This window comes from Collinsella sp. AF33-16 (assembly GCF_003475325.1).
GTDB lineage: Bacteria > Actinomycetota > Coriobacteriia > Coriobacteriales > Coriobacteriaceae > Collinsella.
Window position 1 is genome coordinate 1 of record NZ_QRQC01000010.1, and the last position, 92,382, is coordinate 92,382.

Annotated in this window: 78 protein-coding genes, 4 tRNA genes, 1 other RNA gene, 1 pseudogene and 1 riboswitch; of the genes and pseudogenes, 70 read left to right on the forward strand and 14 right to left on the reverse strand. The window is 60.8% G+C overall.

The window, feature by feature from the left end; all coding sequences use genetic code 11:
- Positions 1–122 precede the first annotated feature (122 nt).
- The 23 genes from DWZ52_RS04885 to DWZ52_RS04995 all read left to right on the forward strand — a co-directional run bounded on the left by DWZ52_RS04885 (position 123) and on the right by DWZ52_RS04995 (position 23,740).
- Positions 123–557 carry a division/cell wall cluster transcriptional repressor MraZ gene (locus DWZ52_RS04885; protein ID WP_035137949.1) on the forward strand — a complete coding sequence of 145 codons (435 nt, stop codon included), beginning with the start codon at positions 123–125 and terminating at the stop codon, positions 555–557.
- Positions 558–577: 20 nt separating this feature from the next.
- Positions 578–1,543: a 16S rRNA (cytosine(1402)-N(4))-methyltransferase RsmH gene (rsmH, locus tag DWZ52_RS04890; protein ID WP_117636014.1), complete on the forward strand. Its 966-nt coding sequence runs from the start codon at positions 578–580 to the stop codon at positions 1,541–1,543.
- 90 nt (positions 1,544–1,633) lie between these two features.
- Positions 1,634–2,104 carry a hypothetical protein gene (locus tag DWZ52_RS04895; RefSeq protein WP_118385036.1) on the forward strand — a complete coding sequence of 157 codons (471 nt, stop codon included), beginning with the start codon at positions 1,634–1,636 and terminating at the stop codon, positions 2,102–2,104.
- Between the two features lie 182 nt (positions 2,105–2,286).
- Entirely contained in the window at positions 2,287–3,987 is a 1,701-nt protein-coding gene (locus DWZ52_RS04900) for a peptidoglycan D,D-transpeptidase FtsI family protein (RefSeq protein WP_369831529.1), read from the forward strand.
- A 125-nt stretch (positions 3,988–4,112) separates the two neighbouring features.
- Positions 4,113–5,537: a UDP-N-acetylmuramoyl-tripeptide--D-alanyl-D-alanine ligase gene (gene murF / locus DWZ52_RS04905; protein ID WP_118385037.1), complete on the forward strand. Its 1,425-nt coding sequence runs from the start codon at positions 4,113–4,115 to the stop codon at positions 5,535–5,537.
- Between the two features lie 3 nt (positions 5,538–5,540).
- Positions 5,541–6,560 carry a phospho-N-acetylmuramoyl-pentapeptide-transferase gene (gene mraY / locus DWZ52_RS04910; RefSeq protein ID WP_118385038.1) on the forward strand — a complete coding sequence of 340 codons (1,020 nt, stop codon included), beginning with the start codon at positions 5,541–5,543 and terminating at the stop codon, positions 6,558–6,560.
- A 9-nt stretch (positions 6,561–6,569) separates the two neighbouring features.
- On the forward strand, positions 6,570–7,976 hold the full coding sequence (murD, locus tag DWZ52_RS04915) for a UDP-N-acetylmuramoyl-L-alanine--D-glutamate ligase (RefSeq protein ID WP_118385039.1): 1,407 nt from the start codon (positions 6,570–6,572) through the stop codon (positions 7,974–7,976).
- 36 nt (positions 7,977–8,012) lie between these two features.
- Positions 8,013–9,506, forward strand: a complete 1,494-nt coding sequence (ftsW, locus tag DWZ52_RS04920; protein ID WP_117647216.1) for a putative lipid II flippase FtsW — start codon at positions 8,013–8,015, stop codon at positions 9,504–9,506.
- The gene (gene murG / locus DWZ52_RS04925; protein ID WP_117776687.1) at positions 9,496–10,611 is read left to right on the forward strand and encodes an undecaprenyldiphospho-muramoylpentapeptide beta-N-acetylglucosaminyltransferase; all 1,116 of its coding nucleotides are present in this window, start codon (positions 9,496–9,498) and stop codon (positions 10,609–10,611) included. The genes ftsW and murG overlap by 11 nt, the downstream gene beginning before the upstream one ends.
- Positions 10,612–10,708: 97 nt before the next feature.
- Positions 10,709–12,127: a UDP-N-acetylmuramate--L-alanine ligase gene (gene murC / locus DWZ52_RS04930; protein ID WP_117636008.1), complete on the forward strand. Its 1,419-nt coding sequence runs from the start codon at positions 10,709–10,711 to the stop codon at positions 12,125–12,127.
- Between the two features lie 5 nt (positions 12,128–12,132).
- Positions 12,133–13,044, forward strand: a complete 912-nt coding sequence (gene murB, locus DWZ52_RS04935) for a UDP-N-acetylmuramate dehydrogenase (RefSeq protein WP_117776688.1) — start codon at positions 12,133–12,135, stop codon at positions 13,042–13,044.
- A gap of 424 nt (positions 13,045–13,468) precedes the next feature.
- Positions 13,469–14,257, forward strand: coding sequence for a cell division protein FtsQ/DivIB (locus DWZ52_RS04940; protein ID WP_231501570.1), 789 nt, complete (start codon positions 13,469–13,471; stop codon positions 14,255–14,257).
- A 199-nt stretch (positions 14,258–14,456) separates the two neighbouring features.
- Complete coding sequence (gene ftsZ / locus DWZ52_RS04945; RefSeq protein WP_055251674.1) at positions 14,457–15,611, forward strand: cell division protein FtsZ; 1,155 nt, start codon at positions 14,457–14,459, stop codon at positions 15,609–15,611.
- Between the two features lie 210 nt (positions 15,612–15,821).
- Complete coding sequence (locus DWZ52_RS04950; RefSeq protein WP_117776689.1) at positions 15,822–16,622, forward strand: polyphenol oxidase family protein; 801 nt, start codon at positions 15,822–15,824, stop codon at positions 16,620–16,622.
- Positions 16,619–17,455 (forward strand): phosphate ABC transporter substrate-binding protein, encoded by an 837-nt coding sequence (locus tag DWZ52_RS04955; protein WP_118385040.1) that lies wholly within the window; start codon positions 16,619–16,621, stop codon positions 17,453–17,455. Before DWZ52_RS04950 ends, DWZ52_RS04955 begins: the two co-directional genes overlap by 4 nt.
- Before the next feature lies 1 nt (position 17,456).
- Entirely contained in the window at positions 17,457–18,383 is a 927-nt protein-coding gene (gene pstC, locus DWZ52_RS04960) for a phosphate ABC transporter permease subunit PstC (protein ID WP_117757006.1), read from the forward strand.
- 3 nt (positions 18,384–18,386) lie between these two features.
- Positions 18,387–19,292 carry a phosphate ABC transporter permease PstA gene (pstA, locus tag DWZ52_RS04965; RefSeq protein ID WP_055251684.1) on the forward strand — a complete coding sequence of 302 codons (906 nt, stop codon included), beginning with the start codon at positions 18,387–18,389 and terminating at the stop codon, positions 19,290–19,292.
- Positions 19,293–19,304: 12 nt separating this feature from the next.
- Positions 19,305–20,108, forward strand: coding sequence for a phosphate ABC transporter ATP-binding protein PstB (gene pstB, locus DWZ52_RS04970; RefSeq protein ID WP_089571588.1), 804 nt, complete (start codon positions 19,305–19,307; stop codon positions 20,106–20,108).
- Between the two features lie 92 nt (positions 20,109–20,200).
- Positions 20,201–21,058 (forward strand): PhoU domain-containing protein, encoded by an 858-nt coding sequence (locus DWZ52_RS04975; RefSeq protein ID WP_118385041.1) that lies wholly within the window; start codon positions 20,201–20,203, stop codon positions 21,056–21,058.
- Between the two features lie 119 nt (positions 21,059–21,177).
- The gene (locus DWZ52_RS04980; protein WP_118385042.1) at positions 21,178–21,915 is read left to right on the forward strand and encodes a YggS family pyridoxal phosphate-dependent enzyme; all 738 of its coding nucleotides are present in this window, start codon (positions 21,178–21,180) and stop codon (positions 21,913–21,915) included.
- A 60-nt stretch (positions 21,916–21,975) separates the two neighbouring features.
- The gene (locus DWZ52_RS04985; RefSeq protein WP_089571591.1) at positions 21,976–22,698 is read left to right on the forward strand and encodes a cell division protein SepF; all 723 of its coding nucleotides are present in this window, start codon (positions 21,976–21,978) and stop codon (positions 22,696–22,698) included.
- 57 nt (positions 22,699–22,755) lie between these two features.
- Positions 22,756–23,001: a YggT family protein gene (locus DWZ52_RS04990; protein WP_255360343.1), complete on the forward strand. Its 246-nt coding sequence runs from the start codon at positions 22,756–22,758 to the stop codon at positions 22,999–23,001.
- Positions 23,002–23,062: 61 nt separating this feature from the next.
- Positions 23,063–23,740, forward strand: a complete 678-nt coding sequence (locus DWZ52_RS04995) for a DivIVA domain-containing protein (protein WP_118256760.1) — start codon at positions 23,063–23,065, stop codon at positions 23,738–23,740.
- A 165-nt stretch (positions 23,741–23,905) separates the two neighbouring features.
- Here the strand turns inward: DWZ52_RS04995 and DWZ52_RS05000 are convergent, their stop codons facing one another.
- From DWZ52_RS05000 to DWZ52_RS05010, 3 genes are all read right to left on the reverse strand, one after another.
- Complete coding sequence (locus tag DWZ52_RS05000; protein ID WP_118256759.1) at positions 23,906–24,436, reverse strand: nitroreductase family protein; 531 nt, start codon at positions 24,434–24,436, stop codon at positions 23,906–23,908.
- Between the two features lie 286 nt (positions 24,437–24,722).
- Entirely contained in the window at positions 24,723–25,346 is a 624-nt protein-coding gene (locus DWZ52_RS05005; protein ID WP_055251695.1) for a DUF47 domain-containing protein, read from the reverse strand.
- A gap of 67 nt (positions 25,347–25,413) precedes the next feature.
- Positions 25,414–26,463, reverse strand: a complete 1,050-nt coding sequence (locus DWZ52_RS05010) for an inorganic phosphate transporter (protein WP_055251696.1) — start codon at positions 26,461–26,463, stop codon at positions 25,414–25,416.
- Positions 26,464–26,713: 250 nt separating this feature from the next.
- On the opposite strand from DWZ52_RS05010, the gene DWZ52_RS05015 reads away from it, so the two are divergent.
- From DWZ52_RS05015 to DWZ52_RS05035, 5 genes are all read left to right on the forward strand, one after another.
- Positions 26,714–27,052 carry a hypothetical protein gene (locus DWZ52_RS05015; RefSeq protein ID WP_118256758.1) on the forward strand — a complete coding sequence of 113 codons (339 nt, stop codon included), beginning with the start codon at positions 26,714–26,716 and terminating at the stop codon, positions 27,050–27,052.
- Positions 27,053–27,131: 79 nt separating this feature from the next.
- Positions 27,132–27,827 (forward strand): Bax inhibitor-1 family protein, encoded by a 696-nt coding sequence (locus tag DWZ52_RS05020; RefSeq protein WP_158548958.1) that lies wholly within the window; start codon positions 27,132–27,134, stop codon positions 27,825–27,827.
- A gap of 140 nt (positions 27,828–27,967) precedes the next feature.
- Positions 27,968–29,101: a TIGR02452 family protein gene (locus DWZ52_RS05025; RefSeq protein ID WP_117564637.1), complete on the forward strand. Its 1,134-nt coding sequence runs from the start codon at positions 27,968–27,970 to the stop codon at positions 29,099–29,101.
- Between the two features lie 75 nt (positions 29,102–29,176).
- On the forward strand, positions 29,177–29,836 hold the full coding sequence (locus DWZ52_RS05030) for an SGNH/GDSL hydrolase family protein (protein ID WP_158548957.1): 660 nt from the start codon (positions 29,177–29,179) through the stop codon (positions 29,834–29,836).
- Between the two features lie 79 nt (positions 29,837–29,915).
- Positions 29,916–30,527: a pentapeptide repeat-containing protein gene (locus DWZ52_RS05035; RefSeq protein ID WP_117757012.1), complete on the forward strand. Its 612-nt coding sequence runs from the start codon at positions 29,916–29,918 to the stop codon at positions 30,525–30,527.
- A gap of 145 nt (positions 30,528–30,672) precedes the next feature.
- On the opposite strand, the gene thiD is transcribed toward DWZ52_RS05035, so the two are convergent.
- Together thiD and thiC are read right to left on the reverse strand one after the other, a co-directional pair.
- Positions 30,673–31,503, reverse strand: coding sequence for a bifunctional hydroxymethylpyrimidine kinase/phosphomethylpyrimidine kinase (gene thiD / locus DWZ52_RS05040; RefSeq protein ID WP_117757013.1), 831 nt, complete (start codon positions 31,501–31,503; stop codon positions 30,673–30,675).
- Positions 31,504–31,681: 178 nt separating this feature from the next.
- The gene (gene thiC, locus DWZ52_RS05045; RefSeq protein WP_118385043.1) at positions 31,682–33,016 is read right to left on the reverse strand and encodes a phosphomethylpyrimidine synthase ThiC; all 1,335 of its coding nucleotides are present in this window, start codon (positions 33,014–33,016) and stop codon (positions 31,682–31,684) included.
- A riboswitch (TPP riboswitch) is annotated at positions 33,009–33,124 on the reverse strand. Its footprint overlaps the gene before it by 8 nt.
- 63 nt (positions 33,125–33,187) lie before the next feature.
- On the opposite strand from thiC, the gene DWZ52_RS05050 reads away from it, so the two are divergent.
- A complete protein-coding gene (locus DWZ52_RS05050; RefSeq protein ID WP_118256752.1) occupies positions 33,188–33,709 on the forward strand; it encodes a hypothetical protein in 522 nt (173 codons plus the stop codon).
- A 23-nt stretch (positions 33,710–33,732) separates the two neighbouring features.
- On the opposite strand, the gene DWZ52_RS05055 is transcribed toward DWZ52_RS05050, so the two are convergent.
- Positions 33,733–34,542, reverse strand: coding sequence for a YaaA family protein (locus DWZ52_RS05055; protein WP_118385044.1), 810 nt, complete (start codon positions 34,540–34,542; stop codon positions 33,733–33,735).
- 103 nt (positions 34,543–34,645) lie between these two features.
- On the reverse strand, positions 34,646–36,043 hold the full coding sequence (locus DWZ52_RS05060; RefSeq protein ID WP_118385045.1) for an aminopeptidase: 1,398 nt from the start codon (positions 36,041–36,043) through the stop codon (positions 34,646–34,648).
- 166 nt (positions 36,044–36,209) lie between these two features.
- Here DWZ52_RS05060 and polA point away from each other — a divergent pair, with 166 nt between their 5' ends.
- Positions 36,210–38,954, forward strand: coding sequence for a DNA polymerase I (polA, locus tag DWZ52_RS05065; RefSeq protein ID WP_117817065.1), 2,745 nt, complete (start codon positions 36,210–36,212; stop codon positions 38,952–38,954).
- Between the two features lie 345 nt (positions 38,955–39,299).
- On the opposite strand, the gene DWZ52_RS05070 is transcribed toward polA, so the two are convergent.
- Positions 39,300–40,127: a Cof-type HAD-IIB family hydrolase gene (locus DWZ52_RS05070; protein ID WP_118385046.1), complete on the reverse strand. Its 828-nt coding sequence runs from the start codon at positions 40,125–40,127 to the stop codon at positions 39,300–39,302.
- Between the two features lie 554 nt (positions 40,128–40,681).
- Between DWZ52_RS05070 and DWZ52_RS05075 the strand changes: the two genes are divergently transcribed.
- The 4 genes from DWZ52_RS05075 to ndk all read left to right on the forward strand — a co-directional run bounded on the left by DWZ52_RS05075 (position 40,682) and on the right by ndk (position 44,652).
- Positions 40,682–41,908, forward strand: a complete 1,227-nt coding sequence (locus DWZ52_RS05075) for an argininosuccinate synthase (RefSeq protein WP_118385047.1) — start codon at positions 40,682–40,684, stop codon at positions 41,906–41,908.
- A gap of 235 nt (positions 41,909–42,143) precedes the next feature.
- Entirely contained in the window at positions 42,144–42,314 is a 171-nt protein-coding gene (locus DWZ52_RS09940) for a hypothetical protein (protein ID WP_158572414.1), read from the forward strand.
- A 118-nt stretch (positions 42,315–42,432) separates the two neighbouring features.
- Positions 42,433–43,863 carry an argininosuccinate lyase gene (gene argH, locus DWZ52_RS05080; RefSeq protein WP_118385048.1) on the forward strand — a complete coding sequence of 477 codons (1,431 nt, stop codon included), beginning with the start codon at positions 42,433–42,435 and terminating at the stop codon, positions 43,861–43,863.
- 384 nt (positions 43,864–44,247) lie between these two features.
- Positions 44,248–44,652 carry a nucleoside-diphosphate kinase gene (gene ndk, locus DWZ52_RS05085; protein WP_055251725.1) on the forward strand — a complete coding sequence of 135 codons (405 nt, stop codon included), beginning with the start codon at positions 44,248–44,250 and terminating at the stop codon, positions 44,650–44,652.
- Between the two features lie 175 nt (positions 44,653–44,827).
- Here ndk and rpiB read toward each other — a convergent pair whose 3' ends face one another.
- Entirely contained in the window at positions 44,828–45,295 is a 468-nt protein-coding gene (gene rpiB / locus DWZ52_RS05090; protein ID WP_117629409.1) for a ribose 5-phosphate isomerase B, read from the reverse strand.
- Between the two features lie 270 nt (positions 45,296–45,565).
- On the opposite strand from rpiB, the gene DWZ52_RS05095 reads away from it, so the two are divergent.
- On the forward strand, positions 45,566–46,885 hold the full coding sequence (locus DWZ52_RS05095) for a serine dehydratase subunit alpha family protein (protein ID WP_117798200.1): 1,320 nt from the start codon (positions 45,566–45,568) through the stop codon (positions 46,883–46,885).
- Here DWZ52_RS05095 and DWZ52_RS05100 read toward each other — a convergent pair.
- A complete protein-coding gene (locus DWZ52_RS05100) occupies positions 46,882–47,640 on the reverse strand; it encodes an HAD family hydrolase (RefSeq protein WP_118385049.1) in 759 nt (252 codons plus the stop codon). The two genes, DWZ52_RS05095 and DWZ52_RS05100, sit on opposite strands and share 4 nt — an antisense overlap.
- Before the next feature lie 315 nt (positions 47,641–47,955).
- Between DWZ52_RS05100 and rpsA the strand changes: the two genes are divergently transcribed.
- From rpsA to DWZ52_RS05115, 3 genes are all read left to right on the forward strand, one after another.
- On the forward strand, positions 47,956–49,122 hold the full coding sequence (gene rpsA / locus DWZ52_RS05105; protein WP_118385050.1) for a 30S ribosomal protein S1: 1,167 nt from the start codon (positions 47,956–47,958) through the stop codon (positions 49,120–49,122).
- Between the two features lie 341 nt (positions 49,123–49,463).
- Positions 49,464–49,825: RNase P RNA component class A (gene rnpB, locus DWZ52_RS05110), an RNA gene on the forward strand.
- An 81-nt stretch (positions 49,826–49,906) separates the two neighbouring features.
- On the forward strand, positions 49,907–50,545 hold the full coding sequence (locus DWZ52_RS05115; protein ID WP_199410607.1) for a YigZ family protein: 639 nt from the start codon (positions 49,907–49,909) through the stop codon (positions 50,543–50,545).
- A 67-nt stretch (positions 50,546–50,612) separates the two neighbouring features.
- On the opposite strand, the gene DWZ52_RS05120 is transcribed toward DWZ52_RS05115, so the two are convergent.
- The gene (locus DWZ52_RS05120; protein WP_118385051.1) at positions 50,613–51,059 is read right to left on the reverse strand and encodes a C-GCAxxG-C-C family protein; all 447 of its coding nucleotides are present in this window, start codon (positions 51,057–51,059) and stop codon (positions 50,613–50,615) included.
- 234 nt (positions 51,060–51,293) lie between these two features.
- On the opposite strand from DWZ52_RS05120, the gene DWZ52_RS05125 reads away from it, so the two are divergent.
- The 4 genes and pseudogenes from DWZ52_RS05125 to DWZ52_RS05140 form a co-directional block, all read left to right on the forward strand.
- The gene (locus tag DWZ52_RS05125; protein ID WP_117803349.1) at positions 51,294–52,577 is read left to right on the forward strand and encodes an O-acetylhomoserine aminocarboxypropyltransferase/cysteine synthase family protein; all 1,284 of its coding nucleotides are present in this window, start codon (positions 51,294–51,296) and stop codon (positions 52,575–52,577) included.
- A 141-nt stretch (positions 52,578–52,718) separates the two neighbouring features.
- The gene (locus DWZ52_RS05130) at positions 52,719–54,023 is read left to right on the forward strand and encodes an MFS transporter (protein WP_118385052.1); all 1,305 of its coding nucleotides are present in this window, start codon (positions 52,719–52,721) and stop codon (positions 54,021–54,023) included.
- Positions 54,024–54,181: 158 nt separating this feature from the next.
- Positions 54,182–54,760: a xanthine phosphoribosyltransferase gene (locus tag DWZ52_RS05135; RefSeq protein ID WP_117803347.1), complete on the forward strand. Its 579-nt coding sequence runs from the start codon at positions 54,182–54,184 to the stop codon at positions 54,758–54,760.
- A 153-nt stretch (positions 54,761–54,913) separates the two neighbouring features.
- Positions 54,914–55,222, forward strand: a pseudogene (locus DWZ52_RS05140) (peptide chain release factor-like protein); the annotation flags it as partial.
- Between the two features lie 21 nt (positions 55,223–55,243).
- On the opposite strand, the gene DWZ52_RS05145 reads toward DWZ52_RS05140, so the two are convergent.
- Together DWZ52_RS05145 and DWZ52_RS05150 are read right to left on the reverse strand one after the other, a co-directional pair.
- Positions 55,244–56,206, reverse strand: coding sequence for a diacylglycerol kinase family protein (locus DWZ52_RS05145; protein ID WP_118385053.1), 963 nt, complete (start codon positions 56,204–56,206; stop codon positions 55,244–55,246).
- A gap of 87 nt (positions 56,207–56,293) precedes the next feature.
- The gene (locus tag DWZ52_RS05150) at positions 56,294–57,715 is read right to left on the reverse strand and encodes a chloride channel protein (protein ID WP_199579143.1); all 1,422 of its coding nucleotides are present in this window, start codon (positions 57,713–57,715) and stop codon (positions 56,294–56,296) included.
- 211 nt (positions 57,716–57,926) lie between these two features.
- Between DWZ52_RS05150 and glp the strand changes: the two genes are divergently transcribed.
- From glp to DWZ52_RS05285, 28 genes are all read left to right on the forward strand, one after another.
- Positions 57,927–59,189 (forward strand): gephyrin-like molybdotransferase Glp, encoded by a 1,263-nt coding sequence (gene glp, locus DWZ52_RS05155; RefSeq protein ID WP_118385054.1) that lies wholly within the window; start codon positions 57,927–57,929, stop codon positions 59,187–59,189.
- 10 nt (positions 59,190–59,199) lie between these two features.
- Entirely contained in the window at positions 59,200–59,679 is a 480-nt protein-coding gene (locus tag DWZ52_RS05160; protein ID WP_117584062.1) for a molybdenum cofactor biosynthesis protein B, read from the forward strand.
- 204 nt (positions 59,680–59,883) lie between these two features.
- Positions 59,884–60,759, forward strand: coding sequence for a molybdate ABC transporter substrate-binding protein (gene modA, locus DWZ52_RS05165; RefSeq protein WP_118385055.1), 876 nt, complete (start codon positions 59,884–59,886; stop codon positions 60,757–60,759).
- A 245-nt stretch (positions 60,760–61,004) separates the two neighbouring features.
- Positions 61,005–62,270, forward strand: coding sequence for a molybdate ABC transporter permease subunit (gene modB, locus DWZ52_RS05170; protein ID WP_233547268.1), 1,266 nt, complete (start codon positions 61,005–61,007; stop codon positions 62,268–62,270).
- A 3-nt stretch (positions 62,271–62,273) separates the two neighbouring features.
- The gene (locus DWZ52_RS05175; RefSeq protein WP_118385057.1) at positions 62,274–63,344 is read left to right on the forward strand and encodes a sulfate/molybdate ABC transporter ATP-binding protein; all 1,071 of its coding nucleotides are present in this window, start codon (positions 62,274–62,276) and stop codon (positions 63,342–63,344) included.
- A gap of 431 nt (positions 63,345–63,775) precedes the next feature.
- On the forward strand, positions 63,776–65,059 hold the full coding sequence (locus DWZ52_RS05180) for a double-cubane-cluster-containing anaerobic reductase (protein ID WP_118385058.1): 1,284 nt from the start codon (positions 63,776–63,778) through the stop codon (positions 65,057–65,059).
- 150 nt (positions 65,060–65,209) lie between these two features.
- Entirely contained in the window at positions 65,210–66,373 is a 1,164-nt protein-coding gene (locus DWZ52_RS05185; RefSeq protein ID WP_118385059.1) for a double-cubane-cluster-containing anaerobic reductase, read from the forward strand.
- Positions 66,374–66,527: 154 nt separating this feature from the next.
- Positions 66,528–67,292, forward strand: coding sequence for an acyl-CoA dehydratase activase (locus DWZ52_RS05190; protein WP_118385060.1), 765 nt, complete (start codon positions 66,528–66,530; stop codon positions 67,290–67,292).
- A 70-nt stretch (positions 67,293–67,362) separates the two neighbouring features.
- The gene (gene selD, locus DWZ52_RS05195; protein WP_118385061.1) at positions 67,363–68,412 is read left to right on the forward strand and encodes a selenide, water dikinase SelD; all 1,050 of its coding nucleotides are present in this window, start codon (positions 67,363–67,365) and stop codon (positions 68,410–68,412) included.
- 60 nt (positions 68,413–68,472) lie between these two features.
- The gene (yedF, locus tag DWZ52_RS05200; protein WP_117758972.1) at positions 68,473–69,099 is read left to right on the forward strand and encodes a sulfurtransferase-like selenium metabolism protein YedF; all 627 of its coding nucleotides are present in this window, start codon (positions 68,473–68,475) and stop codon (positions 69,097–69,099) included.
- 19 nt (positions 69,100–69,118) lie between these two features.
- Positions 69,119–69,370 carry a DUF3343 domain-containing protein gene (locus DWZ52_RS05205; protein ID WP_118256153.1) on the forward strand — a complete coding sequence of 84 codons (252 nt, stop codon included), beginning with the start codon at positions 69,119–69,121 and terminating at the stop codon, positions 69,368–69,370.
- Positions 69,367–70,506 carry an aminotransferase class V-fold PLP-dependent enzyme gene (locus tag DWZ52_RS05210; protein ID WP_118385062.1) on the forward strand — a complete coding sequence of 380 codons (1,140 nt, stop codon included), beginning with the start codon at positions 69,367–69,369 and terminating at the stop codon, positions 70,504–70,506. Before DWZ52_RS05205 ends, DWZ52_RS05210 begins: the two co-directional genes overlap by 4 nt.
- Before the next feature lie 67 nt (positions 70,507–70,573).
- Positions 70,574–71,932 carry a branched-chain amino acid transport system II carrier protein gene (brnQ, locus tag DWZ52_RS05215; protein ID WP_118385063.1) on the forward strand — a complete coding sequence of 453 codons (1,359 nt, stop codon included), beginning with the start codon at positions 70,574–70,576 and terminating at the stop codon, positions 71,930–71,932.
- Between the two features lie 91 nt (positions 71,933–72,023).
- Positions 72,024–72,100, forward strand: a tRNA-Pro gene (locus DWZ52_RS05220).
- Positions 72,101–72,106: 6 nt separating this feature from the next.
- A tRNA-Gly gene (locus tag DWZ52_RS05225) sits at positions 72,107–72,180 on the forward strand.
- 115 nt (positions 72,181–72,295) lie between these two features.
- The gene (locus tag DWZ52_RS05230) at positions 72,296–73,132 is read left to right on the forward strand and encodes a formate/nitrite transporter family protein (protein WP_118385064.1); all 837 of its coding nucleotides are present in this window, start codon (positions 72,296–72,298) and stop codon (positions 73,130–73,132) included.
- Positions 73,133–73,316: 184 nt separating this feature from the next.
- A complete protein-coding gene (gene selA / locus DWZ52_RS05235) occupies positions 73,317–74,774 on the forward strand; it encodes an L-seryl-tRNA(Sec) selenium transferase (protein WP_158572415.1) in 1,458 nt (485 codons plus the stop codon).
- Complete coding sequence (gene selB / locus DWZ52_RS05240) at positions 74,771–76,735, forward strand: selenocysteine-specific translation elongation factor (RefSeq protein WP_118385066.1); 1,965 nt, start codon at positions 74,771–74,773, stop codon at positions 76,733–76,735. The genes selA and selB overlap by 4 nt, the downstream gene beginning before the upstream one ends.
- A 62-nt stretch (positions 76,736–76,797) precedes the next feature.
- Positions 76,798–76,894 (forward strand) — tRNA-Sec (locus DWZ52_RS09945).
- Positions 76,895–77,156: 262 nt separating this feature from the next.
- Positions 77,157–78,512: an NADP-specific glutamate dehydrogenase gene (gene gdhA, locus DWZ52_RS05245; RefSeq protein ID WP_118385067.1), complete on the forward strand. Its 1,356-nt coding sequence runs from the start codon at positions 77,157–77,159 to the stop codon at positions 78,510–78,512.
- Positions 78,513–78,644: 132 nt separating this feature from the next.
- Entirely contained in the window at positions 78,645–79,547 is a 903-nt protein-coding gene (locus DWZ52_RS05250; RefSeq protein WP_199579149.1) for a xanthine dehydrogenase family protein subunit M, read from the forward strand.
- Positions 79,547–82,378 (forward strand): molybdopterin cofactor-binding domain-containing protein, encoded by a 2,832-nt coding sequence (locus DWZ52_RS05255; protein ID WP_118385069.1) that lies wholly within the window; start codon positions 79,547–79,549, stop codon positions 82,376–82,378. Before DWZ52_RS05250 ends, DWZ52_RS05255 begins: the two co-directional genes overlap by 1 nt.
- Before the next feature lie 140 nt (positions 82,379–82,518).
- Positions 82,519–82,602, forward strand: a tRNA-Leu gene (locus tag DWZ52_RS05260).
- A gap of 88 nt (positions 82,603–82,690) precedes the next feature.
- On the forward strand, positions 82,691–83,992 hold the full coding sequence (tig, locus tag DWZ52_RS05265; protein WP_233547269.1) for a trigger factor: 1,302 nt from the start codon (positions 82,691–82,693) through the stop codon (positions 83,990–83,992).
- 162 nt (positions 83,993–84,154) lie between these two features.
- Positions 84,155–84,775 carry an ATP-dependent Clp protease proteolytic subunit gene (locus DWZ52_RS05270; RefSeq protein WP_022095182.1) on the forward strand — a complete coding sequence of 207 codons (621 nt, stop codon included), beginning with the start codon at positions 84,155–84,157 and terminating at the stop codon, positions 84,773–84,775.
- Position 84,776: 1 nt separating this feature from the next.
- Positions 84,777–86,183, forward strand: coding sequence for an ATP-dependent Clp protease ATP-binding subunit ClpX (gene clpX / locus DWZ52_RS05275; protein ID WP_118385071.1), 1,407 nt, complete (start codon positions 84,777–84,779; stop codon positions 86,181–86,183).
- 284 nt (positions 86,184–86,467) lie between these two features.
- On the forward strand, positions 86,468–89,164 hold the full coding sequence (locus tag DWZ52_RS05280; RefSeq protein WP_118385072.1) for a valine--tRNA ligase: 2,697 nt from the start codon (positions 86,468–86,470) through the stop codon (positions 89,162–89,164).
- Positions 89,165–89,411: 247 nt separating this feature from the next.
- Positions 89,412–90,755: a folylpolyglutamate synthase/dihydrofolate synthase family protein gene (locus DWZ52_RS05285; RefSeq protein ID WP_118385073.1), complete on the forward strand. Its 1,344-nt coding sequence runs from the start codon at positions 89,412–89,414 to the stop codon at positions 90,753–90,755.
- A 350-nt stretch (positions 90,756–91,105) separates the two neighbouring features.
- Here the strand turns inward: DWZ52_RS05285 and DWZ52_RS05290 are convergent, their stop codons facing one another.
- The gene (locus DWZ52_RS05290; protein WP_199579152.1) at positions 91,106–92,194 is read right to left on the reverse strand and encodes a Xaa-Pro peptidase family protein; all 1,089 of its coding nucleotides are present in this window, start codon (positions 92,192–92,194) and stop codon (positions 91,106–91,108) included.
- Positions 92,195–92,382: the final 188 nt, after the last annotated feature.

The window sequence follows — 92,382 nt, forward strand, 5'->3', positions numbered from 1 at the left end:
GTGGGGGAAGGGGTGGGGAAAGGTGTTGAAAAATGGGGCGGTTCCCCATATTATTGATGACGTCGACAGGCGGGGTGGTTCCCCGCGTACGTGCCATCTGAGTAACCGAGGGGAGGGCGCACATGGGAATGACGGGTGCATACGAGCGCAATCTCGATGCAAAAGGTCGTCTATCCCTGCCTGCACCCCTTCGTGAGGAGCTTGGAGAGCACGTTCGCGTGTTTAAAGCCCTGGATGTCGATGCTCTGTACGTGTTCTCTGCCGAGGCCTTCGATAAGTGGGTCGAAGGACTCTTCGCGGGTCGTGAGGGCCACGAGGGTTTTAACCCGCGCGACATCAACGACCAGAAGCTCATGAGGGCGATCAACAAGCGCACCACGTCGATGGATGTGGACAGCGCGGGTCGTATCGGTCTTTCTGAGTCTCTCCGCAAGCAGGCGAACCTCGACCGCGAGGTCACGGTTGTGGGCAACTACGACCACCTTGAGGTTTGGGACCGCGCTACGGCCGATGAGGACGATGATGACGAGGCCCTGCTGGACCTCTTCTTCTCGTAAGGGCAAGGCACGAGTAACGGATGGAGCGTGGGATCTTGACACAAGAATATCGGCATGAACCTGTCATGCTCGGCGAAGTGCTTGAGTCGCTGCAGCTCAAGAGCGGCTCCGTCGTCTGCGACTGCACCCTTGGCGGTGCCGGCCATTCGGTAAAGATGGCCGCGCAGGTGGGGGAGACCGGCCTTTTGCTCGGCGTCGATCAGGATGACATGGCCCTCGAGGCCGCTGGCGCCCGTCTGGACCGCGAGGTTCCCGGCGTACCGCACCAGCTGCTGAAGGGCAACTTCGGCGACTTGGACGAGCTGCTTTGCTCGGCCGAGGTGCCCGGGGTCGATGGCTTCCTGTTCGACTTGGGCGTTTCGTCGCCGCAACTCGATATCCCTGGCAGGGGCTTTTCGTACAACGAGGACGCCCCATTGGACATGCGGATGGATCCGGGTAACAACACCTTAAACGCAGCTGAGGTCATCAACACCTATAACGAACACGACCTCGCCCGGATTCTACGCGTCTACGGCGAAGAGAAGTTCGCCTCGCAGATCGCGCGTGAGATCGTGCGCCGCCGCGAGCATGAACCGATCGAAACCACCGGTCAGTTTGTCGAGATCATCAAGGCTGGTATCCCCGCTGCCGCCCGTCGGCATGGCGGACACCCAGCCAAGAAAAGTTTCCAGGCCATTCGCATCGAGGTCAATCACGAACTCGATGTGCTCGAGCGAGGGCTTGACGCCGCCACAAGGTGGCTCAACCCGGGCGGACGCATCTGCGTCATCTCGTATCACTCGCTCGAGGACCGTATCGTAAAGAACCACTTTAAGGAGATGAGCCAGGGGTGCACGTGTCCGCCGGAGATTCCGGTGTGCGTGTGCGGCAACGTGCCGATACTCAAGGTCATCACCCGCAAACCCCTGGTTGCCCAACCCGATGAGGTTGCGCGCAACCCTCGGGCGAGATCAGCCAAGATCCGCGTGGCGCAGCGTCTGTAGACGCGACCGCGCGATATTGGACCTCCCGCTCGTACCACAAACGAAGCTTAAACACACTACCAACGTACTCGGGATGGGAGGCGGCATATCATGGGCTACAACACCTCAAACGCAGCACTCGCCTATGATATGAACGCCATGCCCGCCTATCGTGAGGCACCGCAGGCTCCCGCTGCTCCCCGCGAGCAGCGCACGCCGCGCTTTGATGTCTACACGGGCGCGGGCCGTCAGGCAAACCAGGCGGTAAGCCCGGTTTTCATGAGCGTTCTTAAAACGTTTTGCATCATTGCGGCCATCTTCATGACGATCGGCGTCGCCCGTGTGGCGCTCGCCGGCGTTACGGCTCAGGTGCTCAACAGCAACGCCGCGCTTACCAACACGCTCGAGAAGGCGACCGATGAGAGCTCCGACCTGGAGGTCATGCATTCGGTCTATGGTGCCGACACACGCATTCGCGACCTTGCGGGCGCTTATGGCATGGTGGAGCCCAGCGAGAGCGTTACACTTGATTTTTCGCAGGATGCAGCCGCGGGCGCTAGCTCGACCGCGACCGCTCAGTAACAAGACGGTAGCTGAGTATGACAAATGACTATCGCCGCGGCTCCGACGGGGGTCGCGGTTCTGGACGTCCCTCATCGCGGGGACGTTCTGGTTATCAAGGAACGGGTCGGCCATCTTACAACGCCGGGCAGTCCCGTGGCAACGACCCGGCGTCGCGACTTTGCGGCTCGGGCGGCCCCCAAGTGCATAACACCAGGTCGCGCAAGAGTTCGTCGACCGAATGGCTCACAGGCACGCCTCTGCCTCGCCGCAAAGCCGTCATGGGCTTCATTGGGCTTGGCTTGGGCTTGGGCGTCTTTCGCCTTGCCGACTATCAAATTGTCGAAGCCGATAAACTGCGCGAGCGTGCCGATGCGCGTCGCCTGCTTGCGCAGACCCTCTATGCCAAACGTGGCACCATCTACGACCGCAACGGTAACGTGCTGGCGTCGTCGGTCGAATGTCGCAACATCGCTGTGAACCCGCAGCTTGTCGAGGATGTTGACAAGACGGTGTCGGCGCTGGTCAAGGCAACTGGAATCGATAAAAAGACCTGCCGCAAGCTCGTTGAGTCCGATGGAACCTGGGTGTATATCAAGCGCCAGGTGGACGAAGACGATGCTGTGGCGCTGGAGAAGAAGAACCTGCCCGGCGTGCTTTTTGAGCAGGCCATGAAGCGCGTATATCCATACGGCAATCTGGCATCGCAGGTGCTGGGTGTAGTGAATGTAGACAACGACGGCTTGACTGGTCTCGAAAAGCAATACAACAAGCTTCTAACCGGCACGAACGGTTCTCTTGTACGCGAGCGCGCGAGGGACGGCAGCTATATCGCGGGCGGTGCCTATAAAAAGGTGGCTGCGGTCGACGGCGTTGATATCGTGACGACGCTCGATGTCAATATCCAGCGTGCGGCCGAGGATGCCCTAGCAGAGGCTGTCGAGAAGACAAAGGCCAAGAACGGCTCGGCTTTGGTCACCGACCCCACGACCGGTGAAATTCTCGCCGCCTGCTCGTATCCGACCTACGACCAGACCGATCTGGAAAACGCCAAGACCGAGGATATGAACCTGCGCCTGGTCACCGACGCCTACGAGCCCGGCTCGGTCTTTAAGACACTCGTGGCGGGCGCCGGCTTCGACTTGGGCGTCGTGCGATCGAGCACGTCGTTTGAGGTGCCGGCGAGCATCAAGGTGGGCGACGATACCGTCACCGATGCCGACAAGCGCGACTATGCCATGACCATGGATGTGCGCGAGATGATGCGCCGTTCGTCCAACGTGGGCTTTGTCCTGGTGGGGCGCAAGATCGGTGCCGATGACTTTGCCGCCTATGTGGACAAGTGGGGCATCGGTCACAGCTCGGGTGTCGATTTTCCGGGCGAGAGCCTGGGCATCGTCAAGGAGCGTGACCAGTATGACGGCGCCACGCTGGGCTCGATGAGCTTTGGACAGGCGCTGTCTGTCTCGCCGATTGAGATCGCACGTGCCGTGGGCGGCATCGCCAACGGCGGCGTGATGATGACCCCGCACTTCTATAAGTCCAGCAAAGGCGACGAGAAGGACTGGGGCGAAGGTGAGCGCGCGATTTCGGAGGATGCCGCATCGCAGGTGACATCGTGCATGCAGACGGTCGTGTCCGAGGGAACGGGCGTTGGCGGCGCGGTTGACGGCTATGACGTGGCGGGTAAGACCGGTACGGCCGAACGTGCCGACGAGAACGGCGGCTACCTCAAGGAGAACTACATGTCGTCCTTTATGGGCTTTGCGCCGGCACAATCACCCAAGGTGCTGTGCTATATCACGCTCGACGGAACGCCGAGCGGCTCAGATGCCGCTGCGGTGCCGTTCCAGTCCATTATGGCCAACGCGCTCGACGTGCTGGGCATCCCGCGCACGAAGTAGGGGGTTACAATCTTGAGCGTAGTCTGCCGTTTGATCTGAAGGGTGTTCACATGCCCTGCACCACGCGCGCATGGCACTGGGATACAATACGCCGATAGCATTATTAGGTTTACAGGGGAGCTGCAATGATAGAGATCGCCGTCAACAACCTCGCGGCCTCAACGGGGGCCCGAACCGTGACGGAAGAAGCCGATCGGGTATGCCGCGGGTGCGTTATCGACTCGCGTCAGGTCGAGGAGGGGACGATCTTTGTCGCCTTCCCCGGCGAAAAGGTCGACGGCAATGATTTTGCCTCCCGTGCCATCGAGTCGGGTGCCGGTGCCGTCGTGATGACGCGCGAGCCCGATGCCGAGCTGGTTTCGCTGGCGCAGGACAAGGGCTGCGCCATCTTACTGACCGACGACCCCGAGGAGTTCTTGTTGCGCCTGGCGCACGCGTATCGCCTGGAGCTTGGCTGCCTGGTCGTTGGCATTACCGGTTCCATCGGCAAGACGACGACCAAGGACGTGCTCGCCGCTGTTCTCGCCAAGCGCTATCGTGTCTGGGCCACCAAGGGCAATTTCAATAACCTGATCGGCATGCCGCTCACGGTGCTTTCCGCTCCGGCCGATACCGAGGTCTTGGTGCTCGAGATGGGCATGAACCATTTCCACGAGATCGAGCGCCTTTCCCAGTCCGCCAATCCCAACTTTGCCATCGTGAGCAAGATCGGCACCTCTCATATCGGTATTTTGGGCAGCCGCGAGAACATCGCCCGCGCCAAGTCCGAGATTGTCCAGGGCATGTGCGCCGCCGGCGACTATTTGCCGCTGCTGGTTTTGGGCGGCGAGGACGACTTTACGCCGTTCATTCGCGATACGTTCGCCCAGCCTGCTGGCATCGACGTGATGCTGGCCGGTGTCTCTGACGATGATGAGGTCCGCGCCCGCGACGTTCGCGTTGATGACGAGGGCCGTCCGGTCTTTACGCTCGATTTTGGTCAGGGCGAGACAATCGATACCATGCTTGCCATCCCCGGCGTGCAGTCCGTTCCTAATGCCGTTAAGGCCGCCGCGGTTGCCTATCGCCTGGGCGTGACGCCCGAGCAGATCGATGCTGCCTTTAGGGGTCTTACGATCACCGGGCACCGCCAGGAGATCAAGCGCGCCAAGAGCGGTGCACGCATCATCGACGATTCCTATAACGCCAGCGCCGAATCGATGGCAGCCGGCCTCGATCTGCTGTGCTCGCTTTCATGCACGGGGTCTCGCATGGCGATCCTGGGCGAGATGGGCGAGATGGGCGATGAGGCTCCTCGCATGCATGAGCTCGTGGGCGCCTATGCCGCCGCCAAGAAGCTCGACATGCTGGCGTGCGTGGGTGGTGAGCTGGCCCAGCTTATGGCCGATGCCGCGCGCATGATGGGCATGGACGAGGACCGCATCCAGGTGTTCTCCGATTATCAGCAGGTGCTCGACCGCATGGGCGGCGCGCTTGAAAAACATGATGTTGTACTGGTCAAGGGTTCCCGCTTTGTTGAGCTCGACCGCTTTGTGGAAGGTGTGTGCTAGCCCATGTTCGGCAATCCCTCGTATCCAACGTATCAGGCTTTTTTGGGGCTTGGCATCGCCGCAGCCATTGCGCTGCTGCTCATGCCGTGGTGGATTAAGCTGCTCAAGGTCGAGGGTATCGGCCAGCAGGTTCGTGCCGACGGCCCCAAGCGTCATTTGGTTAAGCAGGGAACGCCCACCATGGGTGGCGTTGTCATCCTCGTCGCGATCTCGCTGACCTGCCTGCTGATGGGCAAGCTCACCACCGAGCTCGTGCTCGTGCTGCTCGCCACGCTGGCGACCGGCGTGCTGGGCCTGATCGACGATCTGACCTCCGTTACGCATGGGCGCTCGCTCGGTCTGACGCCGCATGCCAAGATGATCGGCCTAACCATTATCTGTGTCACCTTTACGGTGCTTGCCGTCAACTGGTGCGGCGTCGCCCCCGAGATTCGTTTTCCCGGTGGGTTGACGATTGACCTTGGCGTGCTTTCGACTACCATCTGCGGCTATTCGTTCCCGTGGCTCTATATTGTCTTTTGCTGGCTGATGATTGCCGGTCTTTCTAATGCCGTGAACTTGACCGATGGCCTTGACGGTCTTGCTGGCGGCATCTCCATGATCGCCATGCTCGCCATGGCTGCCATGGCGTTTTTGCACGGAGACGTGAACCTGTCCATCTTCTGCACCGCGTGTGCCGGTGCCTGCCTGGGCTTTCTGTGGTTCAACTGCTATCCGGCGAGCATCTTTATGGGTGATACCGGCTCGCTTGCTCTGGGCGCCGCGTTTGCCTGTACGTCCATCATGACTAACACCGAGGTCGTCTCCCTCATCATCGGTGGCCTGTTTATCGTTGAGACCCTGTCGGTCATGATTCAGGTTGTCTACTTCCACTTTACGCACAAGCGCGTCTTCCTTATGGCGCCCATCCATCATCATTTCGAAAAGAAGGGTTGGGCCGAGACCAAGGTCGTCATCCGTTTTTGGATTATCGCTGTGGCATTTGGTGCCGTTGGCCTTGCCCTGTTCTTCCAGTTGGGATAGTGGTCTTTCATGCCTCTTGCTGATGTCTTTAGCCTGCTCGTTTTGGGTCAGGGCAAATCCGGTCTCGATGTCGCCCGCTGGGCGCTGGCACATCCAGAGCGCGTAAGCGCCGTTACCGTGTATGGCGGCGGCACCTCTGAGCCCAATGACGCCACGCGTGCGCTCGAGGCTGCCGGTGCGTCGTTTGTCTATGGGACCGAACAGGTCGAGGGCGCCTATGACGTATGCGTGACGTGCCCGGGCATCTCGGAGTTCTCGGGCTTCTTTAAGGCCGGGCGCGAGCATGCCGCCCAGATTATGGGTGAGCCCGAGTTTGCCTATCGCCTGTCGCCCGATAACTGGATTGCCATCACGGGCACCAACGGCAAGACGACCACCACGTCGCTGACCGATTATCTGCTCAAGGCTTCCGGTGAGGCCAGTGTAGCTGTCGGCAACATCGGTGAGCCGCCTATCAACGAGATTGACGGCCGAGCCCACAACGAGTGGTTTGTGGCTGAGCTCTCGAGCTATCAGATTGCTACGACCACCGAGCTCCACCCTCGCGTGGCGGTGCTGCTCAACATCACTCCCGACCACTTGGGCTGGCATAAGAGCCATAAGAACTATGCGCTTGCCAAGATCAAACTGTTTGACAATATGGTCGATGACGATCTGGTGGTCGTCGACGTCGAAGACGCCGGCATTCACGAGTTCGATGAGTACATCTACACGCCGGGTCGTCGCATCTGCAAGGTTGCCTTTGACGAGCCAGAGGGTGAGGATGTCGCCTTTGTGCGCGATGGCAAGATGATCGTGCGCCTGAAGGGCGTCGAGACCCCGCTCATCGCTACATCCGAGCTCAAGATCTCGGGCCATCATAATGTTACCAATGCCCTGTGCGCTGCCACGGCTGTCCTGGCCGTCGGTGCCAATCCCGAGGGCATTTGCCGCGGTCTGGCCTCGTTCCAGCCGCTCGAGCACCGCGTGGAGCCGTGCGGCGAGATTGACGGAGTGCGCTACGTCAACGATTCCAAGGCGACCAACACCGACGCGGTCGAGAAGGCACTGACGGCATTTCCCGATGACAACGTGATCTTGCTGCTCGGCGGCCACGATAAGGGCACGCCGCTCACGGACTTCGCGCGCGTCGTTATGGATAACGTGCGCTCGGTCGTCTGCTTTGGCGATGCGCGCGAGCGCTTTACCGCCGCTATGGACGAGGCCGATGTCGATGGCGATGTGGATATCGCCCAAGCGGATGACCTACGCGATGCCGTGGACGTTGCCCGTTCGCTGTCGAGCCGTGGCGACGTGATCTTACTTTCTCCTGCCTGCTCTTCGTTCGATGAGTTCTCGGGCTATGAGGAGCGCGGCCGCGTGTTTAAGGACTACGTGGCTCAGCTTGCCGCTGCAGCGAAATCGCAAATGGAATAGGGGTTGCCGGTGAGAGAGGAGAGCCCCCGACAAGGTATGAGGAGGCCCGACTCGGACCGTGCTTCCTCGCGGCGTAGCACACCGCGTTCCGGTCGCGGCGGGCAGTCGTTTAGCGAACGCTATATTGCCGGCGTTCCCGCCCGCATCATGCGCCCCCGTCTGATATTTATGGCCTGCCTGTTTACTTTGGTGTGCTTTGGTCTGCTGATGGTGTACTCGGCGTCTTCGGTCGAGGCGCTGCACGAGAATGGCTCGGCGACGTTTTTCCTGGGTCGACAGGCCGCGTTTGCCGTGGTTGGTGTTCTGGCGCTGATTGCCATCGTGCGCGTTTTGCCGGACAGCTGGTTTGGGGAGGATGTGCTTAGGATCTTCCTTATCGGCATGATAGGGCTACTGTTTCTGGTGTTCTTGGTGGGCAGCGGCAGCCGTGGCGCCACGCGCTGGCTCAACATCGCCGGTATTCAGTTCCAGCCTTCCGAGTTTTTAAAGCCATTTGCCATTGCGTATTCGGCCATCATGCTTGATCGCTTCTTTTCGCCCGGTGGCAACATCAACGAATTCCTTCGCAAGATGGGCATCTACCTGGGTATTTCGCTCTTTCTGATCTTTATCCAGCCCGATTTCGGTACTGTCCTGATCATCCTGTTGACCCTCATGTGCATGGCGTTGTTTGCGGGTCTCGACCCCAGATTTATCATCGGCGTGCTAATCTTCGGCATTCTCGTGATCGTGATTGCACTTGTCGCAGAGCCGTACCGTATGGTGCGTATTCAGGTTGCCTTGAACCCTTGGGCTGACGAGTATGGTGACGGCTATCAGGCCACGCTTGCCATCATGGCCTTTGCCTCGGGCGGTCTGTTCGGCCGTGGCATCGGCAACTCAACCATGAAGTACTCGTATCTGCCCGAGGCGCACAATGACTACATCCTGGCCATCATTGGCGAGGAAGTCGGCTTTGTCGGAACCGTGCTGTTCTTCTTGGTGTTTGCGATGCTGATCTACTCGGCGTTTCGCATTGCCGAGCAGGCGACCGATCGTCGGGGCGCGCTTATGGCGTCTGGCTCCGCGGTTATTCTCGCGGTGCAGTTTTTGATTAACGCGCTGGGCATCCTCAACGTGTTTCCCATGACGGGCAAACCGTTGCCGTTTATTAGCTACGGCGGTTCGTCGATTATTGTGTCGCTTATGCTTGCCGGGTTGATCCTGCGCGTTTCGTACGAGAGCGCCCGCCGCGATGAGTATGACCGCCGCCGTGAGAGCTTTGCCGTTATGGACGAGAGCACCGCCGGCGTGGCCCATGTGCGCGGTGAACGACCTTCGCGTAGCGGCTTTACCGTTCTGGATGGTTCTGCATCCGAGCCGGCAGCTCGTCCACGCTCGCGAACGGCTCCGCAAGGTCGTCCGCAGCGCCCCAGCCCTCGCAACGCGGGCGGCGGATATAATCGAATCGATTTGAACTCGGACCCGTCGGCGCGTCTGCGCACCGACGACCAGGGACCGCGTGTACGAAGGGACTACCATGACCGATAAGATGACCGTTGCTATTGCAGCCGGCGGCACGGCAGGACACATCAACCCCGCGCTCGCCTTGGCCGAAGAACTGCGTGACCGTGGCCACCACGTTGTGTTCGTGGGCCAGTCGCGCAAGCTCGAGGGTCGTTTGGTCCCCGAGGCTGGGTTTGATTTTGTACCCATTACGGTCACGGGCTTCGACCGCTCCCGTCCTTGGACGGCGCTGACCTCCCTGTGGCGTGTCAATAAGGCCAAGCGTGCGCTCGCCAATCATTTCTCAAAGGTCGGCAAGCCCGATGCCGCCATCGGTTTTGGTGCCTATGTCGAGGTTCCGCTGCTTGGGTGGTGCAAGGGCGCAGGCGTTCCGTATCTGCTGCATGAGCAGAACTCTGTTCCGGGCCTGGCCAACAAGATGATGAACTCCCACGCCGCCCGCGTGTGCATCTCGGTGCCGGCAGCGCGTTCGGTCTTTGAGCGCGAAGGTGACCCTGACCACGTGCTCATGACCGGCAACCCCGTACGTCGCTCGGTGATCGAGGGCGATCGCGCTCGTGGCCGCAAGGCACTTGGCGTTCCCGAGGACGCTACGCTGCTGCTCGTCTTTGGCGGTTCACTTGGCGCCCAGCACCTCAACGAGCGCGTGACTTCGCTCAAAAACGAACTGCTTTCGCGCAAGAACCTCTATGTGTTGCATTCGACGGGTGCCGACGGCTTTGAGGAGACCGAGCACGCTTTGGCGCTGACGCCCGAGGAGGCGAAGCGTTACCGCGTCCAGCCTTACATCGACAACATGGGCGATATGCTGGCTGCTGCCGATTTGGTGCTCTCGCGTTCGGGTGCATCGAGCGTGGCCGAGATCGCTGCGCTCGCCGTGCCCTCGGTGCTCGTGCCGTATCCGCATGCGACGGCCGACCACCAAACCACCAATGCTCGTTATCTGGTCGACGCCGGGGCCGGCGTGCTCTGCGCCGATGCCGATATCGACGGTTCTGCCTTTGCCGATGAGCTGCTGCACCTGGTCGATGACGCGGCGGCGCGCGACGCCATGCGTCAGGCGGCGCGTGGTCTGGCTCAGGATAGAGCCGCCGCTCTTCTGGCGGATGCGGTAGAGGGTTTGCGTTAGTTAGACGGGATATCTTCGGTCGCCCTCGCGCTGATGCGGTAGGTGCGGTACAGTTAACGGGTTACAGGCAGTGTTTACGCAAGGAGTACACGAGCACATGGCTGATTCCCAGACTGCAACCTCCGCGCCCGAGTTTAAGAGCGCCCACTTTATCGGTATCGGCGGCGCCGGCATGAGCGGCATCGCCCTCGTTCTGCACGAGCGCGGTTATGCCGTTACCGGCTCCGACCTTAAGACGTCACGTTATATCCGCCAGCTTACCCGCGCTGGTGTGAAGGTGCATGTGGGCCATGAGGCCGCCACGATCGACGAGGTTAAGCCCGACGTGGTTGTTGTCTCCACCGCTATTCCGGAATCCAACCCTGAACTCGTGCGCGCTCGCGAGCTTGGTATTCCCGTGTGGCCCCGTGCCAAGATGCTCTCTGCTTTGGGCCACGGCTACACCACCGTCGCTGTTGCCGGCACGCATGGCAAGACCACCACGTCTTCGATGTGTGCCACCATGCTCGACCGCATGGGTCTGGATCCGAGCTTCCTGATCGGTGGCATCGTCGAGGGCTATGACACGAACGGCAAGAACGGCTCGGGCGACTACTTTGTCGCCGAGGCCGACGAGTCCGACAGCTCCTTCCTGTTCCTGAACCCCAACGTAGTCATTGTGACCAACGTCGAGGCCGACCACCTCGATCACTACTCGGGTATCGAGGAGATCGAGGCAACTTTCGCCAAATTCATGAGCCTGGTGGGCGAGGACGGCACCGTCATCGTCTGCGGTGAGGACCCGCATCTGGTCGAGCTCGCCAAGTCGACGGGCCGTCATGTGCTTTCCTACGGCTTTGCCGAGAGCAACGACATCGTCTGCATGCACCCGGATGTCAAGGGCATCCAGAGTGACTTTATCGTTCGCTTTGAGGACGGCACTGAGCGCGCTGTGGAGATCAAGAGCAATCCCGGTCGCCACAACATGCTCAACGCCACGGCGGTGCTCACCGTCGCCCATGTCCTGGGCCTTGACATCGACGCCGCCGCCAAGGCGCTCTCGAGCTTTGAGGGCGTCCGCCGTCGCTTTACCCACGTGGGCGATATCGATGGCATCACCGTGGTCGATGATTACGGCCATCACCCCACCGAGATCAAGGCTACGCTTGCTGCCGCTTCGTCGCTGGGCTACAAGCACGTCGACGTCGTGTTCCAGCCGCACCGCTATTCGCGCCTGCAGGCCCTGTGCGACGACTTTGCCGATGCATTTGCCAATGCCGATAAACTGCTGCTGATTGATGTGTTCTCGGCTGGCGAGATGCCCATTCCGGGTGTCACCTCTAAGATGCTCGCCGATACCGTGCGCGCCAAGCATCCTGGCAAGGAGGTCGTGTACTGCTCCAGCCGTCTTGAGCTCAATCAGGAGCTCGAGCAGATGGTGGGCGAGGGCGACCTGCTGCTCACCATGGGTGCCGGCGACGTTACGACCGTCGGTCCCGAGTTCATTGAGTATCTGACTGCCAAGAAAGACGCTTAAGTCTAATGGGTCTGTTTAACGCCGTCATGGCGCTCTCGGGCATGATCGACACGGATGTGATCGAGGACGAGCGCCTTGCGCGTCATACGAGCTATCGTATCGGCGGCAAGGCCGACCTCTTTGTGACGTGCCATAGCTATCATGCCCTCCGCCGCGCCGTGGCGGTGCTCGATCGCGAGCAGGTGCCGTGGGTCATCATCGGCAAGGGCTCCAATCTGCTGGTTGCCGATGGCGGTTATCGCGGTGCCGTCATTTCGCTCGGACGTGAGTTCCAGCGCACGGTTGTTGCCGATGACGGTTGTACGCTGACGGTCGGTGCGGGCGTGATGTTTGCGCGCCTGGTCAACGATGCCCTGTCGCGTAGCCTCTCGGGCCTTGAGTTTGCCGTTGGCATTCCTGGTTCGGTCGGCGGTGCGATATCTATGAATGCCGGCACGCGGACCGAGTGGATTGGCTCGCTGGTTGAGGATGTCGTAACGTTTGACCCGGCATCCGGTATCAAGCATTATGCGGGGTCCGAGATCACTTGGGGCTACCGCGAATGTGGCCTTCCCCGCAATGAGATCATCCTCGAGTGCGTGCTCAAGCTTAAACCGGCGCCCAAGGCCGACATTCGCGAGCGCATGGAGCGGTACCTGACGAGGCGCAAGCGTACGCAGCCCATGGGTCGCGCATCCTGCGGGTCTGTCTTTCGCAACCCGCCCGATGCGAGTGTGGGCAAGCTTATCGAGGATTGTGGATTAAAGGGTTTTTCGATTGGCGGCGCGGAAGTTTCGCCCGTTCACGCTAATTTTATCGTTAATAACGGAACTGCCTCGGCCGATGACGTTGCCGCGGTTATCAGACATGTGCACGGAAAGGTGAGGGAGGCGTATGGCATCGAGCTCAGACCGGAAGTTAAATTCCTCGGCTTCTAGAGCATCGAAACCCACCTTCCGCCGCGCCGGAGGGCGTTCCGGCGCGCCTGCCAAACCTCAACGCAATACCGTCGCGCACTCTAAGTCTGTCGGGCATGCTCGACAGACCAGTCGACCGGTCGTCGGCTCGCAGCTCGGTAATCGTCCGACCGCAAAAAAGTCCTCGCGTCCCTCGGTGACGTCAAAGCCTGTTATGGGCGCCAAGCCTGCCCGTCCCATAGCAACTCCCAAGCCCTCGACGGGGACTAAGGCGGCGCGTCCAGGTCGCACGCTGGGCGCATCGAAACCGCGCTCGCTGACATCGGTGCCGGCTACCGCTAAGAAGCCTTCGAGTAAAAAAGGTTTCAACCCGTTATCTTCACTTGGAGCGATGGCAAATAAAACATCAGACGCCGCTTCTGTCGTTACAGGCAAAGGCAAAATCGTGGGCGGCGTTCTGGCCGTCTTGGCCGTGCTCGTCGTCGTTGCCATCGTGGTGATCAACTCTGGATTGTTTACTGCCACTGATATTCAGATTCAAGGCAGCGAGCATGTGACGAAGCACGATGCTATCCAGCTGATCGACTTGCCCGAGGGAACGTCGCTTTTTAACGTCGATCCCGACCAGATTACCGAGGATCTCAAGCAGAACCCGTGGGTCTCGGGCGTGGATGTCCAGCGCCAGTTTCCCCATACGCTTATCATCACGCCGACGGAGCGTAAAGTTATCGCCATTGCATATATCAGCTCCGACGACCTTGCCTGGGCTATCGGAGACGATGACACCTGGATCGCCCCGCTGTCGACGTCGGTCGAAGTGGACGACCAGGGCAACGTTATCACGACAGGGCAGGGCTCAAATACCTTGACCGGAATCGATGCCGCGCTGGCGCTCGCCAAGCATTATGGCGCGGTGTTGTTGACTGATGTCTCGGCGGATGTCGCTCCGGTTTCCGGCCAGGCGGTGAACTCCAAAGCCGTTAAGGCCGGCCTGGATTATGTGCGTGGTTTTTCGAGCGAGTTCTTGGGACAAGTCAAGGATATTTCCACGCCTTCGGTCGAAGCCATCTCGGCAAACCTCAATAACGGCATTGAGGTGTCGCTGGGCGATTCGGACGATATCGCCAAGAAGGAACGCGTAGTCACCAAGTTGCTTTCGCAGGTAGAGGGCGTAACGTATATCAATGTGCGCTCTCCGGGCAACTACACATTTAGGAATGCTCCGACCTCGTAGCGCTGGTTGATGCTTTGTTGAGGGGCCATACCACGCCGTTTATCTGGTTTGTTTGGTTTTCACGGTCAATTATTTGACTGATACGTTCATAATGTGCAAACATAATACGGTTTACCTTTGCATTTACTTTCAACCTGAAGGTTAATGTGCGCAGGGGTCGACCCATGCTATGGCTATAACCTTTGTTCGGAGGACCGACATGCACGAGACAGAGATCAACAACTACCTTGCCGTCATTAAGGTGGTCGGCGTCGGCGGCGGCGGTACCAACGCGGTCAATCGAATGATCGAAGAGGGCATCCGCGGCGTCGAGTTTGTTGCCATCAACACCGATGCTCAGGCACTCGCGATCTCTGATGCCGATATCAAGGTGCACATCGGCACCGACCTCACCCGCGGCCTGGGCGCCGGCGCCAACCCCGAGGTTGGCCGCAAGGCTGCCGATGAGTCCCGCGACGACATTGCCGAGGCGCTCGCTGGCGCCGACATGGTGTTTATCACCTGCGGTGAGGGCGGTGGCACCGGTACCGGCGCTGCTCCCATCGTTGCCGATATCGCGATGAACGAGGTCGGCGCACTGACCGTCGCCGTCGTGACCAAGCCCTTCACCTTCGAGGGCCGCAAGCGTAAGAAGAGCGCCGAGGAGGGCATCAAGACCCTCTCCGATTGCGTCGACACCATGATCGTCATTCCTAACGATAAGCTGCTCGACATCGCCGAGAAGAAGACCACCATGCTCGAGGCCTTCGCGATTGCCGATGGCGTCCTTTCCCAGGGCACCCAGGGCATCACCGACCTCATCACCGTCCCCGGTATCATCAACCTGGACTTCGCCGATGTTAAGACCATCATGAAGCAGGCCGGTACCGCCATGATGGGTATCGGTACCTCTTCTGGGGATACTCGTGCCGTCGACGCTGCCCAGCAGGCCATCTCCAGCCCGCTGCTCGAGAGCTCCATCGATGGTGCCACGCGCGTGCTGCTCTCCATCGCCGGTTCCAAGGACCTGGGCATCCAGGAGATCAGCGACGCCGCCGACGTTGTCGCCAACGCCGTCGACCCCGAGGCCAACATCATCTTCGGTACCGTTGTCGACGAGTCCCTGGGCGATCAGGTGCGTATCACCGTCATCGCTACGGGCTTCTCCGACTCCAACGTCAACCGTCAGGATGAGCTCTTTGCTGCTCAGCAGTCTCAGAGCAAGGCCGCTGCCTCCGCTGAGCCGCAGCGCACCGCTCCGGCTGCGAGCCCGGCTCAGGCCGCTCCGACCCGCAACGTCGGTGGTACCGAGCTGCCCAACTTTGGCAACGACCAGTTCGAGCTTCCCGACTTCCTGAAGCGCGGTAGCTTCTAGTTCGTTTTTCTCAACGACCTGCACGGGGTGTGTCCATTTGGATGCACCCCGTTTTGTTTCTCGTTTGTAAACGAAAGCCTCCAATCTCCTTACGTTCCCTTTACGTTTGGTCCCTACCGCTGCGGGTATCCTTTTAAGGAAGTATGACAGCCGTATAAACGCGGACTGCGCGGCGACGCCGCGGTACTTGTGTTATTAGGAGGCTTTAGTATGGCAGCACGTGCGGACAACGTTTCGCGTGTCGACCATGATGGAGTTACGTTGGTGGAGGGCGCGACATCCGATGTCCGCTTTGCCTTTACCGAGCGCACCGGTGGCGTTTCTGAAGATGCGTACTCCTCGCTCAACCTGGGCTCGCATGTAGGCGATGACCCCTTTGCTGTTCAAGAAAATCGTCGTCGAGCGCTCGAAGCGATGGGCGCCACTGAGTGCGAGCATAATCTGCTCGTGCCCAATCAGGTACATGGTGACCATATCGTTACGGTGACTTCGAACGGCGCCGACGATCTTGAGGCTGTTCGCGAGCAGATTGCCGAGGGCTGCGATGCCATCGTCTGTACGGCCCATGACGTGCCCGTGCTGCTCTGCTTTGCCGACTGCGTTCCCGTGGTGCTGGTGGCCCCTGGCGGATTTGCCGTGGTGCACTCCGGTTGGAAGGGCACGATTGCACGTATTTCTGCCAAGGCGTGCCAGGCGCTTTGCGATGCTGCCGGCTGCGATGCGAGCGACGTTTCCGCCTATATCGGCCCCCATATCTTGGCTGACGAATATGAGGTATCCCAGGAACTCATGGATCGCTTTGCCGTCGAGTTCTCTTGCATCGATGCGAGCATCTCTCGCATGCTCGATCTTTCCGCTGCCATTTGTGAGGCGCTGGTAGATGCCGGTGTGGACGCGGATAATATCGTGGATACCCAGCTTTCGACTGTGCGTCAGAACGACCGCTTTTATTCCTACCGTAACGAGGACGGCACCTGTGGGCGCCATGCTGCGATCGGCGTGATGCTATGAGAAAGATCGTATCGGTCCTGAGCGCCGCTGTGCTTACGCTTACGCTGTGCGCCTGTTCTTCGGGATCTTCTACCTCTTCCATTACTGTGGCCGGCTCCACGACCTGCCTTCCTATCGCCGAAATTGCGGCCGAGGGCTTTAAGGAAGAGACCGGCATCGACGTGCTCGTTTCCGGTTTGGGTTCTTCCGCCGGCATCGAGGCCGTCAGCGCCGGCACGGCTGATATCGCCAGCTCCTCCCGTGGACTCAATGCCGACGAACAAGATCTGGGCCTGACTCCCATCGTCATTGCCCACGACGGTATCGCGGTCATCGTGAACGACGACAACCCCATCGATAACCTCTCGACCGAGCAGCTCCGCGATATCTACGCCGGCAAGATTACCAATTGGAAAGAGGTCGGTGGCGAGGACCTGAAGATTCAGGTCATCAACCGAGACGAGGCGTCTGGCACGCGTGAGGCCTTCCGCACCATCGTGATGGACGGCACGCCGTTCGATCGCCGCTCGGCCGTTCTTTCGGGTACGGGCCAGGTGCGAGACGTGGTATCTCGTTCGCGCGGTGCCATCGGCTACATTTCGCTGGGCTTCGTCGATAGCCTCAACGCCAAGACCTCGGTCAAGGCCGTCTCGGTCAATCATGTTGAGGCGTCCGAGAAGACGGTCGCGAGCGGCGGCTATCCCATCTCACGCGACCTTTACTTCTTTGTGAAGGGTGCGCCTTCGCAACAGGCGCAGGATTACATCGACTACGTGACGTCCGAAAAGATGGACAAGCAGATTCGCGAGGCGGGCTTTATCCCCGTCACCAACGACGAGAAGGGGAGTGAGTAGCATGGAAGCACAGGAAAACTCCCAGACTGAGCGGAATGTTCAGACGCCCAAGAAGCGCGAGCTGGCGCTCGTATCGCGCAGTACCTATATCAAGGAGAAGGCGCTGCAGTGGATCTTCTTTGCCTGCGCGTTCTTGGCGGTCGTTACCGTCATCCTGATTTTTGTCTTTACCACGTACTCGGCGCTGCCCGTCTTTACCGACATCGGTCTGGCGGACTTCTTTAGCTTTACGTGGGCGCCCTCTGAGGGTCACTACGGCATCGTGTCGCTGCTTGCCGGCTCGGGTCTGGTGACCGTCGGTGCGCTCGCCATGGGTGTGCCCCTAGGCGTGGGCACGGCCGTGTATCTGGTCGAGATCGCCAGCAAGCGCGTGCGCAAGCTCATCAGCCCTGCCGTTGACCTGTTGGCCGGCATCCCTTCTATCATCTATGGCTTCTTTGGCATGATCATCATCCGTCCATTTATCGCGCAGCTGACCGGTGGTCTTGGTTTTGGTGCGCTGACGGCGTGGTTCGTGCTTGCCATCATGATCGTCCCTACCATCACCACGCTCACCATCGATGCCCTCAATTCCATTCCCATGGGCATTCGCGAGGCATCGTATGCCATGGGCGCCACCAAGTGGCAGACCATCTATAAGGTCGTGTTACCTGCCGCCAAGCTGGGTATCGTGGATGCCATCGTGCTGGGTATGGGCCGTGCCATCGGCGAGACCATGGCCGTGCTCATGGTCGTGGGTAACGCCCCGGTTATTCCCGACAGCATTGCGAGTCCCATCTCGACGCTCACGAGCCAGATTGCGCTCGACATGAGCTATTCCTCGGGTCTGCATCGCTCGGCGCTGTTCGGCATGGGCGTGGTCCTGTTTATCATTTCCGCCACGCTGGTGGGCATCGTCCGTCTGATTTCCAAGAAGAAGAGGGGGTAGGCTATGTCCGATTCCGTTGACACGACGGTCGATACGACCTCGTCGCGCGAGCGCATCAAGCGTGCCCTTTCCCACGGCAAGAAGGGCCGCATCAACAAGGACCTGTCCAACAAGATCATGCTTGGCGTGTTCCGTGCCGCGGCATACATCACCACGCTGGTGCTGGTCGCTATCATCGCCTACGTGGTCATCAACGGCCTGCCACACATCTCGCTCGACTTTATCTTCGGTTGGCCCCAGGGCGTCAACGCCGAGGGCGGTATTTGGCCCACGATCGTCTCGACCGTCTATGTGACGGCGCTCGCCATGCTTATCTGCACGCCGATCGCTGTGCTGGCAGCCGTCTATCTGGCCGAGTACGCCAAGCAGGGCAAGATCGTCGAGCTCATTCGCTACGCTGCTGACGCTTTGGCCTCGGTGCCCTCCATCGTTATGGGCCTGTTTGGCTACGCCTTGTTTGTCGAGGCTATGGGTCTGGGCCTTTCGATGGTCTCGGCCGCTCTGGCGCTCGCGCTCTTGATGCTTCCCATCGTCATGCGCACCACCGAAGAGGCCATTCGCGCCGTTCCGCGCTATATCCGTTGGGGCGCGTATGGCCTGGGCGCCACCAAGTGGCAGGTTGTCTCCAAGATCGTGCTTCCTTCTGCCTTTGGCCGTATTGCCACGGGCATTGTCCTTGCCATCGGCCGTGCCATTGGCGAGACCGCCGTGGTGCTCTACACCATGGGCCAGGCCATCAATCTACCTATCTCGCCGCTCGATTCCGGCCGCCCCATGACCGTTCACCTGTACCTGCTTGCCAACGACGGCATCAACATGAACGCAGCCTACGGCACCGCGCTCTTGCTGATGGTGATCATTCTGGCCTTCAACCTGTTTGCGCGCTTCCTGTCGCGCAAGCGTCGCTAGTTAAGGAGTCCCATGTCCGTTTATCAGTCCGCTCCCACGCTGGAGCAAGCGGCCATTACGGCCAAGGATTTCAACTTTTGGTACGGTGACTTTCATGCGCTGACGGGGCTCGACCTCAACATCGCCAAAAACGCTATCACCTCCTTCATTGGCCCTTCGGGCTGCGGTAAGTCGACGTTTTTGCGCTGCATCAACCGCATGAATGATCTTATCGAGGGTACGCGCGTCGAGGGCACCATGACGCTCGACGGCAACGATATCTATGCCGAGGGCGTCGACCCGGTCGACCTCCGTCGCCGCGTGGGCATGATTTTTCAGCAGCCCAACCCGTTTCCCAAATCCATCTACGAGAATGTCGCCTTTGGCCCTCGTCTGCAGGGCGTGACTAGCAAAAGCGACCTCGATGACATCGTGGAAGAATCGCTCAAGCGCGCCAACCTCTGGAAAGAGGTATCCAATCAGCTCAACAAGGATGGTTTGGCGCTCTCGGGCGGTCAGCAGCAGCGTCTGTGCATCGCGCGCGTGCTTGCGGTGCAACCCGATGTCCTTCTGATGGACGAGCCCTGCTCCGCCATCGACCCCACGTCCGTCTCTAAGGTCGAGGATCTGATGGCCGAGCTGGCGCCCGAGATGACGATCATCATCGTCACGCATTCAATGCAGCAGGCAGCTCGTATCAGCGACTACACCGCATTCTTCTTGCAGGAAGTTGCCGGCGAGCCCGCCACGCTCATCGAGTATGGTCAAACCGACGCGATCTTCACCAGCCCGGTGGACTCGCGGACGGAAGACTATATCACCGGCCGCTTTGGCTGATCGGTGCGACTAGTCCCAAGCTGATCGGACCTGGTCCGGTGCGTATTCACTGTGCGGGCTGCATGACCGCACCCAACTGATTGGAGTGAACCATGCGCAAACTGTTTTCCCGTCAGCTCGTCGAGGCCCGTCACGAGATGCTGAGCATCTATGAGGCCGTCGATCTGGCTCTCCACGATGCCGTGAAGGCCTATGTGACCGACGACCGCAAGCTCGCCACCAAGACCAAGAAACGTACGCTTTCGATTGACGCGCGCTGCGCCAACCTGGAGGCCGTCTGCTACAACCTGATCGCCACGCAGTCACCGGTCGCCTCCGACTTCCGCCTGCTTCAGACGATCATCTACGTCGACTTTAACCTGCAGCGCATGACCGATAAGGTCCGTCAGATCTGCCGTGCCACGCGTCATATGATCAAGGCCGACATCTCGCTGCCCCAGGAGCTCGTCGGTACGATTGAGGCCGAGGCCGAAGCTGTTTACCAGGTGCTGGGCTCTTCGCTTTCTGCGCTCGTCACCAATGACATGTCCATCATCTGCAACCTGGCCGTCGAGGACGAGCCAGTGCACGCCGCCTACGAGAAGTTCTTCCGCACCTTTAACCGTATGGATACGGGCGACTTTATGGACGACGACAGCAACTATGACGACCTGCGCCGCGCCATCATGGTTTCGCGCTACCTCGATCGCATCGCTTCGATTTCCATCGATGCCGCTTGCCGTCTGACCTTCCTGTTGACTGGTCAGCGTATGAACGCCGGCGATATCGCCCGTGTGGACGAGGATGAGCTCGAGAGCATGCGCGTGCCTTCGGGCGAGGGTGTTATCATGAGGCCCGCCGTCGACGCTCGCTACGTTGCCAAGGTGCCCGCTAACGAGGTCAGCGAGGGTCTTCGCTACCTGCTCGATCATCTTGAGGACGAGGACGATGGCGAGGACGACGAGGAGTAAGTGACCCCGTTCGTCGAAAGATTGTAAATACCTAAGTGAGCGCGGCCTTGCACATGCGGGGCCGCGCTCTTGCGTTAGCATGGGACTACTTGTTTGGCTGTCAGCGGAGGCGATTGGCAATGGATAACTATTTGGACTTGATGCGCGCTCGCCGCGAGCAGATTCTGGAACGTTTTTATGCGGCGCTCGATCGCGCGGGCCGCCCCCACGACGCCGCGCGCCTCATTGCCGTGTCCAAGACCGTTGGTGTCGATGAGACCGTTGCCGCCATCCAGACGGGGTATCGCCATTTTGCCGAGAACCGCCCGCAGGAGCTGGTTCGCAAGCTCACGGGTCTGGCGGAGCATCCGGAGCTGCCCGAGGTGCGCTTCGATATGATCGGCAACCTGCAGACCAATAAGATCAATGCGGTGCTGGGCTCAGCCGAGCTGATTCACTCGGTGGGTTCGCTGCATCTGGCGCAGGCGATCTCGAGCCGTGCTGTCCGCAAGATTGAGGCAGGCGAGCTCGCCGGCCCCCAGCGTGTGCTCATCGAGGTCAATGTGAGTGGTGAGGAGTCGAAGGGAGGCTTTTCGCCCGATGAGATTCGCGCCGCCGCGGGTGAGCTTGCGGAACTTGAGGGAATTTGCGTACAGGGGCTTATGACTATGGCGCCCCGGGGGAATAAGGATGTGGCACGCCGCACCTTTGCGGGGCTTCGTGAGCTGAGGGATGAGCTGGAGGCGGCACATCCCGATTTGAACCTGCCTGAGCTTTCCTGCGGCATGAGCGAGGACTTTGAGCCTGCCCTTGAGGAGGGCTCTACGCTCGTTCGCCTGGGCAGGGTAGTATTTAGCCCGGAGTTTGCAGTAAAATAAGGCTCTGAAGTGCGCACTGATTATCGGGGCGCCTGCACTAAACCGCGAGAGGACACAACCATGGGCTTCCTTGACGAGATTAAAAATAAGATGCACCTGGGCGGCCAGCAGGGTTACGACCAGGGTTATGGCCAGGACGACGACTACGGCTACGATGACGGCTATGACGATAGTTATCAGGGCAACGGCTACGGCGGTGCTTCGGGCGAGGGCTTCTACACCCAAGACGAGCCGAGCAACGGCCTGCTTGGTCAGACGCGCCGCGGTGAAGCTGAGTCGGTTGCCGTGTATACGCGCTCCGGTCAGCTGGTCGGCGATGACTCCCGCCATGCCACGACGTATAACCCGCCTTCGCGCTCGCAGGACAGTGTTGCGAGCGGTTATCGTCCTGGTGCCTATGACACGCCGTCGAGCTACGCCGAGAACACCCGCGCCCGTGCCGCCGCTGCGCCCGCGCCTGCACCGAGTGATGCCTCGGCCTATGCGAGCAATATCATCAACGCCACGCCGCAGCTGCCGGCCTATGTCCTGCGCCCCGAGAGCTATGACGACGTGGAGACCGTGGTGCGCCGCGTTCGCACCAAGCAGCCTGTCGCACTGATTTTTGTGGGCGTACGCACCGAAGTTGCTAAGCGCGTCTTGGACTTCTCTTACGGCTTTGCCTGCGGTCTGGGTGCCACGGTCAAGGAGGTGGGCGACCGCGTGTTCATGGTGCTGCCCGCCGGCTGCGAGGTCAAAGATTCCGATCTCAAGAAGCTTCGTGCCGACGGCTACCTTAAGTAAAGACAAGACGAGGAGATTCCCATCAACATCTACACTATCGTCCAGCTGGTCAACACGCTGTTCAACTTCTATTCCACGCTCATTGTCGTCTACTGCTTTATGACGTGGATTCCCATGAAGCAGGGCGGCCTGCTGCAGGATATCGCTGCAGTGCTCGATAGCGTCTGCGGCCCGTGGCTCAACCTCTTTCGTCGGTTTATCCCGCCGATGGGCGGCGTTGATTTTTCGCCGGTCGTTGCGATTATTGCGTTGCAGTTGGTGCAGAGGCTGATTCTGCAGCTTCTTATAGGTATACTCGTATAGAACCGACTTAGTAACTTACGTCGGGCGTGTAGCGCCGAGGCGATGAAAAAGGAGACTTGTTATGGCTATTACCCCTGCAGACATCCAGGCTCAGACTTTCTCTGAGGCCAAGCGTGGCTACGATCCTGCTGAGGTCGACGTCTTCTTGGAGACGCTGTCCTCCGAGGTTGACGCTATGCTCGCTAAGATTGTCGACCTTAAGGGTCGTCTGACTGCTACCGAGCAGCAGCTTGCCGATGCGCAGGCTCAGCTTGCCCAGGCTCAGGATGCCACCGCCCAGGCCGTCCCTGCTGCCCCGGTCGCTGCTCCCGCCCCCGACTTCTCTGCTCAGGAGCGTCAGATCTCCGCTGCTCTCATCGCTGCCCAGCAGACCGCCGAGAGCATCGTCAACGACGCCAACGAGAATGCTGACCGCATCCGCAACGAGGCCGACGCTAAGGCCCGTGAGGTCATCCGCCAGGCTCTGACCGAGAAGCAGGCAGAGCTCGAGGAGATTGACCGTCTTAAGGCTTCCCGCGAGGAGTTCAAGGCCGAGTACCTCAAGCTCATCCAGCACTTTATGGACGATGCTCAGAACTCCTTCCCGGCCGATCTCATGGCTTCCACGCCGGTCGGTTCCGCCGCTTCTCCGGCTGTGACCGTTCCTGCTGCCGAGCCGCTGCCCGTCGCCGAGCCGGTTATCCCCGTTGCCGATCCCTTTGCACCGATCGACAACTTCGCCGCCGACGATCTGGACTAACATCCAGCTATTATTTAGCGCCTAGAAAGGGCCCGCAGCTTGCGGGTCCTTTTTTGTGGCTATACGCAGTCTGCTAAACAAAACGCCGAGTCCTGCGTTTGAGGGCACAGAACTCGGCGAACGGGTGAGCGGTCAAAGGTAGATTTTAAGGCATGTCCCAAAAATCTACTTGAGGAGGAAGTCGGGGAGAGGAATGGTGCGGGCCTCGCGATGCTCGGGATCGGCGATATGGTCGGCAGGATAGCCACAGACGAGCATATGATACGGATAGACGCCCTCGGGCAGGTCCAACTGCTCACAGGCCACCTCGGGCTTAAAATGGCATACCCAGCACGTACCCAGGCCCTGCTCGGTGGCCTCCATCATCATCTGATCGCAGACGATCGAGGTGTCGATGGCACTGGAGTTCATCTGGTCATACGGACGCACCCAAGCATCGTCGGTAACGCTGCAAATAAGAAAGATAAGCGGAGCCCCAAAGATAGACCCATCACGAGCAAAGCGCGGCTGACAAGCAGCAGCCTTCTCCAGAAGCTCAGGCGTATCCAACACCATCACACGGGTTGGATGATTATTACAAGCAGAAGGAGCAATCCGCCCAGCCTCAACAATGGCATCCACCACAGCCTGCTCAACAGAACGGTCCTCAAACTCGCGACAAGAATACCGACCACGAGCCAGATCCAAATAAGACATACAAGCCCTCCTAAAATTAAAAATCAAACAAACCAAAAGTAACCCAAAGAGTACCCAAAGCAGCAATCAGCCAAACGCTCATCAAGGGCCAAAGTGTCCGAACGGATACCAAAGGTCCCTTCAGCCAAACCCCCATCGCGCTAAATCTATCAGCCAAAGTTCCCAATGGTGGTGCATAAGGGAGCGGGCCCGGCCACTAATAACCTTTTGAACGACTCTGCTTGCAGCCGGAGTGAAAAAGGTTATTAGTGGCCGGGCCCGCGACCGGTGGGACATGTACCCCCAATTAACTGTTCTTCATGACAATCGAATCCACGACATCGGCCACATTCTCGCAGCAGTCGGCGCAGTACTCCAGGAAGGCGTACACGTCACGCCAAGCGATGACCTCGAGCGGGTCCTTGCCGTTAACGTGCAGGTTACGCATGGCGTTGATATAGAGCTCGTCGGCCTCGGACTCGATGGTGTTGATCTGGATGACGAGCTCGCGCAGCGTTTTGGACTTGCGGTAGTTAGGCAGCTCGACCATAAGGTCCTTCATGGCGCGGCAGGCGTCGGTCACCTTGTGGGCGATGACGATGGCGTCGGGATGGATGCTCTGGATGTTGGTGAAGTAGACGCGCTGCACGACGCCCTCGATACGGTCGAGCACGGTGTCGAGCGAGCAGCTCATCAGATCCAGGTCCTCGCGCTCAAGCGGGGTGATAAAGGCCGTGAGCAGGGCGTCCTCAAGCTCATGGTGCTTCTTGTCGGCCGCATGCTCGATCGCATGCATCTTGTCGAGCATATCGTGAATCTTTGCGGGATCGAAGTTCTCGAAAATCTTGGTAAGCAGCTCGGCGGCCTGGACGGCGAGGTCGGCGCAGGCGACGTAGTTGTCAAAGTAGAACGAATCGGGTTTCTTTGCCATGAGTGGGTCCTTTCGAGGCGAAGACGGGTGGGCGAGGTGTTACGGTCCGGATGGACGTTCGGTTTGACTAGATGAACATCATGAACAGCTTGGCCATGACAAAGCTGATGAGTCCACAGGCGGGGAAGGTGAAGAACCAGGTGAACATCATGTCCTTGACTACGCCGAAGTTGATGGCCGAAAGGCGCTTGACGGCGCCGACGCCCATGATGGCGCAGGTCTTGATGTGAGTGGAGGACACGGGGATGCCGGTGAGCGTGGCAAGCAGCAGGTTTGCGGCGCCCGCCAGGTCGGCGGAGAAGCCCTGGTACTTTTCGAGCTTGACCATGCTCTGGCCAACGGACTTGATGATGCGCTCGCCGCCCACGCTGGTGCCGATGCCCATGGTGGCCGAGCACAGCAGCATAATCCAGATGGGGATGCCGGCATCGCCGACGCTCGTCTGGCCGCTGGCAAAGGCCACGCCTAAAAAGAGCACGCCGATGAACTTCTGTCCATCCTGCGCGCCGTGCATAAAGCTCATGGCCGCAGCGCTTGCGATCTGAGCGTATTTAAAGAAGACATTGGCACGTCGCCTGTTGGCGGCGGCGAAAAGAATCGAGACGAGCTTGCACAGGACCCAGCCCATGACAAAGCCCAGGCCGATGGAGAGCGCCAGGCCGTAGATGACCTTCATCCACTCGTGGACGTTGACGCTGCTCGCACCGCCGAGGGCGATGGCGGCACCGGTCAGGCCGGCGATAAGGCTGTGGCTTTGCGAAGTGGGGATGCCAAAACGCGACGCTGTGGCGCCGTAGACGACGATGGAGAACAGCGCCGCGCACAGGCAGGCGAGCGCCATGGTGCTGTTTCCGCCAAAGTCGACAATATGGGAGATGGTGTTGGCGACGCTCGCGTTAAAGTGCGTCATGATGAGCACGCCAAGGAAGTTGAATGCGGCACTCATGAGGATGGCGGCGCGGGCGGGCATGCAACGCGTAGTGACGCAGGTCGCGATGGCGTTGGGTGCGTCGGTCCATCCATTGACGAAGATGGCGCCGAGCGCGAGGATCACGGTGACGGCAAGGACTGGGTTCGACACAAGTTGGCCGAGGAAGGTTGAGAACGTTACGTCCATATATGGGCTTTCTCGAAGTTTGCAGGCACGTTACAGAAACATGATAAATCGTATCACCTCCTGCGGGTTTCTTTACCGAGTTCTGATGGGAGCAGTGAATTTTTTGGCACTAAAAATGAATATTAGCCCTGTTGACCGCGGGTGTTCTTTTTGCTAACACACCATGAGGACACGTGCGCGCGCCCCAACACCCCAAAACCACAGTCTGTTCGCTTTACAATATGCAAACATGCGTTCGATAATAGGAGGCATGGAATATCGACAGACAGACGGCAAAACTCGGCGCGTGCACAAGCAGTATGTGGACGTCGTGACCCGCATCCTTGCGGGCGGACAAGTCGTGCCGGTCACCGTCTGCTGGGTCGACGGCCGTTGCTTTACGATCGACGAAATTATCTCGACCACCGGGTTTGGCCTGACGGTTCACGGCATTCGTACGGCAACCTATAAGGTACGTTTTGGCGGACATGCGACCGAGTTGTATCTGGAGGACCAAACGCGTGAGCGGGCGGATGGCTCGCAGACGCATGTGATGCGTTGGTGGGTATGGGCGTTTGACCGCACGCTTGAGGGCGAGCGCCGCAGGTAAGAGCGCACGGCATTCGGGTACAATGGCAGGGATCTTGTCACCTACGGCGCTGTCGTGGCGCTTTTTGAAAGGACGAAGTATGAACGATATCCAGGGCTATCAGAACGGCCCCGTCGAGACCGGCGCAAGCCGCGCCAAGGAGATGTCGCCGCGCGCGTACAATCTCGCCATGTCCGCCCTGATCTTCTTGGGCTTTTGCGCCATGGGTGCCGGCGCCTACTTTACGAGCACCATGTCGTTTGCGCGCATGATGATGAGCGGCGCCGCCCTACCGCTGGTCTTTGGCTCGTTTATTTTAACCATCGTCGGCATGGTCATGATGTCGGCTGCTGCGGGCAAGCAGTCCGTGGGCCTGTCCCTTGTGGGCTACGTAATCTTTGCGAGTACCTTTGGCCTGACCGCGTCGTTTGGCCTTGCCAACTACGACCTGCCTACCATCAACACTGCCTTTATCGCCACGGCCGCCATCACCTTTGTCTTTGGCGCCTTGGGCGTGACGTTCCCCAAGTTTTTCCAGCGCGTATATGGCATCGGCTTTGGCATTCTGCTCGCCACTATTCTGGTTGAGATCGTGCTGATGTTCATGGGCGTTTCGCAGTCCATCACCGACCTGATCGTGATCGTGGTGTTTGCCGGCTTCATCGGCTACGACACCTATGTGGCAACGACGGTGCCGCCCACGCTGCCCAACGCCGTGCTCATGGCATCCAGCCTGTTCGTGGACATCATCAACGTGTTCCTGCGCATCCTGAACATCCTCGGTCGTCGCGACTAGCGCGGGGGATTGCAGCGTTTCTTGTCGGACGCGGTAAAACGATGTGAAAGGCGGTCCTTCGGGGCCGTCTTTTTTGTACGCGGCGGGGTATCATGGATGGGAAAAGCCGATAGCGGCAGCGACAGGAAAGGTGGCCACGTATGGCAGACGTCGACAACAGGAACCGTAACCGCAGGTCCAACCGAGCGGGTCAGCCCAATCCCAAGCGCGAGGCCCGTGCCAAGGCCGCCGAGCGTCACGTGGCAACTGTGTCCGAAGCGTGCGCCAAGGATATCGAGCGTTCGCTCGCCGGTGTTCGCGAGTTTGACGGTATGCCTGCCGGCTTTGTCGCGGCGATGAAGGCCAAGGTTCAGAGTGCTGTGGCCGCCGAAGAGCAGGTCGCCGAGGACGTCGAGAACGCGGAGACTACCGAGGTCGAGGCGGCGCCCGAGACCGAGGCGGCGCCCGAGCCCGTCGAGGAGCCTGCCGAGGAAATCGCCGAAGCTGAGTCCGCGCCTGCTGAGGAGCCCGCTCCGGTCCTGCCCGAGGTCACTGTGCTTGATGCCTCCGCCACGCAGGCAATCCTCGATAACGGTCGCGGCTATGCGCAGTTCTGCGACATGGCCGTGCTCGCCTTTGCCTCGTTTACCAATCCGGGCGGTGGATATATTCAGGGTTATCTGGGCCAGGAGGCCACGCTGTGCGCCGATTCGTATCTGTACAACGTTCTCGATAGGCAGCGTAAGTGGTACGGCGAGAACCGTCGCCGCAACATCAACTGCGAGCTCTATCGTAACCGCGCCCTGGTGGTGCCTGCGGTGCGCTTCGACCGCAACCACGTGCATGCATACGCCGACGTGATCGTGGCCGCCGCGCCCAACGTTAGGCGCGCCCGCCAGGAGTATCGCGTGAGCGACGATGCTCTGCTGGATGCCCTGCGCGACCGCATTCGCTTTGTGCTCGCCATCTGCGATGAGCTTGGTCGCGAGAAGCTCGTGCTGGGTGCTTGGGGCTGCGACAACAACGGCTTTGATGCCGAGGCCGTGGCCGAGCTCTTCCGCAAGGAGCTCGCGTCGGGCGACTTCAAGGTCAAGCAGGTCTTCTTTGCCGTGCCCTCTACGCGCTGGGACGAGGACTTCGCCAAGTTCGAGCACGTGCTGGCAAACTTCCCCGAGCGCAACGAGGAGTCCTATGCTCAGGTTGCCGCCCGCACCGCAGCCGCCCGTGCCGCCGAGCAGGCTCAGGCCGCTGCCGAGGATGACGAGGATGACGACGACTGGCGCAAGTACCTGTAAACGGTGCGCGTGATGCGATATACCGAGCCGACGGGGGCTGCTCCCGTCGGCTTTTTATTGAGTGGGGAGCTTACGATGAAAAACGTTCTATGCTTTGGTGACAGCAACACCTATGGTTACGATCCGGCGGGCATGCGCGACGGTACCGCGGTGCGCTATGCGCAGGATGTGCGCTGGTGTGGCGTGGTCCAACGTGACTTAGGCGAGGGCTGGCATGTAATTGAAGAAGGCCTCAACGGCCGCACGACGGTACGCGACGACATGTGCCATCTGGACACTAACCTCAACGGTATTCGCGCGCTTCCGATGCTGCTCGAGGCCCATAAGCCGCTGGACGCCATTGTGATCATGCTGGGCACCAACGACTGTAAGACGGTCTTTAACGTGACAGCTTCCGATATCGCCCGTGGCGCCATGGCGCTGATTCGCGCCGTCCGCGCGTTTCCGTGGACCGACGCTGCGCCTTGCCCGCGCATCCTGCTGATGGCTCCTATCAAGATCAAGCCGCAGATCGCCGATGTGTATATGACCGACTTTGACGAGCATTCCGTTGAGGCATCTGAGCATTTTGGCGAGTACTATGCGCACGTGGCCGAGCAGTTTGGCTGCGACTTTTTGAATGCCGCCGAGTTTGCCGAGCCGGGCGATATCGACTATCTGCATATGATGCCCGAAAGCCACGAGAGCCTGGGTCACGCCGTGGCAGCCAAGCTCAAAGAGATGCTCGGTGAGTAGCACGGCCCCAAGCCACCGCAAAGGGGACAGGCACCTTTGTGGTGGTTTTGCCCGGGTAAACGAACGGATTGGCTGCCATATGGGCATGGACGAGCTCATCGACCTCTTTGCCGAGGGCGATGAGCTCGTCTCCAATACCGCTTTTGAGGATTTGGATCTTGCCTACGACGTGGCGAACGGCGCGACCTTCGATGGCGTTGTGTTCCGATCTTGCGAGTTCGATAGCGTTGACTGGAGCGGCTCGACGTTTCGCGACGTGGTGTTTCGCGGTTGCCGCTTTATCCGCTGCAACATGGAAGGCTGCTGGCTCAGCCGCTGCGACTTCGTTGACTGCTCGGCACCGGGACTCAACTTGCTCAAGGCGCGCCTGTCGAGCGTGTCGTTTGGATCGTGCGATTTGAGCTATGCGAACCTTTCGGAGGGACGCATTGGCCCTATGACAGCATGCGATACACGTCTGAGAGAGGCTGCGTTTCAGGGTGCCAAGCTGGGTCAGATACGCCTGGATGGCTGTGACCTGACGCGTGTTGATGTGTTCAAGACGTCGCTTTCCGGCGTTGATGTGTCGCGCTGTACATTTGCAGCGCCCGTTGTTTCGGGCGATTACCATGAGCTGCGTGGCCTGACGGTCAATGCCGAGCAGGCGCTGGCACTCTCGGGTTTGTTGGGAATTCAACTCGCCGACGACTAGACGCCCCGGCCCTTTGCTCGACCGCTATCTAAAATCAAACCGTCGCAACATCCGATGATTTTTCGCGTTTGCACGATTTTCATCGAATGTTGCGACGGTTTTTGGTGCAAGGTAGCCTGTCTCTTTTTGGCAGGTTACTGGCTATTTAGTACTGCCACATGTGGTTGACGGGGCCAGAGCCTTTGCCCATGTCAAAGCCGGCGGCGAGAGCGCCCGTTAGGTAGGCCTTGCCGGCGTTGACGGCGTCGGCAAGATCCATGCCCTGAGCCAGCGCGCAGGCGATGGCGGACGAAAGCGTGCAGCCGGTGCCGTGTGTGTTGTCGGTCTCGATGCGCTTGTGGCGGAACCACGTGGTGAGCGGATCGCCCAGATGGTTGCCCTCGTCATCGAGTGGCGCGGGTTCGGCCAATACATCGTTGGCCTCGTTGACAAGATGCCCACCCTTAACGAGGGATGCGCAGCCAAAGCGGCGGGCGAGGAGCATGGCAGCATTTTGCTGCGTGCGCTCGGAGTCGACCTCGTAGTCGAGCAGGGCCATGGCCTCGGGAATATTGGGCGTGATAACCGTCGCCAGCGGGAACAGGCGGCGGGTGAGCGCCTCGGCGGCATCTTCGGCAATCAGCCGTGCGCCCGAGGTGGCTACCATGACGGGGTCGACTACCACGTTTGTCGCGTTCCAGGCGCTCAGGCGGTCGGCGATAACCTCGATAATCTCGGCAGAGGAAACCATGCCGATCTTGACGGCGCTTGGGCGGATATCGTCAAATACGGCGTCGATCTGCGCAGCGACGATATCAGGGGAGATATTCTGCACGGCGGTGACACCGAGCGTGTTTTGTGCGGTGATGGCGGTGATGGCCGTCTCGGCATACAGACGGTGCGCCGTGATGGTCTTGATGTCGGCCTGAATGCCGGCGCCACCGCTGGAATCGGATCCTGCGATGGACAGGACGGCAGGTACCTTACTGCGATCCATGTTTGCTCCCTTGTTCGGTCGGAATCAAATGGGTCTTTAAGCCAGCATTATAAAGATGCCCGGGCCGACTCTATGTCGAACCCGGGCGGGCGATGCAATCTTTACGCAAATGTGAGCAAATGTTCACACGTCAACAATTGACGAACACCATGTTACCGATTGTGGCTCCGGTGACGAGTTAGTCCTCCATGCCGAGGTCGATCGTCGTGCCTTCGAACACCTTGTTAACGGTGCGGACGGCGCACATCTTGCCGCACATGGTGCAGGTGCCCTCGGTGGCGGCGGGGGATTCTTCGTAGCGTTTCTTGCCGGTGACCGGGTCGAGAGCACACTTCCACATGGCATCCCAGTCGAGCTTGCGGCGTGCCTGGCCCATCTTGTCGTCCATGTCGCGGGCGTGCGGCACCTTCTTGGCGATATCGGCGGCGTGCGCGGCAATCTTAGTGGCCATGAGGCCATCGAGCACGTCCTGGGCGTTGGGCAGGCACAGGTGCTCGGCCGGCGTCACGTAGCACAGGAAGTCGGCACCGGAGCTGGCGGAGATGGCGCCGCCGATGGCAGCGGTGATGTGGTCGTAACCCACGCCGATATCGGTCACCAGCGGCCCGAGCACATAGAACGGGGCATTGTGGCACAGGCGCTTCTGCAGTTTCATGTTGGCGGCGATCTCGTCGAGCGCCATGTGACCCGGGCCCTCGACCATGACCTGGACGCCGGCGGCCCAAGCGCGCTTGCACAGCTTGCCCAGCTCGATCATCTCAGCGGTCTCGGTGGCATCGTTGGAGTCGTAGAGGCAGCCCGGGCGGCAGGAGTCGCCGAGCGAAATCGTCACGTCGTACTCGTGGCAAATCTCGAGCAGCTCGTCAAAGTACTCGTAGAAGGGGTTTTCGTTGCCGGTGACCTCCATCCAGCCAAACAGTAGCGAGCCGCCGCGACTGACGATGTTCATCAGGCGGCCGGTCTCCTTAAAGGTCTTGGTGACCGACTTGTTGATGCCGCAGTGGATGGTCATAAAGTCCACGCCATCCTCGGCGTGCGCGCGCACGACCTCGAACAGGTCGTCCTTGGTCAGCTTGACCAGCGGCTTTTTCATGTAGCCGATGGCGTCGTACATGGGGACGGTGCCCACCATGAGCGGCGTCTCGTCGATGAGCTGCTGGCGGAACTGGCGCGTTTTGCCCGAGTTGGAAAGGTCCATGATGGCGTCGGCGCCAAAGTCCTCGGCGATCTTGACCTTCTTCCATTCCTCGGCGGCATCGGCCTTGTCGCCCGAGATGCCCAGGTTGACGTTGACCTTGGTGGACAGGCCCTCGCCGACACCAAAGGCGCGCATGCCCTTTTTGATGTGCACGATGTTGGCGGGAATGGCGATGCGGCCGTCGGCCACGCGCTCGCGGATGTACTCGGGGTCGCGATGCTCGCGCTCGGCGACCTCCTTCATCTGCGGTGTGATCTGCCCGGCGCGGGCGAAGTCGATTTGCGTGACGAGCTTGGGCTCGGTCTGTGTGCTCATTGGCACGGCTCCCTTCGTTGGCATTACCCATATCAGGTTTGCGGGTCAGGGCGGGCGCGCCCAGTCTCAGCCTGCCGTCTTGTCCTGCAAGCTCCCCGTTTATGTAATGGGCTCAAGTATAGCTCGAATGGGTACGATTGGCCTAACGAGCGTGCCTGTGGGGAGGCGTACATGGAAGACAAGCATCTATATCGAGAGACACAATGGGATGTATCGGCCGAGGAAAGCCGTGCGCACCATGGCCTTGTCGCGATTGGTTTTGCGGTGCTTGCCGTGTTGGTGATTGCCTTTTGTATTTGGACGTTCGGCGGTCGCGGCGGCGCTGCATGGGAGTTCGAGGCTGATGATAGCCTACCGATTATGACGGTGAGGAGTACTGGCGGTAATGCCAATACGCTCGCCGTTCCGGGCGATTATTGGTACCCGCGCGATGAGTTTGTGCAGTTGCAGCTGAGTGGTGGGTCTATTCCAGGTGAAGAAATCGAACGCGTGACGTTTGACGCGGCGCTCAAAACGCTCACGGTGAAGCTCAAAGATCAAGGAGATGTGCCCACGACTATGGATATCGCCCTGACGGAATGGCGTCTGGAGCCTCCGACGGGTGTTGCGGTGTCCGAGGTTGAGCACGTCAAGATTGTCTATCAGGACGGTTCGACAAACGGGATTGCAAAGGCCGATGGCTTGGCGGAGTAACGGAGTGTTTGGAAACGGCGGGCCTATTGTGCCTGCGCGTTCATGAAAACCAGGGTGTTTTTGTCTGAAAGCTCGGGGATGTGACGATAGCCGATGTTGAATGCGGTGAGCCCGCTTACATCCTCGAGCTTGTTTTCTGCCATCCAGCGCACCATGGAGCCGCGCGCCTTTTTGCTGGCGGTCGATCGCTGAACGGGCTTATCGTTGCGGACGTCTTCGCCAAAAAGGCAGGTGATAACCGTTGTATCCTGTGCAGCATGGGGCAGGACGGCTTTGGCGTATTCCACGCTGGCAAGGTTGACGATCGTAGCGTTGGAGCCCGCCGGAGCGATGACCCGTGCGAGTTTGTCGCCCCAAAACGCGTAGAGGTCTCGGGCATCGTCGACGGCAAGCTTCGCCCCCATTTCGAGCCGATAGGGCGACACGCCGTGGAAGGGGCGTGCGCATCCGTAAAGGCCCGAGAGGATCCACAGATGGTCTTGCAGCCATGCGAGCTGCGCGGAATCCATCACCTCGGGCGCCATGCTCTCGTATTGAATGCCGTGATAGGACATGACGGCAGGGGAGAGGTGACGGGCGAGTGCAGGATTGTCGAGATCGCCGTTTCCCAAGATGGGCCCGAACTCATGCAGGGTGTTGAGGCAAGGCCCCAGCAGTTTGTCACTCACGTTCCATAGCGCCTGCAGACCGCCGCTGCCTTCATTCCGCTCGATATCTAGCAGTGCGCGGTGGAGGCGAGCTGTCTCGTGCACAAAAGGTGGAATGCCCAGGACTTCAAAAGCATCCCTGGCCGCGCGCATTTGCTTGGCGGGCGAAATGATGACCTGCAGCATGGACTCTCCTCTGCCAAATAGGAAGTTGCGGTGGAATACGGTCTGTTTTGGCCGGTTATGGGCCAGTTTAGTCCGTATTTCACCGCAACTGATGAAGGGTTGGTTAGGCTCGCTCGATGAAGGCTTTGTAGCCGCGATAGGCCTCGTAGATATCGGCCTTGTTAGCGACCTCCCACAGGGCGTGCATGGACAGGACGGCAACGCCAGAGTCGATGACGTTCATGCCGTACTTAGCCATGATGTATGCGATGGTGCCGCCGCCGCCCGCGTTGACGCGACCGAGCTCGCAGGTCTGGAAGTCCACGCCGGCCTCGTCCATGATGTCGCGGATGAGGGCCACATACTCGGCGTCGGCGTCGTTAGAGCCGCCCTTGCCGCGGCTGCCCGTGTACTTGTTAAAGCACAGGCCGCGACCCATAAAGGCGGCGTTCTTGGTTTCGAACTTGCCGGCGTAGCCCGGGTCGAAGCCGGCGGACACGTCGGAGGAGAGCATGCGGCTGCGGGCGAGCGCGCGGCGCAGGGCCAGCGGGCTATCCTCGCCGGCGAGCGTCATGATCTCGGCGACGGTGTTCTCGAAGAAGCGGCTCGTCATGCCGGTGGCACCTACGGAACCGATCTCCTCCTTGTCGACGATGAGTGTGATGCTCGTGCGCTCCACGTTGGCGACGTTGATCTGGGCGAGCATGGACGGATAGGCGCAGACACGGTCGTCGTGGCCATAGCCCAGAATCATGGAGCGGTCGAGGCCCATGTCACGGGCGGGGCCGGCGGGCACGACCTCGATCTCGGCGGAGAGGAAGTCCTCCTCCTCGACGTCGTACTGCTCCTTGAGGATATCCAGGAACATCTGCTTGACGGGCTCCTTGGGAGCGTCCTTGTCGTCCTCGTCAAACTTGACGGGGCGGCCGCCCACGATCACGTCGAGGATCTCGGCGTCGACGGCGTCCTTGGCGGGCTTGGCCATCTGCTCGCTCGAGAGGTGGATCAGCAGGTCGGAGATGGTAAAGACCGGGTCGTCGGCCTTGTCACCGATGTTGATGTCGACGGTGGTGCCGTCCTTTTTGCAGATGACGCCCACGAGTGCGAGCGGGGAAGCGACCCAGTGGTAGCTCTTGACGCCGCCATAGTAGTGCGTGTCGAGATAAGCCATGTCGCCGGCCTCGAAGACGGGGTTCTGCTTGAGGTCCAGGCGCGGCGAGTCCACGTGGGCGCCCAGGATGTTAAAGCCCTGCTCGAGCGGGGCGGTGCCCAGGTTGACGAGCATGAGGTCCTTGCCGTGGTTGGCGGCGTACACCTTGTCGCCGGACTTGAGCGCGCGGCCCTCGGCGATCACGGTCTCCAGATTGACGTAGCCCGCCTCCTCGGCCATCTTGATACCGGCCTTGACGCACAGGCGCTCGGTCTTGTTCTCACTCAAAAACTGCTTATAGCCGCGGCAAAGCTCCTCGAGCTCCTCGATCTGCTGTGGCGTGTACTTTTTCCATGCGCTGGGACGCTCCATGACGCAGGCTCCTTTCGGATCGATCGTGCTGGTTGATGTACCGTGAGCCATCGTATCACGCGCGGGCCCGCGGCGGCAGGGAAGCCTGATGTGCGGTGGCCGCGGGGCGGGGAGCGTGTAAACTGGTGTGAGCAAACCGTGCCCAGCCCAAAGCGAGGTATTCAATATGTCTGAAAAGCGCCGTACCTTTGCCGTCATCGACGGCAACTCGCTCATGCATCGCGCCTTCCACGCCGTGCCGCCGACCATGAACGCGCCGGACGGTCGCCCCACCAACGCGATCTTTGGTTTTCTGAACATGTTCCTCAAGATGATCGATGCCTTTAATCCCGACGGCGTTGTCGTGGCGTTTGACAAGGGCAAGCCGCGCGTGCGTATGGAGATGCTGCCGCAGTACAAGGCGCAGCGCCCGCCCATGGACCCCGACCTGCACGCGCAGTTCCCCATGATCAAGGAGCTGCTCGCCGCGCTCAACGTGCCCATTTTGCAGTCCGAGGGCTGGGAAGGCGACGATATCCTGGGAACCATGGCGCGCCTGGGCGAGGAGGCCGGCTGCGACATGCTGCTGGTGACCGGCGACCGCGACATGTATCAGCTCGTGACCGAGCACGTCAACGTGGTCTCGACTCGCAAGGGCCTGTCCGACGTGGCGATCATGACGCCCGAGAGCGTGGACGACCTGTATCACGGCATCACGCCGGCGCTCGTGCCCGATTTTTACGGTCTGAAGGGCGATACGTCGGACAACATTCCCGGCGTACCGGGCATCGGCCCCAAAAAGGCGAGTGCGCTCATCGCGCAGTACGGCAGCCTTGACGAGGTCATCGCGCATGCTGACGAGGTCAAGGGCAAGATGGGAGAAAACCTGCGCGCACACATCGACGACGCGCTGCTGAGCCGTAAGGTGGCGACCATCCGCACCGATGCGCCCGTTGAGCTCGATTTTGAGGCGACGTCCTTCCCGGCGTTTTCCGCCGATGAGGTTTCCGCGGCGCTGGGCACGCTTGGTATCACCGCCATGCAGAACCGTTTCTTGGCGCTGATCGGCGGCGAGGGCGGGGCAGCTGCCAGCACGTTTGAGATTCCCGCCGTTTTGCGCGCAGCCGCCGGCGATGCTGGCGCGCTTGGTGCCGTTGCGGCTGAGGTCTCCCGCGTGATTGATGCCGGCGAGTGGGTCGCCGCCGTGGTGGACGATGACAAGGAAGAGGGCGCGCTCTTTGGGCTGACGCGCACGCTGTGGTTGGCGACGTCCAAGGGCCTGTTTGCGCTCGAGGAGGGCGACAGCGGTGCGGCGGCTGAGGTTGAGGGCTTCAACTTCGCCCACGGCGTGATTGCCGGCGTGCTCGCGCGTCTGTTTATGGAAGGCCGTGTGGCGAGCCCGGATATGAAGGCGCTTCTGCATGAGCTTTCGCCCATCGATTCTTCTGAGCTCGAGCTCATGGATCCGCTGGCAGTCGATTCCACGCGCATCTTCGATACCGTTGTTGCCGCCTACCTGTTGGATTCCGACCGCTCCGAGTTTGACGAGGTGTATCTGGCCGATACGTATCTGCAGATGGCGCTGCCTGCGGCGCGCGGCGCAGAGGGTGCTGGCGAGGACGCTCCTGCGCCCGCCGCTCGCACGGCGGCCTTGACGCTGGCGCTGGTTGCACCGCTGCGTGACCGCATGGCCCGCGAGAACGCCGCCAACGTGTTCGATGGGATCGAGATGCCGCTCGTGCCGGTGCTTGCCAAGATGGAGCGCGCGGGCATGCTCGTGGACCCCGACCGCCTGCACAGTCTGTCCGAGGGCCTGGCGACCCAGATTGCCGATGTCGAGCGCAGCATTCGCGACCTGGCCGGCGACGAGACCTTTAACATCGGCAGCCCCATGCAACTCTCGCACGTGCTGTTTGATGTTATGGGACTTCCGACCAAGGGCCTCAAAAAGACCAAGCGCGGCTACTATTCGACCAACGCCAAGGTGCTGAGCGACCTTGCCCGCGACCACGAGATCGTGCGCCTGATTTTGGACTGGCGTGAGAAGTCCAAGATTAAGTCGACCTATCTGGACACGCTGGGCCCGCTGCGCCGTGGTGACGGGCGTGTGCACACCACGTACAACCAGACCATCACCGCGACGGGGCGTTTGTCTTCGAGCGACCCCAATCTGCAAAACATTCCGACGCGCTCGGAGCTGGGGCGTACCGTCAAGACGGCGTTCTCGGCGGGCGAGGGCAGCGTCTTTTTGGCGGTGGACTACTCGCAGATCGAGCTGCGCCTGCTCGCGCATCTTTCGGGTGACGAGCACCTGGTGCGCGCCTTCAACGAGGGCGAGGACTTCCATGCCGAGACGGCCGCGCGCGTATTTGGCGTGCCGGTGTCCGAGGTGACACCCGACCTGCGTAGCCGCGCCAAGGCCGTGAACTTTGGCATCGTGTACGGTCAGCAGGCCTATGGTCTGTCGCAGTCGCTGCACATCTCGATGGCCGAGGCGCGCGATATGATCGATCGCTACTACGAGGCCTACCCGGGTGTGCGCACGTTCCTCGACAATGTGGTGGCGCGAGCCAAGCAGACGGGCTATGCCGAGACCATGTATGGCCGCAGACGCCATATTCCCGAGCTCAAGGCCAAAAACCCGCAACTCCGCGGCTTTGGCGAGCGCACGGCCATGAACCACCCCATGCAGGGCACCGCGGCCGACATCATCAAGATCGCCATGGCCCGCGTGAGCCGCCGCCTGGAAGAAGAGGGTTTTGCCGCCCACATGATCTTGCAGGTACACGACGAACTGGACTTTGAGTGCCCCGTCAACGAAGTCGAGCGCCTAACCACCATGGTCCGCGACGTCATGGAACACGTAGTAGACCTCCGCGTACCGTTGATCGCCGAAGCCAGCACCGGCATAACCTGGGCCGACGCGAAATAGGGAAGCACTCCGTAAGGCAAGCTCGCCCAAGACGCAAGCCCCCACATACTTAAGATTTGGGACAAACACTACTGATTAATTTGTCCCACAGTAACCAAAACAGAGGGGAGCCCCTTCCAACAAGGGGCTCCCCTCTGCTCAAATCATTTCAGCTAAGTATCTAGACACTCAAGACGCCATCTTGGCGGCAGGAAAGTAAACCTAGGACCTGGCCGGGCGGCGCGGATTAGTTTTTCGTAGATTCCGCACGAGCCGGAAAGCACTTAATGTGCTTTCCGAGCGAGCCCAGGACCTGACCGAACGAAAAACTAATCCGCGCCGCCCGGCCAGGTCCGACGTGCCACGTTACCGAGCCGCCAAGATAGCGTCGATGAGCGTCAGTACGCCCCCGTCGTTGTTGCTCGGAATACGCCACTTGGCATGCGCGTTCATATGCTCCTCGGCATTGTCCACGATAAAGCTGTGACCGACGCGCTCAAGCATGGGGATGTCGTTGTACGTATCGCCCACGGCAGCGGCGTCGGCGATATCGATGCCCAGGCGCTCGCAGAGATGTGCTACGCCCGACCCCTTGTCGACGCCCAGATTCATAAAGTCGATCCACTCGCGGCCCGCATTGGTGACGTAGAGTTTGTCCGAGAACTCGGGGCTGTAGTCCTCGCGAAACGCTGGCTCGGCATCGTAGGCGGGGAAGAAGATCGAAATCTTGTTAGACTCGATGTCAATGCCCTCAAAGCTATCGACGTAGTTGATCGTGTTGTAGTAGACGCTGATCTCGTCGTGGTATTGATGATCGCGGGCAAGTACATAGAACTCGTCGAAGCAGCACAGGACGGGGACAGCGCGCGAATCCTCCGAGGCGCGGCTCAAGACCTGCTGATACAGCGCCACGTCGATAGTGCTCTTATAGATATAGTTGCCGCGGTAGATAACGCACGCGCCGTTATCGGGGCAAAAAGCGATGCGGCTCTTGATGTCCTCAAACATCTCCTCGAGTTTGGGGGCGGGGCGTCCGCTGGCGGGGCAGAACACGATGCCAGCCTCGGCGAGCTTGTCCAGGCGCTCGTCGAGGCCCTGAGGCAGCACGCGCTCGTCGGTCAGTAACGTCTTGTCCATATCGACAGCGAGAATCTTAATGTTGCCGATGTTGGCGTCTGATTCGTAAGTCTGCATAAAACGCGCCTTTCGGTTTCCAGAATGTTTCGGGTGATTGACCCTCTACTTGATAGTCGGGCGTATTTTCGCAGGATTGGCGCATATTTGCATCATCATTCACAAAGTAATGAAAAAACTTTTCAGAAATTTGAATTTGTCGCTTGTACAGCAGGCACTTTAGCGTAATATAGCGACCATCGAAAACGGAGACGGAAAAACAACCGCTTACCGAGGAAAAGGTACCGTTTACGATATTAGAATTGCGCCCGGCGATAGGTGAAAGGAGAGGCAGATGCAGTTCGTAAAGATTATCACTACTGCAGACAATGCCATCCGACGCCAGCGCGCAATTTCCCGACGACGATAACAATCGTCTCTGTCCGCATGGGGCTAAATGCCCCAACAGAGTCATTTTGAGGTCGTTGGGTTTTAGCACGACATTGCTGCATGTTTCTAGGGCATGTATGTGCTGATTTTTGCTATTTAACCTGATATTGCACGGTTTTTGACCTCGAAATGACTTGCAACTGACCGATGTTCTAACTAGCTACCAAGGGCGAAAGGAAACAGCCATGAGCAAGGAAAAAGTCGTTCTCGCATATTCCGGTGGTCTTGATACATCCGTATGTGTCAAGTGGCTTCAGGACGAGAAGAATCTTGATGTCGTTTGCGTCTGCGGTAACGTGGGCCAGGAGGAGACCGGCCTGGATGCCAAGAAGCAGAAGGCGCTCGACCTGGGCGTTCTGGATTGTCAGGTGCTCGACTTGCGCGACGAGTTCTCCGATGAGTTCCTGACCAAGGCCATCGCGGCCAACTCCATGTACGAGAACAAGTACCCGCTGCTCTCCGCCCTGTCCCGCCCGCTGCTCGCCAAGAAGCTCGTCGAGGTTGCTCACGAGTTTGGCGCGACCTACGTCGCCCACGGCTGCACCGGCAAAGGTAACGACCAGGTCCGTTTTGAGGCTGCCGTCAAGGCGCTCGACCCCGAGCTCAAGGTTATCGCCCCGGTTCGCGAGTGGGATCTGAAGTGCCGTCCGGACGAGGTCGCCTACGCCCACGCCCACAACGTGCCGGTTCCCGAGGGTACCAACGACAACCCCTATTCCATCGACGACAACCTGTGGGGTCGCGCCATTGAGTGCGGTCACCTGGAGGATCCCTGGAACGAGCCGCTCGACGACGCCTGGGTTATGACCAAGAACCCCGAGGATACGCCCGACGCCCCGACCTACACCGAGATTGAGTTTGAGGCGGGCAAGCCCGTCGCCGTCGACGGCAAGAAGATGAAGCTCTCCGAGATCGTCATCGTCCTTAACAAGATTTCCGGCGACAATGGCTTTGGTCGCCTGGACCTGGTCGAGGATCGTCTGGTGGGCCTCAAGAGCCGCGAGTGCTATGAGGTCCCCGGCGCCCTGACGCTTATCACCGCCCACAAGGCGCTCGAGGACATTTGCGTTGAGGGCGACCTGCTCAAGGAGAAGATTAAGCTTGAGCAGGATTGGGCCACCGCCGTGTATAACGGCCAGTGGTACAGCCCGCTCAAAAACGCGCTCGATGCCTTTATGGCCGACACCCAGAAGTTCGTGACCGGCACCGTCCGTCTGAAGTTCTTTAAGGGCAACTGCCATGTCGTCGGCCGCAAGAGCCCCTTCAGCCTCTACGATTACGGCCTGGCCACCTACGACCGCGACACCACGTTTGATGAGAAGGCCAGCGCCGGCTTTATCGAGATCGATACGCTGTCGCTCAAGACGTGGGCTAAGGTCCAGGGTCCCAGCTCCGCTGCAGCCCAGGCCTAAGGCTTCTCTTCCTTGGTATCCGCGCGGCCCATCCGCGTGATACATAACGGGCGCACGGGGTCCCTACCTTTCGTTATGCTTGCTGACACTTCTTAACATCGGTGGCCCCTACGTTCCGCCCGCATATATGATGCCGCATCTGCGGCTGAGTCCGAGCCCCGCCGGGGTTGTCCGGCGGGGCTCTTTCTATCAATTTGGCGGCTCTGCGCCTATATATATCTGAGGAGTACCTACTATGTTTGACGCTATTGCACACTCTTTGCTTTCTCTTGCCCCCGAGCTCGATACCGCCAAGGTGGAGGAGGTCCCCATGAGCCTGAAGGCCTGGATTGACGCCTCGCAGGGTAACCTCAGGAGGGAATCCATGGGCGCCAAGTGCATGGTGCGTCACTTCTTCGCTATTTAGCTTGTCAGCCTCGCGCACGGTGGGGAATGTGTAAAACTAGCGGTTGATAAATCGCTTTAGCGATATGGCGCATTGCTTTGGGCGCTTGTTTTGGTATTTGGAGAAAGGGGACGGTTCCATGGCTCTTTGGGGCGGTCGTTTTGAGGCGGGCGTGGCCGAGGTCACGCAGGAGTTTGGCGCGTCGCTGCCGGTCGACAAACATCTCTATAAGCAGGATATCGCCGGCTCTAAGGCGCATGCCAAAATGCTGGCGGCCCAGGGCATCATCAGTGCCGAGGACGAGCAAGCGATTGCCAAGGGCCTGACTGGAATCGAACAGGATATCGATGCCGGCAACTTCACCTTCGACATCAACGACGAAGACATTCATATGTCCATCGAGAGCGAGCTGACGCGTCGCATCGGCGAGGCCGGTAAGCGCTTGCATACCGGACGTTCGCGCAACGACCAGGTGGCGACCGACACACGCCTGGGCGTCAAGGCGCTGGCCAAGGAGCTCATGGAGGCCAATCTTGAGCTGCGCCATGTGCTGGTGGATGCGGCTAAGAAGTACGACAAGGTGATTCTGCCGGGCTACACGCACATGCAGCACGCTCAGCCCGTGCTGCTGTCGCATCATCTGCTGGCGTATTCCTGGATGTTCGCGCGTGACTTTACGCGCCTGAAGGCCGCCTTTGATGCCGCCGACAACTGCCCGCTGGGTGCTGCCGCACTTGCCGGTACGAGCTATCCGCTCGATCGTCAGATGACGGCTGCCGAGCTTGGCTTTGCGGGCGTGATTCCCAACTCGCTCGATGCGGTTTCCGACCGCGATTTCCTGCTCGATCTGCATTACGCCGGCTCCGTCATGGCCATGCACCTGTCGCGTCTTTCCGAGGAGATCGTGCTGTGGTCGAGCTCCGAATTTGGCTTTATCACGCTTTCCGACTCGTACTCCACCGGCTCGTCCATCATGCCGCAGAAGAAGAATCCCGACTTTGCCGAGCTTATCCGCGGCAAGAGCGGCCGTGTGTATGGCAACCTGGTGCAGCTGCTCGTGACCATGAAGGGCCTGCCGCTTGCTTATAACAAGGACTTGCAGGAGGACAAGGAGGGCGCGCTCGATACCGCCCATACGCTCATGCAGTGCCTGTCGGTTATGGCCGGTATGATTTCGACTTGGACCGTCAACGAGGATGCCATGGCGTGCGAGTGCGGCGTGGGACACCTTGCCGCCACCGATGTTGCCGATTACCTGGCTAAGCGTGGTCTGCCGTTCCGCGAGGCACATGCCGTGGTGGGCCATCTGGTCCTGATGTGTGAGAAGCGTAGCTGCAATCTTGAGGACCTGCCGTTTGAGGTGTTCCAGGAGGCAAGCCCGCTCTTTGAACGCGATATTACCGAGGCGCTCGACATCCCCTCAATTGTCGCCGCGCGTACGACCGAGGGCGGTACCGCCCCTGCCGCCGTTGCCGTACAGCTGGATCGTGCCGAGGCACAGCTCGTGGCCGACGAAGGCGTGTTTGGATCGCTGACCAAGGTCTTCGAGATGGGCCACGGGGCAAAGTAAGAGTCTGGCTAAAGCTGCTTGGCCATTTATTGATAAATCGTTTTTGCTTTTACGGGCGTCTGCTGATGTGGGCGTCCGTATTTTGTTGTAATGGGGGAGGGGCTTGTCGAGAACTTCTGTAGGACCTTTGGGCAGGTTGTGAAGGGGGTACGTTCACAGGCGGCAACCGACCGTCCGCTCGGTTCGGTGCGGTTGATGGGCAGTCGGATGGTACTCTAATCGGGCTTCGAAACAGAAGTGACACATATGGAACGCTTCAATTAATTGCAGCGCTTCAATAAACAGCTTTTTGTTTAACTGCAGCTAAAACTCTGTTACGATGCAGTCCAGGCGAGTGCCGGAATGGGACTTGGGCACGCGCGAACCTACTTGAAAGGCTACCTTATGGCTATCGAGAAGACCTTCATCATGATTAAGCCCGACGCCGTGCGCGATCGCAAGATCGGCGAGATCGTTGCTCGCATTGAGCGCAGCGGCCTTGTCATCGAGCGCATGGAGATGACTACGCTCGAGCGCGCTACCGTCGAGGAGCACTACGCTCATCTGGCCGACAAGCCCTTCTTTGGCGGTCTCTGCGACTTTATGACGAGCGGTCCGGTCGTCAAGATGGTCGTTTCCGGTCTCTCCGCTGTTTCCAAGATGCGCACCCTTATGGGCGCTACCAACCCGCTTGATGCTGCGCCCGGCACCATTCGCGGCGACTTCGCTGTCGATGTCAACGCCAACGTGATCCACGGCTCCGACTGCCTGGAGAACGCCGAGATCGAGATCAAGCGCTTCTTTGGCTAAACCAGCTTTGACTCCTTAAAGCTGTTAGCGTGTGGCTTGGGCGCCGCGGAATTCCAACCGCGGCGCCCTTTTATTCCGGTAGATTTTTGGTAAACGCATAGAAAACTACTAAAGAGCCCCGTCCGGATGTTTCTTCCGGGCGGGGGCTGGCGCTAGCGTATGGCTTTGTAAGTCTTTAGGCCTCGTCGACAATCTTTAGTCCGCGGGTCTGGTCGATCTCGTTGAGGAGATTGACGCGACGCTCGTGGCGGCCGCCCTCAAACTCGGCGTCGAGCCATTCGTCGACAATCATCTTGGCGAGCTCGGAGCCCACGACGCGGGCGCCAAAGGCCAGCACGTTGGTGTTGTTGTGCATACGGGAGAGCTTGGCGCTGAAGGGCTCGGAGCACACGACGGCGCGTACGCCCTCGACCTTGTTGGCAGCCAGGCTAATCCCGACGCCGGTACCGCAGATCAAGATACCCAGGTCGACGTCACCGTTGGCCACGGCCTTGCCCACCTTGTAACCGGCGATGGGGTAGTCGAAGCTCTCGGAGGTGTCGGTGCCATAGTTCACGACCTCGCAGCCGCGCTCCTTCAGGTGCTCGGAAATGATGTTCTTGAGCTCGACGGCGGCGTGGTCGTTACCGATACCGATCTTCATGAGTGGTTCCTCTCTGGTCCGTGCGGCGGAATTGCTAAAGGTTTTACCGCGTTCGACTGCATGATAGCGCGACTTTTGTGTAAACGCTCGGGCGTTTTTTGGTCAAACGCTTAAGCATGCAACAAGACCTGCTTTTCATGAATGAATGCCGCCAGTTTGTGCTTGAGCGCCGTCCGCCGGAACCGTGGTTGCGGTTTTTGATGCATTGTTATCAAATAAAGGAGCTAACTTTTTTGAGAGACCAGCCCGTTATGCAAGCAGGAGATACCTATGCCTACCGATTCCCTTCGTGATGCCGCGTTTTGCGATGTTTTGAACCGCGAGCTTGTCTGTGCGCTCGGCTGCACCGAGCCTATTGCCGTTGCCTATGCAGCGGCGTTGGCGAGCCAGACGCTCGGTTGCGAACCCGATCATATGGACGTTGCCTGCTCGGGCAACATCATCAAGAACGTTAAGAGCGTGACCGTGCCCAACTCGGGCGGTATGCACGGTATTGAAGCTGCAGCCGTGCTGGGTGCCGTGGGCGGTGACGCCAAGAGCGCGCTTGAGGTGCTCGAGAGCGTTAACGATGAAGACCGCGCTCGTGTGGCCGAGCTCCTCGCCGACGCCGGCTACTGCGATGTGTCGCTTGTCGAGGGTGTGCCCAACCTCTACATCAAGGTGACTGCGACGGCCGGGGGCCATACCGCGGTCGTCGAGATTACCGATCACCACACTAATGTCACGTGCCATACGCTCGACGGTATTCCGGTATGCGGCAAGTCGGCGGGGGAGTGCGCCGCCTGCGCCGAGCGCGTGGTGGCCGAGCGTGCGGCAGATAACGCCGATACGCCCATGTCCATTGATTCCATCATCGACTTTATCGAGGACGGTGACATTGAGGGCGCCCGCGCTGCCGTTGAGCGTCAGATTGAGCTGAATGGCGCAATCAGTGCCGAGGGCCTTGCGCACGCTTGGGGCGCCGAGGTGGGTCGTACGCTGCTGGGTGCTCGTGCCGATGACGTCGCCTGCCGTGCCCGTGCCCGTGCGGCCGCCGGGTCCGACGCCCGCATGAACGGTTGCGCGCTGCCGGTCGCCATTGTGTGCGGCTCGGGCAATCAAGGCATTACCTGCGCATTGCCCGTCATGGAGTATGCCGAGTACCTGCGTTGCGACCACGAGCGTCTGGTACGCGCCGTGATGCTGTCCGATCTTATCGCCGTGCATATCAAGAGCTATATTGGTGCGCTTTCGGCGTTTTGCGGTGCTATTTGCGCCGCGTGCGGCGCCGGCGCTGCGATTACCTGGCTGTGCGGTGGCACGCGCGAGCAGATTGGCGCGACGGTCTCGAATACGCTCGGTAACGTGGGCGGCATCGTGTGCGACGGCGCCAAGGCGAGTTGTGCCGCCAAGATTTCGGCTGCCGTCGATGCGGCGATTCTGGGACATGACATGGCCATGCAGGGGCGTGGCTTCCGTGCCGGCGAGGGTTTGATCCAGGATACCGTCGAGCAGACGATTGCCAGCATGGGCTACGTGGGCCGTGTGGGTATGAAGGACACCGACGTCGAGATCCTCAACATCATGATCGGCAAAACCCAAGTGTGCTAGGACAGTTCGTCGGCTACTTGGTGTTCGTAGAAGGCTTCTACTACGGCGTTAAAGTCGCGGGCGAAGCCTTCCATGGTTCCGCGCCAGGTGACTCGGTTGGGCTTGCCCCGGCCTACATAGGCAGTCTGAATGCCGCAGGCGGGGTTAGGGAAGTCGCGTTTGGGATCGTTGCCCACCATAAGGACCTCGTGCGGTTCGAGCCCCATCACCTGAAGCTGCTCTAGATAGTAGGTGGCATCAGGCTTGCAGCGGGTGGCGTTTCCCATGTGCGTGACGAGCTCAAAGGGGGCGTCGGCCAGGTCGCCCCAACCCATGCGGCACTCGATGGCCCCCTGCGGAAAGCTGGGGTTGGTAAAGAGCGCGCAGCGCAGCCCTGCGTCCTGTACGGCCTGAAGCGCGGCGTGTGCGCCCGGCATGGCATGGGCGTTGATGAGTTCGTCATTCTTGTACGGAAGAACTTCGCGGTCGTAGTAGGTAAACGCCTCGTAGATAAGTGGGTCCGAGAGGCAAATGCCGCATCGGCGCTCGACCTCTTCTTGGTAAAACTCAAGATTGGTGCGATTGTCCGTGCTGCTGCGGCGATTGGCGTTGAGGTCGACCAGGATGGTGCCGAGGCGTGCCATCGTGCCACCGCGGCTGCGGCGCCCGATATCCGCGAGCATCGAAGAGACATCCTTAAAATAGCGAAGGATGAACGCGTTGAGGTTGATGCTAAGAAGCGTTTCGTCCATATCGAAAACGACTGCTTTGAGCACGCGGGCACCTTTCTCGAAAAATCGATCTAGAATCGTTGACTCCGGATACTTTACCCCAAAGCCGAATGCCTGGCTGGTTATCGTCAAGTTGCGGAGACGTGTGTTCATAAGATTACGAAAAAGTCTCCACACGAGTAAAAAATCGCAGTTCACGCTTGAAATCGAACTCATTTCCCCGTAACCTATACGAACGTGATTGCATAAGCGTCACATTAGTATCTGTCGGCTCCCGAGTGTTCCTAAACGTTGTGTGCTTGTCGCACCCTTCTGTAGGTCCTAGCAATCGGGGCCCCGTAGTTCGAAAGGGGTCCACCTTTGAGTGAGATTCAGAACTCGTCCATTTTCTCTCTTGACGATGTCAACGAGGAGGAGATGAACAACCTCATCGACGGTACGATTACCGACTTTGATGAGGGCGATCTCGTTAACGGCACTGTCGTTAAGATCGAGCATGACGAGGTGCTCGTTGACATCGGATTCAAGTCCGAGGGCGTTATCCCGGTCCGCGAGCTGTCCATCCGCAAGGACGCTAACCCTGCAGACATCGTTGCACTCGGTGATCCCATCGAGGCTCTGGTTCTCCAGAAGGAGGACAAGGACGGTCGTCTGGTCCTGTCCAAGAAGCGTGCCGAGTACGAGCGTGCTTGGAACCGCATCGAGGAGAAGTTCAACTCCGGCGAGAACGTCGAGGGCGAGGTTATCGAGGTTGTCAAGGGCGGCCTGATCCTCGACATCGGCCTGCGTGGCTTCCTGCCCGCTTCCCTCGTCGACCTCCGTCGCGTCAAGGACCTCACCTCCTACATGGGCACCCGCATCGAGGCCCGCGTCATCGAGATGGACCGCAACCGCAACAACGTTGTCCTCTCCCGTCGCGTCGTGCTTGAGGAGTCCCGTAAGGCCGAGCGCTCCGAGATCCTGTCCAAGCTCAAGTCTGGCATGCGTCTCCAGGGCACCGTTTCCTCCATCGTCGACTTCGGCGCCTTCGTCGACCTCGGCGGTATCGACGGCCTCATCCACATCTCCGAGCTCTCCTGGAACCACGTCAACCATCCTTCCGAGGTTGTCAAGGTCGGCCAGGAGGTCGAGGTCGAGGTTCTCGACGTCGATCTCAACCGCGAGCGCATCTCCCTGGGTCTCAAGCAGACCACCGAGGATCCGTGGCGCGCACTGGTCAAGAAGTACCCCGTCGGCGCTATCGTCGAGGGCACTGTGACCAAGCTTGTCCCGTTCGGCGCTTTCGTCGATCTGGGCGAGGGCATCGAGGGCCTGGTGCACATCTCCGAGATGGCCAACAAGCACGTCGATCAGCCTTCTCAGGTCACCCATGTGGGCGACAAGGTTCAGGTCAAGGTCATGGAGATCGACCTCGACCGTCGTCGTATCTCCCTGTCCATGAAGTCCGCTGCTGAGACTCTGGGCGTCGAGATCGAGGTTACCCCGCTGCCTTCCGAGAAGAAGGACGAGGAGACCGACACCGAGTAAATCGGTTTGACGATCACTTGTTTTAAGGGATCCGTCCGTAATGGACGGGTCCCTTTTTGCATTTGCTGCTGATGCGCGCGATGCTGCTCGTGCGCAATGATGTCCGGGCTGTCCACAGGCTATTGGGTTGTCGGTGCATGAAAAATGCCGACATCCCGCCTCGGGGAGGAGGCGGGAACACACCGAGTAGACGGAGGGGTGCGGAGCGCGGTCGCGTCTCGACTGACGACGTTGCCCATCGACGACCCTATTGTACTGCATGGGCGCTTCTTGGTTTATCGTGTCGAACGCTTGTGTTGTGCCATTGCCTGCGGCAACGGTGTGCTACACTCTTGCACTGCTGAGTGGGCCAGACGGTCGCGCGATGTGCTGCTTGCGGCACGCGTGAGGAAAGTCCGGGCTCCAGAGGGCGGGATGCCGGCTAACGGCCGGGCGGAGTGATCCGACGGAAAGCGCCGCAGAAAAGAAGACTCCCACCTGCGCCGCAAGGCGTAAAGGGAAAAGCTGAAACGGTGGTGTAAGAGACCACCAGCGTCGTGGCAACACGGCGGCTTGGCAAGCCCCATCCGGAGCAAGCGCGAATAGGAACGCTATGGGCCGGCCCGGTCCGCGTTCGGGTAGCGTGCGTGGAGCTGCACGGTAACGTGCAGACAAGATAAATGACCGTTCACGACAGAACCCGGCTTATAGGCCCACTTGGCATTTTTGTTACCCTGACAATCGGTACGGCCTTTGCCGTATTATTGAAGCTGTTCGTTGCTGCGCTTTATTTTGTTGAGGGGCTTTGTTGGACAGCTATTTTACTCTGCAATCGAATATTGAGGCTTCGGGCGAGTTTGTGGACCGCAAGAGCCGGTTTATTGCCCAGCTGGTCCATATTGAGTCCGAGGACGAGGCGAATGCCTTTATCGAGATGGTTCGCAAACGTCATTACGACGCTCGACACAATGTTCCCGCGTGGATTTTGGTCGATGGACGCGAGCGCCAGAGCGACGATGGTGAGCCGAGCCGCACGAGCGGTATGCCGACGCTCGAGGTGTTGCGCGGTGCGGAGCTCAAAAATGTTTGCTGCGTAGTGACGCGCTATTTTGGCGGCACGCTGTTGGGGCCGGGCGGCCTGGTTCGCGCCTATACTGCGGCGACGCAAGCGGCGGTGGCCGCGGCTCAGGAGGCCGGGCAGATCGTCGAGATGACGAGTGTCGTGCCTGTTGACGTGCATGTGGCCTATCCGCAGTATGAGCAGGTGCTTCGCTTGGCCCAGGATTCCGGTGCCAAGGTTTCGGATACCGAGTACGCGGATGCCGTGACACTTCATTTGGTGTTTAAGGCGGGGGAGCAGGAGTCGTTTTGCGCTAAGATGCGCGAGCTTATGGCGGGGCGCGAGGAGATTGAGGTCAGCACTCCCGAATTTGCCGAGTTCTAACGGCGACGGCCGGCGTGCTTTTGGACGGATCCCAAGCACACCGACCGTCGTTTTATGTCGCTGCCGTTTACTCGGCGAGCTGCTTTAGTACATCACAGGCGATTTCGACGGCATCGTCGATGCAACCGGGACAGCTGCGGAGCGGACCCTTGTCCGATCCGATGCCCTTGAGCGTGCCGCAGACGGTCGTCGTGTTCTTCTCGCCAAAGCGCTTGGCAATCTCGCGCGACAGTTTGTAGGTCTGGCCCTTGGTCTTGGGGTTTTCCATGCCATCGCTCATTACAAAGCCCATGATGGCCACGGCGCCCGAGATGGCACCGCAAGTTTCGGTCATGCCGCCCATGCCGGCGCCAAAGCCCTCGGTGAGGGTAAAGGCGACCTGGGGGTCGAGCCCGACGGCGGGCGCGAACGTGCAGGCGACGGCCTGCGCGCAGTTAAAGCCGCGGGCGTGGTATTCGGCAGCCTGAGCCTGGCAGGTGGCAGTGTTGAGCTGAGTGGTATCAGTCTGCTTCATCGGTGTCTCCTTGATTGCGGTGTACCCGCCTATGGTACCCTTGCTGGCGCATTCGCTTATCGAGACCGCAGTGCATATCTCATTGTTTTTCGCCATCGAACACTTTCTTAAGATTTGGGACAAATAAACCTGATTAATTTGTCCCATAACCTATCGGCGGGATGGGTTGAGAGGGGTGCGGGGTAGCGGTATCGTAAACCGAATAAAAACAAAACCCAAGTAAGGGAGTTGGATATGAGCGAGCAGACCATCGGAACTACATGTGTTCAGGGCGGCTATCATCCGGGCGATGCGGAGCCGCGCCAGGTGCCCATCTACCAGTCCACCACGTGGAAGTACGACACGTCCGAGCACATGGGCAAGCTGTTTGACCTGGAGGAGTCGGGCTACTTCTACAGCCGCCTGCAGAACCCCACGTGCGATCTGGTCGCTGCCAAGATCTGCGAGATGGAGGGTGGTACCGCGGCGATGCTCACGAGCTCGGGCATGGCTGCGAACTTCCTCGCGATCTTTAACGTTGCCGGTGCCGGCGATCACGTGGTCGCAAGCTCTGCCATCTACGGCGGTACCTACAACCTGCTCGCCCACACCATGGGTCGTATGGGCGTCACCTGCACCTTTGTTGCCCCCGACTGCACCGATGAGGAGCTCGAGGCCGCCTTTAAGCCCAATACCAAGCTCGTCTTTGGCGAGACGATTGCCAACCCCGCCCTTGCCGTGCTCGATATTGAGCGCTTTGCCAAGGCCGCGCATGACCACGGCGTGCCGCTGATGGTCGACAACACCTTCCCGACGCCCGTGATGTGCCGTCCCTTTGAGTGGGGCGCCGACATCGTCACGCACTCTACCACCAAGTACATGGATGGGCATGCGGCCTACCTGGGTGGCGTGATCGTCGACCACGGCCAGTTTGACTGGATGGCCCATGCAGACAAGTTCCCGGGTCTCACCACGCCCGACGAGAGCTATCACGGCGTGACCTATGCCGAGAAGTTCGGTCGCGAGGGTGCCTTCATTACCAAGGCAACCGCTCAGCTCATGCGCGACCTCGGCCCCATGCAGAACCCGCAGGCGGCCTTCTTCCTGAACAGCTCGCTCGAGAGCCTGCATGTACGCATGCCGCGTCATTGTGAGAACGGCCTGGCCGTTGCCAAGTTCCTGCAGAGTCATCCCAAGGTGCGCTTTGTGAGCTATCCGGGCCTGGAGGGCGATAAGTACTATGACCTGGCTCAGAAGTACATGCCCAACGGTACCTGCGGCGTCGTGAGCTTTGGCTTTAACGGTGGTCGCGCGGCGGCCGAGACCTTTATGAAGAGCCTTAAGCTCGCCCAGATCGCCACGCATGTGGCAGACGCCCGCACCTGCTGCCTGCATCCCGCTAACGCCACGCATCGCCAAATGAACGATGAGGAGCTCATCGCCTGCGGCATCTCCGCCGACATGGTGCGCCTGTCGTGCGGCCTCGAGGACACGGCCGATCTGATTGCCGACCTTGAGCAGGCGCTCGAGCAGTGCTAGGCTAGCGTTCGCACAAGTCGCCGATGCTGGCAGAAAGCTTCGGCGACCTTTAGTTCCGATTCCGTAGGCGGGACCCCAATCGCGACTGTTCGCAGGCGATTGGGGCCCCGTTTTTGCGTTGCACCACTCGAAAGGATGGATATGGAGAAAACTGCAGAGCAGCTGCGCCGCGAGCACATTGCCCTTGAGGGCGACACCCATGGCAAGAACAAGTGGGCGATTCTGTTTACCGTGCTCATCATGACGTTTATGGTGTGTCTGGATTCGACCGTCGTGACCGTGGCGCTGCCCGTGATACAAAAGGAGCTGGGTGTGGGCCTCGATCGCATTCAGCTGGTAAGCTCGGTGTATCTGCTTGCGACATGCGTGGCTATGCTGCCGTTTGGCCGCTTGGGCGACGTGCGCGGCAAGGTGGGCGTATTCCAGCTGGGCGTAATCGTTTTTACGGCCGGCTCGCTGCTTTGCGGCCTTTCGAGTTCGCTCGAAGTTCTTATTCTGGCACGCATTGTGCAGGGCGTCGGCTGCGCGGCGGCCATGGCTAACAACATGGGTATCATCACCGAGTCGTTTCCGGCGCGCGAGCGCGGTCGTGCCATGGGTATTCTCGCGACCTTCGTGGCCCTCGGCATGATGTGTGGCCCCGTGCTGGGCGGCATGCTGGTGGCAAGCTTTCCCTGGGAGAGCATCTTCCTCATCAACCTGCCCATTGGCGTCATCTCGTTTATCGTGGGGCTCTATACGCTGCCGCATGTTAAGCCGGAGGCTGGCGAGCGCCCCATGTCCCTGATCGAGGCTGCTCGTCGCTGCTTTGCAAATTCGGCCTTCACCATCAACCTCGCCTGCATGCTCATCGTGTTCGTTGGTATTGGCGCATCCGAGTTTATCCTGCCGTTCTATTTTCAGGACGCCCACGGCTTTGGTTCCGACATCTCTGGACTACTCTTTTTGGCGTTGCCGATGGTGAATGCCTTTATCGGCCCGCTTTCGGGTACGGTTTCGGACCGTGTTGGCTGCGAGGGCCCCACGGCGGTCGGCCTGGGTGTGTACGTGTGCGGTCTCTTTGCGGTGAGCACGCTCAACGAGCATTCCTCCATCCTTGTGATCGTGTGCTGCGTCGCATTTATGTCGCTCGGTACGTCGATTTTCCAAAGCCCTAACAACTCCCTGTATATGGGTTCGGCCCCGCGCGAGGCGCTCGGTTTTGCGGGCAGCTTGGGCAGTTTGGCGCGCTACGCTGGCATGGCATTCGGCATTACGGTGGCGTCGCATATCCTGTATGGGCAGATGAGCGTGGCGATGGGCGAGGCCGTAACCAGTTTCGTTGCAGGCCGTCCGGATGTATTCCTATTCGGTTTTCGCTCGGTGTTCTACGTGCTTATGGCTGTGGCCGCTGTGGGTTTTGCGCTCGCCATGGTGCGTTTGGTGAGGATGCGCGCCCGCCATTAGCGTGTTGGGAGGCTGCCTGCCACGTATTCGCGCCGTCCCAAAAAGACTGGTTTTTGGTGCGATGCGGCTTGTGGGACAGGCGGGGGTCGGTCCGTGGTAGACTATCGAACAACGTTTATTAATCGCGCGGTATCGTTGCCGCGAGAAGGGGTTGCGCCATGCAGGAGCTTGAGGATCGTATTCGCCATGACGGCATCGTAAAGGCCGGTAACGTCCTTAAGGTTGATGCCTTCCTCAACCACCAGTGCGACGTTGAGCTGTTCGACCACATGGGCGCCGAGTGGGCCCGTCTGTTCAAGAATGTTGAGATCAACAAGATCCTGACGATTGAGGCTTCGGGCATTGGTATGGCTTGCATTGCAGCCCAGCACTTTGGCGGCGTGCCGGTGGTCTTTGCCAAGAAGGCCCAGTCCATTAACCTCGACGGCGAGCAGTATGCCACGACCATCTACTCCTTTACCAAGCAGAAGGAGTACCCGGTCATCGTTGGCAAGCGTTTCTTGTCCGAGGGCGACAAGGTCCTGATCATCGACGACTTCTTGGCCAACGGCTGCGCGCTCGAGGGTCTTATCAAGATCTGCGAGGCTGCGGGTGCCGAGGTGTCCGGTATTGGCATTGCGGTGGAGAAGGGCTTCCAGGGCGGTGGCGATAAGCTCCGCGAGCGCGGCTTCCGCGTTGAAAGCCTAGCCCGTATCGCCGATATGGACTGCGATACCGGCGAGATCACCTTCGCCTAAGCGCGCAACACAAGCGATTGGTATGCGATGTGACAAAGGGACTTTCCCTTTGTCACATTTTTTATGAGGGGAGGTGTTGATATGGATGAGAACAAGATGGGATGGCGTGAGTATGCGCGCTATGCCGCGATGGCGGCCGAAGAGTTGGCGCGCGATTGCGAGGTTCAGGTGTTTCGCGCGACGGGTCCGGGCGGACAAGGCGTGAACACGACGGACTCGGCGGTGCGCATGAAGCACGTGCCCACAGGGATTACCGTGACGGCGCGCGAGAGCCGCAGCCAGTTCCAAAATCGCGCGAGCTGCCTGCGCAAGCTGCGCGCCGAGCTCGAGCGTCGCGGGCGTCCACCGCGCCGACGCGTAAAGACCAAGGTGCCCCAGCGCTCTCGCCAGCGCAGGCTCAATGACAAGCACTTCAACGCCATTAAAAAGGCCAACCGTCGCAAGCCGGGCAGCGACGAGTAGTCGTTTGTTCCACTGGCCTTGCTAGCGGGTAGGGTGCCAAACTTGGAGAGCGCTGCCGAGGACGTCGACCTCGATGCGCGAGGCGACAACGGGCTCGCCGTCGGCCTGGATGGGGTAGTCGGGCCCCTCAAAGGTGAGCTCGGCATGGCGGCAGCGGCGCATGCGTACCGGCGGAAGCTTGGTGTGGTGGCCGTCTTTGGCCGAAAGGAACATAGGCAGGGCAACCGCGCGAGGGACGGGGCCACAGGCGTAGCAGACGTCGAGTATGCCATCGCAGGGATCGGCATCGGGGCAGATGCGATAACCCGAGCCATACGTGGGGCCCAGCTGAATCGCCATGATGATCGCCCTCACGCGCTCGGCGGGCGCGCCGTCAAAGCTGACCGTCATGGGGTAGTTGCGATAGCGCAGGCCAAACTGCTCAAGTCCCGAGAGGGTGTAGAGCGGAGCGCCCGTCAGGCCGGTCTTTTTGCGCAACTCGGTGGTGCCCAGGCCGATGGCGGCATCGATGCCGACCGAAAGCGTCTGGTCGTAGTACTCAACGGTAGCCTCGCCGCTGCCGCTCGCAGGGCTCCACGAGCGAATGCGCCCGATGTCCTGACGCTGCAGCTCGCAGGTGAGCAGCGCGCCATAATCCTTGCCGGAGAAATCGTCGATGCCGAGCGTCTGGGCAAAATCGTTGCCGGAGCCCACGGGCAGGACGGCAAGAGCGGGGCGGGCGTCCTCCTTTTGCGTCATAAGCCCGTTGACGACCTCGTGAATCACGCCGTCGCCGCCGAGTGCGATAACGGTGCGATAGCCCTGAGCCTGTGCGGCCAGCTCCTTGGCGTGTCCCATACGCTCGGTCAACACCAGGTCAAACTGGGATGCGCGTGCAGTCATGTCCAAAAAGCGTTGCAGGCGCTCGGCAACTTCGCGTGCCGCACCCGACTGGGCGGCTGGGTTGGCGATGATGAGCGTGCGACCAAAATCAGTTGCGTGCATGGGGCGACTCCCGGCGTATAACGTGACGGTGCGGTCGCGCTCGGGTCGAATTGCCCCCGATTGTGGCTGCACGGCGAATACTAACGTCTACTCTATCAGGTCGTTGTGGCGCTCGATAGCCTCTGCCACCGTGCCGCCCTCGTCCACGATAAGCGAGCGTCGCTTAGGGGACACAATACGCTGTGCGGGATACACGCCACGGTGGCCGCCGGCAAGGTAGCTAATAAACGAAACGATGACAAAGAACCCGGCGGCCGTGCCGTGGAACAGGTCGATGGCCATCATGCAGGTGGTGATGGGCACGTTGAGGCCGGCGCAGAACACGCCGAGCATGCCGAGAGCCGCCAGAAAACTGGGGTCAAGCCCGGTAAGGTAACCGATCCAGCCACCGAGTGCCGCACCGATGCCAAACAGGGGCGTGACCTCGCCGCCTTGGAAGCCCGCGCCCAGGGTAAGCGCTGTGACGACCAACTTGATGGCTGCGTCCGCCAGGGTGGTGTTGCCTGCAAATCCGGCGCCGGAAAGCCACGTGGAAAGGCCGGCGTAGTCCCAGGCGTCGAGGAGGGCATAGGCGGCCAAAACCACGAGTGCGCCTATGAGTGCGCGGACGAGGTAATTGGTGATAAAGCGACCGTACAGGCTTTTGACGGTTCGAACCGACCAGGCAAAGAGGCGTGCCGTCAGGCCGAAGATAATTGCGCTGATAACAACGATGACAACCGTCCGTGGTGTCATGTTGGGAACGCTGGCGATGACATTCGCCTCGTACTCGGTTCCCAAGGCAAGCGACGTAAAGTAGCCGGTAAACGAGGCGACCAGGCAGTAGATGCCCGCGGTGTAGTCGATCTTTCCGATAAAGCACATCTCCATGCCAAAGAAAGCTCCGGCAAGGGGCGAACCGAATACGGCGCCAAAGGCCGACGAGATGCCGGCGAGCATGAGGTCGTGGTGGTCATGCTTTTTGAGGTGGGCGAGGCTCGAGATGTTGCTGGCGATGGTGCCGCCAATCTGCACCGCGGCTCCCTCGCGACCGGCCGATCCGCCCGTTAGGTGCGTGAGCGTAGAGTAGACGAAGGTGAGGACGGCCATGCGCATATGGATGAGGCGTGTGCCCAGAGCGGAGTCGATGACCAGGTTGTTGCCTCGTTTGGCAGCAAGGCCGTGGTTTTTGTAGACCCACGCGGTGGCAATGCCCACAACGGGAAGCAATGCGTAGACCCACGCGTGGTGCTCGCGATAGTCGGTCGCGATATTCAGCGAGGCCAAAAACGCCCAAGCGGCAACGCCCATGGCGAGCGAGACGATGACGACGAGCACGAGCAACTTGGCGCTCGCGAGTAGGTTGCGGGCGTTGCGGCGCGTGTCGGCAGCCAAGAGATGCTCGGAGCGGGTGAGCTGTTGCCTGCCTGCCATGATGACGTCGTTAAGGGAGAAAAGGCCGCCGTCGTCGAGCGGCTGGGAATGATCCTGCGCCTCGTTTGCGCTTTCGGGTTTGTCGGTAAAAGTCATACGTTCCTCTTTTGGGTTGCAACACGAGCATTATAAAACGCGGTAAACGCGACGAGCCGGTGGGTTGGTTTTGGTTTTGTTTCGCGGCTTGCGGCCGACAGATGTATTCGCGGCCGCGGGCCAGGTCTTGAGCAGGCGGCGAGGGATTATACTGAGATAAACATAAAGAATCGGCGCTTTTGTTGCGCGCCGCAGCATGCTAGAGGTGCATATGGCTGAGAAACTCATTCCGTTGGAGGACGCACAGGCAATCGTTCTTTCGCGGGTGCACGGGACCGATGTCGTCGAGATCCCGGTATGGCAGGCGGCCGGTCTTCCCCTTGCCGAGGACGCCACGGCCGATATCGACATCTCGCCGTTTGCCAACAGCGCCATGGATGGATATGCCGTGCGTGCCGCCGACCTCGCCAAAGCGTCCACCGATGCGCCCGTGACGCTTTCCGTCGTGGGGCACGAGGCCGCAGGCCATGTGTTCGATGGCGTTATCGCCCCGGGCGAGACGGTCCGCATCATGACGGGCGCGCCGGTACCCGAAGGTGCCGATGCCGTGGTGAAATACGAGATCGTCGACGTGCTCGATGGCGACGACAACGAGGGCTCGCGTGTGAGGTTCTCGGCGCCCGCCAAGGTAGGGGAGAACGTTCGCTCTGCCGCCGAGGAGGCCCATGCCGGCGATGTCGTGATGCACGCCGGCGAGGTCGTGGCCCCGGCCGGCGCCGGCCTGTTGGCGAGTGCCGGTTACGCAAGCGTGAAGGTGCACGCCGCCCCGCGTGTGGGCATTATCTCGTTGGGCACGGAGCTGGTCGCGCCGAGTGAACTGCCGGCACGCGGACAGATTCGCGACTCCAACTCGTCGGCGTTGATGGCCGAAGCGCTCGATGCAGGAGCCGAGCCCGTGTTCTACGGCATTGCGCCCGATGATGAGCAGGCGATTGCCGAGCTGGTGCATCGCGCCGTGCTGGAGTGCGATTTCGTCATTACGAGCGGTGGCGCCTCGGCAGGCGACTACGACTACGTGACGGCGCTCGTTCGGCGCGAGGGCGATGTGCTGTTTGACCGCATCTCGATGCGTCCGGGCAAGGCCATCACGTTTGGCTTGCTTGGGGGTAAGCCCTACCTGGGACTTTCAGGCAATCCGGCCGCGGCGTATGTAGGCTTTGAGATGCTTGCGCGTCCGGCGATCCGCAAGATGCGCGGCTTTGCCGAGGGTACGCGTCCCGTGCAGCAGGCGACGCTCACGCACGGCGTGAAAAAGCGACAGCATCGCCGCTTCTTCGATCGCGCCACGGTTTTGCGCGACCCCGAGACCGGTGAGCTGTTGGTGACCGAGGCCAAGACGCAGAATTCGGCGCTGCTCGGCACGATGCAGCGGGCTAACTGCCTGTTGCGTGTTGACGAAGGACCGTGCGACCTCAAGGTGGGCGATGTCGTGGACGTTGTTCGCGTCGACCTGCCCGAGGGCGCCGTGTTGTAGGAGGAATGCTATGGAGCTGAAGATATCGATCGTGACGTGCTCGGATACGCGCGATCTTGCCCAGGACGAGGCTGGAGCCGCACTCGAGGAACTTATCGAGGCGCAGGGCTGGACGGTCGCCTCGCATGTGGTCGTGCGCGACGACGTCAGCGAGATCGGTGATGCCATTGTGGAAGCCGCCGATGAGTGCCACGCCAATGTCGTGCTCACCTGCGGCGGCACGGGGCTTTCGATGCGCGATGTGACGCCCGAGGCGACGCGTGCCGTCTGCGAGCGCGATGTGCCGGGTATTGCAGAGGCAATCCGTGCGTACTCCATGACCAAGACGCGCCGCGCTATGCTCTCGCGCGCTATTTGCATGCAACGAGGTCATACACTTGTCGTAAACTTTCCCGGTTCTACGAAGGCCGCCCGCGAAAGCTGGGAGGCCATAGCGGACCAGCTGGAGCATGCGGCTCAGATGACAGCGGGCGGCGGACATACCAACTAAGCGGTTTACCTGCGGCGGAGCGATCTGAACGGCTGCTCCGCCTTTTATTTGCGCCCAAGGGGACGGCATTCTGTAGGCATGCTTGAAACTATATTCTCAGACGAGAATAATTTCTCATAATCATTATTCGCATCGAAGTATAATCAAATTACAGAATAAAGCCCGCGGTGGGGTACCCGGGCACAAGGTACGAAAGGGTTGAACATGTTCGATATGGTTTCTCGCCGCGGATTCGTCTCACTCTCCGCTGTCGCCGCTGCCGGCCTTGGGCTTGCCGGCTGCTCCGGCAACAAGGAGCCTGAGGCGACCGGCTCCGATGCCGGCTCCGCCAAGGCCTCTTCCAAGAAGGAAACCGTCGAGCTGCAGGTCTTTGCCGCCAACTCGCTCGAGAAGGCTCTGCCCGAGGTTCAAAAGCTCTACACCGAGCAGACCGGCACCACGTTTGCCGACACGCAGTTTAAGGCGTCCGGCGACCTTGTCGAGCAGATGCGTGCCGGTGCCACGGTCGACGTGCTCATCACGGCCTCCAAGGGCACCATGGACGACGCCGAAGCCGCCGAGCTCGTCGACACCGACACGCGAGAGGATATGTTCGTCAACGACCTCGTGATCATTCGCGCTGAGGGCTCCGACACCAAGATCGAGGCCATCGCTGACGTCGCGAATCTGGACGGCAAGATCGCCATTGGCGACGCCAAGACCGTTCCCGCCGGCAAGTACGCCAACCAGGCCCTGGCCTCCGTGGGCCTCTATACCGGCGCCGAGGGCGACGACGGCGAGTACGCTCCCGAGATCGCCGACAAGGTCGCACTGGCAGACAAAGTTGGTACCGCCGCCGCCTATGTGTCCACAGGCGACTGCGTGGCCGGTTTTGTCTACAGCTCTGACATCTTCCGCTACGACGGCATCGAGGAGGCCTTCGTATGCCCCGAGGATTCGCACAAGCCCATCGTGTACCCGGGTGCCGTTGCCGAGAGCTCCGAGCACGCCGACGAGGCCAAGGCGTTTATCGACTTTTGCCTGTCTAACAAGAAGGCCCAGAAGATTTGGGCCAAATACGGCTTTGAGCTTTCCGCATAGTGCGGCTTGGCGCGATAATTCCATCGTTTTGTGTTTAACTCCGTCCTTGTATTCTCTTGGAGCTTTTCGTGCTTAATAGATTCCGCATGCTTGTCGCCTGTGCTTTGACCTTCGCGCTTTGCTGGGTGCCAGGATTTGCGTTTGCTGGGGACGCTGGGGACGGGGCCCAGGATGCTGCGACCGCTCATGGGCTTTCCTATGGGATCGAGGGTTTTGAGCGGTTGGCCAAGGGGACCGCTCGTGCCATGGAGGGCCAGCCTGAGGGCTACCGGTTTCCCGTTGACGCGGACGTGGACCTTGTAGTGGCGCCTGCTGCCGATCGCGTTGTGGCGTGGATATCGCCCAAGGCGGTCGAGAAGTACCGATTGGATCCGCAGGATAACGAGTGCGTATCGGGTCTCAAGGCCCTCGTCTGTGAGCTCGACAGCACAAACTGCATGGGAGGCGCGCAGCTAGGGGACGTGGATCTTCCTTGGTATGTCACGGCGGAAACAACGTTTGATGCCGGCGGGTATACCTATGGCTTTGACGAGCGCGGTGCGGATGGGGACCGCTATGTGGTGATTGCATCAGCCTCGGGTGATGCCAAGGGCGGCGCGCGTTGGCTTGATAGCGCTCAAATGGTAGAGGCATCGTCTGTCGTGTTGCGGGATGAGCAGGGGCCCTTGACCTTTCTGGCTTCCTTTTTGGGCGACATCGACTATCGCCCGTTTTGGGTGTCCATAAAAACGAGCGGCCTTGCCCTGCTGATCTCCTTTGCGCTGGGCCTGTTCGCCGCGTGGAAGACTATGGGTACCTCGAGTCGCATCAAGGGCCTGCTCGATTCGGTCTTTACGATTCCTATGGTGCTGCCGCCCACGGTCTGCGGCTTTCTGCTCCTCATGCTGTTTGGCCGCTCGACCGGGGTTGGCCAGTGGCTCATCGCGCACGGCATCTCGATCGTCTTTACCTGGCCCGCGGCGGTCATTTCGGCCGTCGTCGTGTCGTTTCCGCTGGTCTACCGCACGGCGCTCGGAGCCTTCGAGAGCCTCGACACGCAGATGCTCGATGCGGCGCGCACACTGGGCTGGTCCGAACATCGCATCTTTACCAAGCTTATGATGCCGCTTGGCTGGCCCTCGATTGCCGCCGGTACGGTCCTCGCCTTTGCCCGTGCCATGGGAGAGTTTGGCTGCACGCTGTTCTTTGCGGGCAACTATGCCGGCATTACGCAGACCATTCCAATTGCGATTTACTTTGAATGGATGGGCGGCAATACGTCGGTGGCCCTCTTTTGGGTCGCCGTCGTGATCGTGTTCAGTTTCCTGGTCATCCTATTCATCAATATGTACACCGCTCATTCACAAAAGTATCGCGAGCGGGGCCTTTCTCGTGTGGAGCGCAAGCAGGCCAAAGATCTCGCCGGACGGGGCGATTCGCTCGACCCGGCGGGCGGCGATGCCTTGCGTATCGATCGCGAGGCGCTGGCCGAGCTTATGCGCGACGACACGGTCGCAAAGGGAGGTCGATAAGCCATGTCGCTCGTTCTGGATATCAAAAAGCGCTATCCCGGGTTTATGCTCGACATGCAGCTTGAGACCGGCGAGGAGTGTGTGGCGCTGCTGGGCGCCTCGGGTTGTGGCAAGAGCTGCACCTTGCGCTGCATTGCCGGCGTGGAGACGCCCGACGAGGGCAAGATCGTCGTCAACGGCGTGACCTTTTTTGACTCGGCGGCGGGCATCAACCTGTCGCCCCAGGAGCGCAAATGCGCCCTGCTGTTCCAAAACTATCAGCTGTTTCCCAACATGACGGTGGCCGATAACGTGTGCGCCGGCGTAAAGGATGCGGGCGACGCCGCGGCGCGCAGGCAACTTGCCGAGCGCTACCTGGGTATCTTTGGCCTGGCCGATTTCGCCGACCGCTATCCCGCGCGCCTCTCGGGCGGCCAGCAGCAGCGTGTGGCGCTTGCTCGCATGGTGGCGGCGCACCCGGGCATTTTTATGTTCGACGAGCCCATGAGCGCGCTCGATTCCTATCTTAAGAGCGCGCTCGAGCAGAACATGCTCGACCTGTTTGACGTGTGCAACCGCACCGTGCTCTACGTGAGCCACGACATCGACGAAGCGTGCCGCCTGTGCGAGCGCATCTGCGTGATGCACAACGGGCACGTTGAAGAGATCGGTTCTGTCGAGGACGTGGTTCGCCGTCCGCAGACACTGGCGGCGCTGCGCCTGACGGGCTGCAAGAACACGAGCCGTGCGCGCAAGATCGGCGTCGAAGAGGTTGAGGCCCTCGACTGGGGCATGACCTTTAACGTGGGTCGCGAGGTTCCCGATAATGTGGCGTACCTTGGCATTCGCGCAAGCTACTTCCATGTTGACAATCGCGCTGAGCGGGGCCGCAACAGTTATGACTTGCATGTGGCCCGTGTGAGTGATTCGCGCTTTGAGCGGCTGGTGTTGCTGGATGTGCCGCGCATCGATGCGCCCACGCGTCTGCAGTGGAAGGTCAACAAGGTGGGCGTACCTGTAGAGGAGTTGCCACAGGCGGGGGAGACCTTGCGCATGCATTTTGATGCGAGCAGGATTCATTTGGTTTGTCGATAGCGCCGGGTAATGCCGTCGGGGGATATAAGCCTCGGCGGCTTTGTTTTTGCCGTTCGCCGAATGAGGGATGACAAACTCTTATCAATCAAGATAATAATTTATTGAATGACGGAACACGACGCTGTCGTACGAATGTCAACGGTGTTCGCGTGGTCGATAACCGTTGATATAGTTGACCTCAACTTGTAAAGGAGGGCGCGCACATGCCGCAGACGACATACATTCGCCGCGTTGCCGCGCGCGCCCTGTATATGGCTCGGAGTCGCATATGAGCAGGTATGTTCACGGCTCCGGGAGAGACGACGCACAACTAAATAGTCAGCCGCAAAGCAGGTTCCCCAAAATTCCGGGTTTGAGCACGGCAGGGCAATCGCCGCCCGTCGTGCACCGATACCGCTGTTATCCGTTTTTGGTTCGAGAGGGGAACCGTGATGGCTGAAGAATTCGATTTCCATCCGATGTGGGAGAGCCTCGGCATGAATCTTGCCGACCACGACATGCTGCTGGGCGCCGTGGGCCAGATGTACGGTGATATGTTCTTGACGCAGAACAATCGCCCCAAGTCCACGTCCTACCTGGACTTTGTGGCCACCAACATCCACAGCGGCCGTATTAAGGAGATGCTCGACAAGAAGGAGGCCGGCGAGGCCACCAAGATCGTCGGCTCGTTCTGCGTGTACGTGCCCGAGGAGATTGTGCTCGCCTGCGACGGTATTCCCGTGGGCCTGTGCTCGGGTGCCGATTGGGCAACCGATAAGGTCGAGGAGCATCTGCCGCGCAACACCTGCCCGCTTATCAAGAGCTTTGCCGGCTTTAAGCTGGGCGAGGTCTGCCCCTACATTGAGTCGAGTGACTTGGTGGTAGGCGAGAACACCTGCGATAGCAAGAAGAAAGCCTACGAGTTTTTTGCCACGCAAAAGAACATGTACGTCATGGATATTCCCAACGTACACGACGAGTCGACGCTCGTGACCTGGAAGGCCGAGGTCAAGAAGCTCGCCGCCAAGATCGAGGAAGAGTGCGGCGTCACGATTACGCCTGAGCGTCTGAAGGCCGCCATCCACGCCGTCAATGAGAAGCGTCGTGCCCTGCAGCGCCTCGCTGCCACGCGCGCTGCCGACCCTGCGCCCATCAGCGGTCTGGACAGCCTGCTGACCGTTCAGGCCGCCTTTATGGACGACACGCCACGTCTGACCGGAGCCATTAACGATATGGCGGCTGAGTGCGAGCAGCGTGTCGAGGCCGGCGAGGGCGTGGCGCCCAAGGGGACCAAACGCATTTTGTACACCGGCACGCCCATGGCCGTGCCCAACTGGAAGCTGTTCAACCTCATCGAGAAAGCCGGCGGCGTTGTGGTAGGCGAGGAGTCCTGCACGGGCTCGCGCTACTACAAGGACCTGGTCGACGAGTCCGGTGAGACGGTGGACGAGATGCTCGATGCCATCGCCGAGCGCTACTTTAAGATCAACTGCGCCGTCTTTACGCCCAACGACCAGCGTATGAAGGACATTGTCCAGATGGCCAAGGACTTGCATGCCGACGGCATCGTCGACGTGGCCCTGCAGTTCTGCACGCTCTATGAGATGGAGTCGTTTGCCGTGGAGAAGGCCGCCGAGGAAGCCGGCATTCCGTTTATGCACATCACGACCGACTACGCCGGTGAGGATGCAGGCCAACTGCAAACCAGGATCGAGGCCTTCTTGGAAACCATTTAGGGCTATCCGTCCCGGCGGCTTTCCCAGGCACCCGATCTTGCCGTTCAAACCGTCGCTTGCGTGCCAAAGTACGCGGCGCGCCTCTTTCACGGCAACCTCGGGCACCTGGGAAAGCCGTTTCCTTGGTTGGTTAAAAGGTTTAGGAGTTATATGTCGGAAAATATTGAGCAGCCGTTGCCCAGCACGTTTGAGGAGTTCAACGAGCAGCGCAAGGCCGCGTTTATTCGCGTCAAGGATTACAAGCAGGCCGGTAATCGCCTGGTCGGCTTCTTGTGCAGCTATACGCCGCTCGAGATTATCGATGCCGCGGGGGCCGCAAGTGTCGCTCTGTGCGGTACGTCCGATGAGGTGATTCCCGAGGCCGAGAAGGTACTGCCGGCAAACCTCTGCCCGCTCATCAAGTCGACCTACGGGTTTGCCTACTCGCAAAAGTGCCCGTTTACGTACTTTAGCGACATGATCATCGGCGAGACCACCTGCGACGGCAAGAAGAAGATGTACGAGCTGCTCAACGAGCTCAAGCGTACGCACATCCTGCATCTTCCGCAGGGCCGCGATCGTGCTTATGAGCGTGAGGGCTGGTACGAGGAGTGCCGCATGCTCAAGGAGGAGCTCGAGAACTTCTACGGTATTACGATCACCGATGACGACCTGCGCGCCGCCGTCCGTCGTCGCAATCGCCTGCGTGCTGCCCAACTCGAGATGTTCGCCCTGCAGGCCAACCAACCGGCGGCCATGAGCGGCGTCGACCTGATGAGCACCATGTTTGCCGGTACGTTCAGCTTTGATATCGAGGCCTATACGCAGCAGCTGGAGCAAAAGGTTGCCAAGCTGCGTGAGGCCTACGACGCGGGCGAGCGCCCGGTTGCGGCGGATGCCAAGCGCATTCTGATCACCGGCTGCCCGGTGGGCGGCGTGATCAACAAGATAGGCCGTACTATCGAGTCCAACGGCGGCGTGGTCGTGTGCATGGACGACTGCTCGGGTGAGCGCACGGCGGCCATGATGATCGACCCGGACGCGCCCGACATCCTGCGCGCCATCGCCGACCGCTACCTCGACATTAACTGCTCGGTCATGACGCCCAACGACGGTCGTATGGAAAACACGCTGGCCATGTGCGATAAGTATCATGTCGATGGCGTGGTAGAGAGCGTGCTGCAGGCATGCCACACCTTTAACGTTGAGAGTGCGCGCATGCAGGAGGCTGTCGAGGGTGCGGGCATTCCGTACATGAAGATTGAGACCGATTACAGCAACGGCGACATGGGCCAGATCGAGACCCGCATCGCCGCCTTCATCGAAACCCTCTAGCTTCCTCAGGTATCGGATCTTGCCCCTCAAACCGTCGCTTGCGTACCAAAGTACGTCGCGCTCCTCTTTCGGGGCAACCTCCGGCACCTGAGAAACCTAGAGCTAAGGCGCCTGAACGCGCCGCTACCTTTGATGTTTAGATTGGGAGAGAGCCATGATAGGGATCGGGATCGATATCGGGTCTACGGCAGCTAAGGCCGCTGTGGTCGATGGGGAGGGTTCTTTGGCGTGGACGTGCGTGCAGCCAACCGGGTTCTCGTCGGTCGATGCGGCCGAGCGTCTGCGCGGCGAGCTTTCCGCGGCTGGCTATGACGTGGCCGCCGACGACGTGCGCGTGATCGCGACTGGCTACGGCCGTGTTGCCGTGCCCTATGCGCATAAGGTCGTGACCGAGATTACCTGCCACGGCGTCGGTGCCGTGCGTCTGTTTGGCGATCACGGCACCGTGATCGACGTGGGGGGCCAGGACACCAAGGTCATCCAGATCAAAGGCGGCCGCGTGGCCAAGTTTGCCATGAACGACAAGTGCGCCGCCGGCACGGGGCGCTTTTTGGAGATCATGGCCGATCGCCTGGGCATTTCGCAGCAGCAGATGGCCGACCTGGCGCGTTCCGGCGAGCCCACCAAGATCAGCAGCATGTGCACGGTGTTTGCAGAAAGCGAGGTTATCAGCCTAATCGGTCGCGGTGAGCCGCGCGAGAACATCGCACGTGGCGTGATCGACAGCGTCGTGTCGCGCGTGGCGACTATGGCCGGGCAGGCGGCGGGTGCTCCGTACTACCTGACGGGAGGCCTGTGCGAGAACGCCTACGTTGTGGAGCGGTTGGCCGCGCTGCTGGGGTCGTCGGTGACTACGTCGCCCCAGGCGCGCTTTGCCGGCGCTATCGGTGCGGCCATTCGCGCACAGGCGCTCAATTAATGCATCCGCCCCAGGCTCGCATTCATGCGTATACTGGGAGAAAATGATTGACCGATGAGAGGAGGTATCGATGGCTGACGATCAGATTAAGCTCACGTCTATGACTGCCGCGAGCGGTTGAGCCGCTAAGTTGGCTCCTGGAGCCCTCGCCCAGGTCCTGGGCGACTTACCCAATGTGCATAACGACAACCTGCTCGTGGGGTTCGATACCTCCGACGATGCGAGCGTCTTTCGCGTTGGCGACAACTTGGGCCTCGTGCAGTCCATCGACTTTTTCCCGCCGATGGTCGACGACCCGTTTCTGTTTGGCCAGATCGCCGCGGCCAACTCGCTTTCGGACATCTACGCCATGGGTGGGCGGCCGAGCCATGCCATGAACCTGCTGTGCATACCCAGTTGCCTGGGCGTTGAGGTTGCCGGCCAGATTCTGGCGGGCGGTGCCGATAAGTGCGTCGAGGCAGGTTGCTCTATCGCGGGCGGTCACACCATCAACGACGACGAGCCCAAGTACGGTCTGTCCGTGAGCGGCTTCGTCGCGCTCGACCGTATGCTCGCCAACAGCGGTGCGCGCGTGGGCGATGCGCTACTGCTGACCAAGGCGGTTGGCTCGGGCATCATCACCACGTCCATTAAGGGCGAGCTCATCGAGCAGGACGAGGCCAGCCAGATGTTCGACTCGATGCGCACCCTCAACGAGGCGCCGATTCGTCTGGCCGAGGGACTTGAGCTTCACGGCTGCACCGATGTCACGGGCTTTGGCCTGATCGGGCACGCGTGCGAGATGGCAGAGGGCTCGGGCGTGCAGATTGAGCTTGCGTCAGGGGCGGTGCCGCTCTTTGACCAGGTGCTCGACATGGCGCGCCTTGGCATTATCCCCGCCGGCGCGTACCGCAACCAGGACTTCTTTGGCCCGCGCGTGGCGGCCGACGAGGACCTGGAGCCGGGCATGCTGGATGCGCTGTACGATCCGCAGACCTCGGGCGGACTGCTCATCGCGGCGCCTGCTGCCGATGTGGATGAGCTTGCGCGCCGTCTGCATGCCGAAGGTCGCGTTGCCGCCGTCGTCGGTCGCGTGTGCGAGCCGGTGCCAGGCGGTCCTGCCGTTCACGTTGTGCATTAAGGAAGACCGTTTATGCGACCGCCCGTCTATCTGGGCGGTCTCGTTCGAAAGGAATTTGTTATGTCTACCAAGATTGAAGTCAATGCCATGGGCGATGCCTGCCCGCTGCCCGTCGTCAAGACGCTTAAGGCACTCAAACAGCTTGATGGCGAGGGTGCCGTGGTGACCTCGGTCGACAACGAGACCGCCGTCAAGAACATCTCCAAGATGGCGCAGGAGAAGGGCTGCACGGCTTCGGTCGAGAAGATTTCGGACGCCGAGTGGCACGTGACTGTCGCGACCGCCGGTGCCGTGGCCGTTGCAGACCCCGAGCAGGACGGTGCCGCTTTCTGCGACGCCAGCGCCGGCAAGGGCAAACTCGTCATTTCCGTCTACACCGATTGCATGGGCCGTGGCGACGACGAGCTGGGCCACAAGCTCATGAAGGCGTTTATCTTTGCCGTGACGCAGCAAGAGGAGCTGCCCGCGACCATGCTGTTCTACAACGGCGGCGCCAAGCTCACCGTTGAGGGCTCGCCGGTGCTCGATGATCTGAAGGGCCTGGCGGAGCAGGGTGTCGAGATTCTCACCTGCGGTACCTGCCTGGACCACTTTGGCATTAAAGACCAGCTTGCGGTGGGCGAGGTCACCAACATGTACGTGATCGTGGAGAAGATGGAGCAGGCCGTGCGCGTCGTGCGCCCGTAGCGTATTGGTTGGAGTTGCCATGAGGGAGAAGCGCCCGGCGCTTGTCATCACGTTTCCCACCACGGCGGCCGCCATGGGCTGCGAATCTCTGTGCATCGAGCGCGGTCTTCCCGGACGAACGATTCCCGTGCCCGGGGAGGTCGCTGCCGGTTGCGGTCTGGCGTGGAAGGCGTTGCCTGCCGATGAGGAGCTGCTACGCGCCGAGCTTGCCGCAGCGGGCATTCCCACCGAGGGCTATACCGTGATTGATATGTGGGAGGTTGTGCGATGATCTATCTGGATAACGCGGCAACGACCATGCACAAGCCGCAGACGGTCATCGATGCCGTGGTGCAGGCGATGTGCTCGCTCGGCAATGCCGGGCGCGGCGCCACGTCGGGCGCCCTCGATGCCGCTCGTACGATTCACGGTTGCCGTGCCAAGCTCGCGCGCCTTTTGGGTTGCCCGAGGGCGGACCATGTGTGCTTTACGCCCAACTCCACGGCGGCGCTCAACACCGCCATTAATGGCGTGGTGCGCCCCGGCGACCGCGTGGTCACGACGGTGCTCGAGCATAACTCCGTGCTGCGCCCGCTCAACCGCTTGGCGGCAGAGCAGGGCGTGACCATTGAACATGCGGGCTGCGACGCGAACGGCGTGCTCGACTACGACGAGCTTGAGCGGTTGGTCACGCCGGGCACACGCGTCGTGGTGGTGACGCACGCCTCCAATGTGACCGGCAACGCCGTTGACATCGCGCGCGTGGCGGCCATGGCCCATGCTGCCGGTGCGCTTGCGATCGTCGACGCCTCGCAGTCTGCCGGCGCGGCGCATATCGATATGCAGGCCATGGGACTCGACATGGTGTGCTTTACCGGCCACAAGGGACTCATGGGTCCGCAGGGGACCGGCGGTCTGGCCGTGGCGGAGGGCATCGATGTGGCTCCTTGGGCCATGGGCGGCACGGGCGTGCACAGCTTCGATGAGCTGCAGCCGCGGGAGTGGCCCACGCGCCTTGAGGCGGGCACGCTCAACGGTCACGGTATCGCCGGCCTTTCTGCCGGCCTCGACTTTATTGAGGCCCAGGGCGGGGTGGAGGCGATTGCGGCTCACGAGCGCGCGCTCGCCGATCGCTTTCTCGCCGGCGTTCGCGAAATCCCCGGTATTGCGCTCTACGGTGCGTTTGACCAGACCGTGCGCTCGCCGATCGTCTCGCTCAACGTGGGCGATATCGACTCTGCTGAGATCTCGGACGCGCTCATGCAAGGGTGGGGGATTGCGACGCGCCCCGGCGCCCACTGCGCTCCGCTCATGCACCGCGCGTTGGGGACCGAGCGCCAGGGTGTCGTTCGCTTCTCGTTTGGGTATTTCAACACGGACGAGGAAGTTGACGCCGCGATTGAAGCTTTGCGCGATTTAGTCTGCTAAAGCGTATATACTTGCGGGATGGGCTTTTTGCCCGTCCCGTTTTTGTTTCGACCCGAAAGGTGGCCCCATGACCTCATCCGCCCCCCGCGGTCTGCGCTCCGACCATGTCGTTACCGTCGGCATCGCCCTGTTCTCGATGCTCTTTGGCGCTGGCAACCTCATTATTCCGCCGCTGCTGGCGCTGCAGGCAGGTTCTGCCACGCCGGTCGCCATGCTCGGCTTTCTCATTGCCGCCATCGGCCTGCCCGTCATGGGCTTTATCGCCGTGGCACTTGCCGGAACGGCGCGCGAGCTTGCCGGCCGCGTGCATCCCAAGTTCGGCGAGTTCTTTGTCGCGGCGGTGTATCTGGCTATCGGCCCGTGCCTGGCCATTCCGCGCACGAGCTCCACGGCCTTCGAGATGCTGGTGCCGCTGCTGCCCGAGGGCGTCTCGCTCGCCACGGCTCGCCTGGTGTTTGCCGTCGGGTTCTTTATCGTCGCATTTGCGCTTACGCTGCGTCCCGGCGTCATCACGCGCGTGCTCGGCCGCATTACGGGCCCCGCGCTCATCGCCCTTATCGTATTGGTCGTGGGCGCTGCCGTGGTCTCGCCGCTGGGTCCCGCTGCCGCGCCACAGGCTCCCTATAATGCCGGTGCTGCCGTGCAGGGCTTTTTGACCGGCTATCAGACCATGGACCTGCTCGCGTCGCTCGCCTTTGGCATCATCATCGCCGAGACCATCCACGAGTTGGGTGTTACCGATGACAAGCGTGTGGCCTTCGAGATTTCGCGCTCCGGCGTGATCGCCGGTGTGCTCATGGCCATCATCTACTGCGGCCTGGCGCTTGCCGGCGCGCAGCTCAGCACCGTGATGCCCGATGCCACCAACGGTGCCGCCATCCTCGCCCGTTCGGCCTCCATGCATTTTGGCCTTGCCGGCACGGTCGTGGTCTTTGCGATCTTCTTCCTCGCCTGCATGAACGTGTGCATCGGCCTTATCAGCTGCTGCTCGCGTTACTTCTGCGAGACGTATGTGGTTAAAGGGGGAGCGGAGGCTTCCGAGGAGGCTATGCGCCGTCCCTTTGCGATGCTCGCCTTTGTGTTCGCGGCGTTTTCGTGCGTGCTCTCCAACGTGGGCCTCGACGTGATCCTCATGTTCTCGGTGCCCATGCTCAACGCCTTGTATCCCGTTGCCATTGTGCTGGTACTGATGGGCCTGGTGCACGGTTTTTGCGACGCGCATCCGCAGGTGTGGGTCTGGGTCGGCGGCGTTGTCGCGGTCCAGAGCGTGATCACCTCGGTCCGCGATGCGTTCTTTGCGGGCGCGTGGCTGCCGTTCGATGCGTTGCCGCTGGCGGATATCGGTGCTGCGTGGGCGCCGGTTGCCGTGGTGGCGTTTGTGATCGGTCTGCTCCATAGTCGTTTTGTCGCACATTCGAGGAGCTGAGGCATCAATGCTTGCACAGGCGGGGAGTCTCCCCTATAATTTCCTTCGCTTTGGGACACGCAAGGTTTAGACCTTAGCTGCTCAACACCTTCGGGACGTGGCGCAGTTTGGTAGCGCGCCTGCTTTGGGAGCAGGATGTCGCAGGTTCAAATCCTGTCGTCCCGACCATATCTTGCGGGCGTAGTTCAATGGTAGAACCCCAGCCTTCCAAGCTGATGACGCGGGTTCGATTCCCGTCGCCCGCTCCATGCTATTTACAGGTCAGAGGTACGTTTACTTCTGGCCTGTTTTGTTTTTGTCCACCCCAGCGGGACATGTTCATGAGCAACGCTTGTCCCATATCGTAAGAAAGTAGTGATTGCCATGGCACAGAGTAAGGCAGAATACCCCACCCCCGATTGTCTGGCGCCCGCCGCGATCGAGGCGAAGACCGAGGCTGCCGGCGTTACCAAGGCCAACCTGCCGGTCTCGAAGGCCTTTTTGCTCGCCATGTTCGCCGGAGCGTTTATCGCCTTCGGCGGCCTGTTCTTCACGGTCTTTCTGAGCGATCCCACGCTTGGCTGGGGCGCCCAGCGCTTCGTGGGCGGTCTTGCTTTTTGCCTGGGACTGGTGCTCGTGCTCATTTGCGGCGCGGAGCTGTTTACCGGTAACTCGCTTATGGTATGCGCGCTTAAGAGCAAAAAGATTACGCTCGTCCAGATGTTCAAGGCTTGGGCTGTTGTGTGGATCGGCAACTTTGCCGGCGCCCTGTTCGTTGTCTTTTTGATTTACATGGCAGCTATTTATAAGCTCAACGGCGAGGCCGTCGCCAATACCATGGTGAGCGTCGCCGCCGGTAAGGTTGCGATCGACGCCGTTACCATCTTCTTCCGCGGCATTTTGTGCAACATCTTTGTCTGCCTGGCCGTATGGATCGGCACTGCCGGCAAGACCGTGGTCGACAAGGTCGTGGGCATTTTGCTGCCCATCGCTGCCTTTGTGGCCTGCGGTTTTGAGCACTGCGTCGCCAACATGTACTTTTTGCCCATGGGTATTTTGATGCACTCCTGCGGCTATGGAGCCGATGTCGCTGGCGCCGATGCCCTCAACGCTGCCGGGTTGGCGCTCAACCTTACGGTCGCCACGCTGGGCAATATCGTGGGTGGCGCCCTGATCGTGGCGCTGGGCTACTGGTTTATCTACGCCAACAAAGAGTCCTAAAGGACCCAACCCATAACCGACCAAAAAGGGACAGGTTTATTTTGGCAGGTTTTGAGCGAGGCGCTGCGCCGTCTTGTCACGAGCTGCCATAATGGACCTGTCCCTTTTTGCATGTGCGTTGCCGCATTTTGCTGCTGACGACAAAGGGGACCCGCTTTTTATTGAACATGTCGAAAGGCTTTCCATGAGCGACTGCGAATCCATGCCTGCCGAGGTGCGCGACCGCCTGCGCTCCATTCCCGCCGTTCACGAGCTGCTGGCCGAGTGGCCGGTCATGAAGGCTGCCGGCGATGCGGGCGACATGATTGTGCGCGAGGCGATTGATGCCGAGCTCGATGCCGAGCGCGAGGCGATTCGCTCTGGCGTCCCCGCTAGGAATAAGCGCGAGCTCGCCTTGGCCATCGAGCAGCGGTGCCACCGACTGTCGCTGCCGACCCTGCGCCCTGCCGTCAACGCGTCGGGCGTTGTGATTCACACCAATCTGGGCCGTGCTCCGCTTGCTCCCGCAGCGGTGCAGGCGGTGGCCGATGTCGCCCGCGGCTACAGCACGCTTGAGTATGACGTCGCGACCTGTGCCCGTGGGGGCCGCAAAGAGCATGCCGCGCGTCTGCTGCGCACGCTCACGGGGGCGCAGGACGCCCTGGTTGTCAACAACAACGCCGCGGCGGTGCTGCTGGTGCTTGCCGCGCATGCAAGCGGCAAAGAGGTCATCGTGAGCCGTGGCGAGCTTGTCGAGGTGGGCGGCAGCTTCCGCATTCCCGATATCATGGCGGCTTCGGGTGCCAAGCTTGTCGAGGTGGGCTCCACCAACCGCACGCATCTGGATGATTACCGAAGCGCCATTACGCCCAATACGGCGATGATCTTGAAAGTTCATCCTTCTAACTACCGTATCGAGGGTTTCCACGAGGAGGTTTCCGCGGCGGAGCTTTCTGCGCTGGCGCATGAGCACGGGCTGTTACTGTACGAGGACCAGGGCTCGGGCGCTTTGCTTACAGATGAGGTGCTCGTCGATGCTGGGGAGAAGCCCACGCCCGCCTCGCTTTGCGCCGGCGTTGACGTCGTCTCGTGCTCGGGCGACAAGCTGCTCGGCGCCTCGCAAGCGGGCATTATTCTCGGTAGCGCCCAGGTAATCGCCGCCTGTGCCTCGCATCCGCTTATGCGCGCGCTTCGCCCCGGCAAGCTCACGCTCGCGGCGCTCGAGGCCACTTTGCGCCTGTATGTGACCGGATCCGATACAGCGCATCGGGAGATCCCGGTGCTCAACATGCTTTCCGGCGCGCCGGCTCCGCTCGAGCGTCAGGCCAAGCGCCTGCATGACCGCATGCTGCGCAAGCTTCGCGAGTCTCAGTGTGAGGAGGCGGTGGAGCTGCAGGTTGTCGAGGGCGTGTCTGCTCCGGGCGGCGGTTCGCTGCCGACCGTCGAGCTCCCAACTTTTTGCGTTGCCGTCTGTCCCGTCGATGGGCGTCTATCCGCCGATGGCCTAAAGCGCGCTATGGTACAGGAGCCCGATACGCCGGTTGTGACGCGCGTGCGGCACGACCAGGTGCTTTTTGACGTTCGCACGCTTTTGCGCGACACCGACCTTGACCTGTGTGCGTCTGCGTTGGCGGATGCCGTGCGGGCAGGTTTGCGTCGATGACCGCGCGCGAGCTTGTCGAATGTCCCGTTATCGTCGGAACGGCAGGACACGTCGACCACGGAAAGTCGGCCCTTATCGAGGCGCTGACCGGCAAAAATCCCGACCGTCTGGAGGTCGAACGGCGCCGAGGCATGACCACTGAGCTCGGCTTTGGCGAGCTCGAGCTTCCCAGCGGCAAGCTTGTCGGCTTGGTCGACGTACCCGGGCATGCGCACTATCTGCGCGCCATGGTGCAGGGCGCCACCGGCGTGGACGTTGCGTTGCTGGCGGTTTCGGCCGTTGAGGGCGTGATGCCGCAGACCCGCGAGCACGTTCGGGTTCTGGAGCTGTTGGGTGTGACGCGCATGGTCGTCGCACTCACGATGCGCGATTTGGCCGACCACGAGATTGCCGCGCTGGCGGAGCTCGATGTCGAGGCGTTTCTGGACGGGACCGTGTTTGCGGGTGCCTCTATAGTGCCGGTGTCCTCCAAGACGGGCGAGGGCCTGGACGAGCTGCTTACGACGCTCGATAACACGGTTTGTTCGTGCTGGTCGGAGCATCTGGAGGCGACCGCTGGCTCGGGCGCCGCGCCCCGTCTTCCCATCGACCGTTGCTTTAGCATCCGCGGCACCGGAACCGTCGTGACGGGTACGCTGCACGACGGTCCCGTTTCGGTTGGCGATGAGCTCGTTGCGCTGCCGTCGCAAACGCGCTGTCGCGTGCGCGGGGTGCAGGTTCACGGGGATACCCAGTGCGCGGTTCCCGGCCAGCGCGTCGCCCTGAACCTGGTGGGCGATGGCGTGGCGGGCCTCAAGCGCGGCGAGATGCTCGGCGTCGAGGGTCGCGTGGGCCAGACGCTGCGCTTTTTGATGCAACTGACATATGTGGGGCGCGATGGCGTGCGAGCCGGCGTTCTTGCTTCGGGTACACGCGTGCACGTTATGGCGGGCACGGCTGAGGTGCTCGGCCGCATTATGCTTTTAGACGACGAGCCGCCTATTGCGGTCGGCGAGACGCGTGAGGTGCAGGTGCGCCTGGAACGGCCGCTGCCGTTGCGCGCCGGCGATCATGCCGTCATTCTGTCGTATTCGCCGATTTCGCTGCTTGGCGGCGGACGCGTCCTGCTATCGCGCTGTCGCCGCGCGCGGGTCCTGTCGGCGGGGGAGCGCGCGTTGTATGCGGCGCTTGAGTCCGGAGATGTCGCGGACGGCGTACACGCGTGGCTGGCGCTGCAAACGCTGCCTGTTGCTGCTGCCGGTGTTGCCGCAGCGCTCGATCTTGTTACCGGCGAGGTCGAGATCGTTTTGCGTGGGCTTGTGGACCAGGCTGCCGTGTGCGAGCTTGCTGCGGGCGGTGCGGTGCTCTACGCAGATGCCTCGGCTCTCGATGCTGCAATGGATGTGCTGGCTGCGGCCTTGTCCTCCATGCACGCGGCGGCTCCCAAGGAGATCGGCTTTACGTCCGGTGCGGTCGCGCACGCGGCTTGGCCGGGCGCCGGTAACGATGTCGCGATGGCACTTATTGCCGAGGGCTGTGCACGTGGCGTGTGCGCCGTCGACGGTGCCGAGGTGTTCGACCCGCATTCCGCCGCCGCGGCGATACGCGTGGTGCGCGAGGCTGGCCAGCGTATCGTGGCCCTGCTGGATGAGGCCGGTCTTAATGCGCCGACGCTTCCCGAGGTGAGCGAACAGTTGCAGCTCGATCGCGACACCATGACGCGTGCACTGCGCGAGCTTTCGCTCAACCACTCGATCGTTAAGGTCGAGCGCGACGTTGCCTTGTCCGCCGCTGCCGAGGCCCATGCGCGTGAGGTTGTTGCGACGGCTATCGAGGCTGCTGGCGGCGCCGCCACCACGAGTGTGCTGCGCGAAGCCCTGGGCGTGTCGCGCAAACGAACCATTAGCATCTTGGAGCACCTGGATGCCGTGCGCTTTACAGTACTCGACAAGGAGGCCGGCGGTCTGAGATCGCTGCGTTAGCGGTTTCCGCATCGCTCTTTTCGGTTGTGGTCTGTTGGGTTTGGTAAAATACCGCCACGTTTGGGAACGGATGGGCTCCGGTGGGCCCCGCGGTCCTCAAAACCGTTGTGAGGCGTGCAAAACGTCTTGGATGTGTTCGATTCACATACGTTCCCGCCAACGCATCCTGCCAACCACCACAAAGGTGCCTGTCCTCTTTGTGGTGGTATGGACCACGTGGACGAAACAGCTTCGAAACACGCGATTTGTACGTCGGGTGCTCAAAAACGCATCTACCTGCATCGTAATCAAAACGAAACATCTGCTCGTCGGCTTATGCGAAACTTTGCTGCAACAGTGCGATATTATCCATACTCGATAAAGCTCGCGGCGTATGAGGCGCCGCGAACGACACCTTTCTTTTCCATCAATTGGAGGAAGCATGAGCTACACGCAGAAAGTTCTCGACGAGCTCAAGGCCCGCTATCCCGAGCAGCCTGAGTTCATCCAGGCCGCGACCGAGATCCTCGGCACCATCCAGCCGGCGCTCGACGCCCATCCCGAGTACGAGGAGGCCGCCCTGCTTGAGCGCCTCGTCGAGCCCGAGCGCATCGTTATGTTCCGTGTCCCCTGGGTCGATGACCAGGGCAAGGTTCAGGTCAACCGCGGCTATCGTGTCGAGTTCAACTCTGCCATTGGACCCTACAAGGGCGGCCTGCGCTTTAACCCGACGGTCACCCTGGGCATGCTCAAGTTCCTGGGCCTGGAGCAGATCCTCAAGAACAGCCTGACCACCCTTCCCATGGGCGGCGGCAAGGGCGGCTCCGACTTTGACCCCAAGGGCAAGTCCAACAACGAGATCATGCACTTCTGCCAGTCCTTCATGACCGAGCTCTATCGCCACATCGGCCCCAACACCGATGTTCCCGCTGGCGACCTGGGCGTTGGCGGCCGTGAGGTTGCCTACATGTTCGGTCAGTACAAGCGCCTGACCAACGAGTGGACCGGCGTCCTCACCGGCAAGGGCCTCTCCTTTGGCGGCTCGCTCGCCCGTACCGAGGCCACCGGCTACGGCCTGGTCTACTTTGTGGACGAGTACCTCAAGAGCCGCGGCGACTCCTTCGAGGGCAAGAACGTCGTCGTTCACGGTTCCGGCAACGTTGCTATCTATGCCGTCCAGAAGGTCTCCCAGCTCGGCGGCAAGGTTCTTGCCTGCTCCGATACCCACGGCTGGGTCGAGGATCCCGACGGTATCGACTACTCCGTGCTCGAGCACGTCTACAACCAGAAGCGCTCCGGCCACGACAAGGGCGTCACGCTCGCCATGTACGTTGACGAGAAGCCCAACGCCGTGTGGCACGAGGGCGACGGCCGCGGCGTGTGGGAGCTGCCCTGCGACATCGCGCTGCCCTGCGCTCGCGAGAACACGCTGCTGCTCGAGGACGCCCAGGCGCTCGTCGCCAACGGCTGCAAGGTGGTCGGCGAGGGCGCAAACATGCCCACGACCATCGAGGCCACGACTTACTTCCAGGAGAACGGCGTCGCCTTTATGCCCGGTAAGGCTGCCAACGCCGGTGGCGTGCTCGTGTCCGGCCTGGAAATGAGCCAGAACGCCGAGCACCTGTCCTGGACCTTCGAGGAGGTCGACGGCAAGCTCGAGCAGCTCATGCGCGGCATGTTCCACAACGTGGACGACACCGCCAAGGAGTATGGCCAGGAGGGCAACTTCGTCATGGGCGCCAACATCGCCGGCTTCCTGAAGGTCGCCGACGCCATGCTCGCCCAGGGCGTCTGCTAAATCCAGCTCGACATAGCAACTGATGAGGCTCCCAGCATTTGTGCCGGGAGCCTTTTTCTATGGTGGTGAGGGCCGTGCGCCCTCGTTTGGTACACTAGAGGACACTGGACAAGTGAAGAGATGGGGGAGAACGTGCTCAAGTTCGGTACCTACGTCCGTGTTGGAAACGCGGCCGAAGCCTATGAGCTCTTACAGAAGAACCGCAACAACAAGATTGTGGGCGGCGGCATCTGGATGCGCCTGGGTTCGCGTCGCGTGGCGACGGCGATTGACCTTTCGGCCTGCGGACTCGATCAGATCGAGGAGACCGAGACCGAGTTTCGCATCGGTGCCATGTGCACCCTGCGCCAGCTCGAGCGTCATGCCGGGCTCAACGCGCTTGTCAACAATGTCTTTGAGTTTGCCGTCCACGATATCGTGGGCGTGCAGCTGCGCAATACCGCCACGGTGGGCGGCAGCATCTACGGTCGCTTTGGCTTCTCGGACGTTCTCTCTGCCTTCCTCGCGCTCGATTCCTATGTTGAGCTGACGGGCGCCGGCCGCGTGCCGCTCGCGGAGTTCGTGGACATGGGCTACGTGCGTGACGTGATCGAGCGCGTCGTAGTCGTCAAGCACGACTACCGCGCGAGCTACGAGGCCGTGCGCAAGGCTGCGACCGACTTCCCCTCGCTGAACGTCACCGCCGCCTGGTGGGACAACACCTGGCACGTCACCGTGGGCGCCCGCCCGCTGCGCGCGACCCTGCTGCAGGGCGAGGCGTGCGGCCTGGTGAACGAGCATCCTTCCGAGGACGAGCTTCGCGCCCTTGCTGCATCCGTGCGTGCCCTGAGCTGCGGAACCAACCTGTGGGGCTCGGCCGACTACCGCCGTCGCATCTCGGCCCCGCTCGCCGTCCAGGCCGTGCGCCGCGCCGCCGGCATCGAGCTTTCGGCCGCGCTTGCCCGCGAGCTCGAGACCGTGCAGGTCCCTAAGTTTGCCACGGACGAGTATTCCTGCCGCCGCGTGCCCGGCGTCGATTCTAGCGAGGTGCGCTAATGGCTGCCAAACTCATCGATCTTTCCTTTACGCTCAACGGCCGCAAGATCAAGGTTCAGATTGCCCCCGACACTATGCTCTTTGCGCTGCTGCGCGAGCAGGGCTGTGCGTCGGTGCGCTGCGCCTGCGAGACCACCAACTGCGGCCTGTGCACGGTGTGGCTCGACGGCGACCCGGTGCTGAGCTGCTCGGTTCCCGCCGCGCGCGTCGAGGGCCATACCATCACCACGCTCGAGGGTCTCAAGGCTGAGTCCGAGGCGCTTGCCCGCGCAATGGCTGCCGAAGGCGCCGAGCAGTGCGGTTTTTGCGCGCCCGGCCTTATCATGAACGTGCTGGCGCTTGCCCGCGCCGCCAAGGAGGACCCGAGCCTCGTCGCCACGCGCGAGGAGCTGTCGCGCCAGCTCGCCGGCAACCTCTGCCGTTGCAGCGGCTACGAGAGCCAGCTGCGCGCCATCGTTCGCTTCCTCAACGAGTCTGGCGTACAGGTGGGCTTCGAGATGCCCGAGCTGCCCGTCAACGACACGAGCTCTGACGGTGTCTCCTACAAGCAGATTACCCACAAGCAGCCCAAGAAGGACTCGAAGGCCCTGCTCGAGGGACGTCCCGTCTACACGGGCGACCTGGTGCCCGCCGGCGCCCTGATCGTCAAACTCAAGCGCAGCCCCTATGCCCGTGCCAAGATCCGCTCCATCGATACGTCGCGCGCCCTGAAGGTCCCCGGCGTGGTGGGCGTCTACACCTACGAGGACGTGCCCAAGCGCCGCTTTACCATCGCCGGTCAGAGCTATCCACAGCCTTCGCCCTACGACCGCCTGATTCTCGAGAACCTTGTGCGCTACCAAAACGAGGAGGTGGCGATCGTCGCCGCCGAGACTGAGGAGGCTGCCGACAAGGCGCTCAAGCTCATCAAGGTCGACTACGAGGTGCTCGAGCCGCTACTCGACTTTACCCAGGCACTCGATAACGACATCGTGGTCCACCCCGAGGGCGACGTGACCTTTATGTTCCCGCAGGGCGGCGACGTTCCGCGCAACCTGGTGTGCAGCGGCACGAGCGACTTTGGCGACCTTGACGAGGCCTTCGCCCAGAGCGACATCGTCTTCACCCGCACCTACACCAGCCAGGCCACGCAGACCGCGCCCATGGAAACCTTCCGCGCCTTCGCGACGACCGATGCGTTTGGGCGCATTTCGGTGACTACCTCCACGCAGGTGCCCTTCCACGTTCGCCGCATGGTCGCGCAGTCGCTCGATATTCCGCAGTCGCAGGTGCAGGTCATTAAGCCGCGCATCGGCGGTGGCTTTGGCTCCAAGCAGACGGGCTGCTGCGAGATCTTCGTTGCGTTCGTCACCCAGCAGACCGGCCGTCCGAGCTATTGCTGCTACACCCGTGAGGAGACCATCACCGCGGGCAACTCGCGCCATCAGATGCAGATGACCGTTAAGCTGGGCGCCATGAACGACGGTACCATCACGGCCATCGATCTGCACACGCTGTCCAACGCCGGCGCGTACGGCGAGCACGCTACCACGACGATCGGCCTCTCGGGCCACAAGAGCCTGCCCATCTACAACCACGTGAAGGCGAGCCGCTTTAGCTGGGACGCCGTCTACACCAACACCAACCGCGGCGGCGCGTATCGCGGCTACGGTGCCACCCAGGGCCAGTTTGCCGTGGAGAGCGCCGTCAACGAGCTCGCCGACATGCTGCACATGGACCCTGCCGACCTGCGCCTTAAGAACATCGTGCGCGAGGGCGAGATCATGCCGCAGTACTACAACGAGAAGCTCAACGCCTGCGCGCTCGACCGCTGCCTGCTGCGTGCGATGGACATGATCGGTTGGCGCGACAAGCCGCTGGCCGTGGACCTGGGCGACCGCGTGCGCGCCCTGGGCTGTGCGCTCACCATGCAGGGCTCGGGCATTTCCAACGTGGACATCGCCGGCATCGACATGCGCCTGGAAGAGGACGGCTTCATTACCATCGGCACCGGCGCCACCGATAACGGCATGGGCGTCGACACGATCCTGGCGCAGATTGCCGCCGAGGAGCTGGGCGTGGAGAGCTCGCTGATCGTGGTGCGCGGCGTGGACACCGACGTGTCGCCGTTCGACGCCGGCTCGTACGCGAGCTCCGGTACCTACGTGACGGGCCTTGCCGCCAAGAACGCCGCGACCGAGCTGCGTGAGAAGATTTGCGCCAAGGCCGCTCAGATGTGGGATGTGGACGCCGCCGACGTGGTCTTCGATGGCCAGTACGTACGCCTGTCCGACGAGCGCGCGGCGCGCGAGCAGAATCGCTATCTCACGTTGCGCGACTTTGCCAACTTGTGCGTCAAGAGCATCGCGGGCGGCGACGCGCTGACCTCGCATGCCTCTGCCTGCCTGCCCGTTTCGCCTCCGCCGTTTATGGCCGGTATTGCCGAGGTCGAGGTCGACAAGGCCACCGGCAAGGTGACCGTGGTGGATTACGCCGCTGCCGTTGACTGCGGCACCGTGATCAACGAGGCGCTCGCGCGCGTCCAGGCCGAGGGCGGCATTGCCCAAGGTATCGGTCACGCGCTCTACGAGATTGTTGAGCACGACGAGCGCGGCCGCCTGCGCACCGGCAACTTTATGAGCTACAAGCTGCCCACGCGCCTGGATATCGGCAGCATTCGCGTGGCCTTTGAGCCGAGCTACGAGCCGACGGGCCCGTTTGGCGCCAAGTCGATCGGAGAGGTCGTCATCAACACGCCGCTCGCCGCTGTGGCCTCGGCCGTGGCACACGCCACCGGCCACCAGGTTCGCTCGCTGCCGATCACGCCCGAGAAGGCCCTGCTGGGGGAGTAGCGGGTCAGCGAACAAGTCGTAATGGGCGGGGCAGGGCAACTCGCCCCGCCTTTCGCACTCGTGGTGAGGTCGTGAGCCTGTAAAACGTGTGCGTGCGCTTGTCGTTCGTATCTGCTATCATTCCTAGTCTGTGCGCTCATGCGGGCGTGGCGGAATTGGTAGACGCGCCAGATTTAGGTTCTGGTGGGATTCCCGTGAAGGTTCGAGTCCTTTCGCCCGCACCATCGCACCTGCGTCGGCCCTGGCCGTCGCGACACTTTGTTGCATAAAGGTACCAGCACCTCAGATAAGCTGGGCAGTATGAGGAGGAACGTGTTGAACATCACCGCTTCTGACGTCAAGGACGCCAAGCTCACCGCTACGGTCACCATCCCGGCCGCCGACGTCGACGCCGCGATCAAGAAGGCCTACAAGGACACCGCCAAGAAGTACCGCTTCCCGGGCTTCCGCGCTGGCAAGGCTCCCCGTCCGGTCATCGACTCTGCTCTTGGCGCCGAGGCTACCCTCGCTCAGGCCACCAACGACCTGATCGCCGCCAACGAGCCCGCCGTCCTCAACGAGCTGGACATCGTCCCCACCAAGAGCGGTGACTACAAGGAGCTCGACCTCGCCAAGGATCACGAGGACTACACCTACACCGTCGAGTTCTCCCTGCGTCCCGCCGCTGAGCTCTCCTCCTTCGACGCTGTCGAGATCGAGATGCCCCCTGCGGAGGTCACCGAGTCCGAGATCAACAACCAGGTCGAGATGCTTCTCAACTACCGTGCCACCTTCGAGGACGTCGAGGGTCGCGCCGTCGAGGCCGAGGACTACGTTACCGTCGACCTCAAGGCCGTCGAGAACGCCGACAACTTTGCCGCCGAGGGCCGTATGCTCATCGCCGGTAGCGACAGCAACCCCGCCGAGTTCAACGAGGCTCTGATCGGCGCCAACGTTGACGACGTCAAGTCCGTCACCTGGACCGACGAGGCCGAGGAGGGCGAGGAGGCCGAGACCCACACCGTCGAGGTCACCGTCAAGGGCATCAAGGTCCGCAACACCCCCGAGCTCACCGACGAGCTCGTCAAGTCCGACTTTGGCTTTGACAGCATCGACGCTATGCGCGACGCCATCAAGATCGAGATCGAGCAGGACAAGGCTTCCCGCCTCCCGGCCGAGAAGGAGAACCGTTGCGTCTCCGCTCTCGCCGAGCGCCTGCAGCTCGACGAGATGGATGCCGACTACGAGCAGTCCGTCTTTGAGGAGCTTGGCCAGAACTTCCTGTCCAACCTCGCTGCCCGCGGCATGACGCTGGACACCTGGCTGCCCGCTTCCGGCCTGACCATGGAGCAGTTCATCGGCGACCTGCACAAGCAGGCCAACGACGTTGCCCGTGAGTCCCTGGCGCTCGACGCCCTCGCCCGTGAGCTCAAGATTGAGGTCACCGAGGACGACATCAACGCCGAGTTCGAGAAGGCCGGCGTCAAGGACGTCGAGGCTTCCAAGGCCGAGTTCATCGCCGATGGCCGCATGCCTGCCGTCCGTGAGTCTATCCGTCGCTCCAAGGCCGTCGACCACCTGGTCGAGAACGCCAAGGTGACCGAGGTCGACGAGACCGCCAAGGACGCCGAGTAATTCTCGCCACCTTGCCCGCGAGCGCATGTATGTGCCCGTGATGGGGTAAAGTTATAAGCCGGTTATCCGGTTGCTTCGTACGGTGCCAGCCAATGCATAGCATGCGGGCACCGTACGTTTGTCTAGAACCACTATTGGTCCGTAAGAGAAATGGAGATGCGTATGATCGCTAAGTTCGATTCCGCCCTCGTGCCATACGTTATCGAGCAGACGCCGCGCGGCGAGCGCAGCTACGATATCTATTCGCGCCTGCTCAACGACCGCATCATCTTCTTGGGCGAGGAGATTAACTCCGTCAGCGCCAACCTGGTCGTTGCCCAGCTACTGCATCTTGAGAGCCAGGATGCCGAGAAGGATATCTCGCTCTACATCAATTCGCCCGGTGGCGAGGTTTACTCCGGCCTGGCGATTCTTGACACCATGAACTTCATCAAGCCGCAGGTCTCCACCATCTGCGTCGGTATGGCTGCGTCCATGGCCGCCGTGCTGCTTTCGGCTGGCGCCAAGGGCAAGCGCTTCTGCCTGCCGCACTCCAAGGTCATGATTCACCAGCCCAGCGGCGGTGCCCAGGGCCAGCAGACCGAGATCGAGATCGTTGCCGAGGAGATCAAGAAGACCCGTCGCGAGCTCAACCAGATCCTGTCCGACGCCTCGGGCCAGCCCATCGAGAAGGTCCAGGCCGATACCGAGCGCGACAACTACCTGACCGCTGCCGAGGCCCTCGACTACGGCCTGATCGACCGTATCGTTACCTCGCGCGACCTCGCCGCGAAGGACGCCTAGGATGGCAGGAAACATGCAGGACAACTTTGACGAGAACGGCAACCCCATCCGCTGCTCCTTCTGCGGAAAAGAGCAGGGCCAGGTTCGTCGCCTTGTAAAGGGTCCGACCAACATCTTTATCTGTGACGAGTGCGTCGCCGCTTGCTCTGAGATCTTGGAGGAGTCGCTGGCTTCGGACTTTATGGACGCTGCCCGCAACGGCAAGCTGCCGGGCTTCCTCAACGATCACGGTCAGGCTGCTGGGCAGCCCGCCGTGGACCCCGAGGCCGAGGGCTTTGAGCTCGAGGACGACCGTCAGGTCATCACGCACGTGCCGACGCCGCACGAGATCTATGACGAGCTTTCGGCCTATGTTATGGGTCAGGAGGACGCCAAGCGCGCCATGTCGGTTGCCGTGTACAACCACTATCGCCGCGTGATCGAGGGCGGCGCCGCGGTGTCTGCCTTTGACGACGGCATGGGCTCGCAGTTCAACGACGATATGGACGAGGTGGAGCTCGCCAAGTCCAACATCCTGCTGCTCGGCCCCACCGGTACCGGCAAGACCCTGCTCGCCCAGACGCTCGCGCGCATCCTCGAGGTGCCGTTTGCCATCGCCGATGCCACCGCGCTCACCGAGGCTGGTTACGTGGGCGAGGACGTGGAGAACATTCTGCTCAAGCTTATCAATGCTGCCGATGGCGACATTGAGCGCGCTCAGGTTGGCATTATCTACGTGGACGAGATTGACAAGATTGCTCGCAAGGCTGAGAACCTCTCCATTACCCGCGATGTTTCGGGCGAGGGTGTTCAGCAGGCGCTGCTTAAGATTCTTGAGGGCACGGTGGCCAGCGTTCCGCCCACCGGCGGCCGCAAGCATCCCCAGCAGGAGCTGCTGCAGATCGACACGACCAACATCCTGTTCATCTGCGGCGGTGCCTTTGTGGGTCTGGACAAGATCATCGCCGACCGCGTGGGCAACAAGGGCGTTGGTTTTAACTCCGAGATCGCCGGCCCCACCTCGGTCGACGAGAACGACCTGCTGCGCCAGGTGCTCCCGCAGGACCTCAACGCATTCGGCATGATCCCCGAGTTCGTGGGCCGTACGCCCGTTGTCACCCAGACGCAGGCGCTTGACGAGGACGACCTGGTGTCGATTCTGACCGAGCCCAAGAACGCCGTGGTGCGCCAGTACCGCAAGATGTTCCAGCTCGAAGACGTCGATCTTGAGTTTGAGGACGCGGCCCTGCACGAGATCGCCCGCATGGCGCTCGCCCGCAAGACCGGAGCCCGCGGCCTGCGTGCCATCTGCGAGGACGTGCTTCAGCAGACGATGTTCGACCTGCCCAGCGAGGAGGGCGTCGCCAAGGTCGTCGTAACCGAAGCCTCCGTAAAGGGCGAAGAACAGCCCCAACGCATCTACGGCTAGTCCTGCCTAAAACGTGCTTGTAAATAGCCTCCGACCACCTGCGGTCGGAGGCTATTTTATATATACGCAATAACCCCAACTACCTGTGTTATTCTGTGTGTTTGTTTAAGCCTCAGCGAAGTCATATCAGACTGAAGTAATCGATACCTAAGGCGTGTCCGCCTGCTTGGTTTTCGTTGATTCCGCACGAGCCGAAGAGCACTAAATGTGCTCTTCGTGCGAGCCAGGACCTGACCGAGCGAAAACCAAGCAGGCGGACACGCCGGCGGGACAGGGAGAGATATATGGAAGAGATGCCCAAGAATTACGATCCGTCGACCAACGAGCCGGCGATCCTGCAGAAGTGGCTCGACGGCGGCTACTACAAGCGCCGTGAGGGCGTGGGCGACTGCACCGTCACCATTCCGCCTCCCAACGTGACCGGCAAGCTCCACATGGGTCACGCTACCGACGACTCCATCCAGGACGCCATCATCCGTATGGCCCGCATGCGCGGCAAGTCCACGCGCTGGGTGCTCGGCACCGACCACGCCGGTATCGCTACGCAGACCAAGGTCGACAAGAAGCTCAAGAGCGAGGGCATCAGCCGCCTGGAGATCGGTCGCGACAAGTTTGTCGACGCTTGCTGGGATTGGACCCACGAGTACGGCGGCATCATCGTCGAGCAGATCAAGCGCATGGGCTGCTCCGTCGACTTTGATAACGAGCGCTTTACCATGGACGAGGACTACGCGCAGGCCGTGCGCAAGGTCTTTTGCGACTGGTACCACGACGGTCTGATCTACCGCGGCAAGCGCATCGTCAACTGGTGCCCCAACTGCACCACCGCCATTTCGGACGACGAGGCCGAGTATAAGGACGAGAAGGGCCACCTGTGGCACCTGCGCTACCCGCTGACCGAGCCGGTCAATGGCCAGGACTACATCGTCGTCGCCACCACGCGCCCCGAGACCATGCTCGGCGACACGGGCGTCGCCGTCTCCCCGAAGGACCCTGAGAAGGCCGCCTTCGTGGGTAAGACCGTCATGCTGCCGATCGTCAACCGCGAGATCCCCATCTTCTCCGACTACCACGTTGACGCCAACTTCGGTTCCGGCTTTGTCAAGGTCACACCGGCCCACGACCCCAACGACTATGCCATGGGTCAGGCCCACGACCTGTCGCAGATTAACATTTTCGATGAGCACGCGGTGGTCGTCGAGGGTTACGGCGAGTTCACCGGCATGAACCGCGACGAGTGCCGCGAGGCCGTCATCAAGTGGTTTGAGGAGCACGGCCTGCTCGATCACGTCGAGGACCTCGACCACTCCGTCATGCACTGCTACCGTTGCGACTCCGCGCTGGAGCCGTGGCTGTCCGAGCAGTGGTTTGTGGCCGTCGACAAGCTCAAGGGACCGGCGCTCGACGCCGTCAACTCCGGCAAGGTCACCTTCCACCCCGCGCGCTGGACGCAGACCTACACCACCTGGATGGAGAACCTCAAGGACTGGTGCATCTCGCGCCAGCTGTGGTGGGGCCATCGCATCCCCGTGTTCTACTGCGAGGACTGCGGCTGGGAGGACGCCCTCACCGAGGACACCGATGTGTGTCCCAAGTGCGGCGGCCATCACGTGCATCAGGACGAGAACGTGCTGGACACCTGGTTCAGCTCGCAGCTGTGGACCTTCGCCACGCAGGGCTGGCCGCAAAAGCCGGAGCTGCTCGAGGGCCATCACCCCACGACGGCGCTCGTCACCGCACGCGACATCATCGCGCTGTGGGTCGCCCGCATGGTCATGAGTTCGCTGTATTTCTTGGACGAGGTGCCGTTTAAGGACGTCGTCATCTACCCGACGATTCTGGCCAAGGACGGCAGCCGCATGTCCAAGTCCAAGGGCAACGGTGTCGATCCCATGGACCTCATTGGCATGTACGGCGCCGACGCCATGCGCTTCAACTTGCTCACGCTGTGCACCAACAACCAGGACGTCAAGTTTGACGCGAACATCGACAAGAAGACTAAGAAGCTCATCGACAGCCCGCGTACCGACCAGGCCAAGAGCTTTGTGACCAAGATCTGGAACGCCAGCCGCTTCCTGCTCATGAACATGGAGGGCTACACGCCCGGCGAGCCCGTCGTTGAGACGCCGGCCGACGCTTGGATGTTCAGTCGCCTGGCCAAGGCCGTGAAGATGGTCACCGAGGGTATCGAGAACTACACCTTTGGCGACATGGCCCGCGGCGTGCAGCAGTTCTTCTGGAACGAGGTCTGCGACTGGTACGTCGAGGTCACCAAGGCCCGCCTGAAGGGCGAGGGTCGCCTGCAGGCTCAGCGCAACCTGATCTTTGTGCTCGACACCTCCATTCGCCTGATGCACCCGCTTATGCCGTTTGTTACCGAGGAGATCTGGGACAACATGCCGGCGAGCGTGCTCGACCTGGACGCCGAGGGCAACGTGGACCGCGCCGAGGCGCTCATGATCGCCAAGTGGCCCGAGCCCGCCGACTACGCCAAGTATGTCGACGAGGACGCCGAGCGCGCGTTTGAGCTGTGCCGCACCGTCGTTTCCGCCGCCCGCGCCACGCGTTCGCGCTATCGCTTAAGCCCCAAGGCTGAGCTCGACGTGGTCGTGCGCGCCGGTGCCGAGGACATCGAGAAGCTCGAGAGCCTGCGTTCGACCATCGAGCCGCTGGCCAACACCGCCTCGCTGGTCATGGGTACCGACGTTGAGAAACCGGCGGCGAGCATCGCCGTGGTCGACAGCGGCGTCGAGGTCTTTGTGGTGCTCGAGGGCAAGGTTGATCTTTCGGCCGAGAAGGCGCGCCTGGAGAAGGAGATCGCCGCGGCCCAGAAGGAGCTCGCCGGCTGCGAGAAGACGCTGGCCAACGAGGGCTTTGTGGCCAAGGCCGCGCCTGCGGTGGTCCAGAAGAAGAGGGACCGTGCAGCTGAGCTCAAGGAGATCCTGGCGGCGCTGACTGCTCAGGTTGCTGACTTCTCGTAAGGTTTACTCGGGGGACGCGGTTTGGGGCATTGCTCGCTACTGCGGACACCTATTCCGCCGTTCTAACGAACGGCGGCTGACTCGACGCTGCAAACGCCTCTGATGGCCAATCTGCCGTTCAACTTCGGGCGCATGGGCATAAGCCCTATGCGCCCTTGTTTCACGGCACCTTGGCTCATCAGAGGCGTTTTCGCTGACTATCCTCAACCTATACTGTTTTATTTATCTATGAATGGCGGTTCTAAAAATGCCTAAGCGTTCTGGCTTGTATACCGTTCCTTTTGAGTTTGATTTGCTTTCGTTTAATGAGGCTGTGGGGCTGGCTGCTGATACGGGGCGGATTTCTGGGGATGCTGGGCCTCTGCTTGAGACGGTTGTCGATATGCTTGATGAGCTGGGACGTCCGGACGAGTATTTCGATTGCATTCAGGTCGCCGGTACCAATGGCAAGACTTCGACTACGCGTTTTTCGGCTGCCATTCTTCATGGTGAGGGGCTCAAGACCGCGCTGTATACGTCGCCACAGCTGGTACGCTATCCCGAGCGCATGGAAGTCGATGGATGCGTCGTGAGCGATGAGGCATTCGCCCGTGGCGTTTCGGCCGCTGTTGAGGCGGGGCATCGAGTGAATGCCCGTCGTGTGGCGGCGGGGGAGCGCGCCTATACCATCACGCCGTTTGACCTTTTGACGGCTGCTGCACTTGTGGTGTTTGCCGAGGCCGCGGTGGATGTTGCCGTGCTCGAGGTTGGCATGGGCGGGCGTTGGGACGCCACGAGCGCGACCGATCCCGTCGCCGTTGCCATTACGGGCATTGGGCTCGATCACACACGTATTTTGGGCGATACGCTCGAGGCCATTGCGGGGGAGAAGGCTGCGGTCATTAAGCCCGGACGCCTGGTTGTACTGGGCGAGGGCACGCATGAGGCGAGCGTTCAGCGCGTGATGGATGCCCGTTGTCGCGAGTGCGGCGTCGTGCCGCTGGTGGTGAACCATGCCACGACCAAGGTGCCGGCGCATGTGGGCGATACGGTTGAGTTTAGCTGCACTACGCCGCGTGCGATTTATACGTCGAGCATGGTCAAGCCGGCGTATCAGCCGCAGAATGCTGCGTGCGCGATTATGCTTTGCGAGGGGTATCTGGCTCGCGAGCTCGATCATGACAAGCTCGATGTGTCGCTTGTGGGCTGCCCCACGCCGGGCCGATTTGATGTGCTGGGAACTGATCCGCTCAAGCTGATCGACGCCTGTCATAACCCTCAGAGCTGCGAGAACTTTGTGAGCGCGCTGGACGAGATCGATCCGTGCGTAGAGAATCGCCCCACGCTGCTGTGCGCTGCGCTGGCCGACAAGGACGTGGCGGGTATCGTTGACGTACTGATCCCGGCCTTCCCGCGCGTGGTTGTGACCCAGACCGATTCCGACCGCGCCCTGTCGGCAGAGGAGCTTGCCGCACTTGTGGACGCCGACAAGCTCGCGGGCGTGTATCCGAGCGTGTCCGAGGCCCTCGCTGCCTTCGATGCCGCGGGCGAGCCCTTCGTAGCAGCCGGTACCATCACCCTAGCCGGCGAAGTAGCGGGGCTGCTCCGTTAACCCATCCCCTCATCAGTTGCGGTGAAATACGGACTGTTTTACAAGCCAGAAGCCTCAAACAGTCCGTATATCACCGCAACTCAAAAGCAGTCAATTTGGGACGGGGCTTTTTGGCTGCCCTGCGCCTCGAGTTGACTTGCTCGCCACGAAATGGCCCTATTTACTACGTTTGACCGGTAACCCTCGACCATACAGAGAATTGCGAAATCAAAACCGCAGGTAGATGGCTCGCCATTTTTCAAAAAAGACCCGCATGGTCGACTCATGCGGGTTAAACGTAGTAGATAGGCCGTTTTCGTGGCGCGGCGTTTGCAAGATGTGTCAAAGGGGCTCTCCCTTTGACACATTGCCTAGTCTAGGCGGACCGGATCGTGGGGGTAGGCGTTGAGAATCTCGACGCCGTTCTCGGTCACCAGGGCCAGGTCCTCGATGCGGACGCCGGTGCGGTCGGGGAGGTAGATGCCCGGTTCGATGGAGAACGTCATGCCCGGCTCTACGACCTGCTCGTTGACGAGCGAGATGTCGCCCGGCTCGTGGTCCTGCAGGCCGATCGAGTGACCCAGGCGATGCGTAAAGTATTCGCCGTAGCCCGCGTCTTCAATCACATCGCGTGCGGCGCGGTCCAGGTCGCACATGCGCACGCCCGGTGCGATGAGCGCTTCGGCGGCCTCGTTGGCGCGGCGCACGATGTCGTAGATGCGTGCCGTCTCCTCGTCCGGCTCGCCCCAAAAGAACGTGCGCGTCATGTCCGAGCAATAGTTGCAGCGGCGTCCGCCAATGTCGAACAGCACCACGTCGCCGCGCTTGAGCACAGTGTCGTCGGGTTCGTGATGCGGGTCGCCGGCGTTGGCGCCAAAGCTCACGATGGGCGGAAAGCTAAAGCCCTCGCAGCCGTGCTTGCGATACAGGCCGAGCATCTGGTCGGCAATCTCGCGTTCCGTCACGCCCTCGTGGACAAGCTTAATAGCATCGGCCATTACAGCGTCGTTAGCGGTCGAGGACGCACGCATGAGCTCCTGCTCGGTGGCATCCTTGTGGGTGCGTGCGGCGGTGACGGCAAAGTCACCCAGGAAAAACTCGCTTGCGGCGTGGCGCTCCATGAGCGGCATCAAAAAGCCGGAGCGCATGACGGTGTCGATGCCGAGCGGTTTGGTCGGATCGACCTCGCGAGCGATGGCGTCGGCCACGACATCGGTATCGGTGTGATAGGCGACGCGGGCATTGTCGTACTCGGGCAGTTGATGCAGTGCGTTGACCAGGATCACCGGCTCGGCATCGCGCACGAGCAGCACGCCGCAAAAACGCTCGAACATATCGGCATAAAAGCCGGTCAGGTAATAGATCGACCACGGGTCATTCACGAGCAGCTGCGCACCGGGGTGCTGATCCTCGAGCGCATCGAGCACGCGCGCCATGCGCTGGTCATCGACATGTGCCATGAAACATCCTTTCGCTAGGCTGCCACCATGGTATCCCAAGCCCGGCACATAGGGACGTTCCTTTTATGCCGGCACTTCGGGACACTCCTTTGCATCCCATGCGCGCCCTCATAAGTTGCGGTGAAATACGGACTGTTTAGCGGCCTGAAGGGGGGTGCGGACGATTTCTTGGACCGCGCCTAGGCGTA

Coding starts and splice junctions, on each gene's coding strand:
- DWZ52_RS04885 (WP_035137949.1), top strand. CDS start 123: ATGGGAATGACGGGTGCATACGAGCGCAATCTCGATGCAAAAGGTCGT.
- rsmH (WP_117636014.1), top strand. CDS start 578: ATGGAGCGTGGGATCTTGACACAAGAATATCGGCATGAACCTGTCATG.
- DWZ52_RS04895 (WP_118385036.1), top strand. CDS start 1,634: ATGGGCTACAACACCTCAAACGCAGCACTCGCCTATGATATGAACGCC.
- murF (WP_118385037.1), top strand. CDS start 4,113: ATGATAGAGATCGCCGTCAACAACCTCGCGGCCTCAACGGGGGCCCGA.
- mraY (WP_118385038.1), top strand. CDS start 5,541: ATGTTCGGCAATCCCTCGTATCCAACGTATCAGGCTTTTTTGGGGCTT.
- murD (WP_118385039.1), top strand. CDS start 6,570: ATGCCTCTTGCTGATGTCTTTAGCCTGCTCGTTTTGGGTCAGGGCAAA.
- ftsW (WP_117647216.1), top strand. CDS start 8,013: ATGAGGAGGCCCGACTCGGACCGTGCTTCCTCGCGGCGTAGCACACCG.
- murG (WP_117776687.1), top strand. CDS start 9,496: ATGACCGATAAGATGACCGTTGCTATTGCAGCCGGCGGCACGGCAGGA.
- murC (WP_117636008.1), top strand. CDS start 10,709: ATGGCTGATTCCCAGACTGCAACCTCCGCGCCCGAGTTTAAGAGCGCC.
- murB (WP_117776688.1), top strand. CDS start 12,133: ATGGGTCTGTTTAACGCCGTCATGGCGCTCTCGGGCATGATCGACACG.
- ftsZ (WP_055251674.1), top strand. CDS start 14,457: ATGCACGAGACAGAGATCAACAACTACCTTGCCGTCATTAAGGTGGTC.
- DWZ52_RS04950 (WP_117776689.1), top strand. CDS start 15,822: ATGGCAGCACGTGCGGACAACGTTTCGCGTGTCGACCATGATGGAGTT.
- DWZ52_RS04955 (WP_118385040.1), top strand. CDS start 16,619: ATGAGAAAGATCGTATCGGTCCTGAGCGCCGCTGTGCTTACGCTTACG.
- pstC (WP_117757006.1), top strand. CDS start 17,457: ATGGAAGCACAGGAAAACTCCCAGACTGAGCGGAATGTTCAGACGCCC.
- pstA (WP_055251684.1), top strand. CDS start 18,387: ATGTCCGATTCCGTTGACACGACGGTCGATACGACCTCGTCGCGCGAG.
- pstB (WP_089571588.1), top strand. CDS start 19,305: ATGTCCGTTTATCAGTCCGCTCCCACGCTGGAGCAAGCGGCCATTACG.
- DWZ52_RS04975 (WP_118385041.1), top strand. CDS start 20,201: ATGCGCAAACTGTTTTCCCGTCAGCTCGTCGAGGCCCGTCACGAGATG.
- DWZ52_RS04980 (WP_118385042.1), top strand. CDS start 21,178: ATGGATAACTATTTGGACTTGATGCGCGCTCGCCGCGAGCAGATTCTG.
- DWZ52_RS04985 (WP_089571591.1), top strand. CDS start 21,976: ATGGGCTTCCTTGACGAGATTAAAAATAAGATGCACCTGGGCGGCCAG.
- DWZ52_RS04995 (WP_118256760.1), top strand. CDS start 23,063: ATGGCTATTACCCCTGCAGACATCCAGGCTCAGACTTTCTCTGAGGCC.
- DWZ52_RS05000 (WP_118256759.1), bottom strand. CDS start 24,436: ATGTCTTATTTGGATCTGGCTCGTGGTCGGTATTCTTGTCGCGAGTTT.
- DWZ52_RS05005 (WP_055251695.1), bottom strand. CDS start 25,346: ATGGCAAAGAAACCCGATTCGTTCTACTTTGACAACTACGTCGCCTGC.
- DWZ52_RS05010 (WP_055251696.1), bottom strand. CDS start 26,463: ATGGACGTAACGTTCTCAACCTTCCTCGGCCAACTTGTGTCGAACCCA.
- DWZ52_RS05015 (WP_118256758.1), top strand. CDS start 26,714: ATGGAATATCGACAGACAGACGGCAAAACTCGGCGCGTGCACAAGCAG.
- DWZ52_RS05020 (WP_158548958.1), top strand. CDS start 27,132: ATGAACGATATCCAGGGCTATCAGAACGGCCCCGTCGAGACCGGCGCA.
- DWZ52_RS05025 (WP_117564637.1), top strand. CDS start 27,968: ATGGCAGACGTCGACAACAGGAACCGTAACCGCAGGTCCAACCGAGCG.
- DWZ52_RS05030 (WP_158548957.1), top strand. CDS start 29,177: ATGAAAAACGTTCTATGCTTTGGTGACAGCAACACCTATGGTTACGAT.
- DWZ52_RS05035 (WP_117757012.1), top strand. CDS start 29,916: ATGGGCATGGACGAGCTCATCGACCTCTTTGCCGAGGGCGATGAGCTC.
- thiD (WP_117757013.1), bottom strand. CDS start 31,503: ATGGATCGCAGTAAGGTACCTGCCGTCCTGTCCATCGCAGGATCCGAT.
- thiC (WP_118385043.1), bottom strand. CDS start 33,016: ATGAGCACACAGACCGAGCCCAAGCTCGTCACGCAAATCGACTTCGCC.
- DWZ52_RS05050 (WP_118256752.1), top strand. CDS start 33,188: ATGGAAGACAAGCATCTATATCGAGAGACACAATGGGATGTATCGGCC.
- DWZ52_RS05055 (WP_118385044.1), bottom strand. CDS start 34,542: ATGCTGCAGGTCATCATTTCGCCCGCCAAGCAAATGCGCGCGGCCAGG.
- DWZ52_RS05060 (WP_118385045.1), bottom strand. CDS start 36,043: ATGGAGCGTCCCAGCGCATGGAAAAAGTACACGCCACAGCAGATCGAG.
- polA (WP_117817065.1), top strand. CDS start 36,210: ATGTCTGAAAAGCGCCGTACCTTTGCCGTCATCGACGGCAACTCGCTC.
- DWZ52_RS05070 (WP_118385046.1), bottom strand. CDS start 40,127: ATGCAGACTTACGAATCAGACGCCAACATCGGCAACATTAAGATTCTC.
- DWZ52_RS05075 (WP_118385047.1), top strand. CDS start 40,682: ATGAGCAAGGAAAAAGTCGTTCTCGCATATTCCGGTGGTCTTGATACA.
- DWZ52_RS09940 (WP_158572414.1), top strand. CDS start 42,144: ATGTTTGACGCTATTGCACACTCTTTGCTTTCTCTTGCCCCCGAGCTC.
- argH (WP_118385048.1), top strand. CDS start 42,433: ATGGCTCTTTGGGGCGGTCGTTTTGAGGCGGGCGTGGCCGAGGTCACG.
- ndk (WP_055251725.1), top strand. CDS start 44,248: ATGGCTATCGAGAAGACCTTCATCATGATTAAGCCCGACGCCGTGCGC.
- rpiB (WP_117629409.1), bottom strand. CDS start 45,295: ATGAAGATCGGTATCGGTAACGACCACGCCGCCGTCGAGCTCAAGAAC.
- DWZ52_RS05095 (WP_117798200.1), top strand. CDS start 45,566: ATGCCTACCGATTCCCTTCGTGATGCCGCGTTTTGCGATGTTTTGAAC.
- DWZ52_RS05120 (WP_118385051.1), bottom strand. CDS start 51,059: ATGAAGCAGACTGATACCACTCAGCTCAACACTGCCACCTGCCAGGCT.
- DWZ52_RS05125 (WP_117803349.1), top strand. CDS start 51,294: ATGAGCGAGCAGACCATCGGAACTACATGTGTTCAGGGCGGCTATCAT.
- DWZ52_RS05130 (WP_118385052.1), top strand. CDS start 52,719: ATGGAGAAAACTGCAGAGCAGCTGCGCCGCGAGCACATTGCCCTTGAG.
- DWZ52_RS05135 (WP_117803347.1), top strand. CDS start 54,182: ATGCAGGAGCTTGAGGATCGTATTCGCCATGACGGCATCGTAAAGGCC.
- DWZ52_RS05145 (WP_118385053.1), bottom strand. CDS start 56,206: ATGCACGCAACTGATTTTGGTCGCACGCTCATCATCGCCAACCCAGCC.
- DWZ52_RS05150 (WP_199579143.1), bottom strand. CDS start 57,715: ATGACTTTTACCGACAAACCCGAAAGCGCAAACGAGGCGCAGGATCAT.
- glp (WP_118385054.1), top strand. CDS start 57,927: ATGGCTGAGAAACTCATTCCGTTGGAGGACGCACAGGCAATCGTTCTT.
- DWZ52_RS05160 (WP_117584062.1), top strand. CDS start 59,200: ATGGAGCTGAAGATATCGATCGTGACGTGCTCGGATACGCGCGATCTT.
- modA (WP_118385055.1), top strand. CDS start 59,884: ATGTTCGATATGGTTTCTCGCCGCGGATTCGTCTCACTCTCCGCTGTC.
- modB (WP_233547268.1), top strand. CDS start 61,005: ATGGAGGGCCAGCCTGAGGGCTACCGGTTTCCCGTTGACGCGGACGTG.
- DWZ52_RS05175 (WP_118385057.1), top strand. CDS start 62,274: ATGTCGCTCGTTCTGGATATCAAAAAGCGCTATCCCGGGTTTATGCTC.
- DWZ52_RS05180 (WP_118385058.1), top strand. CDS start 63,776: ATGGCTGAAGAATTCGATTTCCATCCGATGTGGGAGAGCCTCGGCATG.
- DWZ52_RS05185 (WP_118385059.1), top strand. CDS start 65,210: ATGTCGGAAAATATTGAGCAGCCGTTGCCCAGCACGTTTGAGGAGTTC.
- DWZ52_RS05190 (WP_118385060.1), top strand. CDS start 66,528: ATGATAGGGATCGGGATCGATATCGGGTCTACGGCAGCTAAGGCCGCT.
- yedF (WP_117758972.1), top strand. CDS start 68,473: ATGTCTACCAAGATTGAAGTCAATGCCATGGGCGATGCCTGCCCGCTG.
- DWZ52_RS05205 (WP_118256153.1), top strand. CDS start 69,119: ATGAGGGAGAAGCGCCCGGCGCTTGTCATCACGTTTCCCACCACGGCG.
- DWZ52_RS05210 (WP_118385062.1), top strand. CDS start 69,367: ATGATCTATCTGGATAACGCGGCAACGACCATGCACAAGCCGCAGACG.
- brnQ (WP_118385063.1), top strand. CDS start 70,574: ATGACCTCATCCGCCCCCCGCGGTCTGCGCTCCGACCATGTCGTTACC.
- DWZ52_RS05230 (WP_118385064.1), top strand. CDS start 72,296: ATGGCACAGAGTAAGGCAGAATACCCCACCCCCGATTGTCTGGCGCCC.
- selA (WP_158572415.1), top strand. CDS start 73,317: ATGAGCGACTGCGAATCCATGCCTGCCGAGGTGCGCGACCGCCTGCGC.
- selB (WP_118385066.1), top strand. CDS start 74,771: ATGACCGCGCGCGAGCTTGTCGAATGTCCCGTTATCGTCGGAACGGCA.
- gdhA (WP_118385067.1), top strand. CDS start 77,157: ATGAGCTACACGCAGAAAGTTCTCGACGAGCTCAAGGCCCGCTATCCC.
- DWZ52_RS05255 (WP_118385069.1), top strand. CDS start 79,547: ATGGCTGCCAAACTCATCGATCTTTCCTTTACGCTCAACGGCCGCAAG.
- DWZ52_RS05270 (WP_022095182.1), top strand. CDS start 84,155: ATGATCGCTAAGTTCGATTCCGCCCTCGTGCCATACGTTATCGAGCAG.
- clpX (WP_118385071.1), top strand. CDS start 84,777: ATGGCAGGAAACATGCAGGACAACTTTGACGAGAACGGCAACCCCATC.
- DWZ52_RS05280 (WP_118385072.1), top strand. CDS start 86,468: ATGGAAGAGATGCCCAAGAATTACGATCCGTCGACCAACGAGCCGGCG.
- DWZ52_RS05285 (WP_118385073.1), top strand. CDS start 89,412: ATGCCTAAGCGTTCTGGCTTGTATACCGTTCCTTTTGAGTTTGATTTG.
- DWZ52_RS05290 (WP_199579152.1), bottom strand. CDS start 92,194: ATGGCACATGTCGATGACCAGCGCATGGCGCGCGTGCTCGATGCGCTC.